A 114379-nucleotide genomic window follows, 5' to 3' on the forward strand; every position below is an offset into this window, starting at 1 on the left:
TCAGACCGTTAATGCCTTCGCGCTCTGCAACCCGTTTGGCTGCCTTGAGCAACGCCTCATGCAAATCGCCGTGATGATACGGTTGCTGGCGATCAGATTTTTGCTCCGATTTGTGATCAGCCACGGCTTCCTTGTGATCGACAACTGGCTTTCTCGCCACAGATGACGCTTTATTTGGCGTCTTCGTAGGCTTCGAAACCTTTTCTCGTTTTGTCGCGCCCTGAGCACCCATGAACGCAATGTAGAGATGCATTTTTACACTGTCAAGATTTTCCTTGACGGATCACCCGGCGCCCTTTAAATGCATCTTTACATCGTCAAGATATTTCTCCCGATGGGGAGCTCCGAGATGACACTGTTTTTGATCCTTGCCCCGTTCGCGACCTTCGCCACTCTGATGATGTTGACGACAGTCAAGATCAGCCTTGTGGCTTCGGCTGTTGTCGCCCTTGGAATCTTCGGCTGGGATCTCGTCAAGGGCCGCTCGATCAAGCTTCTTTCGGCCGGGGCAGTTGTGCTGTTCGTGGCACTTTGTGGCTATCACTTGCTCGCAACGGAACTCAGTCCAACGACAGCGCGCCTCTTTGTTGACAGCACCGTCGTTGCGATCGCTCTGGGATCGATCGCCATCCGGCTTCCCTTCACTTTGCAGTATGCGCGTGAGCGGGTTGACGCTGACACACAACGATTACCGCGATTTGTTCGCACCAACTACATCCTGACCTGGGTTTGGTCCGCAGCATTTGTCCTGATGCTGGCGGTGGATGTGATGACGATTTACCTTCCGAGCATTCCACTCTGGATATGCGCTGCCGTGGCTTTCGTTGCTCGCAACAGCGCGACCTACTTCACACAATGGTATCCGAAGCACGTTCGTGCGGCTGTGGCACAACACCCAGATAAAACCGCATTGGCGAGTTGATCCGGAATCTGAAAGAGCGCCAGTGCCGCGTAGATAACCGATCTGAGAGTAACACCATGTTCTATCTTCTCCGCCGGCTGCTTGTCGGATTCCTATCAACCATCGTCTTCTTCGCCACCTATGTCGCGGTTGGAGACATCCTGTTCGCAGCCATGGCGGCGGTCGCAATGGTGATTGCACAGCTCGTCCTCGGCTGGACTGCATACGGCAGCCGAGGCGGAATAACCTGGGCAAGCCTCGCTGTGGTGCTTATTTTGACCGGAACGACCTTTGCAGGAGAAGACCTGACCACCTCGGCAAACTGGATCTCGAGCCAAAAATTCACGCCGGTCAACGCGACTTGTCGAGCAACACCGCAGAATCTATGACTGCGGAATGATCCGCAGTATTTGTTTTTTCATATTTCGCTGATTGCAAATCCCGCCACGGCTCAGCCCGTGACTCCGCAGCACGCTCAGCCGGAATGGCACGACAGCGCGCCGCCGCGCCCATCCAATCAAATGCGCTTCGGAAACTGAGACCGCTTTGGTTCATCGCGGCCTGCGACGAAGCTAGCACCTAGCCTACCGCTCTCCGTCCAGACTGTCTGACAGCGGCGGTGAGCGCTTCCCGTGGACGACAGCACCAGGAAGAACTCTTTCAGTCCAAAGGTATGATGCTGCTCCGGAAACTGCAGCGAGACCCCAATGTCGGAGACATCGAGCATCTCACAGTCTCGCTGCCAGGTGCCGTCAATCGCCAAAATCTTGACGGAGATACCGCGCGCAAAATTCACACGAGGCTCTCGTCGCCGCTCTTTCTGCATATCGACAACACAAAGCAAGAAATTAATGCTTCGCTGAAGTTAAGGGACACGCTCTAAAATTCAGTAAAAGTTGCCGCTTAAACGTAGGCTTGCATAGATGATACGTGATTGACGCAGACCTCGAAGAAAAACGAGCTAGCGATACATAAAACCGTCAAACACGCCATCGGTCGATGATCGTATCTGTGTTGGCAATTTCAATCTGAATATCGAAGCGCCGCCGATAAAGCGAAAGCAGCGCGTCGTGGGCTTCGTCCGATGAGCTGCATACCGCATCCGCTGCAATGATCACGCGATATCCGTAGTCAACAGCAGCAAGAACAGATGACAGCACGCAAACGTCTGATCCGCTGACGATCAGCGTGTCACATCCACGACCACGCAACTCGGAATGAAGCCGACCATCTGCGAAGGCCGAATAAACTCTCTTGTCGAGGATACCTGCCGGCGGAGCGAAGCGCTCAAGTTCGGGCAACAGGTTCAGCAACCGCGGATCGAGCCTCTCACGTGTGGTCTCCCGCCATTTCTTGTAAAAGGTCGCCCAAGTCCCGGGCAAATCCGACGGACGCTGCGGTGTGATGAAGCGCGTGAATACCGTCCGCTCGGGCGCGCACCCCACCAGATCCACCACGTTCGGTAGAACTCGCTCCATCCACGGCGCGGACCATGGCCCTTCGCGCGAAAATATCCGCTGCATGTCGATGCACAGATGCACCGCCTGCGACGGTATTTCCTGCGTCAGTTCGCCCATTCATGTGCCCGTTCAAGACCAGCCGATGACAAACAGCCGCCTTGCCTGCCGGTTCCGTGTCACCGGACAGAACGAGACAAATTGCTGCGGATAAAGTTCATGCCGCCACCGGGAAATGAGCTATATCGGCTTGAGCGGGCCCAAATTGGGGCAAGGGCAGAGGAGGATAGTAAATGTCTGTTGATGGAAACTGGAAGCTTACCATGAGCACGCCGATGGGCGATCGCGACGCAATGCTTTCACTCACAAGCAACGGCGGCACTTTGACCGGCACCCAGGCAGCCGAAGGCAACGAAGGCGAGATCTTCGAGGGCACGGTGAACGGTAACGATGTCGCCTGGAAGATTTCCATCACCAGCCCGATGCCGCTCACGCTGGCGTTTACCGGCAAGGTTGAGGGCGACGCCATGTCCGGCGACATGGGCATCGGCCCGATGGGCAGCTTCCCGTTCAAGGGCACCCGGGCGTAAACTCTGGAATGGCGGTCTTCAGACATCGCGCGTGTCGCGCGGTGTCTGCTCAACGCTTGCAGCTGGCCTCGGCGCGGCGGCTGAAATCCGCAATCTGGCTATCGACCGCGCTAACATTCTGGGCCTGGTTAGGACCAGTGTCGCAACGGGCAATGACCCCGCGTTGCGCGGTCAGCGCGGCGATATGGCGGCGATAGGCGGAGCACTTTGCCGCCTCGGTGTCGTTCATTACTTTTTCAATAGCGACCCTGGTGCGGCGGACATTCTGGTCCGCGGCGATATGGTCTTGGCGGCAATCCGCCGCCGCTAACCCGATGTTGCAAGCCAGCAGCGTGACACTGGCAGCCAATGCAGTCAGCAGACTCAAACGTCGCATTCCGATCGTCCTCCTCGAGAGAACATATCGCATAACCTCTCCCTGCGAAGACGGGGAGAGGTCAATCCTTTGCATGGTAGCAGCTTAGGAAAATGGCGTCAGCGCTATCACCACTAACCCAGGTTCAACTCCTTGAAGAAGTCGTTGCCCTTGTCATCCATGATGATGAAGGCGGGGAAGTTCTCGACCTCGATACGCCAGATCGCTTCCATGCCAAGCTCCGGATACTCCACGACCTCGACTTTCTTGATGCAATGCTCGGCGAGGTTGGCGGCTGAACCACCGATCGACCCCAGATAGAAGCCACCATACTTCTTACAGGCGTCACGCACCTGCGCTGAACGGTTACCTTTCGCCAACATGACCATCGAGCCGCCCGCGGCCTGGAATTGATCGACGAACGAGTCCATGCGGCCGGCCGTTGTGGGACCGAATGCGCCGGATGCGTAGCCTTCCGGCGTCTTGGCGGGACCTGCGTAATACACCGGATGGTTCTTGAAATAATCCGGCAGCGGCTCACCCTTCTCCAGCCGCTCGCGCAGCTTGGCATGTGCGGAGTCGCGCGCCACGATCATAGTGCCGGTCAACGACAACCGCGTCTTGGTCGGATACTTCGTCAGCGTGGCAAGGATGTCCTTCATCGGCTGGTCGAGGTCGATCTTCACCACTTCACCAGCGAGTGCATTCTCAACCTCGGGCAGATACTTCGCCGGATTATGCTCCAACTCTTCGAGGTACACGCCGTCCTTGGTGATCTTGCCCAGAACCTGACGGTCTGCGGCGCAGGAGACGCCGAGACCGATCGGCAGCGAGGCACCGTGGCGCGGCAGCCGGATGACGCGGACGTCGTGACAGAAATACTTTCCACCGAATTGTGCCCCCACGCCGAGGGACTGGGTCATCTTGTGAATTTCCTGCTCCATCTCGAGGTCGCGGAAGGCATTGCCGTCCGGTGAGCCCTGGGTCGGAAGTTCATCGAGATAACGAGCGGACGCCAGCTTGACCGTCTTCATGCAGAGTTCGGCCGAAGTGCCGCCAATGACAATGGCGAGGTGATAAGGCGGGCAGGCTGCGGTCCCGAGCGTCAGCACCTTCTCCTTGATGAAGGCGTGCAGACGGTCCTTGGTCAGCAGCGACGGCGTACCCTGAAACAGGAAGCTCTTGTTGGCCGACCCGCCGCCCTTCGCCATGAACATAAACTTGTAGGCGTCATCGCCTTCCGCGTAGATCTCGCACTGCGCGGGCATGTTATTGGCGGTGTTCTTTTCCTCGAACATTGAAAGCGGAGCGACCTGCGAGTAACGCAGATTGCGACGCAGGTAGGCATCGCGGGCACCTTCGCTCAAAGCGGCCTCGTCGTCGCCCTCAGTAATGACGTTGGCGCCCTTCTTGCCCATGATGATCGCAGTGCCGGTGTCCTGGCACATCGGCAGGACGCCGCCTGCGGCGATGTTGGCGTTCTTCAGGAAGTCGAAAGCGACGAACTTATCGTTGTCGCTCGCCTCAGGGTCATCGAGGATCTTGCGCAGCTGGGCGAGATGGCCGGGCCGCAGGTAGTGATTGATATCCCCGAATGCGGCTTCCGACAGCGCACGCAATGCGTCCCGCGACACCACCAGCATGTCCCTGCCCAGGACCTTTTCGACCCGGATGCCGTCGCTGGAAATCTTGCGATATGGCGTCTTGTCGGGGCCAAGCGGAAACAACGGGGTGTGCTTATAGGGCGGAACGGCTTTCGGCGTCGGCATGGCAGTGGGGGCGTTCATGGGAATACTCGCGCGTTGGTCGAAAGCGCTGTCTTTTCAGCAACTAAAGCCGATCCGAAGCGCAACCGGGGCTATCTTTGAACCGTTCTAATGCCTTTTCCGACAAAGGAAAGATGTTCGAAGGGCCTGCAGGGCGGCTGTGCACCGTGCGAGGATCGCATGAGCCCGGCGCCGGAAATGCAGCTCAACCTGGAATAACGGCTATGAATTCGATTTCGCTTAACGCCGCAGCTCCTCGGGTGCTCGGCCTATCCATCGTCCTGATCGCGCTTGCCGCCCTCGAGATATTCGATGGCCTCTCCGGCATATCGGTCCTGTTCAGCGACTCCTCCGAAATTCCGACCGGCCTCGGCGGCCTCCTGATCAAGACGCATATCGCAACCCATCCGCTGCTTGGCGTCGTCGCGCTGACGTTCGCGGCGATGGGGCGTGTGCGTTATGCCATCATGGCGCTCGGGATCCTCGTGATGATGGCATGGCTCAGCAATATGCCATCAGTTGTGTTGCGCGGGTTGGACTTCACAGGCCTTTTCAGCACCTTGGAGAGCGTGGCGCGTATCATCGTGTTTCCTCTGATCGGCGCCTGCGCCATCGCCTACGCCGCCCGTAACGAGCATCTTGGCCGGGCCACATGTCTCGTCGCCATCCCGACGCTGTTCGGCGTTCTGAGTGTTATCGCCTTCATCATCGGGATCCGCATCTACGGATTCTGACGCCCTTCACTGGCCCGTAAACGAGAAACAATAGACTTCAACCTACTTGGCTACCCTTGCGCGAAAACCGCGCACGGGTTTCAATAGCCTGGGGGTAAAACACATGACATTCCGTCCATCGTTTTTCAAAACCGCGGCGTTCATCTTCGCCGCATTGCTCGTCACAGCTGTCATAGGCAGCAGCCCTGCCCGCGCCGACCGCTGCGACGACCTTGCAAAACAACTCGCCGCACAAATTACCGGCCTCAAGGTCGGCAAGACGTTGGCGGGCTTGATCTATCTTGAACACCCGGCCGTCACGCAGGCATCACTCGGCTGTTCGAGCCGTAACCGTACCAACGAGGTGTTTGCGTCTACGGACAAGAAAAAACCTGCACCTGAGTTCTATGACTTCGTCGCCACAGCGGCCGCGCAGGTCTTCACTATTCCAAAGCCCGATGCGCTGAATGGTGCGCAGCGATGTGTGAAGCGCACCAACATCATCCGAGGCTACAATATTTCGTCGCGTTACCGCCGCCTCGACATCCACTGCACGGTCGCAAAAGCCGGCGTGCGGATCACGGTGTCGCGGGAGAAGGATGGCTAGTGTCGCGGATTTGAAGTTCGTCCGAATGAAGCCGCGAGCTCGATCAAGAACTTCAAATCCGAGAGCGACACTAGAATCCTAAGTCTTATTGATACTTCTTGTCCCGCTCCAGCAATTCCACCGAAACGCCCTGCGGACCGCGGATGAAGCAGATGCGGATGCCGGGGCGGATGTTATGCGGCTCCTTGGTGAACTCGACGCCCTTTGTTTTGAGTTCAGCCGCGACTGCATCGATATCCTTGACTGACAGCCCGATGTGATCGAGCCCCTGATAGGGCGTCACTGGCGGAGCATTGACTCCATCACCCGGGGTAACCGGCGCGATGAACACGTCAGCGCCTCCCAGCTTGAGATCAATACGCCCGGGGCTGCGCAGGATTTCCGCTCCCAGCATCTGTTCGAACCACTTCGCCGTTGCCTCCGGATCGGGGCTGCGCAGGTGAACATGGTCCCAAGTAAATGAGGGAGTAAATGATGGCATCGGCGTTTCTCCTTTTTGTCGTCCGAATTTTTGTCGGCAGCATAAGAGGAAACGCAAATGGCCGGGTCAAGCCCGGCCATGAGAAAGCTTGGGTATCCCCGCTTAGCGGGCGCGATCAAAATTAGGCCGCAACGCAACTCTTGACATAAACACGGCGGGCGGCGCCGCGGAGCTTTTGGTCGATGGCCTGCTGCAAACAGTCAACGCGGGCCCGCGCCACACACAACTGCATCTGATCACGCGCCTGCGACTTATTGAGGTGCTTTGAAGTGACCGACTGCCGGCACATCTCACGCTTGCCAACACGCACTGGAGCTTTGCCATCGGTTGGAACCGCGTAGGCGAGTTTCGTCGTTCCCTCCGACGCCCCCGAAGCAACAGCACTCGGAAGCGGGTTCTGGGAAATAGCACCGTAGATCGCGAGCCCTAACAGGGCCGCGTAAATGGCGGGGGTTACGATACGCATCGATCCTCCTGCATTTATTGGCGAGCAGCAGACCAGACAGGGCGAATGCGACATCAATGCGGCACGCAATACCACTCGGGAACCTGCCCTGCCCGATTCAGTTCTCCCATTATAGGGAGAAAAGCGATGCAATCCAAGCTGTTACACGAGACGGACGGCCAACGGACCTTCGCCGTAATCCTCTCGACCGGAGAGGAAGTCATGACGAGCCTCAAGCAATTCGTCACACAGCACAGGATCACCGCGGCGCAGATCAGCGCCATCGGCGCGCTCCGCGATGTCGTGCTGCTCTACTTCGACTGGGATAAAAAGGAGTACATGAAAATCCCGATCCGGGAGCAGGTCGAAGTCGCCTCCCTATTGGGCGATGTCGCCGAGGCGGATGGCAAGCCTGCCATTCATCTTCATATTGTCGTCGGCAAACGCGATGGCCACGCCATGGCAGGCCACCTCGGCGAGGCGCATGTGCGCCCTACCTTAGAGGCGATCATCACTGAGAGTCCCGCGCACTTGCGGAAACGGCACGATCCGGAATCAGGGCTCGCGCTGATCCGGACCGACGCCTGAAGTTTCAGTCGATTATCCGCTGACAGGTTCGTTGTACTGCGTGTCAGTCACATGTTCGAGCCACGTCGCCGCGCTTCCATTCTCAGATTCCTGCATCGCAAGATGGGCCATCATCGTGGTCGGCGCCGCACCATGCCAATGCTTCTCGCCTGGCGGAATCCACACAACGTCCCCGGCGCGAATCTCACGTACCGGACCGCCTTCGGTCTGGATACGGCCGCATCCCGCAAGCACATACAGCGTCTGTCCAAGCGGATGGGTGTGCCATGCGGTGCGCGCACCGGGTTCAAACGTCACGCGCGCTGCATTCAGCCGGGCCGGCTGCGGCGCTTCAATCACGGGGTCCTGCCAGACAGTGCCGGTGAAATAACTTGCAGGCGCGCGGCGGGTCGGCACCGAGCCGGACAGCGTGATCTTCATGACAATCTCCTTAGGGCAGGTACGTACAGCATTGCCCGCTCAACGAGCGCTTTGACCGGGCAATGTCAAGACGGGTCGATTCACATTCGCGGAAGCGCAACCTCAGCGATCCAGCACCTTGTAATGACGGAAGATGCCATCCTCATTGAAGGGGATGCGACGATCGCTGGCGAGATAGGCCTTGATGTTCGGCCGCTCCGCCACACGGTCGTGCAGTTCAAGCACGCGTGGCACCTCGCGCTCGAAACGCTTCATCCGCTTTGGAAACGCGTAACGTAGTCCCTCGACCAGTTGAAAGACTGAAAGATCAACGTAACAAACCCTGCGGCCGTTGAGATAAGGGCCCTTGCTCTGCGCAATAAGCTGCTCAAAATAACCGAGAAATTTCGAAACCCGCTCGCTCCAGAATTCATCAGTGCGCCGCTTCGCGGCTGGTCTTTGGTCTTCGTAATAAAGCGTCGGTCCGAGCGGATGATGCGTATCGTGAACTTCCACGACGAAATCGGCGACGGTCAATTGCAGTTGATGCGCCCACAGCTTGCCCGCTTCAGCCTTCGGGGCAAGACCATGCCGTGATCCCAGATACAACAGAATGTTGGCGGTTTGCCCGATGACCAGTTTTCCAGCCTTGAGAAATGGCGGTGCAAATGGCGGCGTCGGCGAGCGTCCGTTCATCAGCGAGATCATTTTGCCGGTGCTGCGGCGCGCGACATCGACATAATCGGCGCCCGCATCCTCCAGCGCCAGACGGACATATTCACCCCGCCCCTGAATGGTGGGCCAATAATAAAGTTCATACCGCATGAAAGGATCCTTGATCCGGTTGCAAGCTGCGATGTCAACACGCAAAGCCGCATCTTGTTCGCACGAGAGCGTTTTCGAGCGAAGTGGGTACCGGTTCGCGTGAAGAAAACGCGTCAATACAAGAATCCAGAGCACCAAACGAAAAGGCGCCGCGCAAGCGCGACGCCTTCATATCGTTTCAATTGATTGAGGAGCTTAGGTCGCCTGGATGGCTGACAGCTCCCAGGTGCCGCCCGGACGGCGCACGAAGGTCCAAACATCCGTCACTTCGGCGGGCGTTTCGCTGCCTTCGACGATGCGGCCGCTGGCGCGCTCGATGGTCTTGTCCACCAATGAGTAGCGCAACGCCACCGTGGCGTATTCGCTCTGACCTTCACGCCATGCTTCCGCAAGGTCGCCTTGCAGGAGCTTCACGTCAGAGACCTTGTTGACCACGCCACGCTGATTGTTGGCCGTGAGGTCTTCGGTGAAATACGACACCATCTCCGGCGTTGCCAACGTGTGCAGCTTGTTGACGTCTTCGTTCGACCACGCGGTCTGGATTTCGCCGAGCAAGCGTTCAAACGTGTCGTAGTCATCCGGCTTGATTTCGAGCGGCGCGCTACCCGAGCCAACACCGAAGCCGAACCCGTTACGCGCGTTGGTCTGCGCGCCGAGATCAGGTGCAGCGTTAGGCTGAGGAGCAGCATTCGCATAGGCTGGCGCGTTACGGCGCTGCCACCACGACATTGCCAATCGCACCACGAGATAGATCAAGCCGATCTGAATGATCAGACCGAAAATCGACGACAGGCTGCCCAGTCCGCCGAACAATCCACCGCCGAACAGCATGCCGAGCAACCCGGCGCCAAGGAAGCCCGCAGCGAGACCGCCGAGCAGACCAGGGCGATTGAAGAAACCGCCGCCGGCCGGCGTCGAAGCAGGCGCTTTCATGCCAGGCTGCGTGATGGAACGCTGCATAGGCTGCGCCACATTTGGCGCCGTCGCTGTTGGCGGAGGCGCGGTAAAAGTGCGCGAGCCACGTGATCCCATGCTCCCGCCACCGCCCGGACGAGCGTCAACGGACGACGTAACGGCAAGCATTAACGGCATCGCCAGAGCCGCAACAACGGCCAAAGTTTTGACGGCGCGCATGCGCTGCGAAAAGTTCATATTCGTTCCCTCATAGCCCTCAAGGGGCATTTATCCCCGGCAAAGGGGACATGCCATAACATGGGCACCGGCGGGCGAAAGGAAAGCGGATTGACACAATAAAGACTGCGGCCCTCAGTCGCGGGCCGCAGTTAAGAATCATGACGAAATTGTCATAGTTTCCTTCACGGCCGCCACAAGTTGGCTCAGCGTGAACGGTTTCGGCAGGAAATTGAACTGCTGGTTCTCAGGCAGGCTCTTTTCGAATGCGTCTTCTGCATAGCCGGAAACGAAGATGATCTTGAGATCAGGGTTTCGTTTGCGCATCTCGACCAGCAAGGTCGGTCCATCCATTTCCGGCATCACGACGTCGGAGACGACGAGATCGATGGCCCCCTGCTCTTGATCTATGATCTCCAAGGCTTCAAGCCCGTTCGCAGCTTCCATCACCGTGTAGCCTCGCGAGCGAAGGCCTCGGGCATTCAGTGAACGCAAACCATCTTCATCCTCAACAAGCAGGATGGTGCCCTGCCCCGTGAGGTCTGGTGCGCGCGACTTGGCAGCCGGAGCTTCGGCTCCCGCGCCGTTCGTGACGACAACCTCCTGCACCTTTTCGACTTCAGGGTAGTGTCGCGGCAGGAAAATGCGGAACGCCGTGCCCTGATTGGCAACGGAATCGACATAAACGAATCCGCCGGTCTGCTTGACGATTCCGTAGACCGTGGAAAGACCGAGACCCGTGCCCTTGCCGACCTCCTTGGTGGAGAAGAACGGCTCAAAAATCTTGTCGAGGATATCGGCAGGGATACCGGTGCCAGTATCGCTGACTTCGATCTGAACATAATCCGCAGCAGGCATGCCCTTGTATTGCAGACGCTCGGCATCGCTCGCTGAGACGTTCGCTGTCCGGATCGTCAGCTTACCGCCATCGGGCATGGCGTCGCGAGCATTCACCGCCAGGTTGACGATGACCTGCTCGAATTGCGAGACGTCAACCTTCACCGGCCACAGATCGCGTCCGTGAACGAAATCAAGCTTCACCTTTTCGCCGATCAGCCGCTTCAGCAGCATGGTCAGATCCGACAGTGCATCGCCCATATCGAGCACTTGGGGACGCAGCGTCTGACGGCGCGAGAACGCCAGCAGTTGCCTAACGAGCGTCGCGGCGCGCGTCGCATTCTGCTTGATCTGCATGATGTCCTGGAACGACGGATCGGTCGGCTTGTGCGCGTTCAGCAGGAAGTCGTTTGCCATCATGATGGCGGAGAGGACGTTGTTGAAATCGTGCGCGATGCCACCGGCGAGTTGTCCCACCGCCTGCATCTTCTGCGACTGAGCGAAATTGGCTTCCAGCGTGCGCTTCTCTGTCGTCTCCAGCAGGTAGACGATCGCGACTTCCGCGTCGCGTGCATCTTGTTCGACCGACGTGACGAAGAATTGTCCCCAGCGCTCTTTGGTGCTGTCCAGCATCGCCTCGACAGGCGAAATATCGCCCTGGCCGTCGGTTGCCTTGTTGATGGCCGCGACCAGCTCCCCACGTTCGCGCTCGCTTACAACCGCGAAGATGGACTTGCTGCCGCCAACGGACGGCGACAAGCTCTGTGTCAGTTTGGCGAAGCGAGCGTTGGCGCGCACGATATTGCCGGCCTTGTCGACGGTCGCGATGGCCATCGGCGTGTGATCGAAGAAGCGCATAAAACGCACTTCAGCCACGCGCTGCGGATCGCCGTGGTCGTCGCGCGCCCGGTTGATGACAAGCGTGCGTGAAGCACCCGGCGTGCCATCGGCGCCGAAAGCAAGTTTATGATAAAGTCGCACCGGCATGGTCTTGCCGTTGCGCATCCGCAGATCGATGTCGAAAACCTCTGTCTTGACCTCGCCCGGCTCCGGCGTAACCGAGGTCAACAGAGATGCACCATCGCCGGAAACGATATCGGCAATCTTCAGGCCGCCGGAACCGATTTCAGCGAGATCGTAATCCAGCCAATTCGCCAATGTCGCATTGACGTAAACCAGCTCGCCTGCCGCATTCACCGAAAAGAAACCGCAGGGCGCGTGATCGAGATACTCGATGGCGTGCTGCAGTTCCTGGAAGACATCTTCCTGCCGCTCGCGATCGCGGGTGATATCGGCAATCGACCAAACGGCGAATTTCGCCTCGCGCTTGCCTGTTCCCAGCGGCCGCACACGCATCCGTAGCCAGCGTCCGTGTGAGCTGTCGACACCGGCGACGCGGACTTCTTCCTGCTGCCGCTTGCCTTCGCGTGCCGCCTTGAGCAAGCGAAACACAGCCTCGGAGACGTCTGGATTGCCGATGAAGACACGCTCCACCGGCCGCACGTCGCTGGCCCCCGACGCGCCGGTGAGCGCCAGATAGGTCGCGTTGGCGTAAACGACATGACCGCGCGGGTCAGTCACCGCAAGACCGTCGAACGCATGATCGGCGATGGGACGGGTGATCGGGTCTTCATTATGACGATCGGCGAAGCGAATGATGCCCGCAGCAAATGCGAACAATGTAAAAAGCCCGACCATTGCCAGCAAAGCCAGAAGGCCGAGAATGTAAGGCTGGGCCTGCGAGCGGCCCAAGGTCATGAACGCAACGGCGGCGGCAACCACAGCCCCGGCCACCAGCAGCACAAGGAAAATGCTACCGCTCCGCCGTGCTGGTTCAAGCACGGGAGCAAAGGAGGAACGCGGATCGTTGCCCGGAACGGTTGTCATCGCATGCTGCCTGCGCGTATCCCGCAAAAGCGGTGACCAGTCTTGTGTTCAGAATACGCAAAAATTATCGGTCCTAGTGTGGCGTCGCGCAATTGCTGGCCTCTCTTGCGGCTAGCCTCTTATCGGCAATTACGAAACAAAGCCACACTAGCATTTTGATTTTGCTAGTGTCCTTTCGAACCTGAGTGCCTGAATCGGGCATCAGGACGCAAGCGGCATAATGGCTGTTCCCTCTGCCATACCGGATATCACCAGCCAAGGCCGGACACTTGGCGCTTGAGGCGCATCACGTAACCGATGACTTCCGCCACCGCGTGATAATGCTCCACCGGAATCTCGCTATCCACATCGACGGTCGCGTGAAGGGCGCGCGCCAGCGGCACGTTCTCGACGATCGGCACGTCATTCGCGGTGGCGACCTCCCTGATCTTGAGCGCGATCGCGTCCACGCCCTTGGCGACACAAATCGGCGCGGGCATTCCGCGATCATACTTCAGCGCAACAGCGTAGTGGGTCGGGTTCGTGATGATCACGGAGGCCGATGGTACCGCCGCCATCATGCGCTTCTTTGCGCGCGCAAATCGGATCTGCTTGATGCGGCCCTTGATGTGCGGATCACCTTCGGCTTGCTTGTATTCTTCCTTGATTTCCTGCAGCGACATCTTCTGCCGTTCGAACCACTGCCGGTATTGGAACAGATAATCCAGGGTGGCAACCACCGCGAGCATGGCAACGACCGTGGACATCAAATGTACCGAGAGCGTCTTGGTGACGGTCAGGATCGACGTCGGATCGAACCGAACCATCGCTTCAAAACGGTGACGTTCCGGCCATAACACCATGACCATGACGGCTCCGACGGCGATGATCTTGAACAGGCCCTTGAGAAAGTTTGCAATAGCCTGCTTCCCGAACATTCGCGCGGCGCCGGCCATCGGGGAGATTTTGCTGAATTTCGGCGACAGTGCTTCCGCTGAAAACACCAGACGATGCTGAACCAGATTGCTGGCGACGCCAGCGATGATCAGCAGCAGGAAAGGAACTCCGAGCGCGCCAATCAGCGCGATTTCAATACTTTTGACGAGCGCAAGAAGGCCTGCCCCATCAACCCGAATCTGATGCGCGTTCATCATCAGGTTTCGCATCGGAGTTTCGATGCCGACGCCGATCGATCCAGAAAACGACGACAGCATCAAGGTCGATCCGGCGATCACGAACCAGGTGTTGACTTCCTGACTTTTGACAACGTCGCCGCGTTCGAGGGCTTCGTCTAGGCGTTTTTGCGTCGGGTCTTCTGTTTTGGAGTCTTTATCCTCGTCGGCCATGGCGTGCCCTTAGCTCCTCGGTGCCAGTTCGTGCATGACGCCGCCGAAATAATCGAGAAACGTCCCCATCATGATGGCAACAACGGCCGCGAGCATCAGGAAGCCGCCCAGGATGGACAACGGCACACCGATGAAGAAAACCTGCATCTGCGGCATCAGACGGGCGAGCACGCCTAACCCCAGATTGAAAACCAGACCGAATACGATGAACGGCGCCGAGAGCTGGATTCCGATTTTGAAGGCTGTCGCAAACGCACGCGTTGCCAGCGAGGCGACGTCGCCGCTCGGCATCAGCTCGCCTGGAGCAAATATGTTGTAGCTCTCATTTAGCGCCGCGATGACAAGATGATGCATGTCGGTGGCGAACAACAACGCCAGCCCGAGGATGGTGAGAAAGTTGCCGATCAGCGCTCCTTGCTGGCCTTGCGTGGGATCCACCGTTGTAACGAAACCCAGTCCGAGTTGCTGCGCGATGACCTGACCAGCGACGGCCAAAGCCGAAAGCGTCACGCGCGCTGTCGCGCCGAGCACGACACCAATGATGATCTCATGAACCAGCAGCACCAGCATGGGCGCCATCGTGGTCATGTTGACGTGATAATCGGAGCGATGAAGCGGCAGTAGGATAAGGGTCAGCGCAAGCGCGATCCCAAGCCGCTGGCGGACCGGAATGTTGACCTCTCCCAAGCCGGGAAGCAACATTACCATGGCGCCGATACGTGCAAAGATAAGCATGAAAGCGGCCGCGAGGGCCGGAAGCATCGAAATATCGATACGCATGGAGGGGGTGCCCAACGCCGGTTCATGTGGTCCCCGACCATGCGCTAGCCGCCGATGATTCGCGACGATATTCGCAACATCTGACTGTTCATGGCATCGGCCATGAACGGCAGCGCCAACACTAACGTAATGAAGATCGCGAGAATCTTCGGCACGAATGCCAGCGTCTGCTCCTGGATTTGCGTCAGCGCCTGAATCAGTGAGATCACAACACCGACAACGAGGGCCACAACCAACAGTGGCGACGAGACCTTGACGATTGTCCAGATCGCGTCGCGCGAGACGTCGAGAACTTCAGGCCCTGTCATGCCTCTCCCCTGTCCGAAAGCACGATGAAGTTGCCGTCAATCAGATCGGCATCTTCATGATGTCTTCGTAGGACTGGATCACCCGGTCCCGCACCGATACAAGCGTCGACACGGCAACGTCGGTCTCCGCCACGGCGGTCACCACGTCCATGACATTGGCCTTGCCCTGCGCCATCGCAACGGATTGGGCATCGGACTTTCGCCCGGCATCCATCACACCGCTGATCGCATCCTTCAGCACCGCGCCGAACGAAGGACCGTTGGACTGTCCGGCTTGCCCGAGGCCACCTTCCATGATGCGGGCGAGATTGGCCGCCGAGGCGCCACCAGCCTCTGCAGGCTTTCCGAGACCTGCTGAAGCGTCGAGAATACGCGCAAGGTTTGCATACGCATTTGCAGCAACTGTTGGTGATGCCATGATTAGAGTCCTTCTTTTCAGGCCTTTAGAATATCGAGCGTGCGCTGGATCATCCGGCGCGTCGCAGAAATGATGTTGAGGTTGGCTTCGTAAGAACGCTGGGCTTCACGCATATCAGTCATTTCCACCAACGAGTTCACGTTGGGGTACTTCACATTACCGTTGGTATCGGCCGCCGGATTGCCGGGCTCGTAACGCGTACGGAAGGCGGAATTGTCGGGCTTGATCCTGCCGAGACTAACAACGCGCGCCTCAAGCGAGCGATCTAGCTCCGAGGAGAACGTCGGCACCTTGCGACGGTAGGGATCTCCGCCGGGTGTCTTTGCGGTCGAGTCGGCGTTGGCGATGTTTTCCGAAATCACGCGCATGCGTCCGGCCTGCGCGCGCAGACCTGAGGTCGAAATGGCCATCGATTTCAGAAAATCGTTCCCGTCACTCATCAGTCGCCTCCATTATTTTTTGCCGGCAGAACCGCCCGAATTAGCGCTTACCGATCGCCGTTTTGATGAGACCGAGACTGCGACTGTAAAGCGAAGTGACCGCCGCATAATCCATCTGGTTCGCCGAGACCTTGAGCATCTCATCCTCGAGGTTGACGGCGTTGCCCGCAGGCCTCGTCTCGTACCCGCCGCGGTTGCTTGCATCGAAGCTTTCGCTGACGCCCGACGCCTGGATGTGATTGGCGCTCGTACGCGTCATGGCGAGCGAGGACATGTGCCCTCCAAGCGGATTGCCGGAACCATCGAACTTCGGCTCAACAAGATCTCGCGGCTTGAAACCGGGCGAGTCGGAATGCGAGACGTTATCCGCAAGGACGCGTTGGCGCTCCTGATGCCATTGCATCTTGGTGCGCAGCGCGGACAACATGGGAAGATCTGCGATCGGCATTGGCTCTGCTCTCCTCCTGTGGGGGTGTTCCACAGGTGGGCAGAATTTGCCGTGCTTATGGTTAACAGATAGTTAAGAAGGAGCGGATCGATTTTCAGAGCCAAGGCTCGTTGATCGTGGTAAGCTATTGAAAACGCGGGTTCAGGAAGTGTTTGGGGCCCGGGAGATTCATGAGTTAATAATTTGTGGGCGGCAGGTGTTGCCGGCAAAAATTAACGGACGGCAAACCCTTCATGTAGCCTTCGCACATCCAGCGAATCTGGCATACGAAGGGGATGTTGTTTGACGGGGACAGTAACATGCCGCAAACGCTCTGGTTTTTCATCGCCTTCGTCATCGTTCTCGCGTTGATCGGAGCTGCTGCCTGGCTGGTCCGCCGATTCGGCGGAAGCGGAATGGGTACAAATGCGAATCGCGGGCGGATGCCGCGACTCGCGGTTATTGATGCTGCTGCGGTGGATGGCCGCCGGCGGCTCGTCCTCGTGCGGCGCGATAATGTCGAGCATCTCCTGATGATTGGCGGTCCGACCGACGTCGTGGTCGAGCCCAACATCGTCCGGAGCATGCCGCAGCGCGATCAAGCACCGCAACGTTCGCCCGCCGGCACCGAATTGCCTTCGCCGCCACGGCTGGCGCCAGAGCCTAGCTGGTCCGAACCGGAAGCGACACGCGCGGATGCCTTCGAACACCGAGAGCCTGCAATGCCGGAAATCCCACAGCGGCCGGCGCGTGCTCCCTTTCCTGATGAAGTTCGCCGTCCGGCGCCAGTTGCTGAGCGGCATGCTGATGCGATACCGAGTTTCACCCCGGAACCGATGGTGCGTCCGGAGCCGACGCTTCGAGCCGAGCCAACGCTTCGAAATGAATCACCCGCTCGACCGCTACCGCGCAGCGAGCGCATGGAGCCCATGATTCCGCGTGGGCCACGTCCCGCGGAGCTGGCTCCGAAGGCTCCTCCGCCACCACTGCGCGCTCCGCAGCGCCCCGCTGAATCTCCGCTTTCATCGGCGGACCAGAATCTCGCCGACATGGCGCAGCGCCTCGAGGCTGCATTGCGCCGGCCCGGCGGCGGCGAGCATCGGCACGAGACAAGCGAGCCTCGTGCTCCGTCGGTCAGCCCGATCGACCGTGTCGGCGCACCATCAGTAGCCCCCGAGCCGCCAACACGACCGTCACGAGATCTCGGCGCTCGCAATAGTTCACCTCCCTCCCCCCAACCGGATGTTCCGGCAGAGTCAGCGCCCAAAGCGCCCTTTGAAAACCTTGAAGACGAGATGGCAAGCTTGCTCGGCCGTCCGAAGCCTCCAGCGTGAGGCCGGCGAAAACACCGCGTAGAGTTTTATTTTTTCTGAGTCTTACCCTCGCCGTCGGATCCCTGATTGATCCTGCGGCCGCGCAGGATATCAGCATCAATCTTGGCGGCGCCGGCAACGGCGGCGTCACCGAGCGTGCGATTCAATTGATCGCACTGCTCACAGTGCTTTCGATCGCACCGTCGATCCTGATAATGATGACGTCGTTCACGCGCATCGTGGTGGTGCTGTCGTTGTTGCGCACAGCTCTCGGCACCGCGACCGCGCCGCCGAACTCGGTGATCATCGCGCTGGCGATGTTCCTGACTGGGTTCGTGATGGGTCCGGTGTTGCAGAAAACCTATGACGACGGCGTCAAGCCGTTGATTGCGAATGAAATCACCGCCGAGCAGGCCCTTGAACGTGGCGTCATTCCGCTGCGCGGCTTCATGCAGAAGAACGTCCGCGAAAAGGACCTGAAGCTCTTTATGGACCTGTCCGGCGAACCGCCGGCGGCGACACCCGATGATATGTCGTTGCGCATCCTAGTGCCCGCTTTCATGATTTCGGAACTCAAGCGGGCCTTTGAAATCGGGTTTCTGTTGTTCTTGCCGTTCCTAATCATCGACCTTGTGGTCGCTTCGGTGCTGATGGCGATGGGCATGATGATGCTGCCACCGGTCGTGGTGTCGCTGCCATTCAAGCTCATCTTTTTCGTGCTGGTGGATGGCTGGTCGCTGGTGGCCGGCAGCCTGGTGCAAAGCTACGGCGGCGGGTAGTCCCGCCCCGTACTTTACCGCCGAACTTCGTTGACCTGTTTCAAGCCTACGATTTCAGGCAGCGATACAGCAGGCAACGATCCGGTTGGATTGGGATCTGCCTTGATTTCCGGCGGCAACTTGGCACGTGCGATGGCATCGGGATAGCGCGCCTTCATCTCGCGCAGGAAGCCATCAAGCGTATCTATTGCGGCCGCCATCTTTGCGATTCTCGCAAAATCCGAGCTGTTTGCCGCAGCAGGCTTGGCCGCGATATCGAAAATGGCGCGGTCGTTTCCTTCCATCTTGGCGCTGTATTTCTCGCGGAAGCGAGCAAGCCCGACCGCATCTTCCGCAAGGGCGTATCCGATTGCCGCTCGAATGATGTCGCTCTTCTCGATCGATGTCAGGGGCTGGAAATCGCGCCAGCGATCGCCATAGAGCAATTCGATTTGCTCGGAGGATTCCCGCCAGCGGCGAGCGGCCCAGTAGATATCCGACCGGAGCCGGACGGCTTCACGTCCATTGATATTCGACACGATGTCGAGCGCGAGATCGTGCCGACCGACATCACTTTGAGCACGCGCTTCGAGCAACAGCCGCTGTTGCCGCAATTCACCAGCCAGATCGGCGATGCGGGTGGTGCGCAATGCTGCGATCGCACGTACTGGCTTACGGTTCATCAGGTAAACCATAGCCAGTCGGGACGCGACCTGCGCCCGGGCCGAGCCCTCAAGGCGATGATCGATTTGATATTGCAGCAGTTCACTTGCCTGATCGAGCAGATCAACCGCGACAAGACGATCGGCGAGATGACGAATCAATTCATCGCCACGCCGTCCGATCGGCGTCAGATCGCGATACTCATAAAACATCGCCAGAGCTTCGACCGGAGGCAGATCGTCACCCTTGGAACTGTTGTACAGCTGATCAAACAGGGCAGACGTCTGATCCTGTACCTTGCGCGAGATTTCCGAATTCGGCTCCAGCTTAGTCGCCGTACGGCCGACTGCAAATGCGTCGTTATAGCGCCCCTTAGCTGCGTAGAGTTGCGACAGCATTCCAAGGTTCTTCACCTCGGTCGAGTCGCCACGCCAAGTCGTCGATGCGGTTTCCAACTCGCGAATGGCGTCATCGTCGTTCAGCATATCGCGCTTCTGACGGAGTGCGACGTTCAGGAGAGTTGCCTCTGCGGCGGCCGGCCGGTTCGAGGAGTCGATAGACGCCTGATATGCCGCCAAAGCATCCTTGTCATGGCCAAGAACTTCGGCCAGCCGTCCGCGCAACAGAGCAATCTCGCCTTCTTGTCCGGGTCCGGGGCCCATAGTTGTTAAATCATTGCTGCGCAGACCCGCCGTGGGATAATCCTTGACCTCAAGTGCCGCACGAAATGCCTCGATTGTCACGACACGTTGCAAATCGATTGGCAGTCCCGTAATCGCGAACTCGGCGTTCTTGAATTTCTCACGAGCATCGACCCACTTGCCCTGCTCTGCATAAGCGAGGCCTTTCCAAAGCTGGGCGTCGGAGTTTGCACCAATTGCCGGATTGGCAAGATCTTTCAGAGCAAGTTCGGGATTGCCGGAAAGTGTGGAGGCCACGGCGCGAATGATATACGCAGAGGGATCAACTTCACTTTCCTTGGTCTCGCCAAGAATAAAATCGAGAACTCCCTTGGCCTCGGGATAAAATCCGCGCGCGAGGTAAAACCGGGCAAGATCGATGTGGGCGGACATGCGCTTGTCACCCGTCGCCCGCGACGCCGCAGCCAGGAGACTGTTGCGCATCGTCAGGAAATCTGAAGTTTGGTTTTCCTGCCAGGTGCCTGCATCGAATATGGGCCGCACCGCTCCAATCGAGCGCTCGGGCATGGTCATCACCGATGACAGGGTCAATCCGCCCGGGCGACTCAACACCAGCTTGCTGGAAGCGATATCCGCGGTGAGATCATCCGAAGTCTGTTGAATGACGACACCTTGCATCGACTCCAGCAGAGAAAATTCCACAAAATCCTGGCGCTTGACGAAGCCACGTACAGGCAGGCCTGCAGTCATCACGGTGAGCGCGTCACCGGCATCAGGATCTTTGATATGGTGAAGCTGCCCTGGCTTGGCGAGAGCGACAGTTACATTAGCGCGCTTGGGATCAGCGTTATTGCGCGCAGCAGTCAGCGGTTGCGAGGGCTGCTCCGCCTTGTCGGCCAGTGTCAACGTCCATGATTGTTCGTCGCCGCTAAGCGTCACCAGTTGTGGACGGTTCAGCCGAATCCGGACCGCGCGTCCTTTCGGAAGCTCCAGCGTACCCGCCGCGGCAATGAGCGATCCGCCCTGACTTTGAATGGGTGTGGGATCAATTGACTTGTCGGTATCAAAAACAAGCCAGATCGAATCCGAACGTCGAAACGCCGCAGCTGGCGTCGGCCCGGCAAAGCTGAACGTCACGCGCAAGTCGTCGCTGGTTCGCCTCACCTCCGGCACCAGCTTCGGCCCCGAATTGACTTCCGGTGGCGCTACCGCCCCGGCCTGAGCTACAGGCTTCGCGTCCTTAGAAGCCGCCGGCATTGGTGCCACAGGCGGTGAAGGTACAGCCACAACCTTATTCGCTGTCTCAAGCGCTGGCACGGCCTTCTCAGCAACCTTGGCTTCGGGCTTCCCCCCGGACTTATCCGGAGCGGCCTCTTGTCTGGCCTCAACGTTGGCTGGTGGTGCCTTTGCGTCGGATGCATTCGCATCCGACGGCTTAACCTCGGAGATCTTTGTTTCCGGAGGCGATATCTGGGGTTTCCTTTCAACCGACGCTTCGCGCGCGATTTGCTCCGATGTCGGCGGCACAATCGCACTCGCTTTGTCTGCCGCCGGCTTTTCGCTCGGCGGAGTAGCCGGAACATTCGGCAGCTGCGAGCGCGGCCCCTGCGATGGGGCCTTCGCCTCCTCGAAGCCTATGTCGACAATGTAATTCTTCTCTTCACGGAATGCGCGAACATCCACTTCACCAATGAGCGCGATCTCAACCGTCGAAGCATTGTCTCCCATCTTTTGGTCGATGGATCTGATATTCGCGGGCATCGCGACCTTGGCATCCGCAAGGTCAAATACCAGCGCAGACGAGAACGACAGTACGAACTTGTTGGTGCCCAATGCCGATGAAACGGCAACACCGTCAGGCATTTCGAATACAAGCCGCGTAAAGGTCGGCTGGACCGACGCACGAACGCGTATCGGCGGACGTTTCTTGGCTTCATCCGCCTGCTTCTGCAGGCGCAAAGCCCGCTCGGCTGCAATTGCGCGCTCGGACAATTCTCGCACCACGTCCGCCGGCAACGGCGGCGGGGCACCAGTCCACTTTTCGGGGAGCAAGTCGATGAAGACACGCTCACCCGCCATCATCAGGTTGACTTTGACATTCTGTGTCAGCGCCAGGCGAATGGCGGTTCCGTCGGGATCGCGACGGACCATTCCAATGTAGGACGGCAGCGCGTCGGGCAATGCATCGACAGGAAGATCGACCGGCTTCTCGAAACGAACGATCAGGACCGATCCGGCAACGACAGCATCGGTCGTTACATCTTCCTTGAACTTCAGGACCAGCCGCGCGTACCCGTTCGCGCCGGTCAAAGTTGCTTCGCCTTTCACCGGTTGCTGCTGGGCGCTGGCATGTCCGGCAACAAGGCCGCTCAACGCCAGCGCAAAGCCAACCGCCGCAAACGACAATTGCATCCCGCGCCTGACCGTTCCCGCAAGCAAGCAGGCTTTCGATCCAGCCGCATGGATCGTTTGGATGATGCGAGCAACCTTGCAGGACATTCCAGCTCTTTCTGCCGCGTCTCGTTTGTCAGTTTCAGGCGTGATGCCCACTCGAACGGTTGCCGCTCTCGCCATCCACCCAAATCTAGAATTCGCCGATTAAGGCCTTGTTAATCACCTGCTTCAATTGCGAGGCGGCTGGGACGGCTTGCCATCGATCTTGGGCAGGTCATTCGGCGACGACGAAAGGCCTGCGCTTGCCCGGCGAGCCAGTTCGACTGTCAGCCTTTCAGCAGCTTCCGGCTGCATCTGCCCCATGATGTCGGCCATCTTTCGCGGCGCAATCTGCGAAGCGATCTCAAACAACACCGGTAACTCCAGCCGATCGAAGACCTTGGCAGCGTCCTTCGGCTTCATTCCCTCGTACATGGTAATGATGCCTTTGAAGCGCGCAGCTTCAGCCTCGTTCTTCTGTTGGCCCACCGAGGAAATCCGCGCTTCGGTCGCCTTCGCTTCCTCAAGACGCCCCTCAACGCGCTTTTCTGCCGACTTGATCAGGCTTTCGCGGATATCAATTTCGCGAGCCCTTGCCTCGATTTCCTGCCGTCGTGACTGCAGGCTCTCAAGAACAGCACGTTCAGATGCAGGGATCTGGCCTTTTGGGTCAGGATAGAGGACCGTCTCGTCCGGCGATCGCGCCTCGGGCGCAGCCACCGCTGGCTTCTCTTCCTTTTTTTCTTCCTTCTTGGCTGCAACAGAACCGGTGATATCGGGCGGCTCAGATTGTTTGCCGGGCGCCGGAAAATTGAAGGTCTCCTGCGCCCACGACTTCTTTGGCGGCACTCCATCGTCGTCATTGAGAATGTATCCGCCGTCCAGCAACAGGCCGGAGACCTTCAACACCGCCAGACAACCGATCGCAACCATCAGGACCGGGATAATGCGGATATCGCGAGCGACACGTTTCATGCAGCGAGACCAGCAGCCTTCCGCCGTTCCGAGAACGCCTGAGCCGCGGCGAGCAGCTCCTTGGCGTGCGATCCCTTAGGCGCGCTCTTCCTGGATACCTCAGTCGCGACTTCACTCGAAGAGCGAGGTGTGTCCGACATAATCGGCTTCGCCGCGAGCGCAACTTTTGTAAGCCGAGCCACGATGTCATTGCCGACCGAGAGTTGCTTGGCCAAATTCTCAGAAAGCTCTGTGCCGCTCTGAAGCTGGCCACTGAGGTTCTGATCGCATTCACGAACCGTGAGCTTCAGCCCCTGAATGGCACGCTCCGCAATCTCAGTTGCAGTGACCAATTCTGCAATCGTGCCACGCAAGGACTGCTCATCGGCCTTGAGCAAGGTCAGGCGGCGGTTCAGCAGAGTACAATATCCGATCGTGATCAGCAGCAAGATCACTACCAAACTCTCGATCACCAATGCGAATGTGTGACTCACTGTGCCTCCATCATCTTCGTTTGCTCGTCGGCTTTTTCAAACATCGCGAACGATGTATTCGGTTTGCGTAGCGGCTTGGTGACGCGGATGGCGACACGATCGCCGACCCTGCCCATTCGCCCTTCACTGAGGATCACGTCACCACACCGGACCGACACAAGTGCGTCCGGTCGCATGTTCAGCGGCAGCGTGTCACCGACTTGCAGCGTCATCAGTTGCTTGAGCGGGATATTGGCTTCATAGAGCACGGCATCGACGGCGATTTCCGCCTTGGCGATCTCGGTTGCCAAATGGCCTTCCCAGATCGGATCGCGGCCGAATTTTTCACCCATGAACATCTGCAACAGAACGTTGCGGATAGGTTCGATGGTTGCGTATGGCAGCAGCAGTTCGATATTGCCGCCACGGTCTTCCATGTCGATGCGCAGACGCACGAGAATGGCAGCGTTCGCCGGACGGCTGATGGCGGCAAAGCGTGGATTTGTCTCAAGCCGATCAATCGTGAACGTGACAGGAGACAGCGGCCTGAAGGCCTGTTCGGCATCGGCGAGCACCACTTCGACAAGGCGCTTGACGAGATTGGTCTCAATCGTGGTGTAAGGTCGGCCTTCGATACGGAGCGCAGCCTGTCCGCGGCGACCACCAAGTAGCACGTCGATGATCGAATAGATCAGACTTGAATCGACGGTGAAAAGCCCGAAATTTTCCCACTCCTCGGCCTTGAAAACTGAAAGGACGCAAGGCAACGGAATAGAATTGAGATAATCGCCGAAACGCACTGACGTAATGCGGTCAAGCGAAACTTCCACGTTGTCGGACGTAAAGTTGCGCAGACTTGTCGTCATCAACCGCACCAAGCGATCGAAAACGATTTCCAGCATTGGCAGGCGTTCATACGACACCATCGCAGAATCGATGATGGAGCGAATGCCGGAATTCTCGTCGAGATTGACTTCGCCGTCGCTGAAACCGAGCAGATTATCGATTTCTTCCTGCGACAGAACACGCTCGCCGCCCGACTTCCCGGGTCCAAGTAAACTATCACTTTCGCCGACCATCGCCGCCCATTGCTCGGCCATAGTCTCGGTCAATTCATTGGCAGCAGCTGCGGCAGCAGCCTCGGCGGGATCCTCGGAGTCCAGCGCGCCTTCCCATTCGGCGGCTAGTGCATCCTGATCGAGGTCATTATCCGGCGTCATTGCTTAAACTTCCGTCCCGTCACTGAACGACGATTTCCTTGAACAGCACAGCGTTCACCTGATGGGGCGAAATCGCAGCGTTGACACGCCGCGTCAGCTCTTCCTTGAGGCGAAACAGCCCCATCGAGCCGTTGAGATCTGTAGCGCGCAATTCCCGCAGGTATGTCTGGAACAGGTCCATAACGCGCGGCATGGTCGGCGTGATCTGCGCCACCATCGGCTGATCCTTGACCTCAAGCACCACCTTCACCTTGAGATATTGGACACGCTCACCAGGCAGACCCGCCAGATTGACCAACACTTCAGGGACATCGAGGAATACGGGCGGCTTCACCTCCGCTTCCGCATGCTTTTCCTTGTCCTCACCATGCCCATGCATGAAGAACCAGCCCCCGCCGAGCGCCAGCACGAGGATCGCAGCAGCTCCAATGATGATGAGCTTGCGTTTGCTTTTCGGAGCGGCTGCGCCTTCCGCGCCCCCCGCTTCTTCGTTTTGATCGCCGTCTGCCATAGCCCCGCTCACTGTGGGATTTGGCTTGAAATGCTGCCGAACTGGCTTGAGTGACGCGATACGAAGGCCGCCGGCGCTCCAAGCGCCTCTGTGTGGACACCGTAGGGGCGCAATGGTTAACGAAATCTTTCTTTTGTTCCCGAAGTGGGAAAATTTTGCCGGGACAATATGGTCAACAAGCCGTTTATTGCCGCCCCGCTTCAGCCCTCTCAATCATCCAAATATCTGTAATTACAAAGTTTTCTGAGTTGGCACGCCTCTCGCATTAAGGGAAGGCGAACCGGCCAGCTTGGGAGAGCCTCTCCGGTTCATACGATCCGCGTCATGCCTTGGGAGAGGCCAGCGCGGTTCATCAAGGGGAGACAGATCGATGGAGAATACCCTCCTCGTCGCGTTGTCGCGACAGGTGACGCTTGAGCGTCAGTTAGACGTGGTCGCGAATAACGTCGCGAACGTCAACACGAACGGCTTCAAGGCCGAAAAGACGCTGTTCGAGGAATATCTGACCTCGGGCGCGCATGAGGACAATTTTGCCCTCGCCGACCGGCGTGTCAGCTTCGTGCAGGATCGCGCGGCATATCACGATTTCACGCAAGGACCGTCCGAGGGGACCGGTAATCCTCTCGACGTATCGATCGACGGCAAAGGCTTCTTTGCCGTTCAGACCCCCGGTGGCGAACGCTACACCCGCGACGGCTCGTTCCAGATCAATTCACAGGGGCAGCTCGTCACTGCCAGCGGAAACCTCGTTCTCGGCGCGAACGGGCCGATCGTCTTCCAGCCGACCGATAAGGACATCGTCATCACCGCCGACGGCACCGTGACGGTTAAAGAAGGCATCGTAACCCAGTTCGACTCCATCCGCGGCAAGCTGAGGATGGTAAAATTCGACAGTCCGCAAAAGCTGCAAAAGGAAGGCTCGAACCTGTTCTCGGCTCCCGCCGGAACGACGGCTCAGCCTGACGTCGCCTCACGCGTCAACCAGGGTTTTGTCGAGAAATCCAACGTCAACACGGTCGCTGAAATGAGCCGCCTGATGATGGTCTCGCGCACCTACGAAAAGATCTCGGCACTGATGCAACAGCAAAGCGATCTTCGCAAGAATGCAATCCAATCACTCGCCGACGTACCGGCTTGAGGAGAATAAACAATGCAAGCTCTTTACACTGCAGCAACCGGTATGGCCGCCCAGGAACTCAGCGTTCAGGTCATTTCCAACAACATCGCCAACGTCCGCACCACTGGCTTCAAAAAGCAGCGTGCGCAGTTTCAGGACCTGCTCTACCAGCACGTTCAGCGCGTCGGCGCACAGGCTTCTGATCAAGGCACCGTCCTGCCGGTAGGCATCGACATCGGCGGCGGCGTCAAGACCGTCGGCACGCCGCGCCTGATGACACAGGGCACCCAGACCGCCACAGGAGCCGATCTCGATATCGCTATCCGCGGTGAAGGTTACTTCAAGATCCAGATGCCGGACGGCACCTACAACTACACCCGTGATGGTTCGTTCACGACGGACGGCACCGGCCGCATCGTGAATGCGCAAGGCAACCCCCTGCAGCCGACCATCACGCTTCCGCAGAACGCGTCGCAGCTCACCATCAACCCGCAGGGCCAAGTCTCAGTCATCTTGCCGGGCTCAACAACACCAACGGTTGTCGGCCAGATCGGCCTGACCCGCTTCATCAATAAGGCGGGCCTGCAATCGATCGGGGACAACCTGTTTGTCGACACGCCGGCATCGGGCCCGCCGCAGGACGGTCTCGCACAGGCCGATGGATTCGGCGACATGCAGCAGGGCAACCTCGAAGCATCGAACGTCGAAGTCGTGACGGAAGTCTCCGACCTGATCGCCGCCCAGCGCGCTTACGAGATGAACGCAAAAGTCATCAGCGCGGCCGATCAGATGATGCAATCCACCACCGGCATGTTGCGATAAAGGAGATGAAGATGTTGCGCTCGTTCCTCCTCACAGCGGCCGTTCTGGCCGCGACCACTGGAGCAGCTTTTGCCCAGTCAGAAAAAGATGCGGTGACCGGTCCGGTCCTGCGCGCGAGCATCACAGTCAACAGCGATATCGTGCGCATCGGCGACGTGATCGACAATGCCGGAAGCGCCTCGCAAATCGCGATCTTCCGTGCACCCGATCTCGGCACAACCGGATCAGTGCCGACGTCGCGGATCCTCTCCGCGCTTGGCGCCCACCAGGTGATCGGTGTCGATACGCGCAACATCCGCGAAGTCTCGGTGACACGATCCTCGCGCGCGGTATCCTCAAAGGACATCGAGCAGCAGGTTGCGCAGGCTCTGGAACATCGTAACGGACTCGGCGATGCCGCAAACCTGTCGATTACGTTCGACCGCGATCTCCGCGAACTCCAGCTCGATGCGTCGAATACCGGCGACATGCGCGCTTCGATCATTCGCTTCGATCCGCGCAATGGCCGGTTCGACATTACCTTCGAAATTCCGAACGAGGTCACCTACTCACCGACCAAGTTGCGCTTCACCGGCACAGCTATCGAAACCGTAGAGGCGACAATTCTGACGCGCAGCGTCGATCGTAATGACATTCTCAAGGCGTCCGACCTGGTCACGGAACGCCGCCCGAAGGCGGAGGTCGGGAATGATCTCACGATACGAGAGCGTGCGATCGGAATGCAGGTCCGCAAACAGATCCGTGCGGGACAGGCCATCAAGGCAATCGACATCGGCAAGCCGGACCTGGTCACTCGCGACCAGAGCGTCACTCTCATCTACGAGGCGCCTGGAATTTATCTCACGGGTCGCGGCAAGGCGGTCGACAACGGTACGCAAGGCGATGTCGTCAACGTCACCAACCTGCAATCGAAACGCGTTGTGCAAGGCACAGTCGTCGGACCAGGTCAGGTCGTCGTGATGATTGCAACCCCTGCTCGTATCCTCACAGCAACCGCTGCGCTCGCTACAAACGATCAAGCTCCAGTCGGAACCCCCTCCCAGAAAGCTGAGTAAAAGTCATGTTGAAGTCCCACACACTCAATCGCATTCTGCTGGGCAGCAGTCTTCTGGCCTTGGGCATTATTGCAAGCGGATGCTCGGCGATCGACCGGCTGGCCGCGATTGGCGAAAAGCCGAAACTGTCGGCGATCGACAATCCAACGACACAAGCCGGTTACAAGCCGGTGTCGATGCCGATGCCGGCGCCACAACCTGCGTCCTTTAATCCAAACTCGTTGTGGCGAAACGGATCACGCGCCTTCTTCAAGGATCAGCGCGCGCACCAGATTGGCGACATCCTGACGGTGATCGTGAACATCACCGACAAGGCCAATATCGCCAACGAGACGCAGCGCAGCCGTGCCAACAGCGAAGATTCCGGCATCACGAATTTCTTCGGCCTGACGAAGGTGCCTCTGACCAATGCGCCAATTCCCGGCCGCCTGATGACCACGGACTCCACAGCCAGCAGCGACGGCAAGGGATCGGTGAACCGCCAAGAAGCCCTGCAGACCAACGTCGCCGCAGTGGTCACTCAGTTGCTGCCGAACGGCAACCTGGTTGTCGAGGGCAAACAGGAAATTCGCGTCAACTACGAAATTCGAGAACTGATTGTCGCCGGCATCGTTCGACCGGAAGATATCCAGAGCGACAACACCATCGATTCCAGCAAGATCGCGCAAGCGCGCATCGCCTATGGCGGCCGCGGTCAGATCACAGACGTGCAACAGGCCCGCTACGGCCAACAGGTCTTCGACGTCCTGCTGCCGTTCTAATCCTCCTCTGAAGACGGCTCCCACCGTCTTCATCCGAGCTCCCACATCGCGCGGCGAACCTAGGCGCAGTGCGATGTATACGACGCGGCCTCCGTTAGCTCCCCTGACGGAGGCCGTGATCGTTTGATTCCGATTTCAGAAATTGCGAGCGCAAGGACACCTATAGGTGTCGCAGAACCAGGCCAAAGGCCGATCGGCCTGCGTCCCAATGTAATCGCTTGCTACGCCTAGCCGCATCGGACGCGCGCAAGCCGAGTTCATCTGCCCCAAAGACACACCGCTGCGCTGTCACCGGTTCAGTGACCTACCGAGCGAAGACATGTCCGGGCCGTGAACGACCGGCACTACTCGTCGCGATAGACCTTTTCTCGCTTCTCGTGCCGTTCCTGCGCCTCGACCGAAAGCGTGGCGATGGGACGTGCTTCGAGCCGCTTCAACGAAATCGGTTCGCCAGTTTCCTCGCAATACCCATAGGTATTGTCCTCGATGCGCTGGAGTGCGGCATCGATCTTGGAAATGAGCTTGCGCTGACGATCGCGGGCACGAAGCTCGATAGCGCGATCGGTTTCCGATGAGGCGCGGTCAGCCAAGTCAGGGTGATTGACGTTCTCTTCCTGAAGCTGCTGGAGCGTGGTCTTCGACTCGCGGAGGATCTCATCCTTCCAATCGAGTAGCTTGCGGCGGAAATACTCCCGCTGCCGCTCGTTCATGAAGGGCTCTTTCTCGGAAGGCTTGTAGTTCTTCAACTTTTCCAAGGGCGGGTCCATCTCGACGTGCTAGCGGCCGGAAAAAACCCAGTCCGCGCGGGAGCTTATATAGCGGCGCCTTGTGACAAACAATATCGAGAACGGGGCCGGCACCCGATACCGCAAGGCTGGTTCCATGTGCCGGCGGAACCGACCCGCCTTCCCACTTAAAACCCAGTATTTACAGGCTTTACTTGGCCTGCCTTGGCCAGTTCCACCTCAACCCGAAGTTCAATTTCGGACAGAACCTGATCCAGATGAGGGTCACCCGAGGTCGATTTCAGCTCGGCGGCTGCCACACGAAGCCTGCCGACCATCGACGAATCAAGCGCCCCAGTCAAAAGCCCGATCTTCAGGTCATCCAGGACATCGAGGGCACTCCGGCCCTTCTGGACCGAGCGCTTGCGACGCTCAGTGGGGTCGTCGAACCCTTGCATCGCCAGCAGAGCTTCAATCCCACCCGCGGTTCTGGGAGCAGCCACCGGCCGCGTCTCCGCCAGAACGCTGGTATCCTCTATGGAAAATCCAGAAGAGGTCGAGCGCCGGGCATTTGCTTTCGGCGACGTCTGGCTTGTTCCACTCGGTCCGTAAATTCGCATCGTACCTGCCCCGCGAGGCAATCGGTCATTGCAACCGCCGCGCCATTCCATCACCGAGCCGGTGATCCCTGCGAGTAAGGTCGCTGGTTATGGTTAATAGTCGGTAAATGACCCGGCAATTTATGCCGGGATGCGGCAACTTCGCCTGCCATCCCTGCCCGCGCCCGTTTGCCGGACGAAGTTTTTATCAAGTAAATTCAACATCTTATAAAGATTTAGCAGCCTGGCACGGCTCTCGCATAGATCGGTTGCGGACTAACCCTGTGGGGAGCACGGGGCGTGGGCCGCAAAGACCTCAGCGGGGAGCAGAGGATGTTTCGGAATTTTCGAATTGCCTGCATGGCGGTGGCCGTGCTGATGGTTTCAGCCGTATCGGCTGGAGCAACGTCGCGGATCAAGGATCTCGCCAATATCGAGGGCGTACGCCAGAACCAGTTGATCGGCTACGGCCTGGTCGTTGGCTTGAACGGCACCGGCGACACTCTCAACAACATTCCTTTCACCAAGCAGTCGCTGCAAGCGATGTTGGAACGCATGGGCGTCAACATTCGCGGCGCCACCATCCGCACCGGTAACGTCGCAGCGGTCATGGTCACGGGCAACCTGCCTGCATTCGGCACGCAAGGCACGCGGATGGACGTCACCGTCTCCGCACTCGGCGACGCCAAGAGTCTTCAGGGTGGCACACTTCTGGTCACGCCACTGCTCGGCGCTGACGGAAATGTCTATGCCGTGGGTCAGGGGTCGCTGGCGATCGGCGGTTTCGCCGCAGAAGGCGCCGCAGCAAGCGTCACCAAGGGCGTACCGACGGTGGGCCGCATCGCGAACGGCGCGATCATCGAGCGCGAAATCGAATTTGCGCTCAACCGGCTGCCGACCGTCCGGCTCGCATTGCGCAACAGCGACTTCACCACGGCAAAACGCATCGCTGCAGCGGTTAATGATTTTCTCGGCTCCAAGAGCGCCGAGCCGGTCGATCCCTCCACCGTCCAGCTCACCATCCCATCTGAATTCAAGGGCAACGCGGTCGCGATGCTGACCGAGATCGAGCAGCTTCAAATCGAACCCGATCTGGCGGCGAAGATCATCATCGACGAACGCTCGGGCATCATCGTGATGGGACGTGACGTCCGCGTCTCGACCGTCGCCGTTGCGCAAGGCAATCTCACCGTGACGATTTCCGAGAGCGCCGACGTCAGCCAGCCCGCTCCATTCTCGAATGGACGAACCGTCGTTACGCCGCGCACCAGTGTGGGTGTGCAGGAAGACGGAAAGAAACTTGCACTCGTGAAAAGCGGCGTCTCGCTGCAGCAGCTGGTCGACGGCCTCAATGGTCTCGGCATCGGCCCGCGCGATCTGATCGGCATCCTGCAGGCCATCAAGGCCGCCGGCGCGATCCAAGCCGACATCGAGGTGATGTGATGATGAACATTGGCACCACCAAGAAGCAGCCGCCGCTGACCTACTTCAACGGTCACCCCGATCTTGAGCTGACGCAAGCGCTCACGAAGGTGTCGCCGCAGAAGCAGCAGGCGATCAAGGACAAGGCTCAGGACTTCGAGGCTGTGTTTCTGAACTCGATGTTCTCGCAAATGACCAGCGGGATCAAAGGCGACGGTCCGTTCGGAGACACACCCAGCACCGGGGTGTGGCGATCGATGTTGACCGAGCAATATTCCAAATCGTTTGCAAAGGCCGGCGGTGTCGGAATTTCCAACGACGTTTATCGCACTCTCATCATCCAGCAAGCTAACCGTAACAGTTGAGTTCAGGAGGTATAACCTATGACGATCGAGCAACCCGCCCTGCTTTCCGAGCAACCGGTATCGACTCCGATGGAAGCCCGTCAGCTTGAAGACAACCTCCTGGAAGTGATGACCACACTGCAGGACGTGGTCGAGCGCGAGACCGCGCTCGTTCGCGCAGGAAAAGTGCGGGATGCCATGGCCCTGGATGGAGAGAAAAGCGAATTGTCCGGGCGCTACGTGAAAGCCATCACGAAGATCAAGAGCAACCAGGACTACCTCGAGCGGGCCACTCCCGAATTGCTGACGTCATTGCATCATCATCACGATGTCTTCCGCAGCATGTTGAAGACCAATCTCGCTGTGCTCGCAACGGCCCATGCCGTCTCGGAGGGGATCGTCCGTGGTGTGAATGGCGAGTTGCAGCGACGAAACCTGTCCTTCGGCTACACGGCCGCAGGAAAGCGTGCGACGCCAAATCCTCGCAACGTCATGCCGCTGTCGGTGAGCCGCTCGCTCTAAACTTTTTCGTCTTTGAAGCCTACTAAACGCCGCGGCCTCCGGTCGCGGCGTTGCACATTTTAGATCGCAATTGAATCAATTCATCACGGCGCCTTAAACAGGACGTTCAAGCGATTTCAGTAATTTAGCACCGTTGGAGGGTTGAGGTTTGACTTGATCCAAAGGAGGCCAGGAGGGCTGACATGGGTGCAGATTTTAGTATTAGACCGGTGGGAGCACCGGTTCCGACACCAATCATCGACACTGCACCTGCTGCAGCGAAGGGGGCTGTCCAAACACAACTCCCCGCCGACAAGGCCGTCACAGCGCCTGACGCGGCCTTACTGTCACGGAACAATGCGGATTCGGAAAGCCAGCGCCTGTCACGCCAGATCGTGATTGATCGCGCTGCAGCACAGATTGTCTATCAGACGGTCGACAGCCGTACGAGTGTTGTGGTTAGCCAGTTTCCTGATGAAGGCAGGTTGCGCGCCCGCGCCTACTTGCGTGCGCAGGACGAAGCCAAGCGCGATCACGCCAACAAGAACACCGATGTGAAGGCTTAATCAGCCTCCGCCGGGGCTTAGCTGCCTCCCGGCGGGATATCCTGAGTGGCGTTAGCCGTTTCCAGCGTGCCCTTCGTATCGTTCACGGTCTTGATTTGCGCCTGGCCTGCCTGGGTCAGGGTGAATTTCGAGTTGCCGAATTTGAACGAATTGCTGTTGATCAGGACATCCTGATACGAGATCGTCGAGCCGCTCTGGTAACGCACCTTGGCGCGAAAGCCAGTCACGTTCGAGATCTGGATCGTGAACTTGGTGTTGTCCGCGTAGGCTCCGGTCCATGTCCCCTGATACAACGCGGGATCCACAGGCACATACGGCAACTGGTTATAGCTCGCAGTGCCGACAGCTTTATAGTTGGCCTGGAGAATGCTGAACATATCAGACATAGCGGACTCTCCTCATTATGCGCGGCCGGAGAGGCCTGCAGCAAGATTGCAATTAATGTCGATGAGCGATTTCAGCTTTTCGCGCTGCGGATTGAGCTGAAGCTCCATCGTCTGCGTCATCACGAACGTGCCAATGTTGGCGATGTTCTGACGAATTTCGACGGTCTGCGGATTCTGGTCGTTGGTCACCGCACCAAGCAAAATCGACCAGAGCTTGCGGTTGAACAACAGCGCTTCCGCAAAATCATCGTCCGTGCGGCCAGCATTGGTCATGACGTCTTGCAGCTTGTTAGCCGCCTTCAACAAAGCCTGCGCTTCGATCTCTCGAGGAGACGCTGTTGTTTGAGCAGTACGCGCGTAGGCCTGAGCGGCGTTAGACATTCCTCACCTCAACAAATACGCTTCTTCACGCTTCATCAGTTTCCTGATGTCCTTTAGGGCTTTGTAAAGAGCACCGCTTAAAATGTGGTTACTCGCGGACTCGATCTCAGGACGCGAACTTGGCACAGCACCGAGAAAATCTCTTACAAATTCGAGATAAAGGTCCTGATATTTCGGGATATCGTTCTCGAGATACATCTGCTGCACACACAAATAGATGCGTTTTGCAGGTGTATTTGCAGTTTCAGCGGTGAGGATATCTTTCTCACGCAAGATGGGCTCGTCCCCATCAATCAAAAATGATGCGCGCACATCAGAATTGGTGATCACGCTTTGGCCGATCACAATTCGCTCAAAAGGCTTTAGCTCGACACGAAGGGCCACGGCTCGCTCCATTCTTGAAGGACGCGCGTCTGATCAAGCGATCATAACGATGATAGTTCAACGAACTACAAATTGAATCGAAACGACTACATGCAGTCGTTCATTGTGTGCGCGCGCATCTCGCGTTGCACACCAAAAATAAAATCAACAATAAGCCGAGTATTTCTCACAAATCGAATTCACTTCGGTTGAAATCCCGAAGGCCATTTCAAAAAAAAAGCGGCGGGGCTTTAAGCCCCGCCGCCGTTGTCATCATCCTTGCCCGTCCGCTTAGCGGAGGAGCTGCAGCACGCTCTGCTGCGACTGGTTAGCGAGCGCGAGTGCAGAGACCGCGATCGACTGACGGGTGGCCAGCGCCTGGCTGTTCGCCGCTTCCTCGTTGGTATCGGCGATCGTCAGATTCGACGAACCGGTCTGCAGCACGTTGATCATGTTCTTCGAGAAGTCCTGACGCAGCTGCACGATCGAAAGATTCGAACCGAGCGTCGATGCCTGCGAACGAAGGTAGCTGCTCGCAGTCTGGAGCGACGTGATAATGCTCTGAGTCGACTTGTTGTCGATGAAGTCAGTGCCGATCGTCAGTGCACCAAGACCAAGGCCCGGAGGATCGAGAGCGACGCCGTTGATGTTCAGTGTCGACGTGCCGGTCTCGTTGAACACCAGCTTGAGCTGGTCACCCTGGAGCAGGTTCACACCGTTGAAGGACGCGTCCTGCGCCGTGGTTTTGATCTGGTCGATGATGTTGTTGTACTGCGTGACGAAATTCGCTCGAGTCGCCTGGGAGTCAGGATCGGCAATAACACCGGTCGCGACTGCTCCGCCGAAAATGTCACCAGTCGCGGCCGCCGTGCCGCCCAGCGCACCGACGGTGAAGGATGCGGCGTCGTTGCTGGTGGTGATGGTCAGCTTGCCGTCGGTGGACAGCGAAGCCTGCAGGTTGTTGGTGGCGAGAACTGCATTGAGTTCATAGAGGTTCTTGACTTGGCCTGCACCACTGCCGCCTGCACCGAAGATGATGTTGAGCGGCTGGCCACCGGCGGTCGCCGCGATAGTCAGGGTCTTGCCCTCAAGCTGCGCAGGGGTGCCAGCACCGCGGGCAAAGGTGGTGACGAGCGTCTGGCCATTCGTCGGTCCCGGGACGCCGGTCGGCGGTGTTGGCGTGCCCGTCAACCCCAAAGACTGGGCTGCGGCGGCGTTCGAGGTAACGATCTTGAGATCAGAGCCGGTGCCAGTGTGGATTGCGACATGGGCAGGAACGACTGGCGGGCCAGGATCCAGCGGAACAATTGAAGAGCCGGTACCACCGGTCAGGCCATCGATCTTGGAGAGCAAGGTGTCAACGTCGTCGGTGATGCTGATCTCGTTGGCACTGGTTGTTGGCCCCTTCACGAAGGTCAGGGTGTGAGCAGCATCGGTGCCATTTATCTGCAGCGTATCTCCGACTTGGAAGCCGTTGGTGAGAGCAACATCGCCGCCGTTTGGATCCTGGCTGAGCTTGGTTGTGCCGGTCAAAGCGGCCGAGACCGTCTGCCCGCCACCGGTGCGAAGCTTTGGTGCTGCGAAGTCGGTAGCCGACGCGAAGCCGACCTTGTTGAGGCCCGTGCCGGTGATGGTCAGGTTGGCCGCGGTGCCGGTATTGAGGGTCACAACGCCGGTCGTGCTGTTGATCGTCGATGCATTGGCCGAATTGGTGTTGCCGGTGATGGAGTCGATCGTGGAGAGCAGTGTGCCGACCGTCTGGTCAAGACCGATGGTCCAGTTGCCGCTAGCATCTTCGCTCGGCACGCCATTCGCACCGAAGGTGACCGTCTTGCCGTTGACGGTGAAGGTATCACCAGCGACCGGACCGGTTGAAGTGGCCGCAGCGCCGTTCGTCAGATCGCTCAGCTTGGTCGCGGAGTTCGCGAAAGCACCAGCCGTACCGGTCTTCAGCGGGGTACCAGTACCGACCAGAGAAGCGCTCCCAAAAGCGGCGGTGGTGGTGATGTCGGCGTCGGTGCCGGCATAGGTCGCATCCACTGGAGCACCGGGGGTGCCGAGCAAATTGTCAGCGGTCGCGCCGGGGATCGCAACGCTGGTCACCGAGGATTTCTGGGAATAACCAACCGGTGTCTGCAGCGCCTGGTTCGCGACGGACTTCGCGGTGTCGATCAGCTTCTGCAGCGAAGTGATGCCGGTATTGGCGGCCTGCAGGATCTGCACGCCGTTGCCGACGCCATCGAGCAGCGCGTTAATGTCGTTGGCACGGGAGTCGAGGGACTGCGCCGTGAAGAAATTCGTGGGGTTGTCGAGCGCCGAGTTGACCTTCTTGCCGGTGGCAAGGCGCGTCTGCGTGGTCGCAAGAAGATCCGCAGTCGACTGAAGCGACAGCAGGTTCTGGCGAACCGAGGCTGAGAGAACGATATCGGACATTTTGACCTTCCTTGATTAACGCGAGGTGCCGGCTGCCAGGACGGCAATTGGAGAGCGGTGTCTTCTCCCCCTCGGTATAGAAGGCGCGATTTAAATTATGGTTAAGCGCGGTTTAAGTTTTATCCTTAAGGAACTGCTAATTCTCCTGCTAAGTCCTTGAAACGAAAAGGGCGCCGCTTGGGCGCCCAATTACCAAAGAAAATTTTGGAACAAAAAAAGTGGCGGAGCCGAAGCCCCGCCACCTGTTCCGCCACGTGTTGTCGAGAAATCAGCGCAGGAGCTGGAGAACGCTCTGCTGCGACTGGTTGGCCAGAGCGAGCGCGGAGACCGCGATCGACTGACGGGTCGACAGAGCCTGGCTGTTCGCTGCTTCTTCGTTGGTGTCGGCCAGCGTGAGGCTGGATGCACCGGTCTGAAGCACGTTGATCAGGTTCTTGTTGAAGTCCTGACGGATCTGCACGATCGACAGGTTCGAACCGAGGGCCGAACCTTCAGCACGCAGCGAGGAGCTGGCGGTGCTGAGCGAGGTCAGGACCTTGTTGGTCGCGTCGTTGTCGACGAAGTCGGTGCCAACCGTGAGGCTGCCGAGACCCAGACCAGCCGGGTCGAAGTTGACGCCGGTGATGCTGAGCGTCGACTTGCCCGTTTCGTTGAAGGTCATCTGGAGCTGATCGCCCGCCAGCAGGTTAACGCCGTTGAACGAAGAGTCCTGAGCCGTCGTACGGATCTGGTCGATGACGTTGTTGTACTGCGTCACCAGGCTCGCACGGGTCGACTGAGCAACCGGATCGAGTGTCGGAGCGCCAGCCACCAATGGGCCCGTCGAAGTAGCAAACACGCCACCAGCCGTCGCCGCCGTGCCACCGATCGCACCGATCGTGGCCGAAGCCGAGTCGTTCGATGTGGTGATGGTCAGCTTGCCGTCGGTCGACAACGAAGCCTGCAGGTTGTTGGCTGCAAGAACGTTGTTGAGGTCGTTGAGCGACTTGACCTGACCTGCGCCAGAACCGCCCGAACCGAAGATGATGTTCAGCGGCGAACCACCGGCGGTGGAAGCGATGGTCAGGGTCTTGCCTTCGAGTGCCGGCGGAGCACCAGCGCCGCGAGACTGAGTCGTCACGAGCGTCTGATTAACGGTCGGAGTGGCGTTGGGGTTCGTCGGACCAACCGGCGTACCGGTGAGACCCAGCGACTCCGCCGCTGCGGCGTTGGAGGAGATGATCTTGAGATCCGAGGCAGTACCCGTGTTGATCTCGACGTGGGCCGGCACGGCAGGCGGACCAGCCACAGCTGCAACCACCTTCGAGCCCGTACCACCAGTCAGACCGTCGATCTTGGAGAGCAACGTGTCAACGTCGTCGGTGATGCTGATCTCGTTGGCGCCGTTCGCCGTACCCGTCACGAAGGTCAGGGTGTGAGCAGCATCGGTGCCGTTGATCTGCAGCGTATCACCAGCCTTAAAGCCGGTGGTCAAAGCAACGTCGCCACCATTTGGATCCTGGCTGAGCTTGGTTGCGCCCGTCAAACCGTTCGAGACCGTCCCAACGCCAGCGGTGCGAAGCTTTGGTGTTGCGAAGTCGGTAGCCGATGCGAAGCCCAACTTGTTGAGGCCCGTGCCGCTAATGGTCAGGTTGGACGCGGTACCGGTGTTGAGGGTCACAACGCCGGCTGCACTGATCGTCGATGCATTGGCCGGATTGGTGTTGCCGGTGATGGTGTCGATCGTGGAGAGTACTGTGCCGATCGTCTGGTCAAGACCGATGGTCCAGTTACCGTTGGCATCCTCGCTCGGCACGCCGTTCGCACCGAAGGTGACCGTCTTGCCGTTGACAGTGAAGCTGTCGCCAGCGACCGGACCGGTATAGGTTGCCGCAGTACCGTTCGTCAGATCGCTAATCTTGGTCGCAGCGTTTGCGAAAGCGCCAGCCGTGCCGACCTTCAGCGCGCCGCCGGTACCAGCCAGAGCTGCGCTTGCAAAAGCGGTCGTGGTGGTGATGGAAGCGTCGGAGCCTTCGTAGGCCGCATTGACCGGATCGCCAGCTGTGCCGAGCAGGTTGTCAGCGGTCGCGCCGTCGATTGCGATGCTGGTGACCGAGGACTTCTGCGAGTAACCGACAGTGGCCTGCAGAGCTTGGTTGGCGATCGACTTCGCGGTGTCGATCAGCTTCTGCAGCGAGGTGATGCCCTGGTTGGCAGCCTGCAGAACCTGCACGCCGTTGCCGATACCATCCAGAAGGTTGTTGATGTCGGACGCGCGCGAGTTGAGGGACTGCGCGGTGAAGTAGTTGGTCGGATTGTCGAGAGCGGAGTTGACCTTGTTGCCGGTGGCAAGGCGGGTCTGCGTGGTGGCGAGAAGATCTGCAGTCGACTGGAGCGAGAGCAGGTTCTGACGAACCGACGCGGAGAGAACGATATCAGCCATAGTACGCAACCTTTCTGGTGTGACGCTACTGTACAGTTAGACCCCGATATTCAATCGGCGGCCGAGGTGCAGAATGGCTGGAACCCTCTAAGAACCTCTAAACGGGAACCATCGAGTTATTCGGATAAAAGCAATTCAAAAGCACCTGACGCCATTGAAATTGCTGCGAAATCCAGAATCATCTGCGTTCCGCTGGTCGATTTTGTTTACCCGCTGTTAACCATGTTCGGGAAGGATCGCGCCGCAAGCGTCGAAGCACTGAAACCAATCGCACGCTGGGAGACAGAGATGGCGTTGAAAGTCGAACTCAAGCCGCACGAAAAGATCATTGTCGGCTCTTGCGTGATCACCAATACCGATCAGCGCGCAAAACTACTCATCGAAGGTGATAAATTGCCGATCCTGCGTGAAAAGGACATTCTCACACCCGCAACAGCCAACACCCCGGCCAAGCTAATCTATCTGGCGGTGCAGCTGATGTACATTTCCGACGAGCCGCAGGAACACCATCCGGTCTATTTCGACCTGATGCGCGACATTCTCATCGTGTCACCCGGCTCAGCCGACATCATCGGGGATATCAACAATCACATTCTTGGTGGCGACTACTACAAGGCGCTGAAAGAAGCCCGCAAGCTGATCGCTTATGAAGAGCAGACGCTCATAGCGCTGAAGGAAGCGGCCGAAAATCGCGCTGCCTGATACGGCGCGTTTCACGCGACCCGAGACGACAAACCAAAACAAAAAAGGGCTTCCGCAAGGAAGCCCTTTTTCATTTGGATCGTTGCCGATGCTACTATGGAGGCGGCAGGAATTTGAGCAGGCTCATCTGATAGAGCTGCGATGTCGTCTGATAAGACGCCTGCAGGCTCGTCTGCAGCGCCATGATCTTGGCGGCGACCTCGTCGTCGTTGATGCCCTGGATGGAATCGAGCATCGACTGCGCGGTTGCGCCTACCTGCTTTTGCCGGTCTTGCGCATTCTTGACCGTGACCTGCGCATTCGCAAAATCCGACTGGATGTTCTCGATCGATTGCTGGCCCGGGTGATCCGACAGGTTTGTAATGATGCGCGAGTTGAGCGCCGTCAATTGATCGTTGGCGTTCGGGTTGTTCGCGTCCGTCGTCACCGCCGCATAGACTGCGACGTTCTTCAACTGAGTGATAAACGCATCCTCGTTGGCGCGTGCGCCGTATTGAACCGAAATCGACGAATCGACGCCGATCGCGGCGGTGCCTCGCGCGGTGTCGTTCGGGCCCGTCGCAACTTCGCCCGTATACCAGGACACCGTGTCAGCCGGCGTTCCATTGCGGAGCGCGACAGGAGGATTGCTTGAGGTATCGACACGCTGTGGCGGATTCGAGTTGAAGAAGTTGTCCGAAGCCGTCATGGCCGACGCCGCAACCAGCGCCGTGTTCGCGAGCTTGCCGACTGCCGTGTTAAGCGCGCCACTCAGGTTGGTGGCGGTAACGTCGGATGTGGCACCAATCAGGAAGCTTCCCGCCGGCGGAGGATTGGTGGTCGTGGCGGTGAGTTCGATCTGCTCGCTTGTGCCATCCGGCAGCTTGAAGTTGAACGTGACCTTCTCACCTTCATTCGGATTGGTCGCGCCGAGATCGATCGACATCTCCTGCCCCGCCGGAGGCGTTCCTGCCGCAGGCTGCGTAACCGTCGCGCCGGAGAGATTGGTGCTGATCGAATCGAGCTTGAGGCCGAACGGCGAACCGGCGACGTCCTCGTTGATCGACACCGTCGTTGGCGACGTTGCCGAAGGCGCAGTGATCTGCAGCCGGCCAAGACCACTGGTGTCGTCGGCCGCAGCACGCTCGGAAATCAACTGCTTTAAACCGGCCTGCGCGCCAGTGCCGTTCATGATGGCATCGGCAGACGCGGTTGAAGGCGTATCGGTGGCGCGCCCCGAAAACAGATAGCGGCCGGCGGCGGTTGAGTTCAACAGCGCGACGATCTGCGTGAAAGATCCCTGCGCCGTTTTCTGCCCCGGAGTTTGTCCGGTGCTATCCAGGGTCAGCGTCGCACCTGTCGCCGCCTGCTTCACTTGGCTTCCGGCATCGCTGATGCCTTGCAGCGAGAGATTCGCGAGATTGATGCGGGTGTTCAGCAGATTGTCGGTGTCTGCATAGCTTGAAAGAGTTGCGAGCTGCGCACGCAATCCTGTCGCCGTAGCAGAGTCGATGCCGAGGCCTGAATAGGTGGTCGATTTCTTTCCGGACGCAAGTTGCTGCGACAGGAGATCGAGCTGGTTCTTGATGTTGATAAGACCAGAGCTGAGATAGGTAGTGCGGCCGCTAACGCCAGAGATTGTCATGAGACCCTCAGAATGCCTGCAACAGTGACTGATACATGGATTGGACCGTGGACATCACACGGGCATTGGCCGAATAAGCGTTTTGCAACGCCATCAGATTCGCCATCTCCGTATCGATATCCACACCTGACGTTTGGCTCATCTTGTTTTGCAACGTATTCACCACCACGCTCTGACCATCAGATTCCGATTGCGCGGCGGTCGCCGCATCGCCCTGCATCGCAGTGAACTGCTGCGTGTAGCTGAGGATGGTGCCCTTGAATGGAGTCTTGGCGGAGCCCACTCCGGTATCGGATGGATATGTCGACGTGCCGTTGGTGAGCTGCGACAGGATGAAATCAGTGCGCGTGGTATCGCCTGACGGTGTCGTGGGACTGGTGTTGTAGACGACGAGCCGTGACGGATCAGCCAGCAGCGCAGGATTGACGGCGATCCGTCCCGCAAGGCCTGTCTTGTCCGAACCGTAGACATACGGCGAGTTTCCATCGGTGAAGAACGGAAGCTGCGGGCCGCCATTGTCGGTCAACGTCGTTGCCGTTGTGGTCAACGATACGGAATTCACATCGGCCACATTGCTCGTACCGTCGTCCAGCACACGCAGAGTATTGGATGGCGGCGCCGGATTCGAGAACTGCACACCCGTCCCGGCCATGGCGGTGTTAAGCTGCGATACGACAGACGCCATACCACCGGAGAGATCGACAGCAATACTCTTGCTGACCTGCTTGTGCGTCGTATTGTCCGTATAAGAGATATTGACGGAGCCTTTGTTGCCGGTGGCGGGCTGCAGGGCCGAAAGATCAACGTCGAAACCACTTTGTGCGCCCGCCGTCACGGCGGTGCCTGCCGTCGTGTTGTCAGACAACGCGCTCGACATCGAGGCCGCAAGGGCATCAACCTGATTTTGCGCCTGGACCAGCGTGGTGTCGCGCAGCTCAGTGTAAGCGGCGATTGCGCCGGAGCGAATGCCATGCTCAGCGGTCAGATCGATGCTCGATCCATCCGGGTATTGCAGCGTGACCGAACTGAGATCGCTTTTCGTCGGATCCGAATCCCATTGGGCATCCGGGGTCATCGTTCCCGCCGGGGTGAACGACAGGCTGGCCGCGTTGGGACCGCCGACGAGCTGGAATCCCGAGCCGGTGTAGACCGATACCTGATTGCCGTCGCCCGGTACGACGCGAATGTCCATCAATTGCGACAACTGATCGATGTATTGATCGCGCTGATCGAGCAGTGTGGCAGTGGACGCATCGAGAGTGGTGGCACCACCGATCTGCTGATTGATCTTGGCGATCTGTGCCATCGCGTCGTTGGCGGATTTGACGGAACTGTTGATTCCGGAGTCTGCGGCAGCGCGCAGACCCTGAATACCGTCACTCGTCTGGTTCAACTGCGCCGCCATCGTCTGCGCCGCATTGACGACGGACTTACGCGCCGAATCCGTGTCCGAGCTTGTGGAGAGAGCTTGCAGGGCCGTGGTCAGGGCGTTGAAGCTGCCCTCCAGCGTCCCATCTGAATCCGGATCACCGTAGATGCCCTGCAGGTTATTCAGGAATGTCGACTTGGTTGTTGCATAGCCCGAGCCCGACAGTTCCGTCCGCAGCTGGGTCTGAACGTAGGTGTCAAGCTCGCGATTGACCCCGACGGTTCGCACTCCGTGAGAGGTGTCGATGACGTTGGTCGTCTTGCGAACGTAACCGGGCGTCTCCGCATTGGCTGCATTCGAAGATACCAGTGACAGAGAGGCCTGGTTTGCACGCAGGCCGGACATCGCGATTGAAAGAGCTTGGCTCAGACCCATTGGTACTGTCCTACTTCAGCTTGAAACCTAATTTGGCGTCTCGCAAATTGCCGACCTGTCTTGCGGCTGGTCTCGGATCGGCAATTGCGAAGCCACACTCTCACTTGATTTTCCTAGTGTCCTCTCGTCCCCGAATAACCGTGCCAGCGCGCGGCAAATTGGTCGGTTATTTCGAAGACGAGACACCAGCGTGGTGCGAAGTTATCGCACCACGTTGAGCAGATCCTGCGCCATCTGGTTCGCAGTGGTGATGACCTTGGTGTTCGCCGAGTAAGCCTGCTGCGTCACGATCAGCTTCGTAAATTCGTCGGCGATGTCCGCGTTCGATCCTTCCAGCGCTGATCCCTGAATGCTACCACCCTTGCCGTATACCGGCGGACCGGACTGGCTGGTCACGGTGAAGGTGCCGCCATCGCTGCGCTGAAGGAAGTTCGCGCCGGTGAAGGTCGCGAGCGTGATCTGCGCCAGGTCCACATTGCGGCCGTTCGAGTATTGGCCGACCACCTTGCCACTGTCATCGATCGAAACTGTCTGCAGCGAACCTGCCGGAAAGCCGTTGGCTTGGATGCCGTTGCTGGTGTTACCCTTCGGATCGTTGAACTGAGTCAGGTTGCTGCCAAACGTAATGGACAGGTTGGGAAGCGTGACACCGCCAACCTGGACGTTGGTCAGAGCAACTGACGGAATTGCGGGCGACAACTGATTGTTCACGAAGGTGAAGTCGGTGCCGACGTTCTGCCAGGCGGGGGCGCTGCCCGTGGCATTTGCGTTGGTTTGATAGAACAGGTTCCAGGTATCCTTATGGGTGCCACCGGCGTCGGCACTATCCACCTTGGCCCAGCGGAACTGCAGGGGGGCCGGTGCGCCCGACGCGTCGTACGCGGTGACCGTGTCGCCCGACACCGATTCATCGAGAAACGATTTCAAATCCGTTCCGACAACCTGTCCCGTGCCCGGACCCGTACCGCCACCAAGGCGGTTCAGCGTAACCGGTGTCGTCAATCCGAGCCCTGCCAAACCGTTGCCAACTGATTCGGTGATGCTGAGATTGTTGAGCGTACCCGTATGCAGGGTCACCACACCGGCTGCCACAGAAGAGGGTACAATAGTGGGCCCTGGAGGGGACGGCGCTGCTGTGGCATTGTTGCCGCTGAGAGTGTCGATCTGGCCGAGCAGAGCACTGACAGGTTGATCGATACCCATCGTGACGTTGCCCGCAGCGTCAGTACTGGTCGCAGTGCCCGCAACGGCGAATGTGATGGTCTTGCCGTTCACCGTGATAACGTCGTTCGCGGCGAAAGGCGTGGCGAGATTCGAAAGCAACGTGGTGGGGCCGATCGCATTGGGAGTCGGAGTTACGTTGTCATTCACCGACGTACCGGCCACGCCGTTGTCCGCGAACGGATCCGGCGGCGTTCCGACGGTGCGAGGATTACTGGTAAAGTCGCCGACGTTGAGCAGTTCGGAGCCGGGGATGCTCGGATCGTACTTGTTGGTCAGCGGATAACGGGCGAGGTTCGCGCGATATGTCACGGTGGTGGTGGGCTGCGCCGGCAGGAAGTCGCCGCCGAACTTCAGCACCTGCGGGGTGCTGCCCGTCACGTTGCCGGTGGTCGAGTCGATCGGAATGCCTTCGAGGTAATATCCGGCGCCGTTCACGAGGTAGCCGTCCTTGTCGAGCGTGAAGTCGCCACGACGGGTGTAGTTCTCAACGCCATCGAACTGCGGATTGTTGTCGCTGAAGCTGCTCGGCTTCTGAACGGCGAAGAAACCGTCGCCGTTGATGGCCATATAAGTTGCAACAGACGCGTCCTGGACGTCACCGGCTACGGTGTTGGTTTCACGAGAATTCGCAACCACACTGCCGGCGACCTGATCGGTGGGGCCGGAGTCAGGAATCATGTCCATGAAGCTCGTATCGATGCGCTTGAACGCCGTGGTCTGCGAGTTCGCGATGTTGCCGGAAATGTTTTCCAGCGCGTACGACTGCGCACGCATACCCGCGACCGATGTATTCAGAGCTCCGAAAAGACCCATTACTTTATCTCCAACTTCGCGCCGGGCGGCCTGCCGGTATTTGCCAATCAATGACCGCGTTCGAAGAAGAGATCGCAAGCCGCGTGCCAACGGCTGGAACCTAGTTTTTTCAATGACTTAAAAGAAAAGCCCCGGTCGCAAGACCGGGGCACAATTGCCTAGAGGGGCAAGAATTGCCGCCAGAGGGCTGCACAAAGCGCCTAGGACGAGGAGCGATCCGACGGCTTGAAGGACAGCGCCAGACCGTTCATGCAGTAACGCAAGCCAGTCGGCTTCGGACCGTCATCGAAGACGTGACCGAGGTGACCACCGCAACGGCGGCACAACGTTTCGGTGCGGACCATCATGAACGAGCGATCAGTCTTGTCGACGATGGCGTTAGGCAGCGCCTGATAGAAGCTCGGCCAGCCCGTGCCACTGTCGAATTTCGTCTCCGATGCAAACAGCGGCAGGTCGCAGCCCGCGCATGCGAACGTGCCCTTGCGCTTTTCATAATTGAGCGGGCTCGTAAAAGGACGCTCGGTGCCCGCTTCGCGCAGTACATTGTACTGCGCTGATGTCAGCTGCTTGCGCCACTCCTCCGGCGTCTTCTCGATCTCGAACTTCTCTGGCTTGGACGTCTCGGCGGCCTTGGCGTCACCGCCCAGGCCGAACCAGCGGAACGCGGAAAACGCAGCAAGGCTGGTGGCAGATGCGAGCAGGAATCGGCGGTCGATCATGGTCAAAGCTCCGTGCAAATCGGAAAACAGGCTGTCCGTCATGAGATACGGTCCATCTCGCAAAACGTTACAGAGCCCGGCTCACTTTCCTGCGAGGCCATACATACGGTCTCACAATCTGAACCCCGCTGACACCGGCTTATTGCATGCTCCGGGCTATCTAAAGCAACCTCGGGCCCGGCTGGATCGTCAACAACGCTCTGGAATCAACGAGGAGTTCCGCCGCGATCATCGCGCCGCCGCATAGCGGCCGCCGCGCGCTCGCGATCTGCGGCGACCCTGGCTTTCATGGCTTTCATGTGGACCTCGCGGGCACGCTCACGCACCCCTTCCCGCGCCTTCACCCCTTCTCGGTAACGCGACACAAGGCCCGCCGCCGCGGACTGACCGCGCAACCACAGACCAAACCCGTGTCCAACCACTCGCCCGACCGATCCCCCAGCCCAGACCAGCTCGAAGGGTGAAAACAGCCGCCAGCGATCGTCGCCCAGCATGATGCTTCGGGCCACAAGCTGACCGCCCATGGCTGTTGTATTCAATCCCTGACGGCCGAAGCCCGAGACCACCCACAATCCCTGTCGCAATTGCCCGATCTGCGGCATGCCATGGACGGTCTGACCGAAGACACCGCTCCACACATCCTCAACCTTGACCGGGCCAAGCTTAGGGAAAACCGTCGCGATGCGGCGCTGAATGGCTTTCGCAAATCGCCGGGGATTGGCCTGCCATGTGGTTTCCGGACTGGACCACAACAATCGATCACCACCGACGATGCGAAACTGATCGATATCATCGGTGTCCGCGACAGAACCGTGAAACTTGATCGCCTCCGCGAGGCGATCGCCTAACGGCTCCGTCATTCCCATATATCGCCAGGTCGGCAGCAGTGTTCCTGCAAGACGTAGCGCGGGTGTGCCGATGTGAACATTGCCAGCCATGACAATATCCGAACAGCGCAGCCGGGCAGACGGTGTCACGACACGCTTGCGAACGCCGGAAGGATCGATACCGACCGCCGGCGTCTCTTCGAAAATCCGAACCCCTGCCCGCTCCGCAAGCGCAGCGAGAGTGTGCACATATTGCTGGCCATCAATCTGAAAAGCGCGCGGATAGTGGATTGCGTGGAAGTAACGGTTGGTCTTGAGCACGTCGCGCACCCGATCGACCTGCCAGCCCTCCACTTCGGTGCCGAAATCGCCGCCAAGAGTTTGCAAACGTCGGATCAGCGTATCGCCAACATCGACGTTGGAAACTTCGAGCGCGCCTTTCGTCAGCGTGGCGTCCTGCCCTGCGTCAAGTGTGACCGTCGCGTGGACATAGTCTGCTCCTTGCTGCGCGAGCGACCAAAGCTCCCGGGCGTCGGTGACCCCCACGCGATCGATAAGATCAGCAGCGGGAAAGCCAAATCCGGGCATCACTGCGCCGAGGCTGTGACCGGACGCGTTCCATCCGACATTGCGCCCTTCGAGGACAGCCACGGAGGCCCCCATTCTCGCCGCCTCACGAGCAACCGTCAGGCCGGCGAGCCCCGCCCCGATCACACAGATATCCACGTCGAGATCGAAGGTTAGGCGCGGCCGCGTCGGCGAATCGGCCACCACCGGTTGGATCACCGCTTGTGCCGCGTTACCGCCACCGATGTCTTTTGTCGCGGATTCTGCCATCGCCATGTCTTGAGAAACCGGCATGTCTTGAGAATCGGACTTGTCTTGAGAATCGGACTGCATCTCGGGGGATCGTATTTCCTCACCGTGACAGTGCCAACGTCTGTCACCTTGCCCAGCGCCATCTTGTACACTATTCCGGACCCTCCTCTAGCCTGCGAACCAAGGATTGCGCCATGCGCCGTTTGATATTGCTGCGCCATGCCAAGACCGAGCGGGAAGCTCCATCGGGCAAGGATCGCGACCGCCGGCTGGACGACCGTGGTATCAAGGACGCCGCCGAAATAGGCCGCTGGCTGGCACGGCATGACTATGACCGCGGACTAGCCCTGGTCTCGACGGCAACGCGCGCCCAGGAAACCTGGAATCTGATGGCTCCCGATCTACCCGGCATCCAGGTCGAACATGTGCCGGCGCTTTACGGCGCCGATCCAACCGAACTGTTGCAGCTTGTCCATGAGACATCGGTACAGGATCCGAAGCAGCTTCTCATTGTCGCGCACAACCCCGGGCTGCACGAGCTGGCGCTTGGCCTGATCATCAGCGGCGATCAGGATGGACGCGACGCGCTCGACAACAACTTGCCGACTGCAGGCGTGGCCGTCATCGATTTTGCAGCCGATGACTGGGGCGATGTGCGTTTCCGCAGTGGCAAGCTGCAACGCTTCGTGAGTCCTAAATTACTGCGGGAATCATCGGGAAGCAGCGACTAATGTCCCAAATCCAAAGTTCGCCTTGCCGTGCAGCGCCCTCCTTTGCGAACTTTGGATTTGAGAGGACACTCGCAAATTTATGATTCTAGTGTGGTTTAGGTTCAGAAGTTCGCTGGAAGAACTCGCGGGAAAGATTTAGCGAACTTCTGAACCACCACACTAGGCCGCGACATGCAATCTTGCATGTTCACGCCAATAAATTCATCGTAGGTGTCTCAGGTCCGCCGTTTTGGAGACGCCGATGTTCAATTCCATTCTCGTTCCGATCGACCTTGCCGACACGGACCTTGCAAAACCAGCGATCGAAACCGCGGCCTCACTGGCAAAATCATCCGGCGGCACCGTGCGTCTCGTCAATGTGATGCCGCTGACGCCGGTGATGCTGGCAGAATATGTCCCGCCAGATTTCGATGCGCAGCAACGTCAATTCTCCGAAGAAGCGCTCGCGATCGTCGCCCGAGAATCCGGCATCGATGAAAAACGCATCTCAACTATTGTCCGCCAGGGTGGCATCTATCACGAGGTACTTGAGGAAGCTGCCGACATCGGAGCAGATCTGATCGTGATGACATCGCACCGCCCGTCCATGCAGAGCTATTTCCTCGGCTCGAATGCAGGTCATGTGGTGCGTTATGCCAAGTGTTCTGTGCTGGTGGTACGGCATTGAAACACGAAGCGGTGCTTGCCCCACTCAAGCGCTTGCGTGAATGCCGGACTCGGGCCTAGAAGGACAGACTATGGTCCAACCCGCCTATTTCCCGCGCCATTTGATCCTCGCCGGAGCAACAATCTTCGGCGTGCTGCTTGCGCTCGGCATCCATATTCTGATCCAGCGCTTCGATCTCTATCTTGGCGACCTATGGAAAACGGACACCGCCGAGCTGATTCCTGCCCGGGCGGCCATAGCATGGTGGCTCATTGCTGCCGTCGCATTTGTTGGCGGATACGCGACCGCAACAGTGCTGGACAGCGCGGTATCCGGTCAGATTCCGGTCCGTCTGCGGCAATTGTTGATGCTGACGGGCGTCGTGATGCTGGCTGCAGCGGGCCAGGCAGCCTCTTCCCCCAGCGCGATCCCAACCATGTCAGGCGTTCTTACGGGCGTTGTTGCACTCTGCCTCGGCGGAGCGATGGCCTTTTGCGGTGCACACTTCGCGCTTCGCCACGCCTAGCCGTCAGTAAAAAAACGCCACGGCTCTGGGCCGCGGCGTTTCGTCTCTTCATCCTCATCAGCTTGCAGCTTTCAGATTGATCCCGCCTTCAGCAAGCTGCGTCAGCTTCTTGTCGGTCGCCTTTTCCTCGTCGAGCGTCTTCTGCAGGATTGCCGCGCAGTCGTTGCGGCCGAGCCGTTTCGCCCATGTCACAAGCGTACCGTAACGCGTGATCTCATAATGTTCTACAGCTTGCGCCGCATTGATCAGGGCCGCGTCAAGGACCTGCTTGTCTGCAACCTCGCCTGCGACTTCGTCGGCTTCCTCAATAATGCCATCGATTGCTGGGCAGGTGACCGCCTTCGGCGTGATGCCGTGCATTTGGAAGACCTGCTCAAGACGTGTGACATGCCCCTTCGTCTGCTCAAGATGCCCGAGAAAGCCTTGTTTCAACTGGTTGTCGTTGGCCTTTTCCGCCATCTTCGGCAATGCCTTCACCAATTGTTTCTCTGCGTAATACATGTCCTGAAGCTGGTGAACGAACAGGTCATCCATGGTCTTGATGTCTCGCGTAAACAATCCCATTGCGATACTCCCAGGTTAACCAACGCAACACTTCCGTCGTGACGGAACACGATCAAAAGGACAGCGTCGTTTTGGTGTATTGGTCAACCAGACCGATCTGCGTATGTTCCTAGGAAACTCTTGGAAGGACCTTCTGCAAAATTCCACCTGCCCCGTCGCAACCGACGATTTGGTCCCTATATCAAGAGTGCAACGGCTTATTCTAATGGCTATTCTGGTGTGAAATGTATGTGACGGTGGCAACGCTGCCCTTCGTCGCAGGGGTCTGGTGGCACTGCACAACCGGCTATTTTCCAAGTATGAGATTTCGCGTATGACATTTGCCGCAGCCGCTTGCTCACTGTCGCCTCAATCGGCTTATATGAACGTCGCGCCCCGCCGGGAGGATGAATGCAACGATTGCTGAACACGTTCGGGCGTGTTTTCAAGGAACGGATTGGCTGGAAACGGCTCGGAATTGCCGCAAGCCTCGTGATCGTGACGATCGCCATTATGCACCTCTTCCATACGCTGAAGGGTGTGAATACGGCTGTCGTGCTGACGGCGCTCGCCGAAAAGACGCACGGTCAGATCGCAATGGCAGCGCTGTGCGTGCTCTGCGCATTCTTTACTCTGACGTTCTATGATCTCTTCGCGTTGCGCACCATCGGCAAGATGCACGTTCCCTATCGGATCGCCGCGCTGTCGAGCTTCACCAGCTACACTGTCGGCCACAATATCGGCGCAACGGTCTTTACCGGTGGCGCAATCCGCTTCCGGATTTACTCCGACTGGGGATTGACCGCCATTGATGTCGCCAAGATCTGTTTCATTTCGGGCCTGACGTTTTGGCTCGGCAACACGTTCGTGCTCGGCATCGGCATGATCTGGCATCCTCAGGCCGCCAGCTCAATCGACCTCCTGCCCGAAACTATCAACCAACTCATCGGCGTCGGGTTGCTCGCCGGCATCGCCATCTATCTCACGTGGATCGCAACCGGCCATGGCCGCCGTGAACTCGGCAAGGATGGCTGGAAGGTTGTGTTGCCCTCCGCTCCGTTGACCGGACTGCAGATCCTGATCGGTGTTGTCGATCTCGGCTTCTGCGCACTTGCGATGTATCTGCTCGCGCCCTCGAACCCCGATCTCGATTTCGTCACGCTGTCCGTCGTGTTTATCCTCGCGACGCTGCTCGGGTTCGCCAGCCACGCCCCGGGCAGCCTGGGGGTATTCGATGCAGCCATGCTGGTCGGCCTGCCCATGCTGGGCAAGGAAGAACTGCTGGCCTCGCTGCTGGTGTTCCGCATTCTCTACTTCCTGATCCCGTTTGCGATGTCGATCACGATCCTCGGCTTCCGTGAATTGTGGCTCAGCGTGCTGGAACCGTGGTTGCAAAGCCGCAAACTCCGGCCCGCGACTGCCGTGGCGAAGACAAATTCCCAACCCGTGAAGCCCACCAAGCAGGCGGCCGAATAACGGGCCCAAAGATGAGGCTTGTGGGACAACGGGTGTGCGCCTACGTTTGCGAACCCTCCCACATTTTGGCCCCATCCTTCGGCTTCAAACGGGCATGATCCAACTGCGTGCTATCCGCTTATTTCTCGGTTTGTTTCTCCTGATCGCGGCGCTCTTTGCGTTCGCGGATCGACCAGCTACAGCCCAGGTTTCCCTGACTCCACAAGCCGACACGGGAATGCAAATCTCGTGGGAAGTCCGCAACCGCTTTCGCCTGTTCAAGGAGGAGCGCGACTTCAAACTTCAGGTCGAAGCCCTCAACGGCCGCAGCATCCTCGCATCCGAACAGCTACTTGCGACGCAGAGCGACGGCCGCGGCTGGGCACGTAATACGGTCAGCCGGCTTTGCATCGATCCGTCCGGACGGGTCAACGAGCCCTGCACGCGCGATGGCGTGAAGGAAAGTTATCTGACGCCAACCGATCATCCGGTGACGGTCCGCCTCACCGGGGCAGTCCCGGTCGGCGCGACCTGCGCGTGGTCGTTCGATGATGGTGAACCGCCGCCCCGCCAATCGACCCTCGACTGCAGCGAGCCAATCAATCTGCGGGTGCGCTACGGACGTCCGACCAGAGTGACGGTCGATGTATCGAGCGGGCCGGATGCCCCCCAGCGCGTCAGCAACGACATTGAAGTGCGTGACATCTTCATTGCGGGCTTGGGAGATTCCGTCGCATCAGGCGAAGGTAACCCGGATCGTCCGGTCGCGCTCGCTGACGATGGATTTTGTTTTCGCTCCTACCTTGGCGGAGCAGCCGGTATATATTTTCGGCCCGGACGCGCCGGCTTCAAGGGCGCGCGCGCTTGCGACACGTCTGATGGCACCAGTCTTCAGAAATGGCAGCGCGCCGGAGCGCAGTGGTTGAGCCCTGCCTGTCACCGTTCGCTTTACAGCTACCAGACACGAACCGCGATCGCACTGGCCGTGCAAAATCCGCAAATCGCGGTGACATACCTGCCTTTGGCCTGCACGGGCGCCACCATTGCAGACGGCCTGTTCGGATCGCAGCAGGCGCGCGAATGCGCCATCACACGTAACGGCTTGAATTGCGCCGGCACGGTCAACGGACAGATTGCGGAATTGCGTGAAGCCTTGACCGCAGCGACGCAGAGACAGCCGGACCGGGGGCTCGACCTTCTCCTGCTCTCGATTGGAGCTAACGACATCAACTTCTCCGGACTAGTCGCGGACGTGATTGTCGACAGCGGCGCCGAACGCGCGCTGTCCCGACGCACCGGCGTACTCGGTTCGGTGGAGGAAGCGCGTTCCAGTCTGCGCCGTGATTTGCCGCAAGGATTCAGTAAATTGCGTAAGGCGCTGAAGCCACTTGTAGGCGGCGACCTCTCACGTGTGGTTTATGTGGCCTACGCCGATCCATCGCTAAGCAATGGTGCGCCGTGTCCGGGTGGACGCGCGGGCTTCGATATCCATCCATCTTTCAACGCAAATCCGCAGCGTCTCGCCGACGTGACGAATTTCGTCGAGAGCGAGTTTCTCCCGCAACTCAAGAACCTCGCGCTCTGCGAAGGTGGCGTGCTGTGTGGAGACCGCCGCGACCGGATGACCTTCGTGGATCAGCATCAAGCCGCTTTCGCGAACCATGGCTTCTGCGCCCGCGCACAGACGGATCCAGAGTTCGACCGGCAGTGCTTCTCAGCGACCGGGCAGAGCTTCGTTGCTGATATCGTCAACGCCGCAAACAATCCATTGGTCTGCGGACAAGCTGCAAGCGACTTCCGCGCCTATTCGCCACGTGCACGGTGGATACGCGACGCCAACGACAGTTACTTTGCCGCGATGACCTATCCGCAGGCAGCAAGAACACCAGCCGATCAGCCTGGCGACATCCATGATGCAACATGGGGTGTGCTCTCTGCTGTTTACGGCGGCGCCATCCACCCCACCGCGGAAGGCCATGCAGCGATGGCCGATGCAGCTCTGCAGGCAACCACCGCAGTGCTCGGTCTTGGCGGAGCGGCTGCGGCTGTGACAAGTGAGCCGATCGCTCCGATCGAGATGCCGCGCTAATCTAATCAGCGTGACAATGCTGCGCCGCTACGGCCGCGCAGGAATTTCCAAGCCGCGCTGCACAGCCGGCCGCGCGATTCCACGTTCGAGCCAAACGGGCACCTGCTTTAGGCTATCGAAATCGACCAGCTCGCGCGCTTCGTAAAAGCCGACCAGATTGCGGACCCAGCCCAGCAGCGAGATATCGGCGATCGTGTAGTCATCACCCATGATCCAGGTGCGGCCTTCGAGCCGTGTCTCCAATACCCCAAGGAGACGCTTGGATTCGTCGCGATAGCGCTGCAGCGGCCGCTTGTCGGTAATCTCACGCCCCGCGAATTTATGGAAATAGCCAACCTGGCCGAACATCGGCCCCACGGCTCCCATCTGAAAGAACACCCATTGTATGGTTTCATAACGCAACGCAGGATCATCCGGCAGCAGCTTGCCGGTTTTCTCCGCGAGATAGAGAAGGATTGCCCCCGATTCAAACAATCCGAACGGCACCCCATTCGGACCATTCGGATCGATGATCGCTGGAATTTTGCCGTTTGGATTGAGCGACAAGAATTCAGGCGTCCAGGTTTCGTTCTTGCCGATGTTGATGGTGTGCGGCTCGTAAGGCAGCCCTATCTCTTCCAGCATGATCGAGACTTTGACCCCATTGGGCGTCGGCAGTGAGTAGAGCTGCAGGCGATCGGGGTGTTTGGCTGGCCAGCGGATAGTGATTGGAAACTTGGACAAGTCGGGCATTCTTCATTGCTCCTGCACTCTCGTCGAATCGAACGCGACTGGAGCGAAGATGTGCCCTGAAGCGAGCCAATGAGCCACAGCGTTCCCGAATGACTGCATGGCCGGAGTTTCATGCCGGATGGGGGAGATGGCCGGTGGCCGCGTATCAATTTGCGGCAGAACGCCTCCAATGACAGCCGACGAACCGGTCAGAGTCTCAGCGTTGCACTAGGCAGTTGGAGACGCGACGCCGCGGCAATGAAAGCCCACTGGCTTCGGCGTGTGGGGCAGATAGAAGCGCTCAATCTCCCCAATCTGAAAGCCCGCGCCAGCAAGCAATCCGACCGTGTCACGATTGAGATTGCAGCCGCATGCGAGCACATTCCAGATCGGATTGAGGCGATCCTGCCAACGCACAACGGATGCATCGTCTGCTTTACCGTGCTCGCAGAATATCAGCGTGCCGTCCGGTTTGAGGACACGGCGAATTTCCCGCAAGGCCTGTTCGGGGTCTGACACCGAACAAAGGGTGTAGGTCAACACCGCCGTATCTGCGAGATTATCGTCGAGCGGGATGTCCTCTGCCGGCGCCTGGATCAACTCCAACGGCATATGCGCATTGTTGCAACGCTCTTTGCCAAGCGCCACAAAGCCTTCGCCAGGATCGACACCGATCACGCGCGTGACCTTCGCGGGATCGTAATGCGGCAGGTTGAGGCCTGAACCGATGCCGACTTCGAGCACGACACCGTGTGCTTTTGGAAGTACCAGCCGCCGCTGTTCAGTCACATCTTCCAGCGAGCACAGGCAACTCACGATGCGCGGCCCGATGTACCGATCGTAGAAACTCATCGCTACACCCCCATCGTTGGGACGGCGTGCAGTTTAGATCATACAGGGTGAACCTGTATGACACGATGACGCGAGCGCGATCAACTCACGCCGAGTTTCTTCTGCAGGCTCGACGACGACGTCGTGTACTGGAACACCAGCCGCTTATCCGGATAAACGTAGCGATGCGCCTTTTGCGACATCAACGCCCCCTCGTGGAAGCCCGATAGAATGAGCTTGAGCTTGCCGGGATAGGTGTTGATGTCGCCTATGGCAAAGATGCCCGGCACGTTGGTCTCGAACGCTTCGGTATCCACCGGAATGAGATTGTTTTCGAGCTTAACGCCCCAGTTGGCGACCGGACCAATCTTCATCGTCAGCCCGAAGAATGGCAGCATGGTGTTGCAATCGACCTTGGTGGTTTCGTTGTCGTTGCCTTTCACAAGCGCAGCCGACAGCACACCGTCATTGCCTTCGAGCCCCGTGACTTGTCCGATCTTCAAATCCATCTTGCCTGCGGCGACGAGCGCGCGCATCTGCTCGACGCTGTGCGGCGCCGCACGGAAATCATCGCGGCGATGGAGCAGCGTTACGCGCCTTGCAATCGGCTGAAGGTTGAGTGTCCAGTCAAGTGCGGAATCTCCGCCGCCGACAATCAGCAGATCCTTGCCGCGGAACTGTTCCATCTTGCGCACAGCATAGAACACCGACGTGCCCTCATACGCCTCAATGCCAGGCACCGGCGGACGCTTCGGCTGGAATGAGCCCCCACCGGCTGCGATCACCACCACCTTGGTTTCGAACACCTGCCCCGCGTCTGTTGTGACACGGAACAATGGGTCACCAATCTTTTCGATGCTCTCCACCATCTCATTGAGATGGAACGTCGGGTTGAACGGCTTGATCTGCTCCATCAGGGAATCGGTCAGCCCCTGCCCCGTAACCATGGGGATGCCCGGAATGTCATAGATCGGTTTCTCCGGGTAGAGCTCCGCGCACTGGCCGCCGAGTTTGTCGAGAATATCGATCAAATGCACTTTCATATCGAGCAGTCCCAACTCGAAAACAGCAAACAGCCCGCACGGGCCAGCGCCGATAATCAGGACGTCGGTTTTGATCGTGTCAGTCATGCGCATTCTTCATTGGTTCAGGAAGCATTTTGGACGCATAGATGCGGAAACATCGCGTTCAATGGGTCTGTCTAGCCAAGACGGCCCGCTGGGGGAAGGAATAATTGACACCCAAGGGGCGCTATAACGTCTTGTGAGGACCTGACATTTCCTTGTATGGGCTGGCATCCTGGAGACCTACCCGTGAACGCACCGATCCGCCCAAACCCCACTTTCCGCCTGGAAGATTACCCTTTCCGCATTGCCGACAATGTGCGTTACGCGGATCTCGATCCCCAGCATCATGTCAATAACGCAGTATATGCGAGCTATTTCGAAACCGGGCGGGTTACTCTGATCCGCAATCCAGCCTACGGCCTGATGCCCGAAGGGTTCAGCTGGGTACTGGGACACTTGGCCATCGACTTTCGTGCGGAAGTCCACTGGCCTGGAACCATCGAGATGGGTCTTGGCGTCAGCCGGATCGGCAAGACATCGGTTTCCTACAAGCAGGTGGTGTTCTCCGAAGGAAAATGCGCTGCGTCCGCTGAAGCGGTGACCGTGTTGCTGGACGCCAACACACGTAAACCCGCCCCGCTGCCCGCTGAGATCATCGAGAAATTCCAGCCCTGGATGCTGCGCGGGGCGTGATCAATCCGGCCCGCGAAAGGCTCGACAAACACAACGGACAAGCTCCGTAAGGTAGTGTAAGGTCCAAAGCGTTTTCGAGCGAAGTGGCTACCGGTTCGCTTGAAGAAAACGCGTCAAAACTCAAATCTAGAGATTCAGTTCTCAGAACCGAATGCTCTAGGCTGGTATGTGATCGTCGCTGGTGGGCTGGGCATGATTGATTTTTCCACCGACAATTTCCGGCCGCATGAACGTTTCGACCACTGGTGCGAGGTTCGCGCCCGCAACCTGTTTGGCGTCACGATCTCGCTCGCTCCCGAACACAGGGCGCACTTTCGAGGACGGTTCTCTGCTGTTGCGGTGAACGGCGCAATTCTGTCCAACATGCGAGCCACCCCCTACATGGTGACCAGAGGTGCCGCGGACATCTCACGCGCCTCCAGCGACAGTCTCTGCATCTACCAGCAGACTGGTGGCGCAAGCTGGTTCAACACCACGGGCGAAGGTGAATTCAGGATATCTGCCGGCGAGATCGCCATCAGCCATTCGGACCTGCCCTATAAAACTGCGCCAACCACGGCCCATGGTTTCGACCTGCGCGTCCTGAAAATTCCGTTGGCCGGACGCGACATATTCGCACGACCCGCGCACGGACTAGCGCCGGCGTTGGTGCAAGACAACCCGCGCCTGAAGACAGCAATCGCGGCATCGTTTACTGCTCTTGTCGCAAACGCAGCAGAAAATCCCGACGCCGACTTTGAGCAGGACGTCGGTTACCTGGCACAATTGGCGTTGTTGGCACGGAGCCGCGTCGCACCGGGATCACCGGAAACACGCGCGGCATTGCGCTTCGGCTTTCTGAAGGCGGCGCTCAATGTGCTCGCACAGAATCTGCATCGTCCGGGTCTGTCACCGCTCGCGGTTGCGACCGAACTCGGGATTTCTGTCCGGCAACTGCATCTTCTGTTCGAACCGACCGGACGCAGCTTTGCGCGCACGCTGATGGCGACGCGACTTACAGAAGCACGACGCATGATGCTGGGTGTAATGTCCTCGCGGCCGATTGCGGACGTTGCTTATGCCTGCGGCTTCGACAGCATGGCAACGTTTTATCGTGTCTTCCGCCAAACCTACGGTATGACGCCCAATGAATTGCGGGCCGAGAAAGTTGCCGCCAATGCAGCGCTATAAAGCGACAAAGCGCGATGTAATTACGCCTGGCGTTCAGGCGTAATGAGAACGAGACCATCAAGGTCGTCCGTTACCTTGATCTGGCATGACAGCCGCGAATTCGGGCGCACATCGAAACCAAAATCGAGCATATCTTCTTCCATCGGTGTCGGAGCGCCAACTTTTTCGCGCCAAGCTTCGTCGACATAGACGTGGCACGTCGCACAAGCGCAGGCTCCGCCGCATTCAGCTTCAATACCGGGAACAGCATTGCGAATCGCAGCTTCCATCACAGTCGCGCCGGCCTCGACGTCAACGGTACGGGTGGTGCCTGCGTGATCGGTAAAGTTGATCTTGACCATGATTGCTCGTGCTGGGCGGGAAAAAAGAGGATGGAGCAGTCCTATAACGGGTCAATCCACCGGACGCTAGTGTCCCGGCCCTAACGTTCGCATCCCTTTGTAGCACTCTCGTTTGCGAATGTTGGAATCAGAAGAGACACCAGCAACTCTATGAAGCTAGTGCGCTTTTGGATTTGACGTTCGTAATTAGGCCTCACGGCAGCGCTCGTACAAACGTCGAATCCACTCCACTAGCGTTGGAGAGGTCAGAAAACCGATTTCAGGCTCAGGAGCGGTTCAGCATCCGATCGATCGCCGCCCGGGCCTCGATCACCGCATCCTGCAATGTCGAGAGTGCGTCGGCGAGGTTGCCGTTGTTGCGCATTGCAGTTTCAAGCCCCAAGGCAGCGTCAGCTACCCGGAAAGCGCCAATCGCGCGCGCCGATCCCTTTAAAGTGTGGGCGAGCGCCGCGGCATCCACAGGCATTGCTGTGAGACGATCGATCAGATCGTGACTCTGTGCCGAGAAAAGTGCGAGGACTTCAATTTCGAGATCAGGCTCACCGAGCGTCATGCGCCCAAGATGTTGCACATCGATGGGTGAATCCTCGGGAACCAACGGAGGCGATGGCATCCAGTTCAGACGCTCCATATGAGGCGACATGGCAACCCCGGTAATCACACGCGGCTCGGACCGTCCGACGCCGGGAATCACCGTGAGACAATCACAGCAATGGTTAACGGAAAGTTTCAGCCAATCGCCGCTATTTTGCCGTTTTTACGCCACCTTTTCGCCTGGATCAGGCTCGCGGACGGAGCAAATTGCAAGAAGCTGGAGCGGGTTACGGCCGTTGGCGTTAACGATGATTAAAATGTTCTTAATTCCTGCCATTTCATTCGACCGGCCGAGCCAATAGGATGTTTGGGGAAGTACGGGACAAGCGGGACAGTCGGCGAATTCAGCTTTCGTATTGATCGGAAGTATCGGGGCAACATTCGGGACGAGCGACCGGCCGCGACCTGCGGCCTGCCCTCGAATGCGTAATAACAAGGGCGTAGACGGCACATGGCAAAAAATCCGAAGGTCAAGGACCCAACCGAAGTTGCGCTCTCGGCGATTCAGGATGCCCTGAATATCAACGATCCCTCACCGATTAATGACGGCCGGGACGACATCGCGCGGGGCCCTTCCTTTGGTGAGTCGGGCCTTGACGATCGCGCCCCGGAGCGTGGTCTTGAGCAGCCTCGTTTTGACGCGCACCCCGCCAATGACGATCGCGAAGCCATCGGCTCACTTCTCCAGACCATTCAGCGCGGCCGCCCCCGCCGTAACGCCTACACATTGGCGATGGTGTTTGCCGGCCTGTGGATCGTTGGCGCCGGCTTCCTGACATACACCTTCCTGCCCGCGCTCGAGTCCGTCGTCGGCCAGAGCGGCGGCGTTCTCGCAATCGTTGGTCTCGCTGCCGTGTTCATGGCACCTCTCGTGCTGTTCTATTCGCTGGCCAGCGTCGCCTGGCGCAGCCAGGAACTGAGCATGATTGCGCAGTCGATGGCGCAGATGGCGGTCCGCTTCTCCGAGCCCGAACACGTCGCGAGCAGCGCCATGGTCACTGTGGGCCAGGCCATTCGCCGTGAAGTCGCGGCGATGGGTGACGGCGTCGAGCGAGCGATCGCACGTGCCGGCGAACTCGAGGCTCTCGTCGCCAACGAAGTCTCCTCACTCGAACGCGCCTACAGCGACAATGAAGTGCGCATGCGCGCCCTGCTTCAGGACATAGCCGTTCAGCGCGACAATCTCGTGGGTCAGGCTGAACAGGTCCGCAACGCCATTTCCGGCGTACAGATCGACCTGCGCCAGGATATCGCGCTGATCAGCGATGCGATCGCGGCGCGCGTCGATGAAGTCGCGCAGAGCATTACCGGCGCGCTCGAGGAACGCAGCGAACACATCACCCGTGCGCTCAGCAATGCAGGCGACACCGTGATCGTCGCTCTCGGCGAACGCGGCGGCGACCTGCTCGACCGCCTCGAGGAAACCAGCTCTCAGACCGCCGCCAGCGTGCTCGATGCCAGTGAGCGGCTGACCGCCAGCCTCAATTTCAAAACCGGCCACGTCCACGACGAATTCGCCGACCTCGCCGACCGTGTCCACGACATGCTCAACGAGCGCATCGACAAGATGACCGCCGACTTCGAAGAGCGCTCGGAAGCGATCGTCGAGAGCATCACAACCCGCACGGAAGATATCGTCGCCAACGTATCGGACCGCGCCGAGAAGATTTACGATGCGCTAAAGACATCCAGCGACTCCCTGCTCGTAGAACTCGATCTGCGCGGCGACGATCTGGCGGCCAAGCTCGGCGACGCCGGCAACCGTCTCGCCCAGCACGTTCTCGAGAGCGGCGACAAGGCCAGCGAAACGCTCGACGTCAGCGTGAACTCGCTCGTCGAGAAGGTCGTCGGCCACACCGAAAGCCTGCATGAGACCCTCAGCAGCCAGATCAACTCGTTCGAAGGACTGGTCCGCGAGCAAGGCTCGGAGCTCGCAGAAAAGTTCGCTCGCGATAGCGGCACGCTCGGCGCCCTCATCACCCGCCACATCGCGGAGTTCGATCGCACGGTGAAAACCTACGGCGGCGAAATCGTCGACCGTATGGGCCAGCATACGCAGGGCATTACCGACAACTTAAAGAGCTATGTCGACACGTTCGATTCACGCGTCATCGACCACGGCGACAAGCTCCATGCCCGGCTCGATGAAAGTCTCTCTAACTTCCAGTCCGTGGTCGAGACACGCGTCTCGAATCTCGACGAATCGTTCGCGTCCAAGGTCAACCAGCTCGACCAGACCGTCGCCGGCAGCCTCAAGGCCGTGGAAGAAACATTCGACACCCGCGCCACAGCGTTTGCCGAAACCATCGGCGCGAAGGCCGCAGGGTTTACGGATACCCTCGAAAGCCGCACCACTGCTTTCACCTCTACCATCGACCAGCAGGCTTCGACCTTCGCCGACACCATCGACAACCGCACCACGGCGTTCACCGAGACCATCGAACGTCAATCCTCCGCGTTCGCACAGACGATCGACAGCCGCAGCTCGGCGTTCACCAGCACCATCGACGGCCGCACAGCCGCGTTCACGGAAATCGTGGACGGCCGCACCCTCGCCTTCACCGAGGTCATGGATGGCCGCACTTCCGCGTTCAAGAATGCGATCGATTCCCGTACGGCGGCCGTCACCGAGAAGATCGAGAGCGGCACCGCTGCGTTTACCGATGTAGTGGATGCGCGCACCGCAGCCATTACCGAGAGGCTCGAAAGCGGTACGACCGCATTTGCAAACGCGGTTGATACCCGCACCGCGGCCGTGGTCGAAGCCCTCGACAGCCGTACCGCTGCGTTCACAGCGATCGTCGATGCCCGCACCGAGTCCATGACGGATACGTTCGACGTCCGGACTGCGGCGCTGACGACCATTGTCGATGCCCGCACCGCCGCCATTGCCGAGACCTTCGACAACCGCACCATCTCCTTCGCAAACATGGTCGAAGCCCGCACTGCGGCGATCACCGAAACGCTGGACGAACGCACCACCACGCTTGCCAATGTCGCTGACTTCCGCACCCAGGCGATCATCGACTCGTTCGAACAACGCGCTTCCGCATTCTCGGACGCTGTCGCAAATCGCTCATCCATCATCGCTGACACGATCGATGGTCGTGCAGCACAGCTCACCGGTGCAATGAGCGTGCATGCCAACAGCATCACGACCGCGATGAGCACACATGTTGAAAGCGTCACCGGTGCCTTGAGCTCGTATTTCGACGGCATCGCCGGCCAGATGAACGAGCGCGTATCGGAGATTCAAAACGGACTCGAATACCGCATCGGCTCGGTAACCACCGACATCGGCGCACGCATTCTGCAGTTCGAAACCCTGCTCGATACCCGCGTCGAAGCCGCAGCGAACCGCGTCACCTTCAACGGCCAGAACGCAGCCGATCTACTGGTCTCCCGCGCAGAAGAGATGACAAGCGCGATCAAGGTTCGTGTCGAGGAAGCCGAACGCGCCCTCACCAGCCTGATGACCTCCACCACCGAAACGGTCCAGGGTGGCGCGCGTACCGCACAACAGTCTTTGATCAGCCTCTCTGGCGAAGTCAGCGCACAGCTAAAGAGCGTGTCCGGCGAAGTCGGCACACACCTGCGAGGCATCTCAGGCGAAGTGAGCTCGCAATTGAAGACGGTCTCCGGCGAAGTCGGCACGCAGTTGAAAACTGTCTCCGGCGAAGTGCATGCTCAACTCAAGAACGCTTCGAGCGAACTGGAGCGCAGCATCCAGACCACCGCCCGCGAAGCAGAAAGCACCATTATTACCGCGTCGACCACAGCGACCAGCCAGGTCAAGACGGCTTCCGCGGAAATCGAACGTACCATCGTCGTTTCCACGGACCGCTTCGGGTCGACCCTCAACGGCAAGGTGGAAGCGATCACGGACGGCGTTCGCGCCCGCACCGAGCAGCTCGCCCAGCTGGTCGACAGCAAGCGCGGCGCGCTGGTCGATGCACTGGCGCTCAAGGCCGAGGACATCTCGTCCGTCATCCACAACGCTGCCGAGTCCGCACTGAAGTCCATCGAGAACCAGGGCGGCGCCTTCACCGTCGCGATGATGAACAGCAGCTCCGACCTCGCCCGCCAGATCAACACCGCGAGCGAGATCGCCATCGGCTCCGTGAACAAGTCGCTGAAGGATCTCGAGCAAACGTCGCGAGCGTCGATCGATCAATCTCGCCTGGTGGCGACCGCCACGATCACCGAACTGCAGGACACCAGCAAGATCCTGCGGACTGACACGCTTGCCCTGTTCGAGCGGCTGCGTGAAGGCAACATCCTGCTGCAGGAAGTGCTCACCGGCGCTCACGAGAACCTCAACTCGCTCGAGCGGACCCTCGTCACGCGCGTTGCCGAGTTCGTCTCGACGATGAACGACGTCACCGCCCGCAACGGCGAATCCACCAGTGCTCTGGAACAGCAGCTCAGCCTGTTCAATGCCAAGACCGCAGGCGCGCTGGAGAATCTCTCCTCCCTCGCCTCGCAGTTCGACAGCCATGGCCACTCGCTCATGGAAGCCGCACGCATGGTCGAACACAGCAACGGCCGCGCCAGCGATTCTCTCTCCGAGCGCAACGCGATGCTGGAACAGCTCGTGGCAACCATCGACCTGCGCACCTACGATCTGGACGAACGTCTGTCGCGCTTCACCAGGCTGCTGGACGACTCACTGGTTGCCGCCGAAGCGCGGGCCCGCGATATCGCTCAGGTGGTGGCCCAGACCGCCGGAACCAGCGCGTCCGAAATCGGTCGTCAGTTCGAGGCGGTCCGCTCCGCAGTCGAAGGCGAACGCCGGCAGACCTCGGAAGCCATGGCCGAACTGTACGAACAGGGCACGCGCGAAGCCGATGCCATGTTCCGCCAGGCCGCCGACAAGTTCGCCTCGATCGTGCACAGCATGAAACAGATGTCGTCTGACCTGCACAGCGAGCTCGAGTCCACCCGCGCTGAACTGCGCCGCGGTGTTCTCGACGTGCCGCAGGAAGCTGCCGAAAGCACTGCACAGATGCGCAAGGTCATCGTCGATCAGATCGAGGCGCTGGCCGAGCTCAACCGCATCGTCGCACGTCACGGCAAAGGCCTCGACGTCGCGACGACTGTCAGCCGCTCCAGCCAACGCGAAGACGAGTTGATGGTGGCGGCCTCTAACGTGCGCAACGAGAGCGTCTCGCGGCAGGCCCCTGCGCCGGCTCCGGCTCCACGTCAGCGCGACATCGCCAGCGCATCGACCTTGCCTCCTCCGGACCTCGGAGCACCTGCTCCTGCCGCACGCCGCACCGAGCCACCGCAAATCGGTCCAGCTCCGAGCGACAACGGCCGCGATGGATGGCTGACCGATCTGTTGAACCGGTCTGACTCTGACGATGGCTCTCGCAACCGCGGCCCTGCTCCGTCGTCACGCCCTGCGGCCAACCCGCTCGAGGCGCTGTCGCTGGACATCGGCCGACTGCTCGATCGTGATCTCGCCGTCGAGATGTGGGATCGCTATCAGCGCGGTGAACGCAAGGCGTTCTCGAAGCGGCTCTATACGCCCGCAGGTCAGAAGGCCTTCGATGAAGTCGCTCGCAAGTATCGCGCCGACCGCAACTTCAAGCAGACGGTGGACCGTTACATTAATGAGTTTGAACGCCTGCTCGATGAAGTCTCGCGCGACGAACGCGGACCGTCCGCGTTGCGCAACCACCTCGTCTCGGAAACTGGCCTGGTTTACACCCTGCTCGCTCACGCCGCCGGACGGCTTGGATAATCATCCGCAAGCGAATAGACGACAAAAGAAAACGGAGGCTTCACAGCCTCCGTTTTTTATTGGGCAAGTTCACCCCCAACTGTTACACTTCCGGCTGATCGACGCTCATGCAAATGCACCGCCACGCCCGCAAGCCGCGACCGCGCAGACACTCATGCTCTATTTCGAAACCAGATGTTTCGTCGGGGTAACAGTTGACTTGGGTGCCTCTGGCGAAATCGCAAAGGTTAGCCAGACGTTCCACCCCGAGGGACGATTGGCAGCATCGAACTCACCGTAGCCCTTGAGGTTCACATAGCCCTGCATATCCCCCACCGGGAAAAGGTATCCAATCTGAGGGCCCAAGCCGAAAACACGTGACTTGAACCCGCCGAACTGAGGGTTCCCGCCGGTATCATCGGTAACCTGCTGATACGCATAGCCGACCAAACCAGCAAAGAGCTGCTTGGAGAAGAAGTGCGACGCCCCCCAGTCGAAATGAAAGTCGACACCGTTTTGATATTGCGTTGAAGGGTTCTTGAAATTGTAGGTGAAGCCGGCAACGCCCGAGAACTCGATGCCGGTCGTCGGATTGAGATAAGTGTAGCCGGCCCCGAAATCGATTGCGCCGTGACCGATACCGATGTTGGAGAGACGCATGGAGTCATAGGACCCGACCGGAATATCGCCGGTGCCATAGACCATGTAGTTATTGACGCCATCGTGCCAGCGCAGCGATAGCGTTGGATAAAGGTCGCCGACCGAGGTCGTGTTATCGCTGAGAATGCCGCTTCGCGTCGCGGTGAATGGACCAATGGAAGTCGTCAAGGTACCGGCAAGGCTTGTCGGTGCCTGACCGAAGACGCCGCTCAGACCGGCCGAGAACTGACCACCGAGCACCGGCGTTGCGAAGGTATAGGTCGGCGACATGAAGACGAGATCGCCACGGCCACTCACAGTGAGGTCCAGATTGATGTTGGCCGTTCTGCTCACCTGTCCGAGCTGAACCTGCCGCGCAGCCGCAGTGGCTCCCGAAGCGTCCACACTGGTGTGATAATAAACGGTTCCCATGGACCACCCCGGCACCATCGGCGCAGCCGCCAGACTTCCGTACAGGCCCGGGACCCAGAAAGAGATTCCGTTTTCGTCAGCTCGTGAAGAGTCAGGACATAATGCGAGAGCGGCAGCAGTCGACGTGCATAGTGCGATCCTGCGGATCGCAGGTTGAATGACGGTCATTGCAGAAACTCCCCAAGCTCAGAGCGAATTCTTCAAAGACACTTGCACTGGAAGACTGACTTAAGACCCCTCCCCATCCGGCGGTAATTTCGGATGTTCTTCAGACTCGAAGCATAGGCGGCAGCGCTCCCCGCCGCAACATTCGCGATAGGAATCCGCAAAGCTGACGTCTCAAAACGAGATGGAGTTGCTTTTAAGCATCAAAGTGGCGCGACACGCTGCGCCGAAACTCTCAGAGTTATAGGCGTTCAACTGCAGCAGATCGGGCCGACAGCACAAGGCCGCGGCCAAACGCTATCGGGGAACTTATCGCCGTCGCGCGTTGGCGTCAGCCGGATTCGGCGGACGCTGATCGTTGTTGCTCGACCCGAACAGCACGCGGGTCGGATTGCGGTCGAAGTTGTTTATCGCACGGCTGATATCAGCCAGCGTGCGGCGGCTGTCGCCGATCAAAACCCGGCCGTCGCTGATCAAACCAGCGGAACGCTTGTCGAGATTTTCGGCAAGGTCGCGGAAGGACTTGGCGGCGAGCTGCAGCTCACCCTCCTTGCCATCCTTGCCACCCATCAGCGCGTCAACGCCGGCCATGATGCTATCGATACGTGCTGAATTGCTGGCAAGGCTCTTTGAGAAAGCTTCAAGGTTGCCCATGCTGACGCGCAAAGCTTCCTGGTTGTCGGTCACCAGCTTGTTGACGTTCTGCAGCGTCGCGCGCACCGCTTCACCGATATCCTGGATCGCATTCGGATCAGCCATCAGCGTCGGCACACCGTCGTCGGCCACTGGCACACCGCCCGCCTCAACCGAACCGCCCTTTAGCGATATGGACGACACGCCCGTGAGACCTGCGAACTCAAGGCCGACCAGCGAGTCCTTGCGGATCGGGGCGGACTTGTCGACGTTGGTGATCACAACCACCCGCTTCGGGTCATCAAGCTTGATCGATGTCACCTCACCGATCTTGATGCCGTTGAAGTTGACGTTGCCGCCGGTCCGCAGACCTGAGGCGGCGCCCTCGAAAACGATGCGCAGCGGCGTGCGCTGGGCCGCGGCGCCAAGGTTCTGGAACCAGAAAACGAAGCCGAACGCGGCTGCGACCACAGCCAACGTAAACGCCCCGATCAGGACGAAATTCGCCTTCGTTTCCATCAATTTAACTCCAAATCCTACGCAACTACGGCACGGGCGCGCTTGCCATGAAAATAGGCCCGCAGCCAAGGGTGCTGCGAGGCCAGCATATCGTCCATGGTGCCGACTAAAAGAACCTTGCGATCGCCCAACACTGCGATGCGATTACAGGCTGTTTTAAGGCTGTCGAGGTCATGCGTTACCATAAAAACGGTCAGTCCCAAAGTGCGCTGCAGAGTCATCACGAGCTGATCGAACTCACCAGCGCTGATCGGATCAAGACCCGACGTTGGTTCATCGAGAAACACGATCTCGGGATCCAAGGCGAGTGCACGCGCCATAGCCACACGCTTGATCATGCCGCCTGAGAGTTCCGACGGAAAGCGCTCGGCCACTTCAGGCTTGAGGCCCACCATCGCGAGCTTGGCGATGGCGATCTCGTCCAGCAGCCGCTCGGACACCTTCATGAATTCGCGGACCGGAAACTGGATGTTCTGGCGCACGTTTAACGACGAGAACAGCGCGCCGTGCTGAAACAACACACCCCATCGCCGCTCCACTGCGCGACGCTGATCTTCGTTGGCTGCGTCCATGTCGACGCCGAACACCTCAACGCGTCCGCTGACCTTCGGGATCAGGCCAATGATGGTGCGCGTCAGTACCGACTTACCTGCGCCTGATGCACCGACGAAGCCGAGGATTTCGCCGCGACGAACGTCGAGATCGAGATGGTCGAGGATCAGATTGTTGTTCAGCCTGACGGTGAGGTCCCTCACCCGGATGATCGCATCGTCCGAATATTCCGCCATCGCCCGCCCTAAATATTGATCGCCGCGAAAAAGATCGCGAACACACCGTCCATGACGATGACGAAGAAGATCGATTTCACCACCGACGCCGTGGTGTGTTGACCAAGCGATTCAGCGCTGCCTCTCACCGCCGCGCCTTCAACGCAGGCGACGATACCGATCACCAAAGCCATGAACGGTGCCTTGATCATGCCGACAGCGAAGTGACTGATGGAGATCGCTTCCTTGAGGCGCGCGAGGAACGATTCCGGCTGCACGCCACCGTAGGCCCAGGCCACAAGACCGCCGCCATACAGCGCGGCCATGCCGCCGAGGAAGGCAAGGATCGGCAAGGAGATCACCAGCGCGATGATGCGCGGCAATATCAGAACCTCCGTCGGGTCGAAGCCCATGGTGCGCAGCGCATCCACTTCCTCGCGCATTCGCATTGAGCCCAGTTCCGCGGTGAAGGCACTGCCTGAACGGCCGGCCACCATGATCGCCACCAGCAACACACCGATCTCGCGGAGCACGAGCACGCCGAGCATATCGACCACGAAGACGTCTGCGCCGAACTTGCGGAAATGGAAGAGGCCCTGCTGGGCGATGATGCAGCCGATCAAGAAGGTGATCAGCACCACAATCGGCACCGCGCGCCAACACACCTGCTCGATGTGATGGATCAGAGAAGTAAAGCGAAAGCTCGTCGGATGCAGAAGGACGCGGAAGCTGGCGGCAAGGATCGCGCCCAGCATGCTGAGCAGCGCGACCAGCGTGCTGCCCAGTTCGGCGACGCTGCGGCCGATGGCGTCCAGCATGGCGAAGGGGCCACGCCGTTCGCGCGGCCGAACGACGCCTGCCTTCACCTGACGCACTTCGTCCACAAGGCTCGCGTAGTTCTCTGAGAGCCCCGCGATCTCGGGCTCGACGCCGCCCTGAGTGAGACTGCGGCGCATGCGCTCGATCAGCCACGCGCCAAACGTATCGAGCCGCGATACCTGCGAGACATCGATAACAACACCGGGTGGACGGCCTTTGAGCTTTTCAGTCCGCTCGACGATCTTCTCCAGGACCGGCGCATGATGGACGGTCCACTGGCCGGTCGCGCGCAGCGCCAGGTTCGCCCCAACGGTCGCCTGTTCCAATGTGGGATTGCCGTTCAAAAGCCAGCTCCTGCATCGATTCGTGTGTCCGGTCGATCGGACGACCTAGCACGATGCTAACAATCTGTACGGGGAAGCTCTTAAGAGCCATAATTAGCTCATCCAAGCAACCCGCCTGTCACGAATCGCCTCAATTTCAATGATAGCTGTGCCCTTGAAGCTTCACGCCCACATCGAGCGCTGGCCCATTGCCGGCGGCTTCACCATCAGCCGGGGAGCCAAAACAGAAGCTATCGTGATTGTGGCGGAGGTAAGTCGTGCCGGCCACACCGGACGCGGCGAATGCGTTCCCTATGCCCGCTACGGCGAAACGCCGGAGGGAACACTGGCGGCCATCCAGGCCATGCAAGCAGCCATAGAAGGCGGTATGGAGCGGCAGACGCTTCAGCGGCACATGCCTGCTGGCGCGGCCCGTAACGCTCTGGACTGCGCCCTCTGGGACCTGGAGGCCAAGACTGCAGGGCAACGCGTCTGGGACCTCGTCGGGCACCCGGAGCCCCGTCCGCTCACCACCGCCTACACCATTTCGCTGGGCACGCCGCAGGCCATGGCCGAAGCAACCGCAAAGGCCGCGCACCGGCCCCTGCTCAAGATCAAGCTGGGTGGCGATGGTGACGAGGCGCGCATCGCCGCCGTCCGGCAAGCCGCCCCGAATTCCGAGCTGATCATCGACGCCAACGAAGCCTGGACCGAGGCCGACCTTGAACGCCACCTTGGGGCCTGCGCCGAGGCTGGCGTGACCATGATCGAACAGCCCCTCCCCGCGGGACACGATCAGGCGCTGGCGCGGATCACAAGGCCGGTTGCGGTCTGTGCCGATGAAAGCGTGCATGATCGCGCTTCACTGGAAGACCTGCGCGAACGCTACGACGCCATCAACATCAAGCTCGACAAGACCGGAGGACTGACCGAAGCCTTGGCCATGGCCGATGCAGCCAAAGCGCTCGGCTTCGACCTGATGGTCGGGTGCATGGTGGCGACATCATTGGCGATGGCCCCCGCCCTGGTGGTCGCACAGCGTGCACGGGTGGTCGATCTCGACGGCCCGCTGCTGCTGACCAAGGATCGCGACAACGGCCTGCGTTACGACGGCAGCACGGTGTATCCGCCTGATGCTGGGTTGTGGGGATAGCGTTTTCAAGCGAAGTGGCTACCGGTTCGCGTGAAGAAAACGCGTCAAAAAAAAAGAAGCTAAACGCTAATCCGTCAGCGATGGCTGCGCATCGAGGCGCGTGCGCACCACCGCCATGACCACTCCACCGGCAAGCGCCATCAGCGCCATGACGTAATAAACACCCTCGCCAACGCGCGCATAGATCAGACCGGATAATACCATCGCCAGCGAATTAACCGCACCAATGGTGGCCACGAGATAACCTTGTGCACTCGCCAACAGATGATGCGGCACACTGCGCACGAGCAGCGCGACGGTGCCGACCTGCGTGATGCCGAATGTCAGCCCGTGCAGCAATTGCACAGCTGTGAGCACCTCGATGCGCGGGTCTTGTGCGGTGACAACCCAGCGCACCACCCCACTGACGGCGCCAATGATGATGAGAATCACCGGCGACACGGTGAAGCGCGGCGAGATGGCGAAGATCACGATTTCAGCCAGCACGCCCAGTGACCAGAGCCCTGCGATGGTCAGTCCGCCGAAACCCGCATTCTGCCACGTGATCGAGGCGAAGATGTAATAAGCCGCATGGCTTGCCTGGATCAGTGCCGATGCGCCGATGACCGACAGAAATAGCGGCTTGCGTAGCAATCCGCTGGCGCGCGTCAGCGATGTCGTGCCTCTTGTTCCCGTATCCAGTGGCATGAGACCGAGGCTGACGGCTGCACTCAGAAATGCGACCGCGACAATGGTCCAAACCAAGTTCTTTGAATCCAGGATATCGACCAAAGATCCGCACGCTATCGCGCCGACAATGAACGCGGCCGATCCCCACAACCGCATCGGGCCGTAGTCGAGACCATAATGTGCGACGCCCTTCAGCGCATAACCATCGGTCAGCGGACCGAGTGGCGTCCATGTACAAGCGGTCAATGAGAACACGATCAGAATTGCGAGCGGATGGTGCAGCGTGCCGACCACGGAAAATCCGAGCGCCGTCACAAAAGCCATCACCATCATGGTCTGGCGCAGAATTTGCCGACGCTCGGCGAATGCTGTCACAAACGGCAGAATCGTGAAGCGGGAAAACGACGGCACCGCCGTGATGATGCCGATCCATGAAGCATCGACGCCGATGGCCTTCAGCCAGACCGGAAAAAACGGCAGATATGTTCCGACCACGCCCAACGTCGAGGCGTAAAACAGGCTGGTCCCGATCGCAAATCGACGCGCGACGGATTGCCCGGCCGGGTGCTTTTGTGATTCGCTGGTGCTCAACGTAGTTGCGATTCGTTGCTGTTCGTGCTGATCGTATCTACGCGTGTCCGCGGTGTATGGACACCGGTTTTGCGTACGGAGGTTACTCCGACTTCTCCTGCTCAATTCCGGGTTCGCATGTCCAATACCGCTTTTGCCCTGTCGCCGATCTCCGCTCGTGCCACCTCGCCGACCGAGGCCGACTTCGAAGCCATTCGCGAGGCCTTCGTCGAGACCGCGCGCGGCCGCTGGTTTCTGGAAGAATATACCAAGCGCAATCGTAACGCGGACACTGCGCTGGTGCTCGATGCCGTCGCGCGCATCGAACGGACACTGGCAGCCCAGAAGGAATTGAGGGCCGAAGAACCGCAGGCGCCGCCAGTCCCCGATCTGACCGAAACATTGGCTGCGATCAAAACCATCATCGGCGCCGCTCGGGACAGCGCGGCAGCGGCGCTGTCCGGTCCTTCGATGGATGAGGCACTGGCCCCGACACGTAAATGCGCCCGCGTGATTCGTGAAATCGCCTGGGGCCTGCGCGAGTCCGGGGCGGACGGCCGCATCTGCTCGTTGCTGGACTCGCAGGTCGAGGCCATCAACACCGCCTGCGACCATATCCCGACGAGCGGCTTCCGCGATCAGGTCCTTGAAGCCTTCGATCGCGCGGTGGTCCAGATCCATCAGCTCGGTCTATCCGGAGAAGAAGTCGCTGAGATCCCGCAGCCGGATGCTGCGACCGTCGCCGACGAAACGCGAAACACCGCGAATGAGACCGTCGATGAGGCGCAGAGCGCTTCAAGCAACCTTTCGGCTCACGTTTCAAACGACAACAACGCCATCTCATTTGGTACAGCGGTAGAGACCTCGTTGCCGGAGGGCGCATCATCGGCAGATCCGCCGATGGACATGGCAGCCGACACGCATTTCGCTTCGGCACAGGATATGGTCCCCGTTGAGACAATGGAGGCCGTGACGCAGGCCGCGCAGCCAGGCATGGCCGCGCAGACGGATCCACAGGAAGATACGACGCCTGCACCCGAGGCGGTGGACACTGCCGACTTCGCGACCCTGAAGCCGACGGCCTCTGAACACACGCCTTTCGAAGCCGTTGCTTCGGAAGATGTGACCCCAGAAGAGATAAACTTAGAGACCAGCGACGGCATTGCGCTGGACGAAAGCCTCTTCGATCTCACTGCGGAGTCCGCAGGACAGACAAGCAGCGAGGCTGAAGCCGGTGTAGCGGTACAGGACACGACTTCCGATGACGTCATGGAGTCATCTGCTGCGATCGAGACGCCAGCCGACATAACGGTTGAGACAGCAGCGGCAGAGGAAGCGATCCAGCAATCAGCACCAAAACCCGAAAGTGCGGCTTCCGAGCTGGAGCAAAGCCTGCAACCATCCATCGCGCCCGTGGTCGCCACTGGTGAGATCAGTGTTGTGCCGCAGGTCGTGGAATCCCTCGAAGAGATGGCAGATATCGCCATCGAAGAGACCGGCTCCGACGAGGCTCTCGATCAAGCCACAGCGTCCGAGGCGATGACCACTATCGCGCAGGATGATCTCCCATCGGAAGATGCGCCTCAGATCGTGGAGCAGCCGGCAGAGCCGGTCGTGATCAACGATATGTCTGAAGCTGCCGTGTCAGAGGCAGAGCAAAGCGCGATCTCGGATTTGGCATCCGCGACGCCTTCTGAAGACGCGCCAAGCATGGCGCCCGATGAAGTGCCACCCGCACCGACGAAGACCCCGTTACCCGACATCATGATTGGCGACGCCGTCGCACAGAGTTCTTATTCCACCGTAGACATGGTCATGCCCGTCGCGGTCGAAACGGCGACTGTTTTTGCAGCAGACCATATGATGAGCCTCGCGGAAGCACCGACCCCGGATGCGATCACACCGCCAGTCTCGCTGGGAGCGAGCCTGATCGCGAGCGGCATCGTGGCGAAGCCTGAGACCCCGCGCAACGACCCACTGGCAGCCATCCGCCGCATGAGCCACGCCGAGCGGATCGCGTTCTTTAGCTAAAGCGTTTTCGAGCGAAGTGGGTACCGGTTCGCGTAAAGAAAACGCGTCAAAACAAGATCTAGAATTTCGGTTCTGATTGCATCAGAACCGAAATTCTAGGACCAAGAGTTTTGGCTGGACGCTGAGCCAACAATCTTTAAGGATTCTGCTGGATCAGTCGCGCATACAGGTCGGCATCGATATTGCCGCCTGACAGAACAATCACAACAGCCTTGCCTTTGGCCTCCATCCGACCTGCGAGCAGCGCCGCAAGAGCAACCGCCCCACCCGGCTCGACCACCAGCTTCAACTCGCGGAAAGCAAAGGCGATTGCTTTGCCAACTTCATCATCAGTCGCCGTCACGCCGCGTGCGCCGAGCTTGTGGTTGATCGCGAATGTCAATTCGCCGGGGATCGACGCCATCAGCGCGTCGCAGATGGTGCGGCCTTCGGCGCGATGAGGCTCACGATGCCCGGCACTCAACGAGCGCGCGTGATCGTCAAAGCCTGCTGGCTCGGATGTGATCAACTGGACATCGGCGAACTTCGCCTTGGTCGCAAGCCCAATGCCGGCCATCAATCCTCCGCCCGACGCAGGCGCGGAGACGATATCAGGCACGATGCCGAGCGCGGCGAGGTCTTCGGCGATTTCACGGCCAACCGTCCCCTGGCCTGCGATGACCCATGGATCATCGAACGGCGGAACGAGTGTGGCTCCGCGCTTGGTCGCGATGCCGCGGGCGATCTGATCACGATCTTCCTTGTCGCGATCGTAGAGCACGACTTCCGCGCCATAGCCCTTGGTGCGTTCGATCTTGGAGACCGGAGCATCGGACGGCATGACAATCGTCGCTGGCATCTTGAGGATCTGCGCCGCGGCAGCGACGCCCTGCGCATGGTTTCCCGACGAAAACGCGACAACGCCCGCCTTGCGAGACGCTTCTGGCACCGATGCCAGCTTGTTGTAAGCACCGCGGAATTTGAAAGACCCGGTTCGCTGCAACACTTCCGGCTTCAGGAAGACGCGCGCGCCCGTGACGGCGTCCAATGCAGGAGATGAAATCAGACGCGTTCGCACCGCGACAGGTGCGAGAACACGAGCGGCGGCATCGACCTCAGCGATTGTCGGGAGAGAAGACTCGGTCATAGGTGAGTTTTATCCTGCCCTGCGATATTCACGCAAGGCTTGGACCCCATCTCAAAGGCCCTCAAGCCGCCGAGCGAACGGCTTCCGGCATCCCGCGGGAGTTGTCAGTTGCTGCATCCGATGATCGCAACTGATTCACATTGTCGATAAAAGCCCGTGCGCAAACTTCCCAAGTCTGCTTCAGGGCAAATTCACGGCAGCCCTCGCGCGAAAGCGTCAGTGCCTGAAGGCAAGCCGCCTTCAAATCGTTGTTCAGCACCCCGACCGGTGCATCGCCGATCACATCAAGTGGGCCGGATACGGGAAGCGCTGCTACCGGCACGCCGCTAGCCAATGCTTCCAGCAGCACGAGGCCGAAAGTATCGGTCTTGCTCGGAAACACAAACACATCAGCTGCAGCATAAGCATTCGCAAGCTTCTCGCCCTGCATTGCGCCGAGGAACACTGCGTTCGGATATTTTTGCTCGAGTTCAGCGCGTGCCGGGCCGTCACCGACCACGACCTTGGTGCCGGGAAGATCAAGCTCAAGAAACGCCTCGAGATTCTTTTCGACCGCGACACGGCCGACCGACAGGAACACCGGACGTGGCAATCCAAGATCGAACGGCATGGGACGAAACTGCTTCGCATCGACGCCGCGCGGCCACAACACGACATTGCGGAAGCCACGGCTGCGAAGCTCCTGCCCCAGCGCCGGGGTCGCCGCCATCACCGCGTGACTGGCACCGTGGAAATAACGCAAACTCGCCCATACCCACGATTCCGGAATCGGAAACCGCGCGGAGACGTATTCCGGAAAGCGGGTGTGAAAGCTGGTGGTGAACGGGATTTTCCGCTTCAGGCAATAACGCCGCACCAGGATTCCGATCGGACCTTCGGTCGCGATGTGGATGTAATCCGGCCGCGCTTCCTTGATCAGCTGGGCGATCTTGCCCGGGGCCGGAATAGCGAGACGCAAATCGGGATAGCTCGGCAACGCCACGGTGCGAAACGATTGCGGCGTGAGGAAGCTGACATCCACACCCATTGATGCGGCGGCTTCCGCCATCATCGTCAACGTCCGCACCACGCCGTTGACCTGCGGGTGCCACGCGTCTGTTGCGACGAGGATGCGCATCACGCGGCCTGCGCTGTCGTCACACGTGCGACCGGCTGTGATTGTTGCAGCGGACCGGTCCACGTCAGGATTTCGAAACGGCCATCCTCATGCTCGACCAGCGCCGTGCAGCTTTCAACCCAGTCGCCGCAATTCATGTAACGAATACCGTTTTCGTCGCGGATCGTTGCGTAGTGAATGTGGCCGCAGATCACGCCGTCTGCACCGTGGCGCTTGGCTTCGCCCGCCAGCGTCTGCTCAAAGGCGCCGATGTAGTTGACGGCGTTCTTCACCTTTAGCTTCGCCCACTGCGAGAGCGACCAATACGGCACACCAAAGAGCTTGCGGAACGCATTGACCAGACGGTTCATCTGGATCGCAAAGTCGTAGGCCTTGTCGCCGAGATGTGCGAGCCAGCGCGCGTTCTGCACGACGAGATCGAAGATGTCGCCATGAATGACGAGGTAGCGCTTGCCGTCGGCGCCTTCGTGAATGGCCTGCTCGACGACTTCAACACCGCCGAAATGCGTTCCGTAATAGGAGCGCAGAAACTCGTCGTGGTTCCCAGGAATGTAGAGGACACGCGCGCCCTTTCGAACGCGGCGAAGCATCTTCTGCACGAAGTCGTTATGGGATTGCGGCCAGTGCCAGTTGGACTTTAACGCCCAACCGTCGATGATGTCGCCAACGAGGTAAATCGTATCGGCATCGTGGACGCGGAGAAAATCGAGAAGGCGGTCGCACTGCGAACCACGGGCTCCGAGATGAACATCGGAGATAAACAGGGTGCGAAAGCGTCGTTCCGGACTGCTGTCGCTCAGCGTCTGTCGTTCCATAAGGCGCCCCTTACCAAAATCGTATGACAGCGTGATGAAACGTCAGGCTGCCTGTGAGCTGGCGGTACGCTCGAAACAAACCAGCGTGTAGATGCCGAACGGGGCAACTTTGCGCCGTTCTACCAGGGTAGTATTGTCGTTAGATTGCGCCCAAGCCTGCAGCCGAGAGAACGGAAATTCCGGACGCAGCCCCAGCGCACGGGTCTTCTGCGCGGCCCAGCGCTCAACGGCTGCCGCCACACCGACTTCCGAATAGAGATGGTTAACGAGGATGATGCGGCCGCCCGGCTTCACCACGCGGTGGCATTCGGACAGGACGCGCTCGGGATTGGCGACCAGCGTAATGACGAACTGAGCCACGACGCAGTCGAAGGTGGCGTCCTCGAAAGTCATGTTATGGGCGTCCATCTGGTGGACGGCCTTGACGTAAGGATACTTACCGCTCGTCATTTTTTGCCGAGCCTTCTCCAGCATCGGAGCGCTCATGTCGATGCCGGTGATTTCCGTACGATTGTCGTAATCGTCGAACGACAGTCCGGTTCCGACTCCGACTTCCAGGATTTTCCCGCCGACGGCGCGCGCCGCAGCTGCCGCGGCGCGGCGCCCCTTCACCATCACCGGTCCGCAGACCGCATCGTAAATCGGCGCCCAGCGCGCGTAGGCGGTTTCAACGATGGACTTGTCGAGATCCTTGGACGTCATCTTCGTTCCAATAAGCAAGTCTGACCGGAATCAGACGGTTTCAGCTGCTTATTCGCGATTAACAGCAGAGTGCGACAAACAGGCGACAATGAGCCGCACGCCTGTCATCCTAGACATCAAATCCAGCGCACTAGGTCTCGAAGGCGTGGAAATGATAGATCGGCCCATGACCGTGGCCAACCCCAAGCTCGTCAGCCCTGGCAATGGCTGCACTGATATAGGCCTTGGCCCGGTGCACCGCGCTTTCCAGACCCTCCCCTTTGGCCAACCCCGCCGCGATGGCCGACGATAGGGAGCAGCCCGTGCCGTGAGTATTCTTCGTGGCGATGCGGGTTGCTGCCAACCGGACGATACCGTTACCGCTGACCAGATAATCGACGCTCTCCGGGCCTTCGCCGTGACCGCCTTTCACAAGAACAGCCGCACATCCCAAAGCCAGCAACGCCTTGCCCTGACGCTCGATGTCAGCCTCGGTTGTCGCGATAGTCTCGTCGAGCAGGGCCGCCGCTTCCGGCAGGTTCGGCGTGATAATGGTCGCGCGCGGAAACAGCTGCCTACGCACCGCATCAATGGCGTCGGCTGACAACAGCCGATCGCCCGAAGTCGCCACCATCACCGGATCGAGCACGACAGACCTCGGCGACCAACGATCGAGGCCTGAGGCGATCGCGTCAATCACCTCACGTCGCGAGACCATTCCGATCTTCACCGCTTTCACATCGAGATCGCTGAACACTGCATCGATCTGCGCGGTGACGAAATCTGCCGGCACATCATGGATGCCCGTCACGCCATTGGTGTTCTGCGCCGTCAATGCCGTGATCGCCGAAGCACCGTAAACGCCGAGCGCCGCGAACGTCTTCAGATCGGCCTGAATGCCGGCGCCGCCACTCGAGTCTGAGCCAGCAATGGTGAGCGCAATCGGTTTGCTCATAACGTTCCCAACACAATCGCAGACCTGTGATCCGTCTGTTCAAGTTTTCAAGGTCTAACCCGTGCCATCATGGCCAGCAAGCCGACTTGCCACCGCTGGTGATTTTAGGCTCTATGGAGCTCAAAATTGGCATTTCAGGAGAGTAGCGATGGTCCCCTTCTTCGTTCAGATCAAATGCAAACTGGGCCAGTCCTACGCCGTTGCGAATGCCCTCGCGGAAGCCGAGATCGCCTCAGAGATCTATTCCACCGCAGGCGATTACGATCTGCTGGTGAAATTCTACGTCGAGAGCGGCACAGATATCGGCCATTTCGTCAATGAAAAGGTCCAAGTGATTCCCGGCATTCAGGACACCTACACCATCATCACCTTCAAGGCGTTCTGACAGCTTCCGATTGAACAGGAGCTCTCAGGAAGCCTTTGCGTAGGATCTGCTATGAGGTCTTTTTAGGAGGACGCGGCGGACCATCCACCGGCGGCAAAGACTTGAGATAGGTCGCTATGGCGGCACGATCAGCGTCGCTCAGCTGGGAGGTGTTCTTGATCACCGGCACCATCAGCCCGCCGGCGGTATCACCATCCGGCAGCTCGCCGGTCTTCAGGAAATATGCGATGTCCTTGTCAGACCAGTCCTTAAGGCCCTTCTGGGTGATGTTCGGGACCCATCCCTTGCCTTCTGGATTCGGCCCCCCGGCAAACCGCTGCGACGATACGATGCCGCCGAGGAAATTGCGTGGGCTGTGACACTCGGCGCAATGGCCAAGCGCATTCACGAGATAGGCTCCGCGATTCCATTCCGCCGACTGCTTCGGGTCCGGCGTGAACGGTTTGTCGTCCAAGAACAGGAATTTCCAGCCGCCAACCAGACGCCGAATGTTGAAGGGAAATTGGATTTCGTGAGGACGTGGCCTTCCTGACAACGGCGGCAGAGTCTTGATGTAGGCAAACAAGTCGCGAATGTCCTGCAGGCTCGCATGGGTATAGGAGCCATAAGGAAACGCCGGGAAATAATGCTCCCCGCCAGGCGACGTGCCCTTGGTCATAGCGGTGACGAAATTTGCCTCGGTCCAGTTGCCGATGCCGTTCGTTTTGTGAGGTGAGATGTTCGGCACGTAAAACGTACCGAACGGCGAGCGAAGGGCAAAACCTCCGCCCAGCATCGTCCGCGGCTCGCCCGCAACCCCATGGCAGGACGCACAGCCGCCGGCGTTAAAGACGGCCTCTCCGTTGGCGACGTTCGGCGTGTAGGCCGGCAAGGCTTCTGCCGAAATCACAGCGGGAACGGTGATGAACCAGAACGCCCCAAGGCTGGCAATAACAGCGGCGATCACAAGCACAGATAGCTTCCGCCACATAAGCGCCCCCACGGAATCGAGAATCAAAACAGGAACTAAAAAGCTGCACTCAGTGTTCAAATCATATCGGTAATTTAGTCAGGGGAGAAAACCATGAACAGTAAAGCTTTTGCAATCACGGCCGCCGTATTCAGCACATTTGTGACAGTCGGCGGCGCGGCACAGGCAGAAAAAATGACCATGAAGGTCGACCTTACAAGCGCTGCGGAGGTGCCTGCCAACACCAGCCCAGGCAAGGGCACCGCCGATGTCAATTTCGATACCAGCACCAAGGCGCTGAACTGGAAGGTGACCTATTCAGGCCTCACCGGTCCGGCGACTATGGCACACTTCCACGGCCCGGCAGAAGCCGGCAAGAACGCACCTGTGGTGGTGCCGTTCAAGGATGCCTCCAGCGGCGCCGAAGGCAGCGCTATCCTGACGGACGCGCAGGCCGCTGACTTCATGGCAGGCAAATACTACGTCAACGTCCACACTGCGGCGCACCCGGCCGGCGAAATTCGCGGACAGGTCACGAAATAGCCCAACAACCAGAGGGCTTTCGGATACAAACAGGAAGGGGCGAGGACCAACGGCCCTCGCCCCTTCCGTTCTACGATACCGTTGAGGATCAGCTGTTCTTCACGCGGTATGTTTCATGGCAGGCCGAGCATGCCTTGCCGATGGTCCCCAGGTTCGCCTTCAGCGTATCAAGGTCCTTTACCTGCGCCTTCGCCTCGGTCACAGCCTTTGCGAAGCCTGCGATCTTGGCCTCGAAGTCGCTCTTGCTTTCCCAGATTTTCGGCGATGGGCTGTAATCGCCCTCCGCCTTGGCACCCTTGACGCTGTCTGGATAAAGCGTCGGCAGCTTCTTCGCGGTGTCATCAAGCTGCGCAAGCGCTGCAGTGACAGCCGCCTGATCATAAGGCTTCTCACCTTTGACCATCGGGCTGAGGACGCCGCCTAGATTCTTGCCGTTCGACTTCATCAACGTCTTGCTCTGATTAACAAGATCTTGTTGAGCAGCAACGGCACCGATGCCGACCAGAATGGCGACGCCCGCAAGAATAATACGCTTCATTCAGAAAACCCCTCCAGGTTCATAATGACGATTTTGAAGACTTCTAAACTCACCATTCCTGTCGCTGCATGACAAGCCCAACATTTTTTTGCCGCGCAGGGAATTTTTTACAAACGATGCCGACGCTGATGCTCGGCGATCGCCATCCAGACGCGTTCAGCGGTCGCCGGCATATCGATGTGATCGATCTTATATTCCCGCCACAAGCCATCGATGATGGCGTTGACGACCGCCGGGCAAGAGCCGATCGCGCCCGCTTCACCCGCCCCTTTCACACCGAGCGGGTTGGTCTTGCAGGGCACATTATGGGTCTCGAACGTAATTGAGGGGCCATCTGCTGCGCGCGGCAGGGCATAGTCCATGAACGTGCCCGTTACGAGCTGACCATCCTTGGGATCATATACCGCCTGCTCCATCAGAGCCTGACCAATGCCCTGGATGGTACCGCCGTGAACCTGTCCTTCAAGCAGCAATGGATTCAGCGTGACGCCGAAATCATCGACGATCACGTAATTGACAACACGAACCACACCGGTCGCGGGATCGATTTCGACTTCCACAACGTGGGTGCCGTTTGGATAAGTACCGTCCGCGCTGTGGAACGCCTCACTGGCCATCAACTTGGCCGGATCGGACGAACGCTTTGCGATATCGGCAAATGACATCGAACGGTCGGTACCAGCGATCCGCACCGAGCCATTGCGAATTTCAAGGTCGGTCGCGCTGGTTTCCAAGGCATCGGCAGCAATCTCTTTCAGGTTTGCGCCGAGCTTGCGGGTGGCCCGCTCGACGCTGACGCCACCTGAGGGGATCGAACTCGAGCCGCCGGTGCCAACCCCCGTCGCCACGACATCCGTGTCGCCCTGCAGGATATGAACGCGCTCCGGTGGCAAACCGAATTGCTCTGCCACCAGCTGCGCGTAAGCAGTCTGGTGGCCCTGCCCGCTCGATTGCGTGCCAATCAGGATGGTGACATCGCCATTGGAATCGAGCCGCACCTGCGCGGTTTCGTTCTCACCCATCGTGCCGCAGACTTCGACATAGGAACCGAGACCAATACCGCGTAGCAGGCCCTGCTTCTTGGCCGCCTTGAGGCGCTTCGGAAACTCCTTCCAATCGGCAACGTCCATCGCGCGCTTCAGATGCGCGGCGAAGTCCCCTGAGTCGTACACCTTGCCGGTCGCCGTCGTGTACGGCATTGCTTTCGGCGTGATGAAATTCTTGCGCCGGATCGCGTCAGGCGTCATGCCGAGTTTGCGCGCAGCCGCATCAACGAGCCGTTCGATCACGTATGCAGCTTCGGGGCGACCGGCACCGCGATAAGCATCGACCGGAACGGTATTGGTGAACACCGCACGCACCCGACAATGAAATGCCTGGAGATCGTAAAGCCCCGGCAGCATTCCAGCGCCGCCATGCGGAATGTACGGCCCGAACGTCGAGAGATAGCCCCCCATATCGCCCATCAGATCGACGTCCATACCGAGGAATTTTCCGTCGGCAGCAAGCGCCATGCGGGCAGTCGTGACGTTGTCGCGCCCCTGGGCGTCGCCGATGAAATGATCCGCGCGGTCCGCCGTCCACTTCACCGCCTTGCGAAGCTTGCGCGCCGCGACAGCCACCAGCGCATATTCGCGATACGGGAACAACCTGGTGCCAAAGCCGCCACCGACATCCGGGCAAATGACCCGCATCTTGTCGGTCGGAATCTTTAACACGTTCTCGCACAGGATGTCGCGGAGACGGTGGCTGCCCTGACTGCCGATCGTCAGCGTGAAGTGTTCGCGCTTGGCATCATATTCGCCAACGGCTGCGCGTGGCTCCATATAATTCGTCACGATGCGTGGATTGACGATGGAAATTTCTGCGACCGCGTGCGCATCCTTGAACGCAGCTTCGGTCTTCGCCCTGTTACCAATCGATGTGTCGAACAGGACATTGCCTGGATGATCAGGCCAGACCTGCGGCGCATCCTTCTCGATGGCGTTGTTCAAGCCGATGATAGCCGGCAGTGGCTTCCATTGCACGTCGATGGCTTCGATCGCATCACGCGCCTGATCGACGGTCTCTGCGACAACAAACGCAATCGCGTCGCCAACGTGACGCACCGTTTCGCGAGAAAGGATCGGATATGGCGGCGCGGTGAACGGCTCGTCTGGCAAATTGAACAGGCACGGCAGCCCACCAAGGTCCGCGGTATCTTCAGCCGTTAAAATCGCTGCAACACCGGAAAGCTTGCTGGCAGCCGATACATCGATCGTGAAATTCGCGTGCGCATGCGGGGAACGTAGAACCAACGCATGCAACACCGGCCCCGACGCATAGTCATCCGTGTATTTGCCTTTGCCGCGAATAAGGGGATCGTCTTCCTTACGGGTGACGCTTTGACCGACACCGAATTTTACGGGAGCCATGAGTTCTCCGACTGCAATCTGGAACGCTTCTAGTTCCATATTGCAGCGGATCACACCGAAGCGCAAACAACTTTAGGGACGGATGAGTGCGCGCAGCCAGCTCCTGCCGAACAGAAGAATCACACAAGCGCCATAGACAATCGTTCCGGCCAAAATCAAAACTCCGAGAGCGGATTCGTCACGCAACGATGTCATCCCGGCAAATGCCACGGCGGTCCAGCGTGATGTTGCCCACAATGCGCCGGCCATTATCACGCCTGAGACCGCGAATTTTACCAGTGACATCAGGAAGGATCGGTCGAATTCAAGGTAGTTGCGCCGCACTGCGAACAGCAACACCAGCAGCAGATTGATCCACGCCCCGATCGCCGTCGCAAACGCTAGACCAATCTGAGCAAGCGAGCCCATCAAAGCAAATTTCAGCGCAAGATTGACCGAAAGTCCCGTCAAGGATGCTTTCACCGGCGTCGCGGTATCTTTGCGGGCATAAAAGGTCGCAACCGCACTTCGGATCATAACGAACGGAATCAAGCCGATCGCATAAGCGGCAAGTGTCGCGCCTGCCGCGGCAGCATCGGCTTTCGAGAAGGCGCCGCGTGCAAACATCGCCCGCATGATGACGTCCGGCACCGTGAGGAAGGCTGAAACAAACGGAACGGAGAACAGCAACGTGAATTCGAACGCGCGGCGTTGCGCGGCCATGGCACCTGCATGATCGCCCCCCGTGATGCGGCGGGACATTTCCGGCAGCAGCACCGTGCCGATGGCAATCCCGATCACGCCGATCGGCAGCTGGTTCAAACGGTCGGCATAGTACAATGCCGAGAGTGCACCAGCTGCGAGGAAGGTCCCGATAATCGTATCCGCGAACAGCGCGACCTGCGTTCCCATCGATCCCAAGGTTGCAGGACCGAGCGCGCGAAAGAATGCGCGAACGTCGTCATCGAGCTTGAGCGAGCTGAACGTCGGCAACACACCGTTGCGCGCGGCATCACCGGCAAGAAGGAAAAACTGGAGGAAGCCCGAGATGAGAACGCCCCATGCCGCGGCATGGCCGGCGGTCGGGAAAAACGCAGCAAAGGCGAGTGTCGCCATCATGGAGAGGTTGAGAAAGATGGGAGCAGCTGCAGCGCTCGCGAAGCGATGCATGACATTGAGCATGCCGCCGTAGAGCGTGACCAAGGTGATCAGGAGCAGATAAGGAAAGGTGATCCGCGTCAGCGAAATCGCAAGCTCACGCTGGGCTGGATCGTCGGTGAAACCTGGCGCCAGAATGGACATCGCCTGCGGCATGAACAGCAACGCCACTGCCAGCAAAACGAGCTGGGTCACGAACAGGATTGTGAAAATCCTGTCACCAAATAGCTTGGCGGACGGCGCCCCATCCCGACCATAGACGTGGGCATAGGCCGGCACGAAGGCTGCGTTAAACGCACCTTCGGCAAAGATCGCCCGGAAATGGTTCGGCAGCCGGAGCGCCACAAAAAACGCGTCCGCGACGGGGCCTGCGCCGAGGATGGCCGCCAGCATGATATCGCGCGCGAATCCGGTGATACGCGAGAGGAGGGTATAACCGCCGACGGTGAAAATTCGCCCGAGCATGCGCCGCTTCTACAACATGCCGCGGCGGCGCAAAATGCTCAAATCGTGTCGCGCACAGCCTTGATGACGCGATCCTGAGCAGCCGGGTCAAGGTAGGCGTGCATCGGCAGGCTGATTACGTCCTGGGACAGGCGCTCACTGACCGGCAAGCCACCTTCCGCCACCGGATAGTGCTTGTAGGCCGTCTGCTGGTGCATCGACTTCGGATAGTAAATTGCCGTGGGAATTCCCTGGGCCTTCAGAGCATCGGCAAATGCTTCTCGCTTGACGCCGTTCGGCAAGCGGATGGTGTATTGCGCCCAAACCGACATATTGCCTTCCGTCACGCGAGGCGCGGCCACGATATTGTGGAGCGCATCGAAGTAACGGCTCGCAACCCGATTGCGCGCGGCGATTTCGTCCTCGAAAATCTTCAACTTCTCGATCAGGATAGCAGCCTGCATGGTGTCGAGGCGACCGGTCAATCCCAGACGGACGTTGTCGTACTTCTCACTGCCCTGCCCGTGCACGCGCACGCTGCGCAGCCGCTCTGCGAGATCAGCGTCGTCAGTGAAGATCGCACCACCGTCACCAAAACAGCCGAGTGGCTTGGCCGGGAAGAAGCTCGTTGCGGTTGCGAGACCGAATGTTCCGAGCCGGCGACCCTTGTAGGTCGCACCGAACGATTGGGCAGCGTCGTCGAGAACAAAGAGGCCTTCACTCTTTGCAACCTCACCGATCGCATCATGATCGGCACTCTGGCCGAACAGATCGACCGGAATCACAGCCTTTACCTTGAGGCCGAGCTTACGCGCAGTCGAGATGCCAACCTTCAGGGAAGCGACGTCCATGTTGAACGTCGTTTCATCAACATCGACGAATACCGGTGTTGCGCCGGTCAACGCGACGACTTCACCGGTCGCGCAAAATGTGAACGATGGGCAGATGACGGCATCGCCGGGGCCAATGCCCTGGGCCATCAATACCATCAGCAGCGCGTCTGTGCCGCTGGCACAGGCAACAACGTGCTTGGCACCGCAGAACGCCGCCAGATCCGCTTCGAGCTGGGTGACCTCGGGACCGTTGATGAACTGGCAATGCGTCAGCACGCGCGAGACGGCATCATCGATCTTGCTTCCCAAACGACGGCGCTGGGCGCCGATATCGATAAAGGCCACAGGTTCTGGTCGCATATGCTGATTCATGATGCCTTGCTGAATGGAGATCGAAATAAACGCGCTTTAGCCAGCGACGACACGAGGGCCCTTGCGAAGCGGCTGCGCGATGGAGCCGGCCGGAGCCTCAAGGCACTTGATCGCGATTTCAAGACTGGCGACGCCTTCATCGCCTGTTACCGCCGGTGTCTTGCCCGAGCGAACCGCATCGAGAAACGCCATCAACTCGGCACGCAGTGGTTCATCGTGCCCGACCGACAGATGGCGCATCGAATAACTGCCATCGCGCTGGAAGCCAAAGCACTCCGTCACCTGACGCGTCAGCAGATCGCCCTGAATGTACTTGCCGCGCGTGGCCACTGTCACGCTGCGCGCCTTGAACGGCGTGAGCCAGTTCGTATTGATGTGCGCGAGCACGCCCGACGCCGTCCGGAACTGCAACAACGCGATATCTTCCCGCTCCGCCACGGCGCTCGCCAGTTGCGGCTGCACGTCGACAATATCGGATTCCGTGAACCAGCGAATGAGATCGATATCGTGCACGGCGAGATCGATGACAACGCCAACATTGGACATACGAGGTGGAAACGGCCCAACGCGCGTGATGCCGATGGAAAGAATTTCCTCGTCCTTGATCGCCTGCTTGATCGCGGCCACAGCCGGATTGAAGCGCTCAACGTGTCCCACCATCAGTGTGACACCAGCCGCACGAGCCGCGTTGACGATTTCGTGGCCTTCCTCAACGGACGGCGCAATCGGCTTTTCGACGAGAATGTGAATCTTGCGCGCGATGCAAGCCAGCGACACCTCGCGATGAAGATGGGTCGGCGCAGCGATGGTCACTGCGTCAACGCCGGCATCGAGCAATTCTTCGAGGGAGTGGAAGGTCCGGCATCCGATCATCTGTTCGGCGCGCGTGCGATGCGCAGCCAAAGGATCGACAATGCCGGTCAGCGACACGCCTGGCAAACCAGCCAACACGCGGGCATGGTTGGTCCCCATGACACCGGCACCGACCACACCGACCCTCAACGTTTGCACGTCGCTCGGGTTGCCCTTCGCCGACACATTCGAACTCATCGATTAAAACCCCTGAATTTCGCCACGCGGCAGTGTCCCCGATCCGCGCTAAGATCGTCCTAGCATGCTGTCACATATGTGGCGAACACCTGCCGATGCAAATTCCCTACACGTTTTGATGCAAAGAATTACACTTTTAGGTGAGTTACAACTAATTGGAAAGACTTACCTTTCGGCTGACCGGCGTTCAGGAGCGCCGGTAGTCGTCTTCGATGCGGATGATGTCATCCTCGCCGAGGTAGCTGCCGGTCTGGACCTCGATGAGCTCCAGCGGGATTTTGCCGGGGTTTTCCATCCGGTGAGTCGCGCCGATCGGGATGTAAATCGATTCGTTCTCGTGCACGATCTTCTGCAGTTCGTTGACTGTGACGAGCGCCGTACCGCGTACCACAATCCAGTGTTCCGACCGGTGATGATGCTTCTGCAACGATAGACGCCCGCCCGCTTTGACGATGATGCGCTTCACCTGATGGCGATCACCGATATCAAGCGATTGATACGAGCCCCACGGCCGATGCACCTTGATATGATCTTCAGTGACCTGAGGTGCCACGCTTCGCAGCTTGTTGACCAGCCGCTTCAACCCGTTGGGATCGCTCTGGCGCGAAACCAGGATTGCATCCTGGGTTGCCACCACAACGAGATCCTCAACGCCCTCAAGCGCGATCAACGCCTTGTCCGAAGACACGTTGCAATTGCGCGAATCCTCGAACACCGCAACACCTTGCGCGACATTGCCGTCAGCATCTTTGCCGGACAACTCCCACACCGCATGCCAGGAACCAACATCGGACCAGCCGCATGACACCGGGACCACCGCCGCCTGCTTGGTTTTTTCCATAACAGCGTAATCGATTGAGATCGATTTCGCTTTGCCGAACGAGTCCAACGGAAGCGTGACAAATCCAAGATCACGCCCAGCGCTGGTTACGGCTTCATTCAATGCTTCAACACTTTCCGCATCAACGCCGCGATATTCATCCAGCAGCATTTTTGCGCGGAACATGAAGTTACCGGAATTCCAAAGGTAGCCGTCCGATACATAACCGGTTGCCGTCTCGGCATCAGGCTTCTCGACAAATCTCGCAACGGCCTGAACATCTCCCGTGATCGCGTCGCCTGGACGGATGTAGCCATACTCAGTCGCGGCTCGCTCGGGCAGCACGCCGAAGGTGACGATGCGACCGTCCGCAGCGACGCGGCGCGCCTTTCTGCAGGCATCCACAAATGCATCGGTGTCACGGACCACATGATCGGCGGCCAGCGCCAATACAATCGCATCCGGATCGCGCATCAAGGCAAATGCCGCGCCTGCAGCGATCGCCGGGCCGGAATCCCGTCGCGCCGGTTCAAGCAGAACATCGGCTTCAAGTCCGATCTCGTTCAACTGCTCCAGCACCATGAAACGGTAGGCTGCATTGGTGATGACGATCGGCTTCTCAAACAACTCAGGGGTGCTGACACGCAGCATTGTTTCCTGAAAGGTTGAATGTGGACCAAACAAACGGAGAAACTGCTTCGGACGTCCTTCGCGCGACGCCGGCCACAGGCGCGTGCCAGCACCGCCACACATGATCAGGGGAATGATACGATCGCTCATGTATCCTCAAGCAGTTTGGATTTTACAGTTGATGATAGTCCCGATACCACGCAGCAAACTTGGCAATACCGTGTTCGATCGAGGTCGACGGACGAAAACCAACCTCGCGCATTAAATCATCAACGTCTGAATATGTTGCAGGCACATCGCCTGGCTGCATCGGCAGCATTTCCTTGATCGCGCTTCGTCCGAACTCCTTCTCAAGGATCGCAACCACCTTCATCAATTCTTCAGGCTTGTTGTTGCCGATGTTGAAAATTCGCCACGGCGCAGTGCTCGTTCCTGGATCCAGCGCTGAAGCATCCGTGGCTTCCTTCCCTTGCGGCACATGATCGATCAGGCGAACGATCGCCTCGGCGATGTCATCTATGTAGGTAAAATCCCGACGCATGTTGCCGTGATTGAACAACTTGATCGGCTTTCCTTCCACGATCGCCTTTGCAAAAAGATACATCGCCATGTCCGGACGCCCCCACGGCCCATAGACCGTAAAGAATCTCAGACCTGTGGACGGAAGCCGATAGAGATGGCTGTAGGCATGCGCCATCAATTCATTGGCTTTTTTTGAAGCTGCATAGAGACTGATCGGATGATCGACGTTGTCATGTACCGAAAACGGCAGCTTGGTGTTCGCTCCATAAACTGATGATGACGAAGCAAACAACAAGTGCCGACAATCATTATGCCGGCACCCCTCCAACACGTTCGTAAAACCTTCAAGATTGGCGTCGACGTAAGCGTGCGGGTGATCGATCGAATAACGGACGCCGGCTTGAGCTGCGAGATGAATGACAACGGGGAAACGATGTTTGGCAAATAGCGCCTTCATCTCGGCACGATCGGCGAGATCAAGCTTCACAAAATCGAAATTCGGATCGTTCTTGAGCAGACTTAGCCGAGCGTCCTTCAACTTTGGATCGTAATAGTCGTTGATGCTATCTAGTCCAACAACACTGCGACCAGCCTGCAGCAATCTCTGCGCAACATGAAAACCGATAAATCCCGCTGCACCAGTAACCAACACCGCCTTATCTGACATCTGTTCCACCATGAGACGATTCTAACCGGTTACGACTCGACGCATGGTGGTAGCGTCGCACGATCAAGATTCATCTTGACGTCAAGCACCAGTCCCTGCCCCTCAAACATCCCGCACGCGCAATTAACCAGCATCGACACGCTCTTCATTGCGCAACGATAACGATGACAGCATCACCGGGCTGCAATGTGTCGAAACCTGTCTACATCGCGCCATATTCATGCATCGTCACCATAGCTACCCGCCATTTAAACTTGGTTTGTACCTTCGATAATTTCGGCAACTCCGGCACTCATTGAACAAACTCTCATTGCAATGAGAACAACACCATGAAGCCAAATATCGAGGCGATCACCTCCAACAATCGCCGATCCTGCCAACAGGCACGAATAATTGCCCGGTGCAACTCGACAAAGAACAATTCAGCTCGCCTCTCTATGGCCTGCCCTCTCTTCGCCCCCAAGGCCGGCCCAGCCTCGTTGAATTTAAAAGACTATTTTAGTCACCACAGCGTGACTGTCGCAATCGGTGACAGCTTTGCTATTGCCAGACTAATTCTAAAGCCATACCAAGGCGCTGAAAATGGGCTGGTCCTGCGGCGTTCCGCGCCGACCGCCAGCTCCCCTTCCCCCAACGATCGCGGTCCGGAATGCGCGGATTTCTCCTTCTAGCCGCTCGGATACTAATCTCTGCGGCACTCCTCTATTTCGCGCTTCGCGGCATCAATTTCGCGGCCATACAATCCCGCCTGAGCCAGATCAGCATCGGATGGACGCTGCTTTCGGTCCTCGCAACAATCTTTCAGATTTTCCTGGGGGCACTGCGCTGGAAGGAAATCAGCGTCAAATGCGCTGCCCCGCTCGGGACAGGCCAAGCCTTCCGCTACAACATGATTGGCGCGTTCTTCAACCAAACGCTTCCCTCCAGCATCGGTGGGGACGCGATGCGGCTTTGGCTCGTCAAACACACCGGAGCCGGATGGCGGGCGGCGGCCTATTCGGTGCTGGTGGACCGTGCCATTGGATTAATCGCGCTAGCGATCATCGTGGTTGTAAGCCTTCCCTGGAGCTATCAGCTGATCCGCGATGACCACGGGCGCATCGCGCTGCTGCTGATCGATGTCGGAGCCATATCGGCAGGGCTGGGATTTCTGCTTCTCGGCCGCTTACCGTGGCCGTGGTTGAAAACATTCTGGCTCACGCATCACATCTACGCCTGTTCAGTTGTTGCGAACCAGGTCCTTTTCAACCGCCGTAGTGGCCCCAAAATAGCAGCTCTCTCACTGCTCATTCATGTCATGGCTGTCGTCATCGCATGGTGTGCGGTGCGATCCGTCGCAGCGTCGGCAGGCTTTGAACAGCTGTTTATGCTCATTCCTCCGATCATGCTGATCACCATGCTGCCGATTTCGATTGCCGGCTGGGGCGTTCGGGAAGCGACGATGATGGTCGCCTTCGGTTACGCCGGATTGGCTCAGGCCGACGGCACGGTCGTCTCGCTTCTGTTCGGAGCATCATCATTTATTGCCGGCGCGATCGGCGGTCTTGTCTGGATACTGAGCTCGGAGAAAACCAGCCAATCCGAGTCCGACCATGTGCCGGAAAGCCTATCTCAGATATGATTAAAGGATTGCCGGAGCAGTCGCCTCTCCGGCAACTTCCTAGATTGCCTTGATCTTAAAGAAGGCGAAGACGACCATTTTCAACAGCATCACGCCGTGGCGGAAGCGTGAGATCTGGGTTTCGCCGTAAGATCGCGCAGCATAACGGATCGGCAGATCGATCGTCTTCAGATTCAATTTTGATGCACCGAAGATCAAATCAAAATCTCCGAACGGATCAAAATCCCCGAAATAAGCCTTTCCATCACGCAGCCGATAATAGTCGGATCGCCGCATGACTTTGGTGCCGCACAGCGTGTCCGTATAACGTTGGTTCAGAAGCCACGAAAAGAGATACGAGAAAGTCTTGTTTGCGATCAGGTTCAGGAACCGCATCGCATCATCCTCGAGGGGATACACAAGACGCGATCCGTTGATGAACTCCCCTTTACCGGTCTTGATCGCCTCCCAGAATTTCGGCAACTGCTCCGGCGGCATCGTGAGATCCGCATCAAGGATCATCAACACGTCGCCGCGCGCCACATCATATGCGGTGAAAACAGCGTCGGCTTTCCCCTTGCCAGGCTGAACCATCGTTTTGATGTCTTTATTGGGATACGCGGCCTTCACACGCTCCATCTCTTCGAACGTGCCGTCCTTACTATGGCCCTCGATAAAGATGATTTCCATATCATCGCAAAATTCCGGGATGCGCTGAATGGCCGGCTCGATATTGCCGCGCTCGTTCCGCGCAGGAATGACAACGCTCACCGATTTCAGATCTTCTCCAGCGGCTGGCACAGACCGGCAAACCGAGTAGTGGCGCAGTGCGAAAAATCGGAAGCCAGGTAAAATACTGATGAACCTGTTGATGAACTTTCCGAGCCCGAATAAGGAAATCGGCATCAACACGCGCCGTTCAGATTTCACAAAATCAAAATCGGCAAGCTCAGCCAACGCCGCAACATCCTCTGGAGCGAGAACATTTTGCTCCGGCAGAGGCATGCGCTGGCCGGTCGTCTCAGCCAGCTTCAATATGGGTCGCCACAGATGGGAGAAATATCCGATCACAATACGCGTTTCACGCGTGCAGAGCGGATGCAGTTGATCGAAGAATTTTTGGATATCGTCAAGCGATCCAATCGTGTCCAGGACGAGAATGTAGTCGAACTTCGTATCGATCCCCGCGATCGTCGCAGGATCTTCGGCATCACCAACCTTGAACGTCAGATGAGGATGACGTTTGCTGGCCTCATCAATGAGCGACGGGCTGAAATCGATCCCCATTCCGAATGACGGCTCAAGCGCGGCCAGCGTATCACCGATGCCGCAACCAATCTCAAGAACACGGGCGTGTTTCGGGATCAAAAACCGCAAATAGGTTTCATCCTCGCGATGGAAGAAAGCCGCCTTGCGCCGCCACTCCGAGCGAGCAGCTGCGAATTTCTCCGAATGCGAGAGAATTTCCCGCTTTCGGGTCGAACTTGAAAATTGGGTCATTTGATTGCGTTTGATCAGAAAAACCGTGGGAAATTCGTGAAAACTCGCTTCGGGCGGCTTTATGCTCTGCCGGTCAGCATTTCACAAGTATCAGTATAGAGAGTGGCCGCCGATCGCAAATTTACTGTTCGGATTAACGATACCGAGGGCACCAATCGGTCCGTTCTGCGGTCTCGCCTGTAAAAAGCGAGAACACTGCGATCCGGGAACTTCACAGGTTCAGGATCTGTCGAGATGAATATTCGCTTCAAGCGTCGCCACTAAAAGGACGAAAATCTGCGCGTTTCGCATCTATCGTTAATGACGGCAGGTCGCCAATTGGCCACTTGCGCGCCCTTCAAGAAGAACGTGAAATAACGGACCTCACTGGAAAAACTGGCGCGCGAACACACAGTCCATTTCTCCGGGCCTGATTGCGCTTCATTTGGCCCGATCTCGGAAATTTCCGAAGCACCGGCCCCTTTCATCGACGCAGTGATCTTGTGAATCGCATCAAATATGGTCTGCTGCTGTTTCGAATCTGGAGCAGGATCTGCCTCCGCTGAATCCTGTACGTCAAAAAAGAAGGTGCACCCGCTCAAGAGCGACGCAGCAAGCAAGGTTAGAATGAGACGAAAGATACCCGACACCGCCGAACGACTCCCCAATGTAAGCGCCTTACTCGTGTAGCAGACCCGCTCGATAAGTATCCGTTTCGCTGAACACCTATCTGCGATTTCATAGAGCCGTTAAGAAGGTATCGCCCAAAGCGTTGCCACATATCGGAAGTCCAGCTAGATGTTCAAGACCATTTCAGCAGGCAATTTCGATTAGATGAGTTTTCCCCTCGCGATAGCGATTTTGGCCGCATCCTGTGCGACCTCAGTACTGCTAATTATTGTTCTGCGCCCTGCTCTCCAGCGCTATGCGCTGGCGCGGCCCAATGCTCGCTCGTCGCATATCACTCCGACTCCGCAGGGAGGAGGCATTGCTGTGATCGCAGCAACGCTTGTCGTTGTGATCATCTCTGGTCTTCTCATTGCAATAACATTCGATGCCGCGTTTCTCGGCCTGCTCGTCTCAACCGTCTGTCTCGCGACGGTCGGCGCCCTTGATGACCTGCGCCCGATGCCGGTATTACCGCGCTTTACACTCCAGGCCATAGCGGTGGCGTTGATCCTCGCGACACTTCCCGAGCAGCTTCACCTTATCAAGGCCATTCCTTTATGGGTTGAGCGGGCAATGCTCCTGCTCGGCGGCTTGTGGTTCGTCAATCTCGTTAACTTCATGGACGGCCTCGATTGGATGACAGTTGCCGAAATCGTGCCGATCACTGTGGCGTTAGGTGCACTTGGCTTTTATGAGCTGTTGCCAACTTCGCCGACACTGATCGCAATCGCGCTTGCCGGAGCCATGATCGGCTTCGCTTTCTTCAATCGACCGGTCGCCAAGCTCTTTCTCGGTGACGTCGGTAGTCTACCGATTGGGCTTTTGGTGGGATGGTGCCTCCTGCAGCTCGCCGGCAGCGGCCACCTCGTTGCAGCGGTTCTTCTCCCGCTTTACTATTTGGCCGATGCAACGATCACGTTGCTACGGCGCCTAACGAAAGGCGAGGCGGTTTTGGTCGCCCATCGCTCACATTTCTATCAACGCGCGACAGATAACGGCTTCAGCGTTCTGCAGGTGGTGACAAACGTATTTGTTCTCAACGTTATTCTTGCTGTGCTGGCGATACTCACACTGCTCATCGCATCGCCATATGTGGACGTCTTTGCGCTTGCAGCCGGCATAGGCTGTGTCGCTTTGGTGCTCAATCGCTTTTCACATCGCCGTGTCTAGCTTTATGCCGCGCCAGCTTTGAACTCTGGAATGGCGTCCTTGAGGACAGCGACAATCACATTGCGCTGCTCACCATGGACGGCCTTTTGAAGTGTGATCAACCACGTCTGCAGGGTATCGAGCGGAGGCTCGTTAGGACGAGCGGCCACGATCCCTTCGATACCAATATCCGCCGTCGGCTCTTCATGGGCAAACAAGATTTCGTTCATTCGTTCGCCAGGCCGGACGCCGGTAAATACGATCTCGATATCGTACCCCGGCTGCAAACCGGATAGCCTGATAATGCGCTCCGCGAGATCGACGATTTTTACAGGCTGCCCCATATTCAGCACGTAGACCGACACATCAGGCCGCACTGGAGCGAGAGCATGTGTGGCCGCCGTCACCACGAGATCACAGGCTTCACGAATAGTCATGAAGTAACGGACCATGTCTGGGTGCGTTACCGTCACCGGGCCGCCGGCTTCGATCTGCGCCTTGAACTTCGGCACAACAGATCCGTTTGAAGCAAGGACGTTGCCAAAACGAACCGAGATCAAGCGCATCGACGTCTTGCCATTCGCCTCGTTCATCAAATGCCGATCGAGTGCCTGACAGTACATTTCAGCAAAGCGCTTTGTCAGCCCGAGCATCGACACCGGCTCAATCGCCTTGTCGGTGGAAATCATCACCATTGCCTGGGCGCCCGCGGCTGCCGCAGCATCCGCAACGTTGACCGTGCCGAAGATATTGGTCTTAACCCCCTCGCCCCAATCACGCTCCAGAATCGGAACATGCTTAAGCGCAGCCGCGTGAAATACGATGTCCGGCTGAAACGCGCTCATCAAATGCATAATGCGCTCGCGATCGCGAATGTCTGCAATCCGGCCTTCAATCACAGCCGCAGGAAACTTGGCTGTCAGACTTTCGGTCACCGCATGGAGCGCGGGCTCGGCATTTTCGATAACCAGGAGACGCGATGCGCCGAAGGTCACCGCCCTATCGCAGATCTCCGATCCGATCGAACCGCCTCCTCCGGTGACGACCACTGATTTTCCGCGGACGAACTCTTCCAGACGCTGATAGTCGATCTTCACACTCGGCCGGAGTAACAAATCTTCAACTGCGACCGGAGCAAGTCGGGGCGCTTCGCCGCTGGCTTCAAGCGACGGCAGGCGGCTGACCACCAAGCCGAGCTTACGCGCCCGCATCAAGACTGATTCAGGCGAAGCATCTGCTTCAAATGCCGACGGCAACATGATGATGCGCTCGATCGGCTGCTGCCGACGCACGAAGTCTTCAACGATGTCGGCGAGATAATCCACCCCAGCCAATACCGGAACACCACGGATTGCCTGACCGCGATCAGCGCGCGATGGCGACAATATGCCAACGGGCCACATCCGCCTCACAGCGCCGCTTTCAATACTCCGCAACAACACTTCGGCATCCGCTGCGCGCCCGATCAGAATTGTCGGCGTGGCATCTTGCCTGCGTGCCTGATTGATTGTCCGTGTGTACCGAAAATAACGATAGGCAACCCGCGTGCTGCCGAGAGCGAATATTTGTAAAAACCAGTAGATGATGATCGTGGTCTTACCGAAGAAGAATGTCCCGTAAACATTCGGGGCAATGAAAATGTAATCGAGCACCAGCAGCGACAGCGCCAGAACAGTCGATACCTTTACGATATTGAAAAGATCGGGAAGCGAGATGAAGCGCCACTTCGTGACGGTCAGTTTGAAGATATAGCAAACGACGATACTCAGCAGAATGAAGTATGGCAAAATGCGCCATAGGAGCGGCAAACGCTCCAGAAGCCCATGGCCCTCAAAGCGAAGGTAGAAGCTGACGAGAACAGCAGATACCGTCGCCAACGCATCATGCGTCGCGATCAGAGCGTTCCGCCATGTCAGGTTCGCGAAAGGTCTAATCATACTTGCGTCTGCCTCTCAGCAGCAGAACCCGATATTTTTCTCGGACCATCAGCAATTGAAGCACTGCGAATGCGAGACAGCATGCCGCCGGCTACGCCGACCGCCAGCACATAGATCCACCCTTCTCCGAAGTCGAAAAGATGAGAGTTGAAGAGAGAGCCCACGAAGTTCTCAATCACCGCTGCCAGACCGATCCAGGAAACCAATCCGGGTGTCAAAAACATCTTCAAGTGCGCAAGCCACATTGCATAAAGCACGATGCAACCAAGCAGCCCCCACTGAACGGCAACGTTCAGGGTTTGGTTGTGAGGATTTCCAATAATTTCCGCTGAGACTGCCGTTTTCCCGATAGCGTCTTTTTCGAACAACGTTTTCGTCGAGCCCGTACCGTTGCCGATCAAGGGCGCATTTTGGATGAACTTGATCGACTTGCGCCAATATTCGAGGCGCAGCCCCGTCGATGTCGACGCGTTCTGGTCGTGGTATTCTTCGTATTCGACCGCTACGCCAGCCGTACGCATGCGCAGATAGGGAGACGACGCCCAAAACACCGCTCCAGCGGCAACTGCGACAGCGAGGATGATCAACACGCCCCGGCGGTTAAAATGCAACAGCGCAAAGACCAGAAGCAGAAACGGAACGCAGACCCATACCGTTCTTGAACTGACGACGAACGCCATGTTGCAAAGGAATCCAATGCTCACCACGATCAATGCCACCGCGTATCGCTTCAAATTCGCGCGCCATAGATAGACGGCAGCACCGAAGCCTCCGAAGGCGCACAGCGCGAATTCCTGGCCCTGCACGATATAGTTTTTCACGGGAACGCCGGGAGAGCGCGCCGGATCGAAGGCCATACGCGGATCGAAAAACATCATCCATGAAGCTAACATCACCAGGGTGCATGACCCCAGAAATGCAACGATCACCAAAAAACCGCGTTTCGAAGTTTCGAAGTGATAGATCAGCAACGGAATCGCCAACAACTTGGCCACCGGATTGATGCCGTGCAGCCGTGCCGCCCATGGGACATCCGCAGCCCAAAGCGTTCCGACAACGGCCAACGCGAACAATGCAAGCGGCAACACCGACGCCGGCCGCTTTAGCGATTGAAACAAGCGATCTACATCCAACGTCGGGAGCAGCGCCAAAAACCAGAGAACAGCGAAGATCGCCACCAGTGACGTGGACCACGGCAGCGATGCTGCCAGAAGTATGATGAAAGTGTCCGACGCCGTGGTCCATGCCGCCGAACCACGCCAAAGCGACGGCGTCGTCGCGATATCGCTAGATGTATTCGCGGTCATGCCCTGTTCTCTCGTGCGCGCTTTACCAGCGATGTCGTACTGTGACCCGGCAGGATATCGACCAGCACAACTTCTCCGCCATTTGCAGCGACGATTTCGTGGCCGATCACCTGCTCGCGGGTATAATCGCCACCTTTCACCAGGACGCTCGGCTTGATCCGGGTGATGAGTTCCAGCGGCGTATCCTGTTCGAAGATCACAACGAAATCGACGGCTTCCAGCGCAGCAAGCACTTCAGCACGCGCACGCTCATCCTGTACCGGCCGTTCGGGTCCCTTGAGACGACGGACAGATGAATCGCTGTTGAGGCCGACAATCAGGCGGTCGCAGGCCGCGCGGGCTTGGGTCACAACTCGAACGTGACCGGGGTGCAGAATGTCGAAACATCCGTTGGTAAAGCCAACTCTCAGCCCTTCCCTGCGCCATTCAGCCAGGTGCGCGTCCAGATCAGTCACGCTCGATGCAATTTTTTCCTCCGCGGCCAGCGATGCATGCGGCAAAATCTTGCGCCGCAACTCCGCCAGTGAGACTGTCGCTGTTCCCGGCTTGCTCACCGCCACTGCGGCAGCGGATGTTGCACAGCGTAGCGCGGTTTCCCAATCCGCTTTTGTCGCCAACGTAACCGCGAGCGTCGCGACAACGGTGTCACCCGCACCAGACACGTCACGGACCTTTGCGGGTTGCGCGGGAACGTGAATCAAGCTGCCATCGCGATGCGCGAGTGTCATGCCGTGCTCGCTCTGCGTGACCAGCACCGCCTCGGCATCGGCCGTGCGCAGCGCCTCAATTGAAGCCTCGGCAATATCGTTATCAGACTGAATTCGTCGTCGTGTCGCCTCTGCGAATTCCTTACGGTTCGGCGTCAGCAGCGTTGCACCACGATAAATCGCAAAGTTCGCGCTCTTCGGATCGACGATCACCTGCTTCCCAAGCTTACGGGCCGCGTCGATAACGTTGCGTATCACACGAGCTGTGAGAACGCCTTTGGCGTAGTCGGACAACAGGACGATATCCACGCGCGGAAGAACCGCAACAACAGCATCGATAAGCTTCTTCTCGACGTCTTCGGATGCAGGGGCAGCCAACTCCCAATCGGCGCGAAGCATGTGGGTTGAAAAATGCTCCGATACGAACCGCACCTTCCGCGTCGTGGGCCGGGTCGGATCCATGACCAAAGCCAGTTCGATGCGCTTTTCCTTTGCGAGTTCTGCCTTGAGCACACTGCCCGCAACGTCGTCGCCGATCAGACCAACAAAAATGCACTGCGCGCCAAGCGAGGCGATATTGCGCGCGACGTTCCCTGCGCCGCCAACGTTGATTTCACTCCGCTGAGCCGCGATAACCGGCGCCGGTGCTTCGGGTGAAATACGAGAGACCTCACCGTAAACAAATTCATCCAGCATGAGGTCGCCGATGCACAGCACCGTCTGGCGGCCAATCGCTTGCGACAGCGCGTCAAAATCAAACATGAGAACGCCTGTGTCCTTTATGCACGGTCAGCGGTAGCGGTCGGTTTGGTCGAGAAAGCCTCTGACATAACTGCCAACGGCATCCTCGAGCGTGGTGAAACCGCCATTGTAGCCTGCACGGCGAAGGTGATCGACCTCGGCTTCCGTGAAGTATTGATAACTGCCGCGAATCTGTTCCGGCATGTCGATGTATTCGATATTCGGCTTGGTGCCGAGCGCACTGTACGCCGCGAGGATCAAGTCCCGGAAACTGCGCGCATGGCCGGTGCCGACGTTAAAGATGCCATTCACGGAGCGCGTCGCCAACAACCACATGATGACGCGGACAACGTCATCAACGTGGATGAAATCGCGCCGCTGGTCGCCATCTGCGATTCCTTCACGATGCGATTTGAAGAGCTGCACGACACGCCCTGATTTGACGTCGTCAAACCGGCGCGCCAGCACGCTCATCATCGTGCCTTTGTGATATTCATTCGGACCAAACACATTGAAGAACTTAAGACCAGCCCATTGTGGCGGCAGTTTTACGCCCTGCGCAACACGCTCGGCGACCGCCATGTCGAACAGATGCTTGCTCCATCCGTAGAGATTCATCGGCCGCAGCTTCCTGAGCGCCTCCAGTGAAGCATCGTCGCGAAAACCTTGATCGCCGTCGCCATAAGTCGCAGCCGACGAGGCATAAATGAACGGCGTCCCGTTAGCCGTGCACCAGTCCAGCAGGCGCATCGACAGCCGGAAATTTGTCTCGATAACAAGATCGCCATCAGTCGCTGTGGTTTCGGAGATGGCGCCAAGATGAATGATCGCATCCAGCTTGCGGCCACCCAGCCACTGCATCAGTTCAGCAGGAGGAACCACATCGGCCAGCTGCCGCTTGGCCAGGTTGCGCCATTTCCCGTCAGTCCCCAAAAAGTCGCAAACAGCCACGTCCGCGCGGCCCGCATCATTGAGCGCGGCAACAACGTTCGATCCGATAAACCCGGCTCCGCCGGTCACCAATAGCATGATGAATCCCGCCCATTTAATGCGAGTGTGGTGGTTCAGAAGTTCGCTTAATTTCTCCGGTGTGCTTCAAGCGAACTTCTGAACCTAAACCACACTCAAATCATGAACTTGCTAGTGTCCTTCGAATCCAAAGTTCGCTACGGAGCGTGCCGCACGATGAGGCGAACTTTGAATTCGGGGACACTAGCCACCTTTGACTCACTCCAGCCCGGCAGGCAACTCAACTCGCCTCCAGCAGTGTGAACAGTTTCCGGTCCGGTAAAAAGCCGACTGGACGGCACGCAAACGACGCGCTAACCGGCTGATGGCGCAGGACTCCTGCTTTCTGTAGGCCAATCTAATAAATGAATAACGATTCATTATTAAACGAGTTGGGGCTATCCCCCGATCCTTCGCAGACCAGCCCGGTCCTGATCATTCCATACATGTGGATTGGTGACTTTGTCCGCGGCCACACCGTGGTCCGGGTGCTTAAGGAGCGCTGGCCCAATCGACCTGTGGATCTTCTGACCACCAGCCTCTGCGCGCCACTGGTAGACTACATGCCCGGCGTTCGCAGGGGAATCGTCTTGGACCTGCCTCGCGGCCGATTGGCGTTGGCCAAGCAATGGGCCCTGGCGAAGCAGTTCCGGGAGGCCCGCTACGGCACGGCCTTGGTGATGCCTCGAACCTGGAAGTCGGCCATTGCACCAGCGCTCGCTGCGATCCCGCAGCGGACCGGATTTGTTGGCGAGGTCAGGTTCGGGCTGATTAACGATTGGCGCTGGGGCGAGAGAGCCATGCCGCGCTTCATCGACAAGAACGCAGCCCTTGCTCTTCCGGCGAATGTGCCGCTGCCGAAGAAGGAATGGCCGGTCCCGCAGCTCGTGGTTCCGGCGACGGAAGTCGCCGCGTGGCGGACCGCAAACGGACTGGGAGACAGCGCTGCCATCGCCCTTGCCCCTGGCTCGGTCGGTGCCTCGAAACGCTGGACCTATTACGCCGACGCAGCGCGCATGTTCGCCGAACGTGGGCTCAACGTCTGGGTGGTCGGAGGACCGGGTGAAAAAGCCATCGCGGCCGATATCGTCCGTGCGGGGGGCCCACTCGTCCGTGATCTGACCGGGACCGACCTGCGCAACGGCATTATGGCGATGGCCGCAGCCAAGGTGGCGATCTCAAATGATTCAGGATTGATGCATATCGCCGCCGCCATCGGCACGCCGACCATGGGCATTTTCGGCCCAACCAGTCCCTATCATTGGATGCCGCTGAACGGCCTTGCAGCCACCGTCAAACGGCCGACCGATCTGCCGTGTCAGCCGTGCCATCGCCCGATCTGTACAGCCAACGACCATCACTGCATGCGTGATATCCCGGCATCGGAGGTCGTCAATATCGCGCAAGATGTCATGGCGGCGGCGGCAGCCAACGCCCCGGCGTGATATCCGGTCCTTGCGCGAGCGCGGTCTGCTGACTACCAATGTGCAACTTCAACGAACATGGTGACATGTGACTCAGGATCGGATCGCGGCGCATTTTCAAAGCTCGTTTGCCGGCCTGTCCGCTGCCGTGCAGAGCAGTGAACTGCTCGCCACAACGCACGCTATCGCCAACATCACCACCGATGCACTACGTGCCGGGAATAAGGTACTCCTGATTGGCAATGGCGGCAGCGCAGCCGACGCCCAGCATATCGCTGCTGAAATCGTCGGCCGCTACAAGCAGGAACGTCCCGGCTGGGCTGCGATTGCGCTCACCACGGATACGTCGGCACTAACTGCCATCGCCAACGATTACGGTTTTGAGCAAATCTTCGCGCGGCAGGTACAAGCCCTCGGCAAACCCAGCGACGTGCTGTTCGCACTGACCACATCCGGCCGCTCGCCCAACATTCTCGCCGCCCTGCGTATTGCGCGCGATATCGGCATTACCACCGTCGGATTTACGGGCATGAAGGGAGAGAGCATGCGCGCCGCATGCGATCATCTTCTGGTCGCGCCGAGCGAAGACACGCCCGTCGTCCAGCAGATCCACATGATGGTCATGCACGCGATCTGCGATGATGTCGAACAGGCACTGCTTCACGGAACGCAGAAGGCATGAGCGGCCATTCTGCTTCGTCGCAACTAAAGCCCGCAGCTTTTCTCGACCGCGATGGCGTTATTAATCACGACGACGCATATATCGGCACCCGCGACAGAATCCGGTGGATACCAGGAGTCGCCAGTGCGATCCGAAAGCTGAACGACGCCGGCTATCTTGTCTTTCTCTTCACCAACCAGTCTGGCGTTGCGCGTGGCCTTTTCACCGAAGACGATGTTCGCACCCTGCACGACTGGATGCGCAGCGAACTCGCCCGCGACGGCGCGCGTATCGACGACGTTCGCTATTGCCCCTACCACCCTGATGGAACGGTGCAGGGTTACGACAACGAATCCGATTGGCGTAAACCGCAGCCGGGGATGATCCTCGATCTCATGAAGCACTGGCCGGTCGACAAAAACCACAGCTTCGTGATCGGAGACAATGCGCGTGATCTCGATGCCGGCGCAGCCGTCGGCATCAAAGGATTCCTGTTTTCCGGCGGAAATCTCGCGGATTTCGTCGATACAGTTCTCGCGCAGCACCGAATCTGATCGTCAAACCGCGATCGGCAATCTCTCGGCGGCTTCGATCGCCCGCTCGAATGACGGGTACATCCCCTTCCCGCCAATTACAGTTATTGGTCCGTTTCCAACCGGCCCCGTGAGTCCGGGCTCGGTGGCGAGAAACACGGCTATCAACGGCACGCGATATGCCGCTGCAAGGTGAAGCAACCCCGTATCGACCCCAATCACCAGTGCGGCATTGGCGATGACCTTTGCCGTCGCATCGAGCGGCTGACGATCGAGAATACGACTTCCGGGAATCGCGGCAACGAGCCGCTCACAACGCAAGCGCTCACGCTCCGACCCCCACGGCAGCAAAACATCGAGACCTTGCGCGCGCAGCCACTTGCCGATGCCGATCCAGTCGACTTCACGCCATTCCTTGGGGGCCTTCGACGTTCCATGAAGCAGCACAGCGTAACGCGACGTTCCGTCCTTCGGCGGCTTGATCAAACCATAGTCGATCGCAGCATCGGGCGAATAGCCGAGACTTAATCCTGTCAGCAATCTGTTGCGCGTCACTGCGTGCTGATCGCGCGCGACCTTGTGCGTGACATCATAGAAGCGCGACGCGATCGGCTCGCGAATACTGGCTGCGTCGTAACCGTGCCTTTCACCTAACGCAATCCGCGCAATCAACGCCGAACGAATAAGACCTTGCGTATCGATCACCCTCTCCGCGCTCACCGAACGCATGCGTGCTTTGAATGCGGACAATTCGCGCCATGTCGACGATTGCAAAAGCTGGGAACGCCAGCGGCGCGTCGACACAGCGATCACATCATCAACAGCCGGATGAAGTTTCGCCAGCGGCGCGAATGCTTCTTCCACTACCCACGTCAAGCGAGACTCAGGAAAGTGCCGGCACGCATCCGTCATGGCGGGCATCTGATGCACCACATCGCCGAGGGAAGATGTCTTTATGAACAGGATACCGCGCATCGGTCCAACAAGCATGGAAATCAGGGTTAGGTGTTACATTTCGGAAACCATAAAGCAGGTTCCTGCCCGAAAAGCCACGAAATGAGCCCGAAAAGCTGGCCGCTTAATACTCCAATTCCACCGTTAGGCGGCACGATGCCGGCAAACTGAAAGTGCCGCATGTCGTGCCGGCTTCGACGAGAGATTGAAATATGACCGTACTTGTAACCGGGGGCGCAGGCTATATCGGCAGCCATACCGTTCGGGCGCTCGCAGACGCCGGCGAAAGCGTCGTTGTGATCGACAATCTCTCGACGGGCTTTTCGCATTTCCTTCCCGAGAACGTACCGCTGTTTATTGGCGACGCTGCCGACGAAAATCTTGTTGAAGGTGTTATCGCCCAGCACAACGTCGGATCGATCATCCATTTCGCGGGCTCCGTGGTTGTGCCTGATTCCATCCGCGATCCGCTCGGCTACTATCGAAACAACACCATGACGACCCGCAACCTGCTCAATGCGGCGGTGAGGTGTAACGTCAGCCGGTTCATCTTCTCGTCCACTGCGGCAGTCTACGGCAACCCGGATTTCATGCCTGTCCCCGAAGAGGCGCCGACGCGCCCGTTGTCCCCTTATGGGTCATCGAAGCTGATGACCGAAATCATGCTCCATGACGTCGCGAGCGCGCACGGCATGAGCTATGTCGTTCTCCGCTATTTCAATGTTGCTGGCGCTGATCCGCAGGCGCGTATCGGTCTTGCGACGGTCGGCGCAACCCATCTGCTGAAAATCGCGGTTGAAGTTGCCACCGGCCAACGCGCCAAGATCGATGTGTTCGGAACCGACTATCCAACCGCCGACGGAAGCTGCATTCGCGACTTCATCCACGTCACAGACTTGGCGCAGGCACATCGCGCCGCGCTGGCGTATCTCAATCAAGGCGGTCCCTCGGTGACGTTGAACTGCGGCTATGGCCGCGGCTATTCCGTGCTGGAGACCATCGAGGCGGTGCGCCGAGAATCGGGGCGCAATTTTGCCGTTCAGTATGCGGACCGCAGGCCCGGCGACATCATGACAATGATCGCGGACACCACACGTATTCGCACCACCCTGGACTGGACCCCGCAATACGACAGTCTCGATACCATCGCCCGCCATGCGCTGGCGTGGGAGGAAAAACTGCTCGGCGAGCGTGGAACCGAAGCCCGGCAGGCTCTTTCGGCGTAGTGCACAATTCGCTGAAAATCACTGTTTTTACTTGAATATTCGCCCCATAGCGGGCATTGAGACGGACGTTTCGCACAAAACCCTGACGGGCGCCGGTTGCGCTTGACCGTCAATGGAACGCGGATGACCGAGCTCCCAAGAAAAATTACCGACGATCCATATGGCGCCGCGGCGCTGATCCGCCGCCTGATTACCGAGCAGGGCCTCCAGCATTGGCGGCGCTATCTGGTTGCGTTTGCGCTCATGGCCGTCTCGGCCGGCGCGACAGCCGGTTCCGCCTGGCTGCTCGGCGAGGTGATCAACAAGACCTATGTCGACCGCAGCGTTCCTGGCATTGTTTCGCTGTCTCTCGTCATCATCGTGCTGTTCGCCGCCAAGGGCGCCGCGACCTACGGTCATAGCGTGATCCTGGCCCGGATCGGCAACGCCATCCTTGCCAACAACCAGCGCCGGCTGTTCGCCAAGCTGATGCGGGAAAACATCGGCTTTTATTCGGACCGCCACTCGTCCGAGTTCCTGGCACGACTGACCGCGGGCGCGCAGTCGGTCACGCAGGTCCTCAACCTGCTCATCACCGCTGTCGGTCGCGATTTCCTGTCGCTGGTGGGCCTTGTCGCGGTGATGGTGATCCAGGACCCGTGGATGTCGATCTCCGGCCTGCTGGTTGCGCCGCCAGCTCTGTTCTTCATCCGCAAGCTGGTGCGGCGGATCAAGCATCTCGCCCACGATCAATTCACCGGCACAACCGATATTCTGGAGACCATGCAGGAGTCGCTGCAGGGCATCCGCACCGTCAAAGCCTTCACCCTTGAAGACACGATGCAGGCGCGCATCGATAAGAGCATCGCGGCGGTCGAAGCCAACGCGAACAAGATGTCGCGGGTACAGAGCCGCTCCAGCCCGCTGATGGAAACACTTGGCGGCTTTGCCATTGCCGGTGCGCTGATGTACGGCGGCTATCGCGTCATCGCCACCGGCGCCGCGCCCGGACAGTTCTTCTCGTTCCTGACGGCATTCCTGCTGGCGTATGAACCGGCGAAGCGGCTCGCCCGCCTCAACATCGAGCTGAACAGCTATCTGGTCGGCGCCCGCAAGCTGCTCGAGATCGTGGATAGTCCAGCAAGCGAACCGGACGATAACAACAAGCCGGCGCTGACACTCACCAAGGCACAGGTCGAATTCCGCGACGTCACGTTTGCCTATCGTAACAACGAGACTGTCCTCAACCGCATGAGCTTTGTCGCCGAGCCCGGCAAGGTCACTGCGCTGGTCGGCCCGTCCGGCGGCGGCAAATCCACCGTGCTGGCGCTGCTGCTTCGCTTCTATGAGGTGAAATTCGGCGCCATTGTCATCGATGGACAGATCATCTCCGACGTCTCACGCCATTCGCTGCGCCAGCAGACCGCCTATGTCGGACAGGACGTTTACCTCTTCCGCGACACCATTCGCGAAAACATTGCCTTCGGCAAACCGGGCGCGACGGACGCCGAGATCATCTCAGCCGCCAAAGCCGCCTGCGCTCATGATTTCATCATGAGCTTCCCGCTCGGTTACGACACACCGGTCGGCGAACACGGTACGCAACTTTCCGGCGGCCAGCGTCAGCGCATCGCCATTGCCCGCGCACTGGTCAAGAACGCGCCGATCATCCTGCTGGATGAAGCCACGGCTGCGCTCGATTCCGAATCCGAAAAGCTGGTGCAGGAAGCGATCGAGCATCTGTGCCAGAACCGCACCACCATCGTTATTGCCCATCGCCTGCACACCATCATGCACTCCGATCAGATCCTGGTGGTGGAAGGCGGCCAGATCGTCGAGACCGGCCGGCACGACGACCTGCTGCGGCGTGGCGGGCGCTATGCCTCGTTCTTCCGTTTGCAGCATCGTGAAGCGCCGCCGCTAGCCACCATCGAGGCAAGCGCGTAAGGTCCCCGCCGCAAATCTCCCCCGTTTCCTTCCCATCATTCGGATTTCCCATGAGCGCCAGCGCCTTCGTCATTCCCGCACTTACGCAGCCGTCCCTTCCCGTCGCGGGAGAGGCCAAATCTTTCCCGGTGCGCCGTATCTGGTGCGTGGGCCGCAACTACCTCGAGCACATCCGTGAACTGGGCAACGACGAGCGTCAGCCGCCGTTCTTCTTCGCCAAGCATGCGGACATGATCGTCGGTGAAGGTGCAACGATCGCCTATCCGCAACTAACCAAGGATTTCCAGCACGAGGTCGAGATGATCGTTGCGCTGAAGAGCGGCGGTCAGAACATTGCGGCGGATAAAGCGCTCGACCACGTCTACGGTTATGGCGTGAGCATCGACCTCACCCGCCGCGACTTGCAGATGGCATCGCGCAAGAAGGAACAGCCCTGGGAAATCGGCAAGTCCTTCGACCAGTCTGCCCCATGCGGCGCGTTGCGCCCGGCCACCGAGATCGGCCATCCGTCGAAAGGCAAGATCTGGCTGTCGGTGAACGGCACCGAAAGGCAGAAAGGCGATCTGTCCGAGATGATCTGGAACGTTCCTGAGATCATCTCGAAGCTGTCGCTGCAGGTGTCGCTCGGCGCGGGCGACATCATCATGACGGGGACGCCTGCCGGCGTCGCCGCGCTGCAGCCCGGCGACAAGATCGAATGCGGCATCGACGGCATCGGGACCCTGAAGGTCGCGATCGCCTAAGGCAAAGACACGTAGCTGGCGGCTTAAGCCGCCAGCGCCTTCTCCACGGCTGCGGCCATCGCCAGCAGCGCTCGGTCATTACCATGACGGCCGATCAGCATCAGTCCGCACGGCAGGGCATTGCCGAACTTCATCGGCAGCGACACGCCGCACACATCAAAGAAATTCCAGATCGAGGTGTTGCGCAGCGCCTGCACATTGCGCTTCAGATAAGTCTCCTCGACAGAAATCTCGTGCAGCGTCGGCGCCACGATCTGTGTCGTTGGCATCACCAGCACATCGACCTCATCGAACACCTTGTCCATCTCGGCGATGGCAATGGCGCGGTCGCGCATGTTGAGGATGTAGTCCGCCGCGCTGGCATCCTTCGAGCGCAGCAGCCGCGCTCGCACATTCGGATCGACGCCCTCGCCCGCGTCCTTGAGCAGGTCGCGATGGATCGCAAAAGCTTCAGGCGGCGCAATGCCGCCACGCTCGTTGATCGCGTACATCTTGCTCAACGCACCAAGCGTCACGTCCTTGCCAGACTTCCACTTGGATGACAGCTTCGCCAGCGCCTGTGGAAATGTCTTGCCGACGATCTCGTCGAGCCCTTCGATCGGAAGGCCCTGGGCAAAGCCCGCACGAATGCTGCCGATCTCGCGCGACTCTAGCGGAGCCGGCGTCTCGTCCGCAATCACGGCATCGGTTGCGGCGCATTCCGCGACGCTCTTCGCCAGCGGCCCGATGGAGTCCAATGTGAACGACAGCGGAAACGCACCTTCGCGCGAGACGCGCTTTACGGTCGGTTTGAAGCCGACCACGCCGCAGAAGCCTGCCGGAATGCGCACGGAGCCGCCGGTGTCGGTGCCAATGGCGATGTCGCCGATACCGTCAGCCACCGCGACGCCAGCGCCCGACGACGAACCGCCGGGCACGCGCGAACGATCCGCCGGATTGCCCGGCGTGCCGAAATGCGGATTGGCGCCGAGGCCGGAGTAAGCAAATTCCGTCATGTTGGTCTTGGCGACGATGACAGCACCCGCATCGCGCAGCCGCTTCACGACCACTGCGTCGTTGGCGGCGGGCTTGTTGCGCGTCGCCAGCACGCGCGACCCTGCGCGGGTGACTTCCCCCTCGACGTCAAACAGATCCTTGACGGTGAAAACCGTGCCGTCGAGCAGCCCGAGCGCCGAGCCTGATTTCGTACGCGCGTCGGCGGCATCGGCGGCCTTGCGGGCCGCATCGGCATAAACCGTGAGGCAGGTACGGCTGCCTTCGCCGGCAGGATCATTGATGCGCGCAAGGGCTTGTTCGAGGCGGTCTCGGGAGGATGTCGTCATGATGAGCGTATGTCCGGGAACGAAGAAAGGTGGGACTTTCTGTTAGCGCATTTTTGACTGCAACACCCGTGGATTATTTGGGGGCGTACCATGCCAATACTGCTTCGAAGACACTTCTCGATGCTGGCTCCATCGGCCATTCTCTGGTTCACTTTCCCCTGTTGAGGCCTCACCATGCCCTCCTCCGAAATCGACGCGATCCGTGCTCTGCTGGTAGCCAAAGCCCGGCCTGTGGGATGGGCGCAGCGACGTGAGCGGTTGGACGAGATCGGCTCGGTCTGGCCCGTTGCCGACGACATCAAACTCTCAAGCGTCGATCTCGACGGCGTTCCTGGCGAATGGTCAATCGTCCCCGATAGCGACGAGACACAAGTGCTGCTGTTCTTTCACGGCGGCGGCTATTGCTCGGGATCGATCAAAAGCCATCGCCGCATGGTGACGGAAGCCGGACGCGCGGCGAAGGTTCGTACCTTGGCACTGGGCTATCGTCTCGCGCCGGAACATCCGTTTCCCGCCGCGCGCGACGACGCCATGGCCGCGTGGCGCTTTCTGCGTGCGCAAGGCTACGCGCCCTCGCAGATCGCCATCGGCGGCGACAGCGCGGGCGGCAATCTCACGGCCGTGCTGATCAACCAGTTGCGCGAACAGGGAGAGCGGCCTGCCTGCGCGTGGCTGGTGTCGCCGTGGACCGATCTCACTATGTCGGGCAACTCGCTCGCGACCAAGGACACAGTCGATCCGATCATTCACAAGGGCTACCTTGGTGAACTCGCTGATGCGTTTGTGCCTGCAGGCATCGCGCGCAACGACCCTCGCATCTCGCCACTGTTCTCAGATCTGCACGGTTTTCCCCCGACGCTTATTCAAGTCGGCTCGCACGAAACGCTGCTTGATGACGCCACGCGCTTCGCGGCCGCAGCCGGCGCTGCGGATGTGGACGTGACGTTAGAGGAGTGGCCGGAGATGATTCACGCCTGGCCGCTGTGGAACGCTCACCTCGAACCAGGCCGCCGCGCTCTCGCGCAGGCAGGTGCATTCATCCAGCGTCACATGTGAACGCCCTCTCACCGCCAAACGACAACACCAACACGACAATCGCAATCCGCTTTGCGGTGCAGCATGCCCCTTCATCGCCATGTCAACGAATTGTAGAATGACTAATCCACAACCGTGTGGTTCCATGTCGCAGCGCCGACTGTGATCTCTGGAGTATCGATGTCCGACCTTGGAAGTCTTCTTTCTTCGATAAAAATACCCGTCGCCTCCCAAGACACCTTCTCCACCTATCTCGCCAAGCAATTCATCGCCAAGAAGGGCTTCAGCGCCGCCTTTGTCCCTGAACTGGCGCCTCTCACCGCTGTCTGTGACAGTGTGTTGACGTTTAGCGACGGTATGACGTTTTCGATTCTGTGTCTGATCGACCGCGAGGCGCACCCGGGCAAATTGTTCGACGTTTCTCTGCCGGATGTTCAATCCATCGGTGAAGCGTGCCTGAAATATGCAGGCAAGATCCGGCGCACGCAGATGCCGGTGTTAATCAAGATCATTGAAGTTGGCCCGGGCTCAGAGGATCAGCAGTCGCGCCTCGCGCAGTTCAAGCGGAAATCCCTGACGTCCAAGGTGGTGCCCACCGCCATGGTCGTGAACACGACATCGGGAGAGGTATGGGACAGCCGCAAGACGCTGTTCTCCAAAGGGACTTACGTCAAGTTTGTTGAAAAGCTGCTCGCTAATCCGCGTGATCCGGACTCCGCTCTGGTGCCACGGATCGTCGCATCTTCTGAGCGCTCATTTCCGATCCTGACGACACTAATCCTCGCACTGCTCATTGGCGTGTACGCCATCGAAGTTCAGTACGGCGTCTCGTTCGGCAAGGACAAGCTGTCGCCGACGATCGCAACCCTCATTGCACTTGGCGGAATGTCAGGATCACTAGTGCATCAGGCCGGCGAGTGGTGGCGGCTGCTTTCCGCACCGTTCCTGCATGTCAATCCGGCGCACCTGCTGATGAACGCAGTGGGACTGTTTATCGCCGGGCGCAAACTTGAGCATCTGGTTGGGTCCGCATGGTTCGGCGCAATCTATGTGGTGTCCGCCCTTTGCGGCGCTTTTGCCTCGCTGGCATTGAACTCGCCCAGCCTCATCACTGTGGGCGCGTCCGGCGCAATCATGGGACTATTCGCCGCGATGCTGGTCCTCAGCTATCGGTTTCCGCCGGGAGCGATCCGCAACGATCTACTCAAGAATGCGATCTACGTTCTTATTCCCTCGCTGCTGCCGCTAACCGACGTAGCGAAAGGTGAGAAAGTCGACTACGCCGCACATTTCGGTGGCGCAGTGGGCGGTGCGATCATCGGATTTCTGCTTCTGAAGATCTGGCAGGACCAAGACACCACACCGCGCTTTGCGCGATACGCGATGGCTGTCGGGTTCGCGGGACTGATTGCATTCGCGTATCCCATCGTGCCGCTGGTCGATAAATATCCGACCATGGCATTTGCAGGCCAGATGATACCTGCTGATAAGGCCCCCTCATCTACAGCCGCATTCAATGCCCAGCTGGCCACATTGTCCGCGAGCTATCCCCGCGACCCGCGCGTGCATCTTGCCGCCGCAAGCAAATTACTCGACGCGCATGATTTGGCGGGCGCCGAGCAAGAAGCCCGACTTGGGCTGGCGGAAGAAGCCATCTGGCGCCCGTTGTTCAAGGAGGCAACACGATGGAGTTTACGGACAATCCTCGCACTTGCCATCGCCGAGAAGGACCCGCAGCAAGCCAAACAGATTGCCCGCCCGGTGTGCGATGCAGACAAGGACGGCCGATATGGCCCCTACCTCAATCCTGCAAAGCTGTGTGAACCCTGATCAATCGCCACCGCATTTGTCGCAGCACGTCTTGGGATTTTACAGGACCGGACTGGAGCGCTCCTCGAAGACGTGAGGAGCGATCAGCGAGCGCGAAGATCTGTCGTTGGATCACCACCGCACTGTCTGGCTCGGCACGATGAACGATGCTTGAGTGGCTGGCCTCGGCTGTTCGAAGTAAATTCGGACGCCCGCCAAAACGATGATCGCTAGAGCGAGCGCTGCGATCAATTCGATCAATCGCTGGTCGTGCCAACCATCGCCTACGTTGCGCATTGAAGATAACTCCGCGTGCGGACGGCAAACCAATGCACGCGAAGATGACAAAGTTCCCAGCGCAAACGCAGCAAAGCATGCTGCGACGCAGGCATTCGTTGAGTTTAACTGTGTTTTACCGGGCGGAGACTGCGGCCGCTCACCTCTAGTTCTTGTCCTTCAACACCACCGTGGGCTGATCCTTTTCGCGGATGTCGATCACCAACAGTTTGAGGGGATCCGAACCGGTGTTAATGCCGCGATGCCATTGGCCGACAGCTTCGAGGATGAAGTCGCCGGTCTTAAAATCTTCGGTCTTCCCTGTGTCGTCGTTAATGACACGAAGCGATCCTGCCAGCACATAGCCGTAGCGTGGAAAGGGATGTTTGTGTTCTGGCAATGCGGCGCCGGCTGCAATCTCATAGGTGGACACGACAACCTGCGCATCCTTCTGCGGCAGGACGATCGGCTGACCACTGGACGTTACCGTCGTTGACAGCACGGGCTTCACCACCACCTGCTGACTCTCCGCATGCAGCGGTGCCGCGAGCAACATCAGGCCAGGCGCAATCAACATAGACCTCATCTCAGTATCTCTCTCAAGATCACGCGAAAACTTATCGCGCGCCAATAGTCTGGAGGATTGTTACTGGCGTATATATGACGCTGTACAAGAGCTGCCATCACGGTTCGTTGTTCGATGATCAAAAACAAAACCCCGGCGCGAGCCGGGGTTTTGTTAGAAGTATTTCATAGGGCACCGGCATACCCGGCGGTTTCATCACAATGGCCGGCTGAGTTGGTCTTCCGTCACAACCCGTTCAACATTGTCGGTCTTGCTTCTGATGCGATAGCGGATGCGCCCATCAGCTTCGATCGGCATGCGCGCAATGACAGTGTAGACGTTGGAGCGGATGTTGTCGGCGCGGCCTTGCGGCCCCTGATGCTGGTGAAAGACGTCGTCGTCCTTGGAGAAAATGTGCGCCATCCGATTCGTCCTGTTAGCTGTTCTACTTTCGCGGATGTTTATCACTCCTTGCGAACAAAGGGGGACAAATAAACGCCCTGCGTGCAGGCAAACAAGGCCAGTGCGGAAGAAACTCGACAAACAAAAACCCCGCCACTGCTGACGGGGTTTCATCAAATCGTTCCAGTACATCCGTGAAACGACTTTGAGCCAGCTTAAGGAACGTCATCCCGGTACATCCGCGGAATGCCGTCCGAACTGCCTATTAGATCAGGGAGAGATTTTCTGCGCTGACCTTACCGCGCATCTTGTCGGTCTTGATCTCGTAAGAGACCTTCTGACCTTCGGCGAGACCTGTCAGGCCTGCACGCTCGACTGCGCTGATATGAACGAACACATCGGTGCCGCCATCATTCGGCTGGATAAAGCCAAAGCCCTTTTGGCCGTTGAACCACTTCACTGTACCTGTTGTCATTCTGCTCTCCTTTAGGCGCACGCATGCGCGTTTCCGCGCAACATCGCGCGAACCTATCCAATTTTCAGCGATGTCTTTGGAAAGGGGCCTAAGGCGCTTTAACAAAAAGCAATGCCAGCAATCGAACATGCCTACAGTAATAGGTTGTGCTGTGAAAGCAAGGATTCAATTGTGTTCAATCAGGGGCTGCAGTTCCCCCTTGCCCTCGTAATACGGCCCGGAGCCCCCATATATATGCAAAGGGCGGCGACAAACGAAAGCAGGCGCGATGATAAAACAGCCGACTGTCTCCCAGCTTGCGCGTGCCGAACGCATGCGTATTGCCGCTGAAGCCGGCGCTGAGGCGCGCGCCCATTTTCAAGCCCAGGACATTGCGGTCCGAAAGAATATGGAGCGGCTGCGCGCGATGCGTCTTGCCAAAGAAGCCGAGGCAGCCAGCGCTTCACCGGACCCTGCACCCAAACAACGTGTCGTTAAGAAGAGGCGCCCCAAATCGTTCGCATAAGTTTCCATAAA

At 58.7% G+C, this 114379-nt stretch carries 110 protein-coding genes (1 of these 110 cut by a window edge); 40 read left to right on the top strand and 70 right to left on the bottom strand.

Annotated features, from left to right (window positions below; translation table 11 throughout):
* A protein-coding gene (locus ACZ5C3_RS20710) for a TetR/AcrR family transcriptional regulator (RefSeq protein ID WP_464038392.1) crosses the window boundary here: on the bottom strand, positions 1-232 show its start. The gene continues 527 nt to the left of window position 1, outside the view; the window shows 232 of its 759 coding nt (coding positions 1-232); it begins with the start codon at positions 230-232; its stop codon lies beyond the left edge, outside the window.
* A 117-nt stretch (positions 233-349) separates the two neighbouring features.
* Between ACZ5C3_RS20710 and ACZ5C3_RS20715 the strand changes: the two genes are divergently transcribed.
* Both ACZ5C3_RS20715 and ACZ5C3_RS20720 read left to right on the top strand, forming a co-directional pair.
* Entirely contained in the window at positions 350-922 is a 573-nt protein-coding gene (locus tag ACZ5C3_RS20715; protein WP_464032613.1) for a hypothetical protein, read from the top strand.
* Between the two features lie 56 nt (positions 923-978).
* On the top strand, positions 979-1290 hold the full coding sequence (locus tag ACZ5C3_RS20720; RefSeq protein WP_464032614.1) for a septation protein IspZ: 312 nt from the start codon (positions 979-981) through the stop codon (positions 1288-1290).
* 128 nt (positions 1291-1418) lie between these two features.
* Here the strand turns inward: ACZ5C3_RS20720 and ACZ5C3_RS20725 are convergent, their stop codons facing one another.
* A complete protein-coding gene (locus ACZ5C3_RS20725) occupies positions 1419-1727 on the bottom strand; it encodes a PilZ domain-containing protein (protein WP_464038393.1) in 309 nt (102 codons plus the stop codon).
* 154 nt (positions 1728-1881) lie between these two features.
* A complete protein-coding gene (locus ACZ5C3_RS20730; protein ID WP_464032615.1) occupies positions 1882-2478 on the bottom strand; it encodes a cysteine hydrolase family protein in 597 nt (198 codons plus the stop codon).
* A 173-nt stretch (positions 2479-2651) separates the two neighbouring features.
* Between ACZ5C3_RS20730 and ACZ5C3_RS20735 the strand changes: the two genes are divergently transcribed.
* Positions 2652-2948, top strand: coding sequence for a hypothetical protein (locus tag ACZ5C3_RS20735; RefSeq protein WP_464032617.1), 297 nt, complete (start codon positions 2652-2654; stop codon positions 2946-2948).
* A gap of 49 nt (positions 2949-2997) precedes the next feature.
* On the opposite strand, the gene ACZ5C3_RS20740 is transcribed toward ACZ5C3_RS20735, so the two are convergent.
* Both ACZ5C3_RS20740 and ACZ5C3_RS20745 read right to left on the bottom strand, forming a co-directional pair.
* Positions 2998-3324, bottom strand: coding sequence for a hypothetical protein (locus ACZ5C3_RS20740; RefSeq protein WP_464032619.1), 327 nt, complete (start codon positions 3322-3324; stop codon positions 2998-3000).
* Positions 3325-3437: 113 nt separating this feature from the next.
* The gene (locus ACZ5C3_RS20745) at positions 3438-5090 is read right to left on the bottom strand and encodes a fumarate hydratase (RefSeq protein WP_464032620.1); all 1653 of its coding nucleotides are present in this window, start codon (positions 5088-5090) and stop codon (positions 3438-3440) included.
* A 203-nt stretch (positions 5091-5293) separates the two neighbouring features.
* Between ACZ5C3_RS20745 and ACZ5C3_RS20750 the strand changes: the two genes are divergently transcribed.
* Positions 5294-5803, top strand: a complete 510-nt coding sequence (locus ACZ5C3_RS20750) for a hypothetical protein (protein WP_464032622.1) — start codon at positions 5294-5296, stop codon at positions 5801-5803.
* 103 nt (positions 5804-5906) lie between these two features.
* On the top strand, positions 5907-6389 hold the full coding sequence (locus ACZ5C3_RS20755; protein WP_464032624.1) for a hypothetical protein: 483 nt from the start codon (positions 5907-5909) through the stop codon (positions 6387-6389).
* Positions 6390-6474: 85 nt separating this feature from the next.
* Here the strand turns inward: ACZ5C3_RS20755 and ACZ5C3_RS20760 are convergent, their stop codons facing one another.
* The gene (locus tag ACZ5C3_RS20760) at positions 6475-6870 is read right to left on the bottom strand and encodes a VOC family protein (protein WP_464032626.1); all 396 of its coding nucleotides are present in this window, start codon (positions 6868-6870) and stop codon (positions 6475-6477) included.
* Between the two features lie 121 nt (positions 6871-6991).
* On the bottom strand, positions 6992-7336 hold the full coding sequence (locus tag ACZ5C3_RS20765; protein WP_464032628.1) for a hypothetical protein: 345 nt from the start codon (positions 7334-7336) through the stop codon (positions 6992-6994).
* 126 nt (positions 7337-7462) lie between these two features.
* Here ACZ5C3_RS20765 and ACZ5C3_RS20770 point away from each other — a divergent pair, with 126 nt between their 5' ends.
* Positions 7463-7903 (top strand): PPC domain-containing DNA-binding protein, encoded by a 441-nt coding sequence (locus ACZ5C3_RS20770; RefSeq protein WP_464032630.1) that lies wholly within the window; start codon positions 7463-7465, stop codon positions 7901-7903.
* A gap of 12 nt (positions 7904-7915) precedes the next feature.
* On the opposite strand, the gene ACZ5C3_RS20775 is transcribed toward ACZ5C3_RS20770, so the two are convergent.
* The 10 genes from ACZ5C3_RS20775 to flgB form a co-directional block, all read right to left on the bottom strand.
* Complete coding sequence (locus ACZ5C3_RS20775; protein ID WP_464044243.1) at positions 7916-8323, bottom strand: (R)-mandelonitrile lyase; 408 nt, start codon at positions 8321-8323, stop codon at positions 7916-7918.
* A 102-nt stretch (positions 8324-8425) separates the two neighbouring features.
* Entirely contained in the window at positions 8426-9127 is a 702-nt protein-coding gene (locus tag ACZ5C3_RS20780) for a glutathione S-transferase (protein ID WP_464032632.1), read from the bottom strand.
* A gap of 195 nt (positions 9128-9322) precedes the next feature.
* Entirely contained in the window at positions 9323-10279 is a 957-nt protein-coding gene (locus ACZ5C3_RS20785) for a Tim44 domain-containing protein (RefSeq protein WP_464032634.1), read from the bottom strand.
* A gap of 138 nt (positions 10280-10417) precedes the next feature.
* Positions 10418-12982 (bottom strand): cell cycle histidine kinase CckA, encoded by a 2565-nt coding sequence (gene cckA, locus ACZ5C3_RS20790; protein ID WP_464032636.1) that lies wholly within the window; start codon positions 12980-12982, stop codon positions 10418-10420.
* A 248-nt stretch (positions 12983-13230) separates the two neighbouring features.
* A complete protein-coding gene (flhB, locus tag ACZ5C3_RS20795) occupies positions 13231-14307 on the bottom strand; it encodes a flagellar biosynthesis protein FlhB (RefSeq protein ID WP_464032638.1) in 1077 nt (358 codons plus the stop codon).
* Between the two features lie 9 nt (positions 14308-14316).
* Positions 14317-15087, bottom strand: coding sequence for a flagellar biosynthetic protein FliR (gene fliR / locus ACZ5C3_RS20800; protein ID WP_464032640.1), 771 nt, complete (start codon positions 15085-15087; stop codon positions 14317-14319).
* A gap of 44 nt (positions 15088-15131) precedes the next feature.
* Complete coding sequence (gene fliQ, locus ACZ5C3_RS20805) at positions 15132-15395, bottom strand: flagellar biosynthesis protein FliQ (protein WP_464032642.1); 264 nt, start codon at positions 15393-15395, stop codon at positions 15132-15134.
* A 40-nt stretch (positions 15396-15435) separates the two neighbouring features.
* Complete coding sequence (locus tag ACZ5C3_RS20810; RefSeq protein ID WP_464032644.1) at positions 15436-15813, bottom strand: flagellar hook-basal body complex protein FliE; 378 nt, start codon at positions 15811-15813, stop codon at positions 15436-15438.
* A gap of 17 nt (positions 15814-15830) precedes the next feature.
* Positions 15831-16253 carry a flagellar basal body rod protein FlgC gene (gene flgC, locus ACZ5C3_RS20815; protein WP_464032646.1) on the bottom strand — a complete coding sequence of 141 codons (423 nt, stop codon included), beginning with the start codon at positions 16251-16253 and terminating at the stop codon, positions 15831-15833.
* A 40-nt stretch (positions 16254-16293) separates the two neighbouring features.
* On the bottom strand, positions 16294-16701 hold the full coding sequence (gene flgB, locus ACZ5C3_RS20820; RefSeq protein WP_464032648.1) for a flagellar basal body rod protein FlgB: 408 nt from the start codon (positions 16699-16701) through the stop codon (positions 16294-16296).
* Between the two features lie 299 nt (positions 16702-17000).
* Here flgB and ACZ5C3_RS20825 point away from each other — a divergent pair, with 299 nt between their 5' ends.
* Both ACZ5C3_RS20825 and fliP read left to right on the top strand, forming a co-directional pair.
* Positions 17001-18014: a flagellar biosynthetic protein FliO gene (locus tag ACZ5C3_RS20825; protein WP_464032650.1), complete on the top strand. Its 1014-nt coding sequence runs from the start codon at positions 17001-17003 to the stop codon at positions 18012-18014.
* Positions 18011-18772, top strand: a complete 762-nt coding sequence (fliP, locus tag ACZ5C3_RS20830) for a flagellar type III secretion system pore protein FliP (RefSeq protein WP_464032652.1) — start codon at positions 18011-18013, stop codon at positions 18770-18772. Before ACZ5C3_RS20825 ends, fliP begins: the two co-directional genes overlap by 4 nt.
* Positions 18773-18786: 14 nt before the next feature.
* Here fliP and ACZ5C3_RS20835 read toward each other — a convergent pair whose 3' ends face one another.
* The 5 genes from ACZ5C3_RS20835 to fliL form a co-directional block, all read right to left on the bottom strand.
* Entirely contained in the window at positions 18787-22554 is a 3768-nt protein-coding gene (locus ACZ5C3_RS20835; protein ID WP_464044244.1) for a tetratricopeptide repeat protein, read from the bottom strand.
* 123 nt (positions 22555-22677) lie between these two features.
* Complete coding sequence (locus tag ACZ5C3_RS20840; RefSeq protein WP_464032653.1) at positions 22678-23463, bottom strand: MotE family protein; 786 nt, start codon at positions 23461-23463, stop codon at positions 22678-22680.
* Positions 23460-23936, bottom strand: coding sequence for a DUF6468 domain-containing protein (locus ACZ5C3_RS20845; RefSeq protein WP_464032654.1), 477 nt, complete (start codon positions 23934-23936; stop codon positions 23460-23462). The genes ACZ5C3_RS20840 and ACZ5C3_RS20845 overlap by 4 nt, the downstream gene beginning before the upstream one ends.
* A complete protein-coding gene (gene fliM, locus ACZ5C3_RS20850; protein WP_464032656.1) occupies positions 23933-25135 on the bottom strand; it encodes a flagellar motor switch protein FliM in 1203 nt (400 codons plus the stop codon). The genes ACZ5C3_RS20845 and fliM overlap by 4 nt, the downstream gene beginning before the upstream one ends.
* A 19-nt stretch (positions 25136-25154) precedes the next feature.
* Positions 25155-25646 carry a flagellar basal body-associated protein FliL gene (gene fliL / locus ACZ5C3_RS20855; protein WP_464032658.1) on the bottom strand — a complete coding sequence of 164 codons (492 nt, stop codon included), beginning with the start codon at positions 25644-25646 and terminating at the stop codon, positions 25155-25157.
* 370 nt (positions 25647-26016) lie between these two features.
* On the opposite strand from fliL, the gene flgF reads away from it, so the two are divergent.
* Genes flgF through flgH form a run of 4 tightly spaced genes read left to right on the top strand, consistent with a single transcriptional unit; the run spans position 26017 to position 29401 of the window.
* The gene (gene flgF, locus ACZ5C3_RS20860) at positions 26017-26784 is read left to right on the top strand and encodes a flagellar basal-body rod protein FlgF (protein WP_464032659.1); all 768 of its coding nucleotides are present in this window, start codon (positions 26017-26019) and stop codon (positions 26782-26784) included.
* A gap of 12 nt (positions 26785-26796) precedes the next feature.
* On the top strand, positions 26797-27585 hold the full coding sequence (flgG, locus tag ACZ5C3_RS20865; protein WP_464032660.1) for a flagellar basal-body rod protein FlgG: 789 nt from the start codon (positions 26797-26799) through the stop codon (positions 27583-27585).
* A gap of 11 nt (positions 27586-27596) precedes the next feature.
* On the top strand, positions 27597-28640 hold the full coding sequence (gene flgA, locus ACZ5C3_RS20870; protein WP_464032662.1) for a flagellar basal body P-ring formation chaperone FlgA: 1044 nt from the start codon (positions 27597-27599) through the stop codon (positions 28638-28640).
* A gap of 5 nt (positions 28641-28645) precedes the next feature.
* Positions 28646-29401, top strand: coding sequence for a flagellar basal body L-ring protein FlgH (gene flgH, locus ACZ5C3_RS20875; protein ID WP_464032663.1), 756 nt, complete (start codon positions 28646-28648; stop codon positions 29399-29401).
* Positions 29402-29745: 344 nt separating this feature from the next.
* Here flgH and dksA read toward each other — a convergent pair whose 3' ends face one another.
* Complete coding sequence (dksA, locus tag ACZ5C3_RS20880; protein WP_002712631.1) at positions 29746-30111, bottom strand: RNA polymerase-binding protein DksA; 366 nt, start codon at positions 30109-30111, stop codon at positions 29746-29748.
* Positions 30112-30314: 203 nt separating this feature from the next.
* Positions 30315-30746, bottom strand: a complete 432-nt coding sequence (locus tag ACZ5C3_RS20885; protein ID WP_464044245.1) for a flagellar assembly protein FliX — start codon at positions 30744-30746, stop codon at positions 30315-30317.
* A 312-nt stretch (positions 30747-31058) separates the two neighbouring features.
* On the opposite strand from ACZ5C3_RS20885, the gene ACZ5C3_RS20890 reads away from it, so the two are divergent.
* The 4 genes from ACZ5C3_RS20890 to ACZ5C3_RS20905 all read left to right on the top strand — a co-directional run bounded on the left by ACZ5C3_RS20890 (position 31059) and on the right by ACZ5C3_RS20905 (position 33558).
* A complete protein-coding gene (locus ACZ5C3_RS20890) occupies positions 31059-32168 on the top strand; it encodes a flagellar basal body P-ring protein FlgI (protein WP_464032665.1) in 1110 nt (369 codons plus the stop codon).
* A complete protein-coding gene (gene flgJ, locus ACZ5C3_RS20895) occupies positions 32168-32512 on the top strand; it encodes a flagellar assembly peptidoglycan hydrolase FlgJ (RefSeq protein ID WP_464032667.1) in 345 nt (114 codons plus the stop codon). The genes ACZ5C3_RS20890 and flgJ overlap by 1 nt, the downstream gene beginning before the upstream one ends.
* A gap of 18 nt (positions 32513-32530) precedes the next feature.
* Complete coding sequence (locus tag ACZ5C3_RS20900; protein WP_464032668.1) at positions 32531-33013, top strand: hypothetical protein; 483 nt, start codon at positions 32531-32533, stop codon at positions 33011-33013.
* A gap of 182 nt (positions 33014-33195) precedes the next feature.
* Entirely contained in the window at positions 33196-33558 is a 363-nt protein-coding gene (locus ACZ5C3_RS20905; protein ID WP_464032670.1) for a hypothetical protein, read from the top strand.
* A gap of 17 nt (positions 33559-33575) precedes the next feature.
* On the opposite strand, the gene ACZ5C3_RS20910 is transcribed toward ACZ5C3_RS20905, so the two are convergent.
* From ACZ5C3_RS20910 to ACZ5C3_RS20930, 5 genes are all read right to left on the bottom strand, one after another.
* Positions 33576-33944, bottom strand: coding sequence for a hypothetical protein (locus ACZ5C3_RS20910; protein ID WP_464032672.1), 369 nt, complete (start codon positions 33942-33944; stop codon positions 33576-33578).
* A gap of 15 nt (positions 33945-33959) precedes the next feature.
* The gene (flaF, locus tag ACZ5C3_RS20915) at positions 33960-34325 is read right to left on the bottom strand and encodes a flagellar biosynthesis regulator FlaF (RefSeq protein ID WP_464032674.1); all 366 of its coding nucleotides are present in this window, start codon (positions 34323-34325) and stop codon (positions 33960-33962) included.
* A gap of 3 nt (positions 34326-34328) precedes the next feature.
* Positions 34329-34709 (bottom strand): flagellar biosynthesis repressor FlbT, encoded by a 381-nt coding sequence (gene flbT / locus ACZ5C3_RS20920; protein ID WP_464032675.1) that lies wholly within the window; start codon positions 34707-34709, stop codon positions 34329-34331.
* Between the two features lie 270 nt (positions 34710-34979).
* Positions 34980-37121 (bottom strand): flagellin N-terminal helical domain-containing protein, encoded by a 2142-nt coding sequence (locus ACZ5C3_RS20925; RefSeq protein ID WP_464044246.1) that lies wholly within the window; start codon positions 37119-37121, stop codon positions 34980-34982.
* Positions 37122-37389: 268 nt separating this feature from the next.
* The gene (locus tag ACZ5C3_RS20930) at positions 37390-39543 is read right to left on the bottom strand and encodes a flagellin N-terminal helical domain-containing protein (protein ID WP_464032679.1); all 2154 of its coding nucleotides are present in this window, start codon (positions 39541-39543) and stop codon (positions 37390-37392) included.
* 288 nt (positions 39544-39831) lie between these two features.
* On the opposite strand from ACZ5C3_RS20930, the gene flbT (ACZ5C3_RS20935) reads away from it, so the two are divergent.
* Positions 39832-40245 carry a flagellar biosynthesis repressor FlbT gene (flbT, locus tag ACZ5C3_RS20935; protein WP_464038394.1) on the top strand — a complete coding sequence of 138 codons (414 nt, stop codon included), beginning with the start codon at positions 39832-39834 and terminating at the stop codon, positions 40243-40245.
* 94 nt (positions 40246-40339) lie between these two features.
* Here the strand turns inward: flbT (ACZ5C3_RS20935) and ACZ5C3_RS20940 are convergent, their stop codons facing one another.
* The 5 genes from ACZ5C3_RS20940 to ACZ5C3_RS20960 all read right to left on the bottom strand — a co-directional run bounded on the left by ACZ5C3_RS20940 (position 40340) and on the right by ACZ5C3_RS20960 (position 48156).
* Positions 40340-41869: a flagellar biosynthesis protein FlgL gene (locus tag ACZ5C3_RS20940; protein ID WP_464044247.1), complete on the bottom strand. Its 1530-nt coding sequence runs from the start codon at positions 41867-41869 to the stop codon at positions 40340-40342.
* 7 nt (positions 41870-41876) lie between these two features.
* Entirely contained in the window at positions 41877-43673 is a 1797-nt protein-coding gene (gene flgK / locus ACZ5C3_RS20945) for a flagellar hook-associated protein FlgK (RefSeq protein ID WP_464032680.1), read from the bottom strand.
* A gap of 201 nt (positions 43674-43874) precedes the next feature.
* Entirely contained in the window at positions 43875-45710 is a 1836-nt protein-coding gene (locus ACZ5C3_RS20950) for a flagellar hook-basal body complex protein (protein ID WP_464032682.1), read from the bottom strand.
* Between the two features lie 200 nt (positions 45711-45910).
* Entirely contained in the window at positions 45911-46429 is a 519-nt protein-coding gene (gene msrB / locus ACZ5C3_RS20955; protein ID WP_464032683.1) for a peptide-methionine (R)-S-oxide reductase MsrB, read from the bottom strand.
* Positions 46430-46635: 206 nt separating this feature from the next.
* On the bottom strand, positions 46636-48156 hold the full coding sequence (locus tag ACZ5C3_RS20960; RefSeq protein ID WP_464044248.1) for an NAD(P)/FAD-dependent oxidoreductase: 1521 nt from the start codon (positions 48154-48156) through the stop codon (positions 46636-46638).
* A 113-nt stretch (positions 48157-48269) separates the two neighbouring features.
* Here ACZ5C3_RS20960 and ACZ5C3_RS20965 point away from each other — a divergent pair, with 113 nt between their 5' ends.
* The 3 genes from ACZ5C3_RS20965 (at position 48270) to ACZ5C3_RS20975 (ending at position 49978) form a co-directional block, all read left to right on the top strand.
* Positions 48270-48806, top strand: coding sequence for a SixA phosphatase family protein (locus ACZ5C3_RS20965; RefSeq protein WP_464032687.1), 537 nt, complete (start codon positions 48270-48272; stop codon positions 48804-48806).
* A 241-nt stretch (positions 48807-49047) separates the two neighbouring features.
* Entirely contained in the window at positions 49048-49473 is a 426-nt protein-coding gene (locus ACZ5C3_RS20970) for a universal stress protein (RefSeq protein WP_464032688.1), read from the top strand.
* Between the two features lie 70 nt (positions 49474-49543).
* A complete protein-coding gene (locus tag ACZ5C3_RS20975) occupies positions 49544-49978 on the top strand; it encodes a hypothetical protein (protein WP_464032690.1) in 435 nt (144 codons plus the stop codon).
* Positions 49979-50035: 57 nt separating this feature from the next.
* On the opposite strand, the gene ACZ5C3_RS20980 is transcribed toward ACZ5C3_RS20975, so the two are convergent.
* Positions 50036-50542: a YciE/YciF ferroxidase family protein gene (locus tag ACZ5C3_RS20980; protein ID WP_464032692.1), complete on the bottom strand. Its 507-nt coding sequence runs from the start codon at positions 50540-50542 to the stop codon at positions 50036-50038.
* A 390-nt stretch (positions 50543-50932) separates the two neighbouring features.
* Here ACZ5C3_RS20980 and ACZ5C3_RS20985 point away from each other — a divergent pair, with 390 nt between their 5' ends.
* Positions 50933-51997, top strand: a complete 1065-nt coding sequence (locus tag ACZ5C3_RS20985) for a lysylphosphatidylglycerol synthase transmembrane domain-containing protein (RefSeq protein WP_464032694.1) — start codon at positions 50933-50935, stop codon at positions 51995-51997.
* A 217-nt stretch (positions 51998-52214) separates the two neighbouring features.
* Complete coding sequence (locus tag ACZ5C3_RS20990; RefSeq protein ID WP_464032695.1) at positions 52215-54065, top strand: SGNH/GDSL hydrolase family protein; 1851 nt, start codon at positions 52215-52217, stop codon at positions 54063-54065.
* A gap of 27 nt (positions 54066-54092) precedes the next feature.
* Here ACZ5C3_RS20990 and ACZ5C3_RS20995 read toward each other — a convergent pair whose 3' ends face one another.
* From ACZ5C3_RS20995 to ACZ5C3_RS21005, 3 genes are all read right to left on the bottom strand, one after another.
* The gene (locus ACZ5C3_RS20995; protein ID WP_464032697.1) at positions 54093-54797 is read right to left on the bottom strand and encodes a glutathione S-transferase N-terminal domain-containing protein; all 705 of its coding nucleotides are present in this window, start codon (positions 54795-54797) and stop codon (positions 54093-54095) included.
* 207 nt (positions 54798-55004) lie between these two features.
* Entirely contained in the window at positions 55005-55628 is a 624-nt protein-coding gene (locus ACZ5C3_RS21000; protein ID WP_464032699.1) for a class I SAM-dependent methyltransferase, read from the bottom strand.
* 80 nt (positions 55629-55708) lie between these two features.
* A complete protein-coding gene (locus ACZ5C3_RS21005; protein WP_464032700.1) occupies positions 55709-56737 on the bottom strand; it encodes an NAD(P)/FAD-dependent oxidoreductase in 1029 nt (342 codons plus the stop codon).
* A gap of 183 nt (positions 56738-56920) precedes the next feature.
* On the opposite strand from ACZ5C3_RS21005, the gene ACZ5C3_RS21010 reads away from it, so the two are divergent.
* Complete coding sequence (locus tag ACZ5C3_RS21010; RefSeq protein ID WP_464032702.1) at positions 56921-57367, top strand: acyl-CoA thioesterase; 447 nt, start codon at positions 56921-56923, stop codon at positions 57365-57367.
* 192 nt (positions 57368-57559) lie between these two features.
* Positions 57560-58537: a helix-turn-helix transcriptional regulator gene (locus ACZ5C3_RS21015; RefSeq protein ID WP_464032704.1), complete on the top strand. Its 978-nt coding sequence runs from the start codon at positions 57560-57562 to the stop codon at positions 58535-58537.
* Between the two features lie 20 nt (positions 58538-58557).
* Here ACZ5C3_RS21015 and ACZ5C3_RS21020 read toward each other — a convergent pair whose 3' ends face one another.
* Complete coding sequence (locus ACZ5C3_RS21020; protein ID WP_464032705.1) at positions 58558-58878, bottom strand: 2Fe-2S iron-sulfur cluster-binding protein; 321 nt, start codon at positions 58876-58878, stop codon at positions 58558-58560.
* A 265-nt stretch (positions 58879-59143) separates the two neighbouring features.
* Positions 59144-59521 carry an Hpt domain-containing protein gene (locus ACZ5C3_RS21025; protein WP_464032706.1) on the bottom strand — a complete coding sequence of 126 codons (378 nt, stop codon included), beginning with the start codon at positions 59519-59521 and terminating at the stop codon, positions 59144-59146.
* A gap of 402 nt (positions 59522-59923) precedes the next feature.
* On the opposite strand from ACZ5C3_RS21025, the gene ACZ5C3_RS21030 reads away from it, so the two are divergent.
* On the top strand, positions 59924-65218 hold the full coding sequence (locus ACZ5C3_RS21030; RefSeq protein ID WP_464044249.1) for an apolipoprotein A-IV repeat region-like domain-containing protein: 5295 nt from the start codon (positions 59924-59926) through the stop codon (positions 65216-65218).
* Between the two features lie 159 nt (positions 65219-65377).
* Here the strand turns inward: ACZ5C3_RS21030 and ACZ5C3_RS21035 are convergent, their stop codons facing one another.
* The 4 genes from ACZ5C3_RS21035 to ACZ5C3_RS21050 all read right to left on the bottom strand — a co-directional run bounded on the left by ACZ5C3_RS21035 (position 65378) and on the right by ACZ5C3_RS21050 (position 69515).
* Positions 65378-66268, bottom strand: a complete 891-nt coding sequence (locus ACZ5C3_RS21035) for a SphA family protein (RefSeq protein WP_464032710.1) — start codon at positions 66266-66268, stop codon at positions 65378-65380.
* 474 nt (positions 66269-66742) lie between these two features.
* Positions 66743-67585: an MlaD family protein gene (locus ACZ5C3_RS21040; RefSeq protein ID WP_464032712.1), complete on the bottom strand. Its 843-nt coding sequence runs from the start codon at positions 67583-67585 to the stop codon at positions 66743-66745.
* A gap of 17 nt (positions 67586-67602) precedes the next feature.
* Positions 67603-68373: an ABC transporter ATP-binding protein gene (locus tag ACZ5C3_RS21045; protein ID WP_464032714.1), complete on the bottom strand. Its 771-nt coding sequence runs from the start codon at positions 68371-68373 to the stop codon at positions 67603-67605.
* A gap of 8 nt (positions 68374-68381) precedes the next feature.
* Complete coding sequence (locus ACZ5C3_RS21050) at positions 68382-69515, bottom strand: MlaE family lipid ABC transporter permease subunit (protein WP_464032716.1); 1134 nt, start codon at positions 69513-69515, stop codon at positions 68382-68384.
* A gap of 139 nt (positions 69516-69654) precedes the next feature.
* On the opposite strand from ACZ5C3_RS21050, the gene dgcA reads away from it, so the two are divergent.
* Positions 69655-70647: an N-acetyl-D-Glu racemase DgcA gene (dgcA, locus tag ACZ5C3_RS21055; protein ID WP_464032718.1), complete on the top strand. Its 993-nt coding sequence runs from the start codon at positions 69655-69657 to the stop codon at positions 70645-70647.
* Between the two features lie 66 nt (positions 70648-70713).
* On the opposite strand, the gene ACZ5C3_RS21060 is transcribed toward dgcA, so the two are convergent.
* Positions 70714-71907, bottom strand: a complete 1194-nt coding sequence (locus ACZ5C3_RS21060) for an MFS transporter (RefSeq protein WP_464032719.1) — start codon at positions 71905-71907, stop codon at positions 70714-70716.
* Positions 71908-72024: 117 nt separating this feature from the next.
* On the opposite strand from ACZ5C3_RS21060, the gene ACZ5C3_RS21065 reads away from it, so the two are divergent.
* Positions 72025-73917 (top strand): hypothetical protein, encoded by a 1893-nt coding sequence (locus ACZ5C3_RS21065; protein WP_464032720.1) that lies wholly within the window; start codon positions 72025-72027, stop codon positions 73915-73917.
* 136 nt (positions 73918-74053) lie between these two features.
* On the opposite strand, the gene ACZ5C3_RS21070 is transcribed toward ACZ5C3_RS21065, so the two are convergent.
* The 5 genes from ACZ5C3_RS21070 to thiD all read right to left on the bottom strand — a co-directional run bounded on the left by ACZ5C3_RS21070 (position 74054) and on the right by thiD (position 78611).
* The gene (locus tag ACZ5C3_RS21070) at positions 74054-75043 is read right to left on the bottom strand and encodes a threonine ammonia-lyase (RefSeq protein ID WP_464032722.1); all 990 of its coding nucleotides are present in this window, start codon (positions 75041-75043) and stop codon (positions 74054-74056) included.
* Between the two features lie 61 nt (positions 75044-75104).
* Positions 75105-76160: a glycosyltransferase family 4 protein gene (locus ACZ5C3_RS21075; protein WP_464032724.1), complete on the bottom strand. Its 1056-nt coding sequence runs from the start codon at positions 76158-76160 to the stop codon at positions 75105-75107.
* Positions 76160-76975 carry a UDP-2,3-diacylglucosamine diphosphatase gene (locus ACZ5C3_RS21080; protein ID WP_464032726.1) on the bottom strand — a complete coding sequence of 272 codons (816 nt, stop codon included), beginning with the start codon at positions 76973-76975 and terminating at the stop codon, positions 76160-76162. The genes ACZ5C3_RS21075 and ACZ5C3_RS21080 overlap by 1 nt, the downstream gene beginning before the upstream one ends.
* Positions 76976-77017: 42 nt before the next feature.
* Positions 77018-77677 carry a class I SAM-dependent methyltransferase gene (locus ACZ5C3_RS21085; RefSeq protein ID WP_464032728.1) on the bottom strand — a complete coding sequence of 220 codons (660 nt, stop codon included), beginning with the start codon at positions 77675-77677 and terminating at the stop codon, positions 77018-77020.
* A gap of 130 nt (positions 77678-77807) precedes the next feature.
* A complete protein-coding gene (gene thiD / locus ACZ5C3_RS21090) occupies positions 77808-78611 on the bottom strand; it encodes a bifunctional hydroxymethylpyrimidine kinase/phosphomethylpyrimidine kinase (RefSeq protein ID WP_464032730.1) in 804 nt (267 codons plus the stop codon).
* Between the two features lie 148 nt (positions 78612-78759).
* On the opposite strand from thiD, the gene ACZ5C3_RS21095 reads away from it, so the two are divergent.
* Positions 78760-78996 (top strand): Lrp/AsnC ligand binding domain-containing protein, encoded by a 237-nt coding sequence (locus tag ACZ5C3_RS21095; RefSeq protein ID WP_464032732.1) that lies wholly within the window; start codon positions 78760-78762, stop codon positions 78994-78996.
* Positions 78997-79045: 49 nt separating this feature from the next.
* Here the strand turns inward: ACZ5C3_RS21095 and ACZ5C3_RS21100 are convergent, their stop codons facing one another.
* Positions 79046-79966, bottom strand: a complete 921-nt coding sequence (locus ACZ5C3_RS21100) for a c-type cytochrome (RefSeq protein ID WP_464044250.1) — start codon at positions 79964-79966, stop codon at positions 79046-79048.
* A 93-nt stretch (positions 79967-80059) separates the two neighbouring features.
* Here ACZ5C3_RS21100 and ACZ5C3_RS21105 point away from each other — a divergent pair, with 93 nt between their 5' ends.
* Positions 80060-80488 carry a CHRD domain-containing protein gene (locus tag ACZ5C3_RS21105; RefSeq protein ID WP_464032733.1) on the top strand — a complete coding sequence of 143 codons (429 nt, stop codon included), beginning with the start codon at positions 80060-80062 and terminating at the stop codon, positions 80486-80488.
* 88 nt (positions 80489-80576) lie between these two features.
* Here the strand turns inward: ACZ5C3_RS21105 and ACZ5C3_RS21110 are convergent, their stop codons facing one another.
* The 7 genes from ACZ5C3_RS21110 to ACZ5C3_RS21140 form a co-directional block, all read right to left on the bottom strand.
* Positions 80577-81026, bottom strand: a complete 450-nt coding sequence (locus ACZ5C3_RS21110) for a c-type cytochrome (RefSeq protein WP_464032735.1) — start codon at positions 81024-81026, stop codon at positions 80577-80579.
* Positions 81027-81133: 107 nt separating this feature from the next.
* Positions 81134-83440 carry a xanthine dehydrogenase family protein molybdopterin-binding subunit gene (locus ACZ5C3_RS21115; protein WP_464032737.1) on the bottom strand — a complete coding sequence of 769 codons (2307 nt, stop codon included), beginning with the start codon at positions 83438-83440 and terminating at the stop codon, positions 81134-81136.
* Between the two features lie 72 nt (positions 83441-83512).
* Complete coding sequence (gene murJ, locus ACZ5C3_RS21120) at positions 83513-85042, bottom strand: murein biosynthesis integral membrane protein MurJ (RefSeq protein ID WP_464032739.1); 1530 nt, start codon at positions 85040-85042, stop codon at positions 83513-83515.
* Positions 85043-85080: 38 nt separating this feature from the next.
* Positions 85081-86226 (bottom strand): DegT/DnrJ/EryC1/StrS family aminotransferase, encoded by a 1146-nt coding sequence (locus ACZ5C3_RS21125; RefSeq protein ID WP_464032741.1) that lies wholly within the window; start codon positions 86224-86226, stop codon positions 85081-85083.
* Between the two features lie 36 nt (positions 86227-86262).
* A complete protein-coding gene (locus tag ACZ5C3_RS21130; protein WP_464032743.1) occupies positions 86263-87276 on the bottom strand; it encodes a Gfo/Idh/MocA family oxidoreductase in 1014 nt (337 codons plus the stop codon).
* 187 nt (positions 87277-87463) lie between these two features.
* The gene (locus ACZ5C3_RS21135) at positions 87464-88876 is read right to left on the bottom strand and encodes a mannose-1-phosphate guanylyltransferase/mannose-6-phosphate isomerase (RefSeq protein WP_464044252.1); all 1413 of its coding nucleotides are present in this window, start codon (positions 88874-88876) and stop codon (positions 87464-87466) included.
* 22 nt (positions 88877-88898) lie between these two features.
* Positions 88899-89915, bottom strand: coding sequence for an NAD-dependent epimerase (locus ACZ5C3_RS21140; protein ID WP_464032746.1), 1017 nt, complete (start codon positions 89913-89915; stop codon positions 88899-88901).
* A gap of 649 nt (positions 89916-90564) precedes the next feature.
* On the opposite strand from ACZ5C3_RS21140, the gene ACZ5C3_RS21145 reads away from it, so the two are divergent.
* Positions 90565-91536: a lysylphosphatidylglycerol synthase transmembrane domain-containing protein gene (locus ACZ5C3_RS21145; protein WP_464032748.1), complete on the top strand. Its 972-nt coding sequence runs from the start codon at positions 90565-90567 to the stop codon at positions 91534-91536.
* 39 nt (positions 91537-91575) lie between these two features.
* Here ACZ5C3_RS21145 and ACZ5C3_RS21150 read toward each other — a convergent pair whose 3' ends face one another.
* Together ACZ5C3_RS21150 and ACZ5C3_RS21155 are read right to left on the bottom strand one after the other, a co-directional pair.
* Complete coding sequence (locus ACZ5C3_RS21150; RefSeq protein ID WP_464032749.1) at positions 91576-93015, bottom strand: glycosyltransferase; 1440 nt, start codon at positions 93013-93015, stop codon at positions 91576-91578.
* Positions 93016-93275: 260 nt separating this feature from the next.
* The gene (locus ACZ5C3_RS21155) at positions 93276-93644 is read right to left on the bottom strand and encodes a hypothetical protein (protein WP_464032751.1); all 369 of its coding nucleotides are present in this window, start codon (positions 93642-93644) and stop codon (positions 93276-93278) included.
* Positions 93645-93828: 184 nt separating this feature from the next.
* Here ACZ5C3_RS21155 and ACZ5C3_RS21160 point away from each other — a divergent pair, with 184 nt between their 5' ends.
* Entirely contained in the window at positions 93829-94833 is a 1005-nt protein-coding gene (locus ACZ5C3_RS21160; RefSeq protein ID WP_464032752.1) for an MraY family glycosyltransferase, read from the top strand.
* Between the two features lie 2 nt (positions 94834-94835).
* On the opposite strand, the gene ACZ5C3_RS21165 is transcribed toward ACZ5C3_RS21160, so the two are convergent.
* From ACZ5C3_RS21165 to rfaD, 4 genes are read right to left on the bottom strand one after another with little or no spacing between them, the layout of a single operon-like run.
* Positions 94836-96749: an SDR family NAD(P)-dependent oxidoreductase gene (locus tag ACZ5C3_RS21165; protein ID WP_464032754.1), complete on the bottom strand. Its 1914-nt coding sequence runs from the start codon at positions 96747-96749 to the stop codon at positions 94836-94838.
* Entirely contained in the window at positions 96746-98056 is a 1311-nt protein-coding gene (locus ACZ5C3_RS21170; RefSeq protein ID WP_464032755.1) for an O-antigen ligase family protein, read from the bottom strand. Before ACZ5C3_RS21170 ends, ACZ5C3_RS21165 begins: the two co-directional genes overlap by 4 nt.
* Positions 98053-99525 (bottom strand): D-glycero-beta-D-manno-heptose-7-phosphate kinase, encoded by a 1473-nt coding sequence (rfaE1, locus tag ACZ5C3_RS21175; protein WP_464032757.1) that lies wholly within the window; start codon positions 99523-99525, stop codon positions 98053-98055. The genes ACZ5C3_RS21170 and rfaE1 overlap by 4 nt, the downstream gene beginning before the upstream one ends.
* A 27-nt stretch (positions 99526-99552) precedes the next feature.
* Positions 99553-100533, bottom strand: a complete 981-nt coding sequence (gene rfaD, locus ACZ5C3_RS21180; protein WP_464032758.1) for an ADP-glyceromanno-heptose 6-epimerase — start codon at positions 100531-100533, stop codon at positions 99553-99555.
* Between the two features lie 344 nt (positions 100534-100877).
* On the opposite strand from rfaD, the gene waaF reads away from it, so the two are divergent.
* From waaF to ACZ5C3_RS21195, 3 genes are all read left to right on the top strand, one after another.
* Complete coding sequence (waaF, locus tag ACZ5C3_RS21185) at positions 100878-101957, top strand: lipopolysaccharide heptosyltransferase II (RefSeq protein WP_464032759.1); 1080 nt, start codon at positions 100878-100880, stop codon at positions 101955-101957.
* Between the two features lie 67 nt (positions 101958-102024).
* Positions 102025-102618 (top strand): D-sedoheptulose 7-phosphate isomerase, encoded by a 594-nt coding sequence (locus ACZ5C3_RS21190; RefSeq protein ID WP_464032761.1) that lies wholly within the window; start codon positions 102025-102027, stop codon positions 102616-102618.
* The gene (locus tag ACZ5C3_RS21195) at positions 102615-103151 is read left to right on the top strand and encodes a D-glycero-alpha-D-manno-heptose-1,7-bisphosphate 7-phosphatase (protein WP_464044253.1); all 537 of its coding nucleotides are present in this window, start codon (positions 102615-102617) and stop codon (positions 103149-103151) included. The genes ACZ5C3_RS21190 and ACZ5C3_RS21195 overlap by 4 nt, the downstream gene beginning before the upstream one ends.
* Positions 103152-103154: 3 nt before the next feature.
* Here the strand turns inward: ACZ5C3_RS21195 and waaC are convergent, their stop codons facing one another.
* Positions 103155-104105, bottom strand: coding sequence for a lipopolysaccharide heptosyltransferase I (gene waaC / locus ACZ5C3_RS21200; protein ID WP_464044794.1), 951 nt, complete (start codon positions 104103-104105; stop codon positions 103155-103157).
* Between the two features lie 191 nt (positions 104106-104296).
* Here waaC and galE point away from each other — a divergent pair, with 191 nt between their 5' ends.
* From galE to ACZ5C3_RS21215, 3 genes are all read left to right on the top strand, one after another.
* The gene (galE, locus tag ACZ5C3_RS21205; protein ID WP_464032763.1) at positions 104297-105310 is read left to right on the top strand and encodes a UDP-glucose 4-epimerase GalE; all 1014 of its coding nucleotides are present in this window, start codon (positions 104297-104299) and stop codon (positions 105308-105310) included.
* Between the two features lie 123 nt (positions 105311-105433).
* Positions 105434-107236: an ABC transporter ATP-binding protein gene (locus ACZ5C3_RS21210; RefSeq protein WP_464032765.1), complete on the top strand. Its 1803-nt coding sequence runs from the start codon at positions 105434-105436 to the stop codon at positions 107234-107236.
* Positions 107237-107286: 50 nt separating this feature from the next.
* Positions 107287-107979 carry a fumarylacetoacetate hydrolase family protein gene (locus ACZ5C3_RS21215; protein ID WP_464032767.1) on the top strand — a complete coding sequence of 231 codons (693 nt, stop codon included), beginning with the start codon at positions 107287-107289 and terminating at the stop codon, positions 107977-107979.
* Between the two features lie 23 nt (positions 107980-108002).
* Here the strand turns inward: ACZ5C3_RS21215 and ACZ5C3_RS21220 are convergent, their stop codons facing one another.
* Positions 108003-109301, bottom strand: coding sequence for an amidase (locus tag ACZ5C3_RS21220; RefSeq protein WP_464032769.1), 1299 nt, complete (start codon positions 109299-109301; stop codon positions 108003-108005).
* Positions 109302-109475: 174 nt separating this feature from the next.
* Here ACZ5C3_RS21220 and ACZ5C3_RS21225 point away from each other — a divergent pair, with 174 nt between their 5' ends.
* Entirely contained in the window at positions 109476-110357 is an 882-nt protein-coding gene (locus tag ACZ5C3_RS21225) for an alpha/beta hydrolase (protein WP_464032770.1), read from the top strand.
* A gap of 159 nt (positions 110358-110516) precedes the next feature.
* On the top strand, positions 110517-112166 hold the full coding sequence (locus tag ACZ5C3_RS21230; protein ID WP_464032772.1) for a rhomboid family protein: 1650 nt from the start codon (positions 110517-110519) through the stop codon (positions 112164-112166).
* 111 nt (positions 112167-112277) lie between these two features.
* On the opposite strand, the gene ACZ5C3_RS21235 is transcribed toward ACZ5C3_RS21230, so the two are convergent.
* The 4 genes from ACZ5C3_RS21235 to ACZ5C3_RS21250 all read right to left on the bottom strand — a co-directional run bounded on the left by ACZ5C3_RS21235 (position 112278) and on the right by ACZ5C3_RS21250 (position 113863).
* On the bottom strand, positions 112278-112442 hold the full coding sequence (locus ACZ5C3_RS21235; protein ID WP_464044254.1) for a hypothetical protein: 165 nt from the start codon (positions 112440-112442) through the stop codon (positions 112278-112280).
* A 145-nt stretch (positions 112443-112587) separates the two neighbouring features.
* Positions 112588-113007, bottom strand: a complete 420-nt coding sequence (locus ACZ5C3_RS21240; protein ID WP_464032774.1) for a cupin domain-containing protein — start codon at positions 113005-113007, stop codon at positions 112588-112590.
* 195 nt (positions 113008-113202) lie between these two features.
* On the bottom strand, positions 113203-113409 hold the full coding sequence (locus ACZ5C3_RS21245) for a hypothetical protein (RefSeq protein WP_464032776.1): 207 nt from the start codon (positions 113407-113409) through the stop codon (positions 113203-113205).
* A 244-nt stretch (positions 113410-113653) separates the two neighbouring features.
* On the bottom strand, positions 113654-113863 hold the full coding sequence (locus ACZ5C3_RS21250; RefSeq protein ID WP_464032778.1) for a cold-shock protein: 210 nt from the start codon (positions 113861-113863) through the stop codon (positions 113654-113656).
* A 268-nt stretch (positions 113864-114131) separates the two neighbouring features.
* Here ACZ5C3_RS21250 and ACZ5C3_RS21255 point away from each other — a divergent pair, with 268 nt between their 5' ends.
* The gene (locus tag ACZ5C3_RS21255) at positions 114132-114368 is read left to right on the top strand and encodes a transcriptional regulator (RefSeq protein ID WP_464044256.1); all 237 of its coding nucleotides are present in this window, start codon (positions 114132-114134) and stop codon (positions 114366-114368) included.
* The last annotated feature ends 11 nt before the right edge of the window (positions 114369-114379 follow it).

Source organism: Afipia dichlorophenoxyacetatis, from assembly GCF_055386385.1.

Coding starts and splice junctions, on each gene's coding strand:
- ACZ5C3_RS20715 (WP_464032613.1), top strand. CDS start 350: ATGACACTGTTTTTGATCCTTGCCCCGTTCGCGACCTTCGCCACTCTG.
- ACZ5C3_RS20720 (WP_464032614.1), top strand. CDS start 979: ATGTTCTATCTTCTCCGCCGGCTGCTTGTCGGATTCCTATCAACCATC.
- ACZ5C3_RS20725 (WP_464038393.1), bottom strand. CDS start 1,727: ATGCAGAAAGAGCGGCGACGAGAGCCTCGTGTGAATTTTGCGCGCGGT.
- ACZ5C3_RS20730 (WP_464032615.1), bottom strand. CDS start 2,478: ATGGGCGAACTGACGCAGGAAATACCGTCGCAGGCGGTGCATCTGTGC.
- ACZ5C3_RS20735 (WP_464032617.1), top strand. CDS start 2,652: ATGTCTGTTGATGGAAACTGGAAGCTTACCATGAGCACGCCGATGGGC.
- ACZ5C3_RS20740 (WP_464032619.1), bottom strand. CDS start 3,324: ATGCGACGTTTGAGTCTGCTGACTGCATTGGCTGCCAGTGTCACGCTG.
- ACZ5C3_RS20745 (WP_464032620.1), bottom strand. CDS start 5,090: ATGAACGCCCCCACTGCCATGCCGACGCCGAAAGCCGTTCCGCCCTAT.
- ACZ5C3_RS20750 (WP_464032622.1), top strand. CDS start 5,294: ATGAATTCGATTTCGCTTAACGCCGCAGCTCCTCGGGTGCTCGGCCTA.
- ACZ5C3_RS20755 (WP_464032624.1), top strand. CDS start 5,907: ATGACATTCCGTCCATCGTTTTTCAAAACCGCGGCGTTCATCTTCGCC.
- ACZ5C3_RS20760 (WP_464032626.1), bottom strand. CDS start 6,870: ATGCCATCATTTACTCCCTCATTTACTTGGGACCATGTTCACCTGCGC.
- ACZ5C3_RS20765 (WP_464032628.1), bottom strand. CDS start 7,336: ATGCGTATCGTAACCCCCGCCATTTACGCGGCCCTGTTAGGGCTCGCG.
- ACZ5C3_RS20770 (WP_464032630.1), top strand. CDS start 7,463: ATGCAATCCAAGCTGTTACACGAGACGGACGGCCAACGGACCTTCGCC.
- ACZ5C3_RS20775 (WP_464044243.1), bottom strand. CDS start 8,323: ATGAAGATCACGCTGTCCGGCTCGGTGCCGACCCGCCGCGCGCCTGCA.
- ACZ5C3_RS20780 (WP_464032632.1), bottom strand. CDS start 9,127: ATGCGGTATGAACTTTATTATTGGCCCACCATTCAGGGGCGGGGTGAA.
- ACZ5C3_RS20785 (WP_464032634.1), bottom strand. CDS start 10,279: ATGAACTTTTCGCAGCGCATGCGCGCCGTCAAAACTTTGGCCGTTGTT.
- cckA (WP_464032636.1), bottom strand. CDS start 12,982: ATGACAACCGTTCCGGGCAACGATCCGCGTTCCTCCTTTGCTCCCGTG.
- flhB (WP_464032638.1), bottom strand. CDS start 14,307: ATGGCCGACGAGGATAAAGACTCCAAAACAGAAGACCCGACGCAAAAA.
- fliR (WP_464032640.1), bottom strand. CDS start 15,087: ATGCGTATCGATATTTCGATGCTTCCGGCCCTCGCGGCCGCTTTCATG.
- fliQ (WP_464032642.1), bottom strand. CDS start 15,395: ATGACAGGGCCTGAAGTTCTCGACGTCTCGCGCGACGCGATCTGGACA.
- ACZ5C3_RS20810 (WP_464032644.1), bottom strand. CDS start 15,813: ATGGCATCACCAACAGTTGCTGCAAATGCGTATGCAAACCTTGCGCGT.
- flgC (WP_464032646.1), bottom strand. CDS start 16,253: ATGAGTGACGGGAACGATTTTCTGAAATCGATGGCCATTTCGACCTCA.
- flgB (WP_464032648.1), bottom strand. CDS start 16,701: ATGCCGATCGCAGATCTTCCCATGTTGTCCGCGCTGCGCACCAAGATG.
- ACZ5C3_RS20825 (WP_464032650.1), top strand. CDS start 17,001: ATGCCGCAAACGCTCTGGTTTTTCATCGCCTTCGTCATCGTTCTCGCG.
- ACZ5C3_RS20835 (WP_464044244.1), bottom strand. CDS start 22,554: ATGTCCTGCAAGGTTGCTCGCATCATCCAAACGATCCATGCGGCTGGA.
- ACZ5C3_RS20840 (WP_464032653.1), bottom strand. CDS start 23,463: ATGAAACGTGTCGCTCGCGATATCCGCATTATCCCGGTCCTGATGGTT.
- fliM (WP_464032656.1), bottom strand. CDS start 25,135: ATGACGCCGGATAATGACCTCGATCAGGATGCACTAGCCGCCGAATGG.
- fliL (WP_464032658.1), bottom strand. CDS start 25,646: ATGGCAGACGGCGATCAAAACGAAGAAGCGGGGGGCGCGGAAGGCGCA.
- flgF (WP_464032659.1), top strand. CDS start 26,017: ATGGAGAATACCCTCCTCGTCGCGTTGTCGCGACAGGTGACGCTTGAG.
- flgG (WP_464032660.1), top strand. CDS start 26,797: ATGCAAGCTCTTTACACTGCAGCAACCGGTATGGCCGCCCAGGAACTC.
- flgA (WP_464032662.1), top strand. CDS start 27,597: ATGTTGCGCTCGTTCCTCCTCACAGCGGCCGTTCTGGCCGCGACCACT.
- flgH (WP_464032663.1), top strand. CDS start 28,646: ATGTTGAAGTCCCACACACTCAATCGCATTCTGCTGGGCAGCAGTCTT.
- dksA (WP_002712631.1), bottom strand. CDS start 30,111: ATGAACGAGCGGCAGCGGGAGTATTTCCGCCGCAAGCTACTCGATTGG.
- ACZ5C3_RS20885 (WP_464044245.1), bottom strand. CDS start 30,746: ATGCGAATTTACGGACCGAGTGGAACAAGCCAGACGTCGCCGAAAGCA.
- ACZ5C3_RS20890 (WP_464032665.1), top strand. CDS start 31,059: ATGTTTCGGAATTTTCGAATTGCCTGCATGGCGGTGGCCGTGCTGATG.
- flgJ (WP_464032667.1), top strand. CDS start 32,168: ATGATGAACATTGGCACCACCAAGAAGCAGCCGCCGCTGACCTACTTC.
- ACZ5C3_RS20900 (WP_464032668.1), top strand. CDS start 32,531: ATGACGATCGAGCAACCCGCCCTGCTTTCCGAGCAACCGGTATCGACT.
- ACZ5C3_RS20905 (WP_464032670.1), top strand. CDS start 33,196: ATGGGTGCAGATTTTAGTATTAGACCGGTGGGAGCACCGGTTCCGACA.
- ACZ5C3_RS20910 (WP_464032672.1), bottom strand. CDS start 33,944: ATGTCTGATATGTTCAGCATTCTCCAGGCCAACTATAAAGCTGTCGGC.
- flaF (WP_464032674.1), bottom strand. CDS start 34,325: ATGTCTAACGCCGCTCAGGCCTACGCGCGTACTGCTCAAACAACAGCG.
- ACZ5C3_RS20925 (WP_464044246.1), bottom strand. CDS start 37,121: ATGTCCGATATCGTTCTCTCAGCCTCGGTTCGCCAGAACCTGCTGTCG.
- ACZ5C3_RS20930 (WP_464032679.1), bottom strand. CDS start 39,543: ATGGCTGATATCGTTCTCTCCGCGTCGGTTCGTCAGAACCTGCTCTCG.
- flbT (WP_464038394.1), top strand. CDS start 39,832: ATGGCGTTGAAAGTCGAACTCAAGCCGCACGAAAAGATCATTGTCGGC.
- ACZ5C3_RS20940 (WP_464044247.1), bottom strand. CDS start 41,869: ATGACAATCTCTGGCGTTAGCGGCCGCACTACCTATCTCAGCTCTGGT.
- flgK (WP_464032680.1), bottom strand. CDS start 43,673: ATGGGTCTGAGCCAAGCTCTTTCAATCGCGATGTCCGGCCTGCGTGCA.
- ACZ5C3_RS20950 (WP_464032682.1), bottom strand. CDS start 45,710: ATGGGTCTTTTCGGAGCTCTGAATACATCGGTCGCGGGTATGCGTGCG.
- msrB (WP_464032683.1), bottom strand. CDS start 46,429: ATGATCGACCGCCGATTCCTGCTCGCATCTGCCACCAGCCTTGCTGCG.
- ACZ5C3_RS20960 (WP_464044248.1), bottom strand. CDS start 48,156: ATGCAGTCCGATTCTCAAGACAAGTCCGATTCTCAAGACATGCCGGTT.
- ACZ5C3_RS20965 (WP_464032687.1), top strand. CDS start 48,270: ATGCGCCGTTTGATATTGCTGCGCCATGCCAAGACCGAGCGGGAAGCT.
- ACZ5C3_RS20970 (WP_464032688.1), top strand. CDS start 49,048: ATGTTCAATTCCATTCTCGTTCCGATCGACCTTGCCGACACGGACCTT.
- ACZ5C3_RS20975 (WP_464032690.1), top strand. CDS start 49,544: ATGGTCCAACCCGCCTATTTCCCGCGCCATTTGATCCTCGCCGGAGCA.
- ACZ5C3_RS20980 (WP_464032692.1), bottom strand. CDS start 50,542: ATGGGATTGTTTACGCGAGACATCAAGACCATGGATGACCTGTTCGTT.
- ACZ5C3_RS20985 (WP_464032694.1), top strand. CDS start 50,933: ATGCAACGATTGCTGAACACGTTCGGGCGTGTTTTCAAGGAACGGATT.
- ACZ5C3_RS20990 (WP_464032695.1), top strand. CDS start 52,215: ATGCAAATCTCGTGGGAAGTCCGCAACCGCTTTCGCCTGTTCAAGGAG.
- ACZ5C3_RS20995 (WP_464032697.1), bottom strand. CDS start 54,797: ATGCCCGACTTGTCCAAGTTTCCAATCACTATCCGCTGGCCAGCCAAA.
- ACZ5C3_RS21000 (WP_464032699.1), bottom strand. CDS start 55,628: ATGAGTTTCTACGATCGGTACATCGGGCCGCGCATCGTGAGTTGCCTG.
- ACZ5C3_RS21005 (WP_464032700.1), bottom strand. CDS start 56,737: ATGACTGACACGATCAAAACCGACGTCCTGATTATCGGCGCTGGCCCG.
- ACZ5C3_RS21015 (WP_464032704.1), top strand. CDS start 57,560: ATGATTGATTTTTCCACCGACAATTTCCGGCCGCATGAACGTTTCGAC.
- ACZ5C3_RS21020 (WP_464032705.1), bottom strand. CDS start 58,878: ATGGTCAAGATCAACTTTACCGATCACGCAGGCACCACCCGTACCGTT.
- ACZ5C3_RS21025 (WP_464032706.1), bottom strand. CDS start 59,521: ATGTCGCCTCATATGGAGCGTCTGAACTGGATGCCATCGCCTCCGTTG.
- ACZ5C3_RS21030 (WP_464044249.1), top strand. CDS start 59,924: ATGGCAAAAAATCCGAAGGTCAAGGACCCAACCGAAGTTGCGCTCTCG.
- ACZ5C3_RS21035 (WP_464032710.1), bottom strand. CDS start 66,268: ATGGGAACCGTTTATTATCACACCAGTGTGGACGCTTCGGGAGCCACT.
- ACZ5C3_RS21040 (WP_464032712.1), bottom strand. CDS start 67,585: ATGGAAACGAAGGCGAATTTCGTCCTGATCGGGGCGTTTACGTTGGCT.
- ACZ5C3_RS21045 (WP_464032714.1), bottom strand. CDS start 68,373: ATGGCGGAATATTCGGACGATGCGATCATCCGGGTGAGGGACCTCACC.
- dgcA (WP_464032718.1), top strand. CDS start 69,655: ATGATAGCTGTGCCCTTGAAGCTTCACGCCCACATCGAGCGCTGGCCC.
- ACZ5C3_RS21065 (WP_464032720.1), top strand. CDS start 72,025: ATGTCCAATACCGCTTTTGCCCTGTCGCCGATCTCCGCTCGTGCCACC.
- ACZ5C3_RS21070 (WP_464032722.1), bottom strand. CDS start 75,043: ATGACCGAGTCTTCTCTCCCGACAATCGCTGAGGTCGATGCCGCCGCT.
- ACZ5C3_RS21075 (WP_464032724.1), bottom strand. CDS start 76,160: ATGCGCATCCTCGTCGCAACAGACGCGTGGCACCCGCAGGTCAACGGC.
- ACZ5C3_RS21080 (WP_464032726.1), bottom strand. CDS start 76,975: ATGGAACGACAGACGCTGAGCGACAGCAGTCCGGAACGACGCTTTCGC.
- ACZ5C3_RS21085 (WP_464032728.1), bottom strand. CDS start 77,677: ATGACGTCCAAGGATCTCGACAAGTCCATCGTTGAAACCGCCTACGCG.
- thiD (WP_464032730.1), bottom strand. CDS start 78,611: ATGAGCAAACCGATTGCGCTCACCATTGCTGGCTCAGACTCGAGTGGC.
- ACZ5C3_RS21095 (WP_464032732.1), top strand. CDS start 78,760: ATGGTCCCCTTCTTCGTTCAGATCAAATGCAAACTGGGCCAGTCCTAC.
- ACZ5C3_RS21100 (WP_464044250.1), bottom strand. CDS start 79,966: ATGTGGCGGAAGCTATCTGTGCTTGTGATCGCCGCTGTTATTGCCAGC.
- ACZ5C3_RS21105 (WP_464032733.1), top strand. CDS start 80,060: ATGAACAGTAAAGCTTTTGCAATCACGGCCGCCGTATTCAGCACATTT.
- ACZ5C3_RS21110 (WP_464032735.1), bottom strand. CDS start 81,026: ATGAAGCGTATTATTCTTGCGGGCGTCGCCATTCTGGTCGGCATCGGT.
- ACZ5C3_RS21115 (WP_464032737.1), bottom strand. CDS start 83,440: ATGGCTCCCGTAAAATTCGGTGTCGGTCAAAGCGTCACCCGTAAGGAA.
- murJ (WP_464032739.1), bottom strand. CDS start 85,042: ATGCTCGGGCGAATTTTCACCGTCGGCGGTTATACCCTCCTCTCGCGT.
- ACZ5C3_RS21125 (WP_464032741.1), bottom strand. CDS start 86,226: ATGAATCAGCATATGCGACCAGAACCTGTGGCCTTTATCGATATCGGC.
- ACZ5C3_RS21130 (WP_464032743.1), bottom strand. CDS start 87,276: ATGAGTTCGAATGTGTCGGCGAAGGGCAACCCGAGCGACGTGCAAACG.
- ACZ5C3_RS21135 (WP_464044252.1), bottom strand. CDS start 88,876: ATGAGCGATCGTATCATTCCCCTGATCATGTGTGGCGGTGCTGGCACG.
- ACZ5C3_RS21140 (WP_464032746.1), bottom strand. CDS start 89,915: ATGTCAGATAAGGCGGTGTTGGTTACTGGTGCAGCGGGATTTATCGGT.
- ACZ5C3_RS21145 (WP_464032748.1), top strand. CDS start 90,565: ATGCGCGGATTTCTCCTTCTAGCCGCTCGGATACTAATCTCTGCGGCA.
- ACZ5C3_RS21150 (WP_464032749.1), bottom strand. CDS start 93,015: ATGACCCAATTTTCAAGTTCGACCCGAAAGCGGGAAATTCTCTCGCAT.
- ACZ5C3_RS21160 (WP_464032752.1), top strand. CDS start 93,829: ATGAGTTTTCCCCTCGCGATAGCGATTTTGGCCGCATCCTGTGCGACC.
- ACZ5C3_RS21165 (WP_464032754.1), bottom strand. CDS start 96,749: ATGATTAGACCTTTCGCGAACCTGACATGGCGGAACGCTCTGATCGCG.
- ACZ5C3_RS21170 (WP_464032755.1), bottom strand. CDS start 98,056: ATGACCGCGAATACATCTAGCGATATCGCGACGACGCCGTCGCTTTGG.
- rfaE1 (WP_464032757.1), bottom strand. CDS start 99,525: ATGTTTGATTTTGACGCGCTGTCGCAAGCGATTGGCCGCCAGACGGTG.
- rfaD (WP_464032758.1), bottom strand. CDS start 100,533: ATGCTATTGGTGACCGGCGGAGCCGGGTTTATCGGATCGAACGTTGTT.
- waaF (WP_464032759.1), top strand. CDS start 100,878: ATGAATAACGATTCATTATTAAACGAGTTGGGGCTATCCCCCGATCCT.
- ACZ5C3_RS21195 (WP_464044253.1), top strand. CDS start 102,615: ATGAGCGGCCATTCTGCTTCGTCGCAACTAAAGCCCGCAGCTTTTCTC.
- waaC (WP_464044794.1), bottom strand. CDS start 104,105: ATGCGCGGTATCCTGTTCATAAAGACATCTTCCCTCGGCGATGTGGTG.
- galE (WP_464032763.1), top strand. CDS start 104,297: ATGACCGTACTTGTAACCGGGGGCGCAGGCTATATCGGCAGCCATACC.
- ACZ5C3_RS21210 (WP_464032765.1), top strand. CDS start 105,434: ATGACCGAGCTCCCAAGAAAAATTACCGACGATCCATATGGCGCCGCG.
- ACZ5C3_RS21215 (WP_464032767.1), top strand. CDS start 107,287: ATGAGCGCCAGCGCCTTCGTCATTCCCGCACTTACGCAGCCGTCCCTT.
- ACZ5C3_RS21220 (WP_464032769.1), bottom strand. CDS start 109,301: ATGACGACATCCTCCCGAGACCGCCTCGAACAAGCCCTTGCGCGCATC.
- ACZ5C3_RS21225 (WP_464032770.1), top strand. CDS start 109,476: ATGCCCTCCTCCGAAATCGACGCGATCCGTGCTCTGCTGGTAGCCAAA.
- ACZ5C3_RS21230 (WP_464032772.1), top strand. CDS start 110,517: ATGTCCGACCTTGGAAGTCTTCTTTCTTCGATAAAAATACCCGTCGCC.
- ACZ5C3_RS21235 (WP_464044254.1), bottom strand. CDS start 112,442: ATGCGCAACGTAGGCGATGGTTGGCACGACCAGCGATTGATCGAATTG.
- ACZ5C3_RS21240 (WP_464032774.1), bottom strand. CDS start 113,007: ATGAGGTCTATGTTGATTGCGCCTGGCCTGATGTTGCTCGCGGCACCG.
- ACZ5C3_RS21245 (WP_464032776.1), bottom strand. CDS start 113,409: ATGGCGCACATTTTCTCCAAGGACGACGACGTCTTTCACCAGCATCAG.
- ACZ5C3_RS21250 (WP_464032778.1), bottom strand. CDS start 113,863: ATGACAACAGGTACAGTGAAGTGGTTCAACGGCCAAAAGGGCTTTGGC.
- ACZ5C3_RS21255 (WP_464044256.1), top strand. CDS start 114,132: ATGATAAAACAGCCGACTGTCTCCCAGCTTGCGCGTGCCGAACGCATG.